A 112401-nucleotide genomic window follows, 5' to 3' on the forward strand; every position below is an offset into this window, starting at 1 on the left:
CTCTCGCCCGAATCGGCGTATATGAAGGGCGCCTGAGGCCCCTGGGGAAAATCAGCAAGTGCCGGTAATTGGAACACATACCTACCAGCTCGGCCAAGCGAACATAAGGCCACAAAAGTTGAGTTGTGTGGCACATGGGGCGAGAACCTGGAGCCCCATTTATGCCGACCATTGGCCGAGAAATATTCCAATAACTGAACAAGTGTCCGCTTGTGGGCGTTTGTACCGTTCCAGGGCTGTAACACCGGAGAAGCGTAGATGTCTCCTAAAGGTCACAACGTTGAGATTTGCGTTATCCACCACATAGGTTGAGGCCCGGCAAAGCGAGGAGGCGAGTGTGGCGGTTTCTCCCGACAGTGCGGCCATCGAAGTCGACGGGCTGTGGAAGATCTTCGGCCCAAAGGCGGAAAGGGTCCTGGAGTGCGATGACAGGCATCTCGAACCCGCCGTACTGAGAGAGAAGACAGGTTGCACCGCCGCAGTCAGAGATGTCAGTTTCGAGGTACGGCCCGGCGAGGTGTTCGTCGTCATGGGCCTTTCCGGAAGCGGTAAATCCACCCTGGTCCGCTGCCTCACCAGACTCATCGAGCCGAGCGCGGGCGAGGTCCGGATCGACGGCGAGGACATCGGCCGCGCCGCCCCCGCCCGCTTACGCGAGATCCGCCGCCACCGGGTCAGCATGGTGTTCCAGCACTTCGGCCTGCTCCCCCACCGGCGGGTGATCGACAACGTCGCCTACGGCCTGGAGGTCCAGGGCCTGGCCAAGGCCGCCCGGCACGCGCGGGCCGGGGAGATCCTCTCCCTCGTCGGCCTCGACGGGCACGCCGACGCCTACCCCGACCAGCTCTCCGGCGGCATGCAGCAGCGGGTCGGCCTGGCCCGCGCGCTCGCCGTCGACCCTCGGGTGATGCTCTTCGACGAGCCGTTCAGCGCGCTCGACCCGCTGATCCGCCGCGACATGCAGGCCGAGGTGATCCGCCTGCACCGCGAGGTCGGCAAGACGATGGTGTTCATCACCCACGACCTGTCCGAGGCGCTCAAGCTGGGCGAACGCATCGCGATCATGCGGGCCGGGTCGATCGTGCAGCTCGGCACGCCGGAGGAGTTGGTGGGCGCGCCGGCCGACGACTACGTGGCCGACTTCGTCCGCGACATCCCCAGGAGCCACGTACTCACGCTGCGCTGGATCTGCCGCCCGCCCGAGCCCGGCGAGCCCCTCGACGGCCCGGCCCTGCCCGCGCACACGGTCATCAAGGACGCGATCGGCGCCATGTCGTCCTCCTCCCGGCCCATCCGGGTCGTCGACGGTGACGAGCTGGCCGGCGTCGTGGACCGGGTGGACATGCTCACCTTCCTCGCGGGGCAGGACGCGGCGACCGCCGTACAGGCGAGCGCATGAGCACCACGGCCGTCACGACTCCCTCCAGGCTGCGTGTGCCCAGGTGGGCGGCGCCGGCGGGGATCGCGGTGCTGTTCGCCGTCGCCTACCTCCTCTTCCGCGGCACGGGAACGCTCCCGCACGACAAGGAGGCGCCGCAGTTCCTGGCGCTCACCGACCTGCGCGAGTGGATCGACGACCACCGCAACTCCAACCCGCTGTTCCTGTACTTCCTGAACTACATCCGGATCTTCGTCGGCTCGGTCTACACGGCCTTCCAAGCCGGGCTGTACGCGCTCGGCTGGCCCGGGCTCATTGGCGTGATGGGCGCGCTGGCCTGGCTCGCGGGCGGCTGGCGGATCGCGCTGCTGGCGGTCGCTGGAGTCGGCTCGTTCGGGGTGCTCGGGCTCTGGCAGTCCAGCGTCGACACGCTGGCCCTGGTCGCGGCCTCGGTGCTGCTGTCGCTGGCGATCGGTATCCCGCTGGGGGTCTGGGCGGGGCTCTCGCCACGGGTGCGCAGGGCGATCACGCCGGTCCTCGACGTCATGCAGATCATGCCGACGTTCGCCTACCTGGCGCCGCTGGTGCTGTTCTTCCACATCGGCGCGCCCGCCGGCGCCATCGCGACGATGATCTACTCGATCCCGCCGGCCATCCGCATCACCGCGCTGGCCATCGAGCAGGTCTCCCCCACCGCCGTCGAGGCGTCGTCGTCGCTGGGCGCCACGGGCCGCCAGACGCTGTTCAAGGTCTACCTGCCGCTGGCCAGGTCGACGATGGCGCTGGCGGTCAACCAGACCATCATGATGGCGCTGTCGATGGTCGTCATCGCCAACCTCATCTCGGCGCCGGGCCTGGGCGGCGACATCATCCGGGGCCTGTCGCGCGCCCAGGTCGGCATCATGCTCCCGGCCGGGATCGCCATCGTCGTCATGGCGGTGGTGCTGGACCGGATGCTGGTCGCGCTCTCCAGAAAGGATCCACACCGCCGGCTTGGCTGGGTTCGGGGGATTCCCGCCGCCGTGCTGGCCGCCGCCGGCCTCGCGCTGACGCCGCTGCTGCCCGCAGAGTGGCCCGAGGGCTGGACGGTCAACTTCGTCGTCCAGGTCAACGACGCGGTGCACTGGGCCGAGACCAGCTGGTACGGCGTCACGACGTTCGTCAAGGACGTCACCACCGATCTCCTGCTCAACCCGCTGGAGGGCCTGCTCACCTCGGCGCCGTGGTGGCTGATCGCCGCCGCCGCGCTGCTCCTGGCCTGGCGGGTGAGCGGGGTACGACCGGCGCTCACGGCACTCGGCTGCCTGCTGGCGATCGCGCTGCTCGGCATCTGGGAGCACGCCATGCAGACGCTCACCACCGTCGCGGTCGCGGTGCTCGTCACCCTGGTCATCGGCCTGCTGCTGGGCGTGGCCGCCGCGCGGTCGGCCCGATACTCGGCCGTACAGCGCCCGATACTCGACGCCGCGCAGACCATGCCGGCCTTCGTCTACCTGCTGCCCGCGCTCGCCCTGTTCGAGACGACCAGGTTCACCGCGATCTTCGCCTCGGTCATCTACGCGGTGCCCCCGGTCGTCCGCCTGGTCGAGGACGGCATCAGGGCGGTGCCCGCGACCGTGGTGGAGGCGGCCACGGCCGCCGGGTCCACCTCGGGCCAGCTCCTGTGGAAGGTGCAGCTGCCGATGGCCCGCCGGGCGATCCTGCTGGCCGCCAACCAGGGCATCGTGATGACGCTGGCCATGGTCGTCGTGGGTGGCCTGGTCGGGGCCGGTGCCCTCGGCTACGACGTGGTCGTGGGCTTCTCCCAGCGGACCGACTTCGGGATGGGGTTCGTCGCTGGCATCGCGACGGTCCTGCTCGGGGTCATGCTCGACCGCATCACGCAGGGTGCCGACAGGCGCCCTTCCCCCCAAAGAAGGAAAACCACATGAAGATTCGCCTGCTCGCAGGCCTTCTCGCGCTCGGGCTCGCGGCTGCGGGATGCGGCGGCGCCAAGGTCGAGGAGCCGTCCAGCTCCGCCGCGCCAAAAGCCCAGGGCAGCGCCTCGGGCGCCGGAACCGTCAAGATAGCGATCAACCCGTGGGTGGGCTACGAGGCCAGCGCCAACGTGGTGGCGTACCTGCTGAAGAACGAGCTCCACTACGACGTCCAGCTCCCGGAGATCAAGGAGCAGCTCGCCTGGGAGGGCTTCGAGACCGGCGACGTGGACGTCATCATCGAGAACTGGGGTCACCCGGACCTGGCGAAGAAGTTCATCGAGGAGAAGAAGGTCGCCATGTCGGCCGGTTCGACCGGCAACAAGGGCGTCATCGGCTGGTACGTGCCCAAGTGGATGGCCGACAAGTACCCGGACATCACCGACTGGAAGAACCTGAACAAGTACGCCGGCCTGTTCAAGACCTCGGAGTCCGGCGGCAAGGGCCAGCTCCTCGACGGCGACCCCAGCTACGTCACCAACGACGAAGCCCTGGTCAAGAACCTCAAACTGGACTTCAAGGTGGTCACGGGCGGCAGCGAGGCGGCCCTGCTCAAGTCGGCGACCCAGGCGCAGGAGCAGAAGAAGGCGCTGCTGTTCTACTTCTGGACGCCGCACTGGCTCTTCGACAAGGTCGATCTCGTCCGCGTCAACCTGCCCGCCTACACCCAGGGCTGCGACACCGACGCCAAGAAGGTCGCCTGCGACTACGCGGAGCTGGACCTCGACAAGATCGTGAGCAAGAAGTTCGCCGACACCGGCGGCAAGGCCTACGACCTGGTCAAGAACTTCAACTGGACCAACGAGGACCAGAACGCCGTCGCCAACGACATGACCAACGCGGGCATGACCGGCGAGCAGGCCGCCAAGAAGTGGGTCGAGGCCAACACCGCCAAGTGGCAGGCGTGGATCCCCAAGTAACCATTTCAACCCCCTCTTGACCGCGGCCCCTGGGCGGGCCGCGGTCGTGGAGCCTCTCATGCCTCTCATGCGTACCAAGACCATCGCCGGGCCGCTGGTGGCGGCCCTGCTGCTGACGGCCTGTTCCAGCGGGGCGCCGTCGCCCGCCGCCGCGGCGAAGGGCACGGTGCACATCGACGTGCACGGCTGGGTGGGCTACGAGGCCCAGGCCGCCGTACTGGCCTACCTGCTCGAACACGAGCTGGGGTACAAGGTCCAGAGGCGCAAGATGAAAGAGGAGGACTCCTGGAAGGGCTTCGAGACCGGCCAGGTCGACGTGATCGTCGAGAATTGGGGACACAGCGATCTCAAGAAGGAGTACATCGAGGACAAGAAGGTCGCGCTCTCCGCTGGTCTCACCGGAAACAAAGGCGTGATCGGATGGTACGTCCCCGAGTGGATGGTCAAGAAATATCCGGACATCACGAACTGGCGGAGCTTGAACAAGTATTCGAGCCTATTTCGGACCGCTAAATCCGGAAATTTCGGTCAGGTGCTCGACGGTGATCAGTCGTTCGTCACCAATGACGAGGCGCTCGTGAAGAACCTCGGCCTCGATTACCGGGTCGTCTACTCCGGCAGCGAGGACGCTCTGATCAAGGCGGCACAGGTGGCGACCAAGAATCGTACGCCGGTGCTGATGTATTTCTACGAACCCCAGTGGCTGTTCACCAAGGTCAAACTCGTCAAGATCAACCTGCCCGCCTACTCCATAGGCTGCGACGCCGCCGCCACCAAGGTCGCCTGCGACTATCCGCCGTACCTGCTCGACAAGATCGTGAGCAAGAAGTTCGCCGAGACCGGCGGCCCGGCGTACGAACTGGTCCGCAACTTCACCTGGAGCAACGACAACCAGAACGCGGTCGCCAGTGACATGATCAACGGCAAGATGTCCGCCGACGAGGCGGCCAAGAAGTGGGTCGACGAGAACAAGATCGTGTGGACGGACTGGATCCCGCGTTGAGGTTCGACTACGTCATCGTGGGCGGCGGGTCGGCGGGGTGCGCCCTGGCCAACCGGCTCAGCGCCGATCCCTCGGTGTCGGTGCTGGTGCTGGAGGCGGGCCGGCCCGACTACTCCTGGGACGTGTTCATCCACATGCCGGCGGCGCTGATGTTCCCGATCGGCAGCCGGTTCTACGACTGGAAGTACGAGTCGGAGCCCGAGCCGCACATGAACGACCGGCGCGTCCACCACGCGCGCGGCAAGGTGCTCGGCGGCTCCAGCAGCATCAACGGCATGATCTTCCAGCGCGGCAACCCGCTGGACTACGAGCGCTGGGCCGCCGATCCGGGCATGGAGAGCTGGGACTACGCGCACTGCCTGCCGTACTTCAAGCGGATTGAGCACTGCCTGGCCGACCCCGGCTCGGAGTTCCGCGGCGACGACGGGCCGCTGATGCTGGAGCGCGGTCCCGCGAAGGGGCCGCTCTTCGATGCGTTCTTCGAGGCCGTCCAGCAGGCCGGGCACCCGCTCACCGACGACGTGAACGGATTCCGGCAGGAGGGCTTCGCCGCCTTCGACCGCAATGTCTTCCGGGGCCGCCGGCTGAGCGCCGCCCGCGCGTACCTGCATCCCGTACGGCATCGCCGCAACCTCACGGTCAGGACCCGGGCCTTCGTGGAGAAGGTGGTCTTCGAGGGCACCCGGGCGGTCGGCGTGATCTGCGACGGCCGGCGCATCCCGGCGGGCGAGGTCATCCTGTGCGGCGGCGCCATCAACTCCCCCCAACTGCTGCAGCTGTCGGGCGTCGGCCCCCGGGCGCTGCTTGAACCGCTGGGCATCGACATGGTCCACGACCTGCCGGGCGTGGGCGAGAACCTTCAGGACCACCTGGAGGTGTACGTCCAGCACGCCTGTGCCCAGCCGGTGTCGCAGCAGCCGTCGCTGGCCATGTGGCGCCGGCCCTTCATCGGCGCGAACTGGCTCTTCCTGCGCGGCGGCCCCGGAGCCACCAACCATTTCGAGGCCGGCGGCTTCATCCGCTCCAACGACCAGGTCCGCTACCCGAACCTGATGTTCCACTTCCTGCCGATCGCGATCCGCTACGACGGCTCGGCCCCCGCCGGCGGCCACGGCTACCAGGTGCACATCGGGCCGATGTACTCCGACGCCCGCGGCTCGGTGCGGATCAGGTCGGCCGACCCCCGGCGGAAGCCCGCGCTGCGCTTCAACTACCTGTCCACGGAGCAGGACCGGCGCGAGTGGGTGGAGGCCATCAGGCATGCCCGCGCCATCCTGTCCCAGCCCGCCTGGGCCGGTCTGGACGCCGGTGAGCTCTCGCCGGGGCCCGCCGTACAGACCGACGAGGAGATCCTGGACTGGGTGGCCAGGGACGGCGAGACCGCGCTGCACCCGTCGTGCACCTGCAAGATGGGCACCGGCGAGCAGGCCGTCGTGGACCCCGCGACCATGCGCGTGCACGGCCTGGACGGGCTGCGGGTGGTGGACGCCTCGGCCATGCCTTATGTCACGAACGGCAACATCTACGCGCCGGTGATGATGCTGGCCGAGAAGGCGGCCGACCTCGTGCTCGGCAACACACCCCTGCCTCCCGAACCCGTCGAGTTCTACCGCCACACTCCGTGATTTCCGTCGCTGGCGCGGCGTCCACGAACGTTCGCCGGATGTTGGTTCCCCTCTCCCCGGAGGGAGTGTCTGTCCCTTGGAAACCTCAGCCACGACGGACGGCTTTCCTCCTCGCCCCCGGACCTCCCTCAAGGACCTCAGCCACGACGGACGGTCTTCTTCCCTCCCCCGAAGGGGGTATCCCGCAAAAGACAACCCAGCCCCGACGGACCGTCACTCGCGTTACGACCGTGGTCGCTACCGGTCCAGGCGCTGGTAGAGGCGGACCGACAGGACGAAGAAGACGGCGGTGATCGCCAACGGCCAGACGATCGCCATCGTCACCGCGTGCTGGGCGACCCACGAATCGCCGCCCCAGCCGGGATTGCCGAACAGCTGCCTGGCCGCCGCGACGGTCGACGACAGCGGGTTCCACTTGGAGACGGCGCCCAGCCAGCCCGGCATGGTGGCCGGGGCGACGAAGGCGTTCGAGAGGAACCCGATCGGAAACTCCAGCGTCTGGATGACCGTCACCGCCCCCGGGTCCTTGGTCACCAAGCCCAGGTACATCCCCACCCACAGCAGGGCGAAGCGCAGCAGCAGGAGCAGTCCCACGGCCCCGAATGCCCCGCCGAGGCTCGCCGGGCGCCAGCCCACCGCGAAGCCGCAGGCCAGCAGGCCCGCCAGGACCAGCACCGAGTTGAGCAGGTCGGCGACGGCCCGGCCGATGAGGACGGCCGAGGGGGCCATCGGCATGGACCGGAACCGGTCGGTCACGCCACGGGAGAGGTCCGTGGTGATCGCGACCATGGTGGCACCGAGTCCGAACAGCATCGTCATGCCGTACATGCCGGGCATGAGGAAGGCGAAGTAATCGGCCCCCTCCGGCACGTCCACCGCGCCGCCGAACAGGTAGCCGAACGCGAGGGTGATCACCACGGGGAACGCGACCCCGAACACGATCGTCATGGGCTGGGCGATCCAGTGGATCAGGTCACGCCGCGCGACCGACCACCCGTCGGCCAGCGCCCAGCGCAGCCGGGAGAACGGCGGGTCCATTGTCAGTTCGGTCATCTTGGACTCCTGTCGTTGGAGGGATTCACGCGGCAGTCGCTGGGGGGATTCACGCGGCGGTGAGGCTCAGGAAGACCTCATCGAGCGTCGGCCGGCGCAGCGCGACGTCCTCGGCCTCGATGCCCGCGGCCGAGAACGCCGCCAGGACCTCGGTGAGCGCCTGGACCCGCTCGCTCACCGGTGCGCTGACGTGACGGGTGTCCTGATCGACTTCAGCAGGCGCGGCGGCCACCCGACCGACGATCCCGACGGCCTCGGCCAGCCGCGCCGCGTCCCTGACGACCACATCGAGCCGGTCGCCGCCGAGCGTGGACTTGAGCTCGCCCGGCGTGCCCTCGGCGACGACCCGACCGGTGTCGATGACCGAGACGCGATCGGCGAGCTGGTCGGCCTCCTCCAGGTATTGGGTGGTGAGCAGCACCGTGGTGCCGGTGGCGACGAGGCCGCGCACCGCCTTCCACACCTCGCCGCGGCTGCGCGGATCGAGCCCCGTGGTGGGCTCGTCGAGGAAGAGCACGGGCGGGGAGAGGATCATGCCGGCCGCCAGGTCGAGCCGGCGCCGCTTGCCGCCCGAATACTCCTTGACGGGGCCCGGATGCTCCAGGCCGAACGCGTCCAGCAGCTCGGCGGCCCGCCTCCTGGCCGCGCCGGCGTCCAGGTGGTAGAGGCGGCCGAACAGCTCCAGGTTCTGCCTGCCGGTCAGCGCCTCGTCCACCGCCGCCTGCTGGCCGACGAGGCCGATGCTCCGCCGTACCAGCCGGGGGCGGGCCGCCACGTCGAACCCGGCCACCTCCGCGCGGCCGCCGTCCGGGCGCAGGAGTGTGGTGAGGATCCTGACGGCCGTGGTCTTGCCCGCGCCGTTCGGGCCGAGCAGCCCGCAGACCGTGCCCTCGGCCACCTCCAGGTCAAAGCCGTCAAGGGCCGTCTTCTTGCCGTACGCCTTGCGCAGGCCCTGTGCGAGCACCGCCGCCATAACGCCTCCTTGAATTCCGTACGCTGTACCGTACAGCATACGATTCAAGCACGGCAACCGTACGGTGTACCGTACGAAGGTGACCATCGAGTACTCCGGCAAGGGCGACCCGGCACGCAGCCTGGCCTTGCTCTGGCGCACCAGCGAGCGGACCAGCCGCAAGGGCAAGCCCGACCTGAGCGTCGACCGGATCGTCCGCGCGGCCATCGAGGTGGCCGACGCCGAGGGCCTCCAGGCGCTGTCGATGCGCCGCGTCGCCGAGCGGCTGGGCGTCGGCACGATGTCGCTGTACACGTACGTGCCGGGCAAGCCGGAACTGCTCGACGTCATGCTCGACACCGTGTACGGCGAGACGGCCAGGCCGGAGGAATCACCCGGCGACTGGCGGGCCAGGCTGACGCTCATCGCCAAGGAGAACTGGGCGCTCTACCAGCGCCACCCCTGGCTTCTGCAGGTGGCGACCAACCGCCCGGTGCTGGGACCGAACACCACGGCCAAATACGACTACGAGCTGCGCGCCGTCGACGGCATCGGGCTGACGGACGTGGAGATGGACTCAGTGATCACCTTGGTGACCGGGTTCGTACACGGCACGGCCAGAGGGGCGGTGGAGGCGGCCCAGGCCGAGAGCCAGACCGGGCTGACGGACGAGCAGTGGTGGGCGGCGCACGCCCCGTTCCTCAGCCGGATCTCCGACGCCTCGCGCTGGCCCACAGCCTCCCGCGTCGGACAGGCCGCGGCGGAGGCCCTGGGCGGCGCCTACAGCGCGGAGCACGCCTTCGAGTTCGGCCTCGAACGCGTCCTGGACGGCATCGACGCCCTGATCACCCGACGGGCCGGATCGGCCTAGCCGGCCCCGTTCCGGAAGGGACACCCGGCGAGTCGGATCGGCCTGACAATCCAGATTCGGGTGGTTTTGCTAGTGGTCGGCCGCCTGCTTGGCGGCGGGTGCGGCGCGGCGCTCAGGCAGGCCCGCGGTGGCGAGCGCGCTGCCGAGTTGCCGCTCCGTAGGCGGTACGGTCCAGGTCAGGCCGGGGCCGCCGTTGGCGATCGCGCTCGTCAGCACGCTGCGGAGCACCACCTCGTCCGGTGCCCCCGGCTGCCGGGCCCGCGACTCTTCGTACTGGTCACGGATTCGGGCCAGGTCGAGCAGCAGCGTGGTGCCGGGCCGCCCGTCGTCGCCCGGCACGGCGACCCCTGGCGCATCCAGGCCGTCCCCAACCGGCACGGCGACTCCCAGCACGCCCAGAGAGCTCCCACCCGGTAGGGCGACTTCAGAGCGGACGATCGCGCGCACCCTGGCGGCGAAGCCCTCCCCATCCGTCCAGCCAGGCCGTAGGTGCAGCACCCCCGGCTCCTCGGTGGCCAGGAAGCCGGCCAGCAACGCGCCGACCGTGGTCTGCGGGTCGTGCATGGCCTCCTGCCCCCGGGCGGCGAAGCGGCCGGCGAGCAGGTCGAGTGAGATGAGCCGCGGTGGCCTGAACACCGTCAGGACATCCCCGTCCATCTCCACAGCGTTCCCCGCGTCGGCGTAGGCCCTCAGCCCCTCCAGCAGCGCGGTCGCGGCCTCTTCGTCCAGCCGCGCCTCCCACCCCGCCCTGTGCACGGCCCCAGGCACGCCGGATGAGCCGGATGATCCCGATACAGCGACACGGCGGGCCCACCAGACGGCCACGCCGAGCACCACGGCAGCGGCCGCGAGCGCGATCCACATGATGCCCGCTAGGAGACGGGCGCCGCACGCAGGCGAACGACGTGCTCGACGAGGGAGATCAGCGTCCCCTTCACCGACTCGCGGTTCCGCGCGTCCGTACGCACGATCGGCACGTGCGACGACAGCGCCAGTGCCTCGCGCACCTCTTCCTCCGAGTGCGGGAACTGACCCTCCCAGCCGTTGACGCCCACCACGAACGGCAGCTTGGCCTCTTCGAAGTAGTCGATCGCCGGGAAGCTGTCGGCCAGGCGCCGCGTGTCGAGCAGCACCACGGCGCCGATCGCGCCGCGCACGAGGTCGTCCCACATGAACCAGAACCTGTGCTGTCCGGGCGTGCCGAACAGGTAGAGGATCAGGTCACGGTCCAGCGACACGCGCCCGAAGTCCATGGCGACGGTCGTCGTCTGCTTGTTGGGCGTCATGCCGAGGTCGTCGATGCCCGCGGACGCGTCGGTCATCACCGCTTCCGTGGTGAGCGGCAGGATCTCGGACACCGCCCCCACGAACGTCGTCTTGCCGACGCCGAACCCGCCCGCGACGACGATCTTCGTCGACGTCAGGCCGGGGCTAGAGCCTGCGTAGTCCACTGAGCACCCTTTCGAGCATGTTGAGGTCTGGCTGTCCCTCGCTGAGACGTGGCTGGTGCAGGCGGACAAGTCCTTCGTCGGACATGTCCGCCACGAGCACTCGAGCCACGCCCAGCGGGACGCGGAGCAGGGCCGAGATCTCGGCGACCGACCGGAACGAGCGGCAGAGCTGCATGATGGCCTCCTGCTCGGGAGTGAGCATGGACATCTCGTCATCCGGTATGGACATCGACGAGATCAGCGTCTCCATCGCCAGGTGGTAACGCGGCTCTGAGCGGCCGCCGGTCACCGCGTACGGACGGAACAGGGGCTCATCGTCCCCGGTTCCGTCAATGCCGTACACGGCCCTCCCCCATCAGTTCCATTGCGTCACCGCGTCCTGGCCGCCTGAAGCTCCGCCCGCAGGGCCGGCGTCAGCGCCTGGCCCGCCCTGTCGACGAGCAGCGTCATCTGGTACGCCACCAGTCCCATGTCGCAGTCGATCCCCGCCAACACGGTGAGGACGGAGCCGTCGCTGATCGCCATCACGACGAGCAGCCCGCGCTGCATCTCGACGACGGTCTGCGACACGGAGCCGCCCTCGAACACCCGGGACGCGCCCACGGTCAGGCTCAGCAGGCCGGCGGACACCGCGGCGAGCTGGTCGGCGCGGTCCGGCGGGAAGCCCTCGGAGCTGGCCAGGCAGAGGCCGTCGGCCGAGACGACGACGGCATGCGCGACTCCGGGCGTGTTCCGCACGAAGTCGGTGATCAGCCAGTCGAACCTGTGGGCCTCATGGCTAAGGGTGGTCACTCGCCCTCCCCGGCAGGACGCTCAATCACTGTTGTTCCTCCTGTCCACGTACTTCCGCACGACCCCGGCGTACTCCCTGCTGGAAGCTCGCCAACCTGCTGCGCGACCGCTCGGCGGAGACTGGTGGCATCGGAGCCTGCCGCTGCGGCTGCTGCGGCTGGGCTGCCGTACCAGGAACCAGGTTCGCCTTCGGAGTGCGCTTGGGTAGCCCCGAGGACGTGGTGCCCCCAAGGCTGGGATCGCTCGCGGCGGCCGCCGCCTGCCAACCGGCGTCAGCGGGGTTTCGCCACGAATCCTCCACAGAGAGTATGGCTTGTGTGGGGGTCGACTCATCCCGGCTCGGCGAATCCGGTGCCCGCTCTTCCGACGGCCGGCGGAACCAGGCGGATTCCACGGCGGCGAAGATCGGCAGGAACTCCTCCTGACCGGGCTCCATGGGCGAGACGTCCACCGACGGCGGGGCGTCCTGCCTACGCGGCTCACCAGTGCTGTAGGGCGTCTGGAACGCACCATCAGAGCCGGGACCAGGGTAGGAGGGAAAGGCACCGGTACGTTCCTGGCTGGGGTACGACGGGGGCTGGGCCGGATACTGCGGCCCGGACGCCGGTGGCTGCACCGGATACGCGCGGCCGGGCGACCGCGACCCCTGATCCGGAGTGGGATACGACGGCGGCTGGCTCGGGTTGGGGTACGACGGCGACTGGCTCGGATACGACGGGTAACCGCCGCCCGAGTCGAAGGACGGCCGGTGCGCCCCGCCGTCGGTGTCGGCGGTGAAGGGACGCGACGGCGCCGAGCCGGTGTCGAAGGAGTCGAAGCTGGCGAACGACCGGAATGTGCCGTTGGGCGCGGGCACCCCGTTGGGCGGCGTGGCCGAAGGCACGCCGTTCGCGGGCGTGGCGGCGCCGAACGCGGGCCGCTGGGGCAGCGACGGCCGGGAGCCGTCGGGGATCAGCGACGGCGGCAGCAGCACCATGGCGATCAGCCCGGTGCCTTCGCCCTTGCGCAGCTGGACCCGGATGCCGTGGCGCAGCGCCAGCCGGCCGACCACGAACAGGCCCATGCGCCGCGACACCGACACGTCCACGACCGGCGGCTCGGCCAGGCGCCGGTTGGCCTCGGCGAGCTCGTCGTCGGTCATGCTGATGCCGACGTCGTTCACCGACAGCAGCGCGCCGCCGCCTTCGATGAGGCTGCTCGACACCACGACGTTGGAGTTGTTCGGGGAGAACTGGATGGCGTTCTCGACCAGCTCGGCCACCAGGTGGACGAGGTCGTTGGCCGCGCTGCCGAGCACCGAGGTGGCTCGGTGCACCTTGACCTGGACGCGCTCGTAGCCCTCGACCTCCGACAGCGCCGCGCGGACCACATCGACCAGCTTGGCCGGCTGGCTGCGCCTGCGGGTGGCCTCGTGCCCGGCCAGGACCAGGAGGTTCTCCGAGTTGCGCCGCATGCGGGTGGCCAGGTGGTCGAGCTTGAACAGGTCGGCCAGGCGGGCGCCGTCCTGCTCGCCCTTCTCCAGGCCGTCGATCAGTGAGATCTGCCGCTCGACCAGCGTCTGGGTGCGGCGCGAGAGGTTGACGAACATCGAGCTGATGTTGCTGCGGAGGTCGGCCTCCTCGCCCGCCAGCCGTACGGCCTGGCGGTGCACCTGGTCGAAGGCCCTGGCCACGTCGCCGATCTCGTCGTCGCCCTCGATCTCGATCGGGCGGACGTCGGCGGGGGCGTCACCGGTGACGCGGAGCTTGCGCACCACGTCGGGCAGCCGGAACCCGGCGATCTCCAGGGCCTCGGTGCGCAGGCGGCGCAGCGGCGTGACCATCGAGCGGGCGATCGCGACGGTGAACAGCAGGACGAGCAGCAGCAGCGCCACGATGAGCACACCGGCGATGATCGCGTTGCGGGTCTCGGAGTCGCGTAGCTCCTGGCTGCGCAGCGCCACCTTCTGGCTCAGGTCGCCCTCGATGGAGTGCAGGATGTCGATGGAGGTGGCGTTGTCGTCGAACCACTGGTCCGGCGCCGGCTTCTTGCGGTCGGTCTGGGCGAGCAGGTCGTCCCTGATCCGGACGCCCGGCGCCTTGCCGGCGGCGAGCGTGATGGCGCGGGCCTTGGTCAGCTCGGTGTTGTAGTACTCGGGCGCCGTCAGCGCCTTCGACAGCGCGAGACCGACGACCGGTCCGGCCTCCTGGCCGACGGAGGCGATCTCCGCGCGCTGCCTGGCGTTGGAGGCGATGAACCGCTCGACCTCCTTGGCGTCCACGCTCGCGGAGTTGTAGTAGCCCTTGAGCAGCTGGACGCGCTGCTTGGACACCTCCTCCTTCGCGCGCGCCAGCGCGCTCAGCGCGCGGAACTGGCCGATGATCTGCGAGTCGTCGCTGAGCAGGCTCAGCTCGTCGTGCAGCTTGAGCAGCGTGTCGAGCAGCGAGTCGTAGCGGGTGGTGTCCTTCTGGCCCTCGCTGCGGGTCCTGTTCAGGACGTTGAAGTCGTAGCGTGCCCGCTTGACCGCGTTGAGCACGCGGTCGCCGTAGGACTCGTCCATGACCGCCATGTCGGCCTGCACGGTCTTGACCAGCGCGTCGACCTTCGCCTTGCGCTCTTTGTACGGCTCGGTGAGCTTCTTGCGCACCCTGCTGGAGGCGGCCAGCCAGCCGCCGGTGTCACGCTCCAGCCCGAGCGCTTGTACCAGGTCACGGATGTGACCGGCCTGCTCCGCGGCGAGCGCCGTGCGGTCGTAGTCGCCGATGCTCTGAACCGAGCCCACCACGCGCGCTCCCCCGAGCACGACTCCCGCCATGGTGGGAACGAGGACCAGCGCGGTGAGACGCCATCTCACGCGCCAGTTACGCAGCCCCAGCCGGGGCAGCAACCGCTTTCCGCGGGCCTGCCTGGCGGTTGGGCCGCCTTCGGAGTTCCCCGTAGTCACTGCTTCCGCTACCCCTCAATCATCCCGTTCCGTCGGCGGGTCCAGCCCGTCCACTAGGTAAAGCACCCGACTTTCCCGGCAAAACGGGCACGTCGCTGCAAAACATACCCGTTACTCGTGTGTGCTGCTGGTTATCGAAGTGCCGCAAGCACCTGATCGCGGACTTGGGTCCGCTGGGCGCCGTCGCTGAGGGGCCGTCCGGCACGATCGACCACGTAGAAGACGTCCACCGCCTCCGCGCCGAGAGTCTCCACGCGAGCGGCCCTCACGTCAAGACCACATTCGCCGAAAGCCCGTCCAATGCGCCACAGGAGTCCCGGTCTGTCATGGGCCCTGACTTCCACGACGGTAGCGGTCGCGGAGGCATCGTCTACCAAGGTGACACGGGGTGGAGCGACAGGAACACGAGGGGGTCTCATAGACCTCGTACGGCGGGCAAGACGCTGCTCGATGTCAAGACGCCCAGCAAGGACCAGACGGAGATCGGCCTCCAGCGTGGCGGGGTCCGGCGGGGTGCCGTATTCGGGGACGACGGAGAACTCGATCACCGCGGTGGAGCCGGCGGCGGCGGACGAGGCGGAGCGGACGATCAAGCGATGCGCGGCCAGCACGCCGGCGGCGCTCCACAGAAGCCCGGCCCGGTCGGGGGCGACGACCGTGACGGCTCCCCCATGGACGCGGATGGCTGCGCCGCCGTGCCGGGCCAGCGCGGCCTGCTCGGCCGACAGGCTGGGTGCCTTGGGCGGCGGCGCGCCGGACAGCACGGAGCGGACGCGGCGTACGAGGTCGGCGACGAGCCCGGCCTTCCAGGCGTTCCAGGCGGCCGGGCCGGTGGCGTGCCCGTCGGAGACGGCCAGCGCGGCGAGCAGGTCCAGCACCTCGCGCGACCCGACCGTGCCGGCGACCTTCTCGATCGTGACGGGGTCGTCGAGGTCCCTGCGGGTCGCGGTCTCGGGCAGCAGCAGATGGTGGCGTACGACGGTGGCCAGCGTCTCGACGTCGGCGGCGGGCAGGCCGATGCGGGTCGCGATGTCGCGGACCACGACCTCGCCGGTCACCGAGTGGTCACCGGGCCAGCCCTTGCCGATGTCGTGCAGCAGCGCCGAGATCAGCAGCAGGTCGGGGCGGGAGACCTCGCGCGTGTGGCTGGCGGCGTTGGCGGCGGCCTCGATCAGGTGCCGGTCGACGGTGAAACGGTGGATCGGGTTGCGCTGCGGGCGGTGTCGTACGCGCTCCCAGTCAGGAAGCAGCCTGACCAGAATGCCCGCTTGGTCAAGCTCCTCCCAGACAGGCACGGCGGCGCGGCCGGCGCCCAGAATGGACACCAGCGCGTCACGAGCCTCCTCGGGCCACGGCACGGGCATGGGGGGCGACTGAGCGGCCAGCACGGACATGGTGGCGGGGGCGAGCGGCAGCCCCGAGTCGGCCGCCGCGGCGGCGGCGCGCAGCACCAGGACCGGGTCCTTGCGCGGGTCGACGCCACGCGCGAGGACCACTTCACCACCGTGCTCGACCACGCCGTCGGCCAGCGGCCGGCGGCCCCGTGGAGCAGGTCCCGACACCAGCCTGTCAACCGTGCGCCAGGTGGCGTCGAAGGCGTGGGAGATCGTCCGGCCCGCCTCGGCGAGCCTGCGCATCAGGGCCTCGGCGTCGAGCAGCCCGAGCAGCCCGGCGACGGCTTCCTGCTCCTGGAGCACCAGTCTGTCGGCGCCCCGCGCCGTGACGGTGTGCAGGGCGTGGCGTACGTCGAGGATGAACTCATAGGCCTCACGCGCCCGGGGACCGGGCGCGGAGGCGACCCAGGCCGCTGCCACGGCCTGCATGGCTTGGACGTCGCGAAGGCCGCCGCGGCCGTCCTTGAGGTCGGGTTCGAGAAGGAAGGCCAGCTCGCCGCTGGCCTGTGCGCGCCGGTCGGCCGCCTCACGCAGCTCGCCGAGCCGGCGGCGGGAGTCGGCGCGCCATTCGGCGAGCACGGACTCCCTGGCCTTCTTCGTCAGCTCGGGATCGCCCGCTATGTGCCTGGCCTGGATGAGGCCGAGCACGGCCTTGAGATCGTCGCGGGCGACCGCCACGGCCTCGTCCACGGTTCGCACCGAGTGGTCGAGGCCGACGGCGGAGTCCCAGATCGGGTACCAGACGCGGTCGGCGATCCGCGCCACGTCGTCCCTGCCGTTGTGCAGGAGGACGAGGTCGAGGTCGCTGCCGGGGGCCAGTTCGCCGCGCCCCAGGCTCCCTACGGCGACCAGTGCGACGTGCTCGCCGTCACTCGCGGTACGGAAGAGGTCTTTGAGCCAGCGGTCGGTGTCCGCGGCCCGCTCCTTGCGGGCCGCGGCGTAGGTACGAGCCTCACCCCTCACAGGGCCTCTGGACCCCGTTCTCCGGTGCGAACCCGGATCACCGTGTCGACCGGGACGGACCACACCTTGCCGTCACCGATCTTGCCTGTCTGGGCCGCCTTGACGATGACGTCGATCACGTCGTCGGCGTCCTCCTCCTCGGCCAGCACCTCCAGGCGCACCTTGGGGACCAGGTCCACCTGGTATTCGGCGCCGCGGTAGACCTCGGTGTGGCCGCGCTGGCGGCCGTAGCCGCTGGCCTCGCTGACCGTCATGCCCTTGACGCCGAACTGTTCGAGGGCGGCCTTCACGTCGTCCAGTTTGAACGGCTTGATGACGGCGGTGATGAGCCTCATGCTTCCACCTTCTTGGTTACCGGGGCCAGAGGGCCGTTCGGGGAGCTCACGCCCGAGGCGTGGACCGTGCCGAGGTCGTATCCCGTCTCGGCGTGGGTGGTGACGTCGATGCCGGTGACCTCGTCCTCGACCGGGATGCGGAAGCCCATCGTCTTGTCGATGATCTTACCGACGACCCAGGTCACGATGAAGGAGTAGCCGCCGACCGCGATCGGGCCGAGCACCTGGAGGCCGAGCTGGGTGAAGCCGCCGCCGTAGAAGAGGCCCTTGTTCTGCTGGTCCAGGAAGGGGTACACGGCCAGGAAGCCGAGCGAGACGGCGCCGATCACGCCGCCGACCAGGTGCACGCCGACCACGTCGAGCGAGTCGTCGAAGTTGAAGCGGTACTTCAGGCCGACCGCGTAGGCGCACACCGCGCCGGCGATCAGGCCGAGCAGCATCGCGGCCCAGGGGTCGATGAACCCACAGGCGGGGGTGATGGCGACCAGACCGGCGACCGCGCCGGAGGCGACACCGAGGCTGGTGGCGTGGCCGTCACGCAGCTTCTCCACCACGATCCAGGCGCCGGCCGCGACGGCGGTGGCGATCTGGGTGTTCATGAACGCCAGGCCGGCCGTGCCGTCGACCGCCAGTTCGGAGCCCGCGTTGAAACCGAACCAGCCGAACCACAGGAGGCCCACACCGAGCAGCACCAGTGTCAGGTTGTGCGGCCGCATCGGCTCCTTGCGCCACCCCTTGCGCTTGCCCAGCACCAGGGCCAGCGCCAGCGCCGCGGCACCGGCGTTGATGTGGACGACCGTGCCGCCGGCGAAGTCCTCGATGCCCAGGGCGTTCAGCCAGCCGGTGCCCCACACCCAGTGGGCCACGGGGAAGTAGACGATGGTCGCCCAGATGAAGCTGAACAGCACCCACGCGCCGAACTTGGCCCGGTCGGCGATGGCGCCGCTGATCAGGGCGACGGTGATGATGGCGAACGTCAGCTGGAAGGCCGAGAAGACCAGGCTGGGCATGCCGGTGCCGTCGGGCTTGGTGGCCGTCTCGACCAGGCTCTGCAGCCCGAGGGCGTCGAACCCACCGATGAAGCCGTTCAACCCGATGCCGTTGTCGGTGAACGCCAGCGAGTGCCCGTAGAGCACCCAGGCGATGGTGACGGTGATGATGCTGACGAACGACATCATCATCATGTTCAGGACACTCTTGGCCCTGGTCATGCCCCCGTAGAAAAACGCGAGCCCTGGTGTCATGAGCAGCACCAGCGCGGTGGCCGCTAGCATCCAGGCCGTCGTGCCGCTGTCGATCTTCACGACGCGACCCTCCTTACATGTGACGTGTGGCCACAGCGTGTTCGTCCGGCGTTTCGGGGCTCGACCGGGTGTGTTTCACATTCGTGAATCTCGTCCCACTGGTGTTTCGTCCATGTTTCGGACAGCGCGTGCCGAAAATTCGGGCATAGACTTAGGCTTGCCTAACCTAATCGATCAAGGGATCCCCCAATGCGTCTGGCGTTCCTGCTGCCCCTTCTCGCGCTCGCCGCCTGCGGCACCTCCACCACTGCCCAGCAGGCGGGGCCGACCAGGACGGTCACCCACGCCATGGGCCAGACGAAGGTGCCACTGGAGCCGAAGCGGGTCGTGGTGCTCGACACCGACAAGCTCGACACGATGGTCTCGCTGGGCCTGGCCCCCGTGGGCGCGGCCCAGGCCACCGAGAGCCAGGCGTGGCCGAAGTACCTCGGCTCGGCGCTGGCCGCGACCAAGGCGGTCGGCACCCTCCAGCAGCCGAACATCGAGGCCATCATGGCGCTCAAGCCGGACCTCATCCTCGGCACCAAGTTCCGGCAGGCGGCCTTCTACGACAAGCTCAGCAAGATCGCCCCGACCGTGTTCACGGAGAAGGTCGGCGTCACCTGGAAGCAGAACTTCCTGCTGGACGCCGAGGCCCTGGGCAAGAAGGACCAGGCGGCCGGGCTGCTGTCGGCCTACGAGACGCGGGCCAAGCAGGTCGGCGCCAAGTACGCGAAGCTGAAGGTGAGCATCGTCCGCTTCATGCCGACGGAGATCCGGATGTACGGCCCCGAGTCCTTCAGCGGCATCGTCGTCGGCGACGCCGGCATCCCCCGCCCGGAGGAGCAGCAACTGGCCACGCAGCAGGACAAGCGCTTCGGCAAGCTGAGCCAGGAGAACATCGCCCAGGCCGACGCCGACGCCGTCTTCTACACCGCCTACGGGGAGGCGGCGGCCAAGAGCCAGGCGTCGGTGACCGGCGGCCCGCTCTGGAAGAACCTCGGCGCGGTCAAGTCGGGCAACGCCCACAACGTGGACGACGAGGTCTGGATGCTCGGCATCGGCGTCACGGCCGCCGGCGGGATCCTGGACGACCTGGACAAGTATCTGGCCCCTCTCGCCTGATCAGCCCGCCCGCCTGATCAGCCCCAGAACCGGCGCAGGTGCGGCACCAGCTCGCCGGCCCGTTCGTCGGGGAAGAACAGCCGCCCGCCCTCGATCTCCACGACCTCCTTGACGCCCGGGATCGTGTCGCGCAGCCAGCGGGCCCAGCTCACGTCGAAGAAGACGTCGCCGGTCCCCCACACCACCAGCGTCGGCACGGCCAGCACGGTGAGCAGCGGCTCGATCGCGACCATGTCCTTGGCGTCGATCGAGGTCAGCAGCCGCTCGAAGGCGCGCGGGCCGTCGGGCTTGTCGAAGATCGGCCGCAGGTAGTGGTCGACCAGGTCCGCCGGATCGTCGATGCGCTCGTAACCGTCGCCGAGCGCCGTCTGGGCCAGCAGCTCCGGCTGGTCCAGCAGCGCGGCGGTCAGCGGCGCGAGCTCGCCCCGGGCGGCCAGGTCGACCGTGGGCTGGAACGACTCCGGCGGCGTGTTGGTGTGGACGTCGCAGTTGGTGAGCGTGAGTGAGCGCAGCCGCTCCGGGTGGCGTACGGCGAAGACCTGCGCCACCGCGCCGCCCGTGTCGTTGGCGACCAGGTCGACCTGGTCCAGCCCGAGCTCGGCGCAGAGCTCCTCCACCGCCTCGGCCATCGCGGGGATGGAGAGGTCGTCGCGCGGCGCGCTGCCGCCGTGCAGGGGCAGGTCGATCGCCACGCACCGGCGCTCGTCGCGCAGCTCGGCGATGACGTGGCGCCACAGGTACGAGCTGGTGCCGACGCCGTGCACGAACAGGGCGACCGGTCCGTCGCCGACGTCCACGTAGCTGATGTCGTTCATGGTCTTGCTCTCCTCATGCCCGGATTACAAACCGACTGTCGGTATACGAAATTACAGACCGACTGTCGGTTTGTCCATGGCCGATCGGCGGAGGTCCGCTCCTACAGTGGTTCCATGAACCTCAAGGCGGAACGCGGCGCGGCCACCCGCGACCAGCTCCTCGCGATCGCCACGCGACTGCTCGCCGAGCACGGCTACGAGGGCACCTCGATCGAGGCGGTCCTCCAGGAGTCGGGGCTGAGCCGAGGCGCCCTCTACCACCACTACGCGGGCAAGGACGCGCTGTTCGAGGCGGTGCTGGAGGCGACGGAGGCGGGGATCGGCGTCAAGATCGTCGAGGCGGTCGCGGGCATCACCGACCCCGCCGAGGCGCTGCGGGCCGGCGTTCTGGCCTGGATCAGGCTCGCGGGCGATCCGGTGATCCAGCGCATCGTGCTGATAGACGCGCCGTCGGTGCTGGGGTGGGAACGGTGGCGGGCGATGGAGGAGCGCTACTCCTTCGGCATGCTGAAAGCCGCGCTACGCGCCACGGACGCCATCCCCGACGGCTTCCTGGACCTGCACGCCCACATGCTGCTGGCCGCCATCAACGAGAGCGCCCTGCTGGTCGCCAGGGGCGGCGAGCGCGAAACGGCGGAGGCGGCGGTAGAGGAGTTCCTCAGGCGCATCCTGCGCCAGCCCTGAGGAGGGCTGGGGCGATCACGCGCTGAGGAGGGCCCTGCGATCACGGCCGGGGCTCGATCCACGGACCGGGGCCAAGAATGCGCACGTCACGGCGCCCAGCCCGCTCCACCGGAGGAGCGTGCCCCTGGACAGAGCCCAGCAGAGCACGGTGGGTGGGGCCCACCGTGCTCTGCCGTAAAAGAAAATGGTTGTTAAGCCGCCGCAGTAGCCATCTTGCGGAGGCGAGCGAGCGCGTCGCGCTCGATGCGGCGGGCGCGGTCGCGACCGATGCCGTAGCGTTCGCCCACCTCGGTCAGGGTGTGCTCGCGACCGTCCACCAGCCCATAGCGCCAGCGCAGCATGTCGCGGGTGTCACCTTCGAGGTCGGTGAGCCACTGGTCGAGCCGCTCGCGCTCCAGGATGTCGATCGCCTGCTGCTCCGGATCGGCCCAGGTCTCGTCGGCGATCATGTCGCCCAGCTCGGTCTCGTCCTCGTCACCCACGCCGAGCTGCAGCGACACCGGGTCGGACGCCCAGCGGCGCAGCTCCCGGACCCGCTCGATCGGCAGGTCGAGGATCCCGGCGAGGTCGTCGTCGGTCGGCTCGACGTCGAACTCCGCCAGCATGTCCCGGCGCACCCGCATCAGCCTGGTCATCTGCTCACCCGCGTGGGTGGGCAGCCGCACCGGCCGCGCCTGCTCGTGGATGGCCCGGCCCACGGACTGCCTGATCCACCACGTGGCGTACGTCGAGAACTTGTAGCCCCGCTTGTAGTCGAACTTCTCCACCGCACGGACCAGCCCCAGGTTCCCCTCCTGGACCAGGTCGATCAGCGGCATCCCGCGGCCCGAGTATTTGCGGGCCACCGCCACCACCAGGCGAAGGTTCGCCTGGATGAACTCGTCTTTCGCCCGCCGGCCGGAGACGGCGACCCGCTCCAGCTCCTCGTCGGCCGCGTCACCGATGCGCGGCTCCGCACCCCCGCTGTCGAGCAGTTGCTCGGCGAAGAGGCCCGCCTCGATGCGCTTGGCGAGCTCCACCTCTTCCTCCGCCGTGAGCAGCGGGACCCGCCCGATCTCCGCCAGGTAGGTCCCCAGCAGATCGCGATCAGCGACGTGCTGCTCCTGCGTGCGACTCCCCGTAGGCCTTGCCATCCCCAGGCACCTCGTTCCGCAGCTACGTTCTTATCCGGCCAACGTCCGGCCAGATGCAAAGATTCCCTAAAGGGCTACGACCAGGGGACGGTTCTGGATGTCCTCCTAAAGGAGGAGACCGCCGAGAAACACCTGGTGAACGAGGGGAACACCCGGCCGATAAGCGAGATGGACGTAGGAAGGAGCGTCGAGCACGACGAGGTCCGCGCGGGCTCCCGGCAGCAACCAGCCTACGTCCGTACGCCGCAGCGCGCGGGCCCCGCCACGGGTCGCGGCCCTGATCGCCTCCAGCGGCGTCATGCCCATCTCCCGCACGGCCAGCGCCACGCAGAACGCCATCGACGAGGTGTAGGAGGAGCCGGGATTGCAGTCGGTGGCCAGCGCGACGACCGCCCCCGCGTCGAGCAGCCTCCTGGCGTCGGGGTACGGCGACCGGGTGGAGAACTCGGCGCCGGGCAGCAGCGTCGCCACGGTGCCAGGGGCGTCCTTCGGGGCGCAGGCGGCCAGCGCGTCGACGTCGGCGGCGCTCAGGTGGGTGCAGTGGTCGGCCGAGGCGGCGCCCAGCTCGCAGGCGATCCGCACGCCCGGCCCCTCCCCCAGCTGGTTGGCGTGCACTCTGGCCTGCAGCCCCGCCTTGATCCCGGCCTCCAGCACCGCTCTGGTCTGGTCGCCGTCGAAGGCGCCGCGCTCGCAGAAGGCGTCCACCCACTTGGCGTACGGCGCGCACGCCCGCAGCATGTCGCCGGTGACCAGCCGCACGTAGTCGTCGGCCGCGATGCCCGACGGCACCACGTGCGCCCCGAGGTAGGTGGTCTCGTCGGTCAGCCCGGTGGCGATCTCCAGCGAGCGCCGCTCGTCCTCGACGGTCAGCCCGTAACCGCTCTTGATCTCCACGGTCGTGGTGCCCTGCGCCCGCATCTCGGCGACCAGGGCGGCGGCTCTCGTCGCCAGCTCCGCGTCGGAGGCCGCGCGCGTGGCGGTGACCGTGGTCCTGATGCCGCCACCGGTGTAGGGCACGCCGGACATGCGCGCCTGGAACTCGTGCGTCCGGTCACCGGCGAACACCAGGTGCGCGTGACTGTCCACGAAGCCCGGGATGACGGCCCGGCCCCCGGCGTCCACCCGTTCGTCGGCGTCCGGCGCCCGCTCCGCCGGGCCCACCCAGGTGACCAGGCCGTCCTCGACGACCAGCGCCGCGTCCTCGATCTCCTCCCGCTCCGGATCCCCGGTGTAGAGCAGCTTGATCCCGTCGAACAGCACAGAGGTCATCGAACCCATCCCATCGCCTCGGTCAGCATGGCGCCCAGCGTGTGCCGCCCGTCCGACACGACGCGCCGGCCACCTGAGGTCGTGCCGTTGCGGCCAAGCATGAGGCCGCCAAGCATGAGGACACTGTAGTGAATGAATCCATTCAGTTGACCGGGCCCGCGCTGGGCCGCAGCGTGAGCTCGGTCAGGTGCGCGTCGGGCCCGGCGTTGACGGCGGCCAGCACCGCGCGGGCCACGGACTCGGGCTTGAGGTATTTGTCGGGCTCGTAGTCGCCGCCCTCGTGCTCACGGACACCGCGCTGCATGTCGGTGTCCACCCGCCCAGGGTAGATGGTGGTCACCCTGAGCTCGGCCTCCTCCTGACGCAGCGCGTCGGCGAAGGCCCGCAGCGCGAACTTGCTCGCCGCGTAGGCGCCCCAGCCGGGGTTCGCCCGGAGCCCGGCGCCGGAGTTGACGCAGATCACATGACCGCCGGCCCCTCTGAGCGCGGGCAGCAGCAGCCGGGTGAGCTCTGCGACGGCGATCACGTTGAGCTCCATCGTCCTGCGCCACACGTCGGCGGCGGCCTCCTCGACCCTGCCGAGCAGGCCGATCCCGGCGCTGTGCACCAGCAGGTCGAGCCGCTCGACGTCCGCCACGTCGGCCTCGGTGACCTCGGTCAGCTCGACGGGCCACGCCCTGGCGTCGGGCAGTTCGGCCGCCAGCGCGGCCAGCGCGTAGCGGTCGCGGCCGCCGAGGATGACGTGGTGCGTGGACCCCAGCGCCCTGGCAATCGCTTCGCCGACACCACGGGAGGCGCCGGTGACCAGCGCGATCGGTCGTTCAGTCATGCGGCTCAGTTTATGACCTTGACATGGGTACAAATTTGACTACAAACTTGAATATGTCTTCTTCGACCCGTGTGCTCATCCTCGGTTGCCTCCTCGACAAGCCGCTCAACGGATATCAGGTCCGCCGGCAACTGGAGGTGATGGGCGCGGAGCACTGGGCCAACGTGGCGTTCGGCTCGATCTATCACGGACTGGGGAAGATGGCCGATGAGGGCCTGCTTGAGGTGATCGAGAGCGGCAAGGGCGGCAAAACGGTCTACGAGATCACCGAGGCGGGCCGCAGGGAGTTCCACCGCCAACTGCTCGAGACCTGGTACGACATCAGGCCGATCATCGATCCCTTCCAGGTGGCGCTCACGTTCATGGACCGCCTGCCCAAGCAGGAGATCCTCGACGCGCTCGACGGCAGGATCCGGCAGCTCAGGATGTCGATCGAGACGATGGAGAGCATCTACGGCGTCAAGCAGCGCTACGGCGCACCCCGGCATGTCGACGAGAACCTCCGCCTGACCGTCGCCATGCTCACCGCACACCTCGACTGGGCGGAGAAGGCGGTCGTCAGAGTCGAGAACGACGAACTACCGTAAGGAATCGCAAATGATCATTGACGCGCACGGCTTACGCAAGACGTTCACCACCAGAGGCAGGAAGGGCACCCAGACCGTGGAAGCGGTCCGCGGTGTCGACCTCGAAGTGGGCAAAGGTGAGATCTTCGGCGTCCTCGGCCCGAACGGCGCCGGCAAGACGACCACGATCAGAATGCTCGCCACGCTGATCACACCCGACTCCGGCACGGCCACCGTCGCCGGGCACGACCTGCTCAAGGCGCCCGGCGCCGTCCGGCGCAACCTCGGTTACGTCAGCCAGGCCGGTGGGGTGGAAGAGAGCACCACGCCACGGGCACAGATCATCATGGCCGCGAAGATCCACAGCGTGCCCGACCCGGCCGGGGCCACGGCCGACGTGCTCGCCAGGTTCGACCTGACGGAGATCGCCGACCGGCCCGGCCGTACACTCTCCGGCGGCCAGAAGCGGCGCGTGGCCATCGCGCTCGGGCTGGTGCACAGCCCGCCGCTGCTCTTCCTCGACGAACCCACCACCGGGCTCGACCCCCAGAACCGCGCCAACCTCTGGGACCGCATCAGGCAGCTGCGCGAGCTCGGCACCAGCGTGCTGCTCAGCACCCACTACCTCGACGAGGCCGACGCGCTGTGCGACCGGCTGGTGATCGTCGACCACGGCCTGGTGGTGGCCGAGGGCACACCGGGCGAGCTCAAGCGCGAGGTCGCCGACGACGTCGTCACGCTCAGGCTGGACGAGCCGGACCGGGCCGCCGAGACGCTCAAGCCGTACGCCCGCGAGACGCGCGTCGACGACGACGTGCTGCGCGTGTACGTCGACGACGGCGAGCACACCCTGCCCACACTGCTGCGGGCGCTGGAGGAGCAGCGCCTCGCCCTGTCCTCGATCGCGCTCGACCGCGCCACCCTCGACGACGTCTTCCTGGCCAAGACCGGCCGATCCCTGCGCGACACCGGAGCCGCCGCATGATCCGCCACACGCTGCTTTTCCTGGCGTACGAGCTGCGCAACACGTTCAGGAACCCGATCTGGCCGCTGTTCGGCATCGTCCAGCCTGTGGTGTACCTGCTGCTGTTCGGCCCGCTGGTGGCGGGTGCCGCCAGGCAGCCCATCTCCGCGCAGCTCACGAGCTTCGCGCCGGGCATGCTGGTGATCACCGCGCTGTTCGGCGCGATCGGCGTCGGCTACGGCATGATCTACGAGCTGCGCAGCGGCGTCCTGGAGCGCATCGCGGTCAGCCCCGCCTGGCGCCCGTCGATCGTGCTCGGCCGCACACTCCGCGACGGGGTAGTGCTCATGCTCCAGTCGGTCGTGGTGATCGTGATCGCGCTGGTCATGGGCATGCGCGCCAGCCTGCCCGGACTCGCCATCATGGTGCTGCTCATCGCGGTGACCGGCCTGTTCTCCTCCGGCATCGCGTACGGCCTGGCGCTGTCGCTGCGGGACGAGAACGGCATGGCGCAGATCATGCAGTTCTTCGCCCTGCCCGTGATGCTGCTGTCGGGGGCCTTGCTGCCGATGACGCTGGCGCCGGAGTGGATGCAGAGGGTGGCCGTGTTCAATCCGATGTACCACCCGGTGGTGGCGGGCCGGGCGCTGTTCGCGGGGGACCTGACCGACGCGTCGATCCCGATCGCGTTCGCGGTCATGCTGGTGCTGGCCGCGCTGACCGTGACCTGGTCGGTGCGCTCACTGCGCCGAATCGCCGGTTAGCCGGTCAGTCATCGCCGGTCACGAACGTGCCGGTCTCGTCGGTCATCCGCTCGTACTCCTCCAGCCGGGCCTGGGTACGCAGCGGCGCGGCGTCGGCCATGGCGTCGATCAGGGCCATGGCCAGGGTGAGCGGCGCCACATGGGAGTCGAACAGCAGCCGATCCCCCACCGGCGCGTCGAGCACCACCTCGGCGGGGAAATCGGCTTTGTCGCAGATGGCGGCGATCCGCAGCCCCAGCTTCTCGGCGTACTCCAGGGCGTGCATGACCTCGGCCGGATAGCGCGGCAGCACCACGGCGAGCAGCCATTCGGCGCCCGCCCGCCGCGCGGCGTGCAGCCCGTCGATCAGCTCGGAGCCACCATGGGTCAGCAGCCGCACTTCCGGATGGATCCGCCGCGCGTAGTAGGCGAAGGTGGTGGCCAGCCCGCAGGAGACCCGCAGCCCCAGCACCGGGAGCGGCTCGGCGGCGGCCAGCGACTCTCCCAGCTCCTTCAGGGGCAGGCCCGCCAGCCGCTCCCTGACGGCGGCCAGGTTACGGATCTCACTGTCGATGGCACCCTGGAGCAGGCTCTCCTCCGGCGGCCCGCCCAGCACCAGCGGACGCAGCGCCTGCCGCAGCTCCGGATAGCCGGCGAAGCCGAGCACCATGGCGAACCTCGTCACGGACGGCTGGCTCACCCCTGACCGCTCGGCCAGCTCGACGCTGGACAGGAAGATCGCCTCGTCGAGATGCTCGGACAGGTAGTGGGCGATCCGCCGCTGCACCGGAGAGAGCCGTCGCCCGTCGAGAAGCCCGGCCAGACCACTGTGGTATCCACCTGTCACAGCAGCTCCAACACCATCTATCCGACTTCTCATCCCTCCCGCGCCAGGTGGATCCACCTGGGAGGCGGCTCGTTGCCGGGGAACAGCTCCAGGATGGCCCGGTCGTCGCGCCTTGTGGTGCGTGGCTCCTGCGACTTTCTGAATGAACATATTCACCCATGTCACTCGCAGGGTACTAGCCAGGTTTTCCGCATGTCACTCCCGAACGGCCTTCGCTCTCTCCCCCGCCGTACTTCGGCTGGGGTCCTTCAGGGGAAGGAGCCGTCGGCGGGGGTCTCGCCGAGGAGGAAGCCGACGGCGGAGGTCTTTCGCCGGAGGACACCGTCGGCGGGGTTCCTCGCCGGAGGACACCGTCGGCGGAGGCTCCCACGGAACGACGTCGGCGGCGGGGGTTCCTCGCCGGAGGGAGGCGGGACGTGCCGGACTCGGTCACTCGCCGTGCCGCCACCCAGGCAGGGCTGGGCCCGCCAAGGGGCGGCACGCTCGGAAGACGGGACTAGCTCACCAGGAACTGGGTCGCGGCCAGTTCGCGGTAGAGGTCGTCCTGGCCCACCAGCTCGTCGTGCGTGCCGACCGCGCGTACCCCGCCCGCCTCCATGACCACGATGCGGTCCGCGTTGGTCACCGTGGACAGGCGGTGGGCGATGACGAGGACGGTCGTCTCGGCGGCCACCTCGGCGATGACCTCGCGCAGCCGGAGCTCGTTGACCGCGTCGAGCTGCGAGGTGGCCTCGTCGAGCAGGAGCAGCCTGGGCTTGCGCAGCAGCGCCCTGGCGATGGCCACCCGCTGCCGCTCGCCGCCCGACAGCAGCACGCCCCGGTGTCCGACGGCGGTGTCGAGTCCCTCGGGCAGCCTGGCGACCAGGTCGTCCAGGCGGGTGCGGGTGATCGCGCGTCGCAGCTCCTCCTCGGTGGCGTCCTGGGCGGCGAAGAGCAGGTTCTCCCTGAGCGTGCCCGCCAGCACGGGCGCGTCCTGCTCGACGTAGCCCAGCGTGGCCCGCAGCTCGGCGAGCGGCCAGTCGCGGATGTCCCGGCCGTCGACCGTGATCAATCCGTCCTGGTGCTCGTAGAACCGCTCCAGCAGGGCGAACACCGTCGACTTGCCCGCGCCCGACGGCCCGACGAGCGCGGTCAGCCCGCCGGGCGGCACCTCGAAGCTGACCCCGTCGTGCACGATCGGCCGGTCGTCCCCGTAACGGAACACCACGTCCTCGAACCGCACCCCCGCCGGCCGCACCGCGAGAAGGGGCGCCGGAACCAGGGCCGCCGGAACCGGGGCGCCGACGGGCTCGGCGGGCAGGTCCTCGATCTCCTTGATCCGCTTCATCGCCGCCAGGCCCTGCTGCAGCTGCACCATGCCCTCGACGATCTGCCCGATGGGCGCGACCAGGTAGAACAGGTAGAGCAGGAACGCGATCAGCGACGAGACCTCCAGCACGCCCGAGGCGACCCGCGCCCCGCCGACGGCCAGCACGCACAGGAAGGCGATCTGCACCGTCATCCAGGTCGCCACCCCGGCCAGCGAGGTCCATCCGGCCACCTGCAGTCCCCGGTCGCGAGCGCGCGTGGCGGCGCCGCCGACGACCGCGATCTCGCGCTCCTCCGCGCCACTGGCCTTGACGGTCCGGTACGCCTGCAGCGCCCGGTCGAGCACGGCGCCCATCTCGCCGACGGCCTCCTGGGCCTGCTTCTGCGCCCGCTGGATCCTGGGCATCACCAGCCCGGTCAGTCCGCCGATCACGACCACCACGAGCAGCGTGACCAGCAGCAGCACGCCGTCCATGGTCGCCATCATGATGATCGCGCCGGTCAGCATGAACACCGCGCCGATCGAGTTCACGACCCCGTTGGTCAGTACGGCGCGCAACAGCGTCGTGTCACCGGTCACCCGTGACAGCAGGTCGCCGGGCTTGAGCCGGTCCACGTCGGCGACCTTGAGCCGGAACATCCGGTCGATGAGCCGGCGCCGCGCGCCCAGCACGATGCCCTCGCCGGTGCGCTCCATCAGGTACGTGCCCAGAGCCGACACCACCGCTCCGACCAGCACCGCCACGGTCAGCCCGACCAGCGGCCCGGCCATCGACCGGTCCTGGCCGAAGGCGTCCACCACGTACTTGGCCAGCAACGGCATCGCCAGGCCCGCCGCCGAGCCGACCAGGCCGAGTAACCCCCCGAGCACCAGGATCTTCCTGTGCGGGCGCATGTAGGCGAGCAGCTCTCTGATCACCGTTTCTCCTCTCGCGATATATCCCGAAAACCCAACGAACGGCGGATCGCGATCCGCACCCGTCAACCTAAATTGACGACCAAAGTATGTCAACTTTCGTTGACGTCTCATTCTCGAGGAGGAGAAGACACATCCGTTCGCGGAGTTGCGACGAATACGCCGTCGAGGAACCCGGCCGGAACCTCTCGATCTCGATCAGCACTCTCGAAAGGACCGAACCATGGAGCTCCGGATCAACCGGCGCGCTCTAGTCGGACTGGGCGTCGCGGCGGCGTTGACCGCCTCCTCGTTCGCCCTGCTCCGTACCGACTCCGGCGACGCTTCCTCGCACCGCGAGGCGCCGATGATCGCGGGCGACCCGCGAAACGACAACACCGACGTGTACGCGTTCGTCAGTCCCGACAAGGCCGACACGGTGACGCTGCTGGCCAACTGGATCCCGTTCCAGGAGCCGCAGGGCGGCCCGAACTTCTACACGTTCGACACCAAGTCGCGTTACAACATCAAGATCGACAACGATGGTGACGCCAAGCCCGACATCGTCTACCAGTGGACGTTCCGCGATGAGGACCGGCGCGGCAACGCCACGTTCCTGTACAACAACGGGCCCGTCACCTCGCTCAACGACGAGAACCTGCTCTTCCGCCAGCGCTACACGCTCAAGCGGATCACCGAGCGAGGCAGCAGGACGCTCGTCTCGAACGGCATCGTCGCGCCGAGCAACGTCGGCCCCGCCTCGATGCCCGACTACGGCACGCTGCGCGCCCAGTCCCTGAAGCACCTCCCGAACGGCGGCAAGGCCTACGCCGGCCAGTCCGACGAGGCGTTCTTCCTCGACCTGCGCGTCTTCGACCTGCTCTACGGCGGCAACCTGTCCGAGGTCGGCCAGGACACCACCAAGGGCTACAACGTGAGCAGCCTGGCCATCCAGGTGCCCGCTCACGAGCTGGCGCTGAGGGGCGACGCCAAGCGCAACCCGGTGATCGGCATCTGGTCCACCACGGACAAGTGGAGCCCGAACGGCTACGTCCAGGTCTCGCGCCTGGGCAACCCGCTGGTCAACGAGGTCGTGGTGCCGGCCGGTCTGAAGGACGCGTTCAACTCGCTGCCCCCGGCCAAGGACGCCGACATCGCGGCCGTGGTCAAGCGCGTCACCGACCCTGAGGTGGCCAGGCTGCTGGAGGGCATCTACGGCATCAAGGCGCCCCCGACCCCGCGCGGCGACCTGGTCGAGATCTTCCTGACCGGCATCGCCAAGGGCAACGGACCGATCAAGGCCGACCTCAACTCGCAGACCCTCAACAGGGACGCCGGCAAGCTGCGGCCCGCCGAGATGCTGCGGCTCAACATGGCGGTCCCGCCGTCCAAGGACCCGAACCGGCTCGGTGTGCTGGCCGGCGACCTGGCGGGCTTCCCGAACGGCCGCCGCCTGTCCGACGACGTCGTGGACATCTCGCTGCAGGCCGTGGCCGGTGCCGCGGTGACCGGCAAGCTCATCCCGGGCCTGACGGACAAGGTCGACCAGAACGACAAACCCTTCTTCGACTCGTTCCCGTACATCCCGCTGCCCAGCAACGTGGCTGTGAACCAGCGGTGAGCCCCGACCGGTCGGCCTCCTCTCCGGGCCGGCCGGTCCCCCCGCGGCGGGCCCGTCTCCCAAACTCCCGTCGCGCCCCCGGCCGGCCGGCCTTGTCCCCCGTCAGGGCCGGCCGGCCCTCGACCCGTCTCCGCCGACCCCTTCCGATCTCCGGAGCCTTGGATGCGATCCCTCGCCCTTGCCGGTGGCCTCGTCGTGGCCGGCGCGCTGGCCGTCACGGCCTACGCCGTCTACGCCCCGCCGGCGACCTCTACTGGAACCACGCAGGCCGTGACCTTCACGGAGACGCTGCAGGCCCGCCTGAAGCGCCTGCCCGGCGACTACCGCGGCTGGGCCCAGCTCGGCCTGGAGTACGTCGACCAGGCCAGGGTCACCGGCGACCCGTCGTACTACACCAAGGCTCAAGGCGCCCTGGCCACCGCTGCCCGGCTGAACCCGGCCGATGACGCGGTCCTGACCGGCCAGGCGGCGCTCGCCGCCGGCCGCCACGAGTTCTCCGACGCGGTACGCCTGGCGCAGCGGGCCATCGACGCCAACCCGTACAGCGCGGCGGCGCACGGCATCTTGGCCGACGCGAAGACGCAGCTCGGCGACCTCAGCGGAGCCTCGAAGGCCGTGGACCAGATGATGGGGCTGCGCCCCGGTGTGGCGGCGTTCGCCCGCGCCTCCTACGCGGCCGAGCTCCGGGGCGACCGGACCGGGGCCCGCAAGTTCCTGGAGTACGCCCAGAAGGACGCCTACGCCCCGGCCGACATCGCCTACACCCGCTACTACCTGGGCGAACTGGCCCTGCACGCGGGCGACCTCACCGGCGCCGGCGGCTGGTACGCCAAGGCGCTCCAGGCCTACCCCGCCTACACCCCCGCGCTCGCCGGACAGGCCAGGGTCGCGGCGCTCAGCGGGCGGACGGCCGAGGCGCTCGACCTCTACCAGCGGGTGGTCGAGCGGCTGCCGCTGTCCCAGTACCTGATCGAGCAGGGCGAGACCCGGATCAAGGCGGGGCTGAAACCGGACTGGACCCTGCTGGAGGCCCAGCGGAAACTGCTGCGGGCCGCCGGGGTGCGGGACGACCTCACCTGGGCCGAGTTCGAGGCCGATCACGGCGACCCGGCGCTGGCCGTACGGCATGCCAGGACCGAGTACGCGCGCAATCCCAACCTCGTCGCCGCCGACGCGCTCGGCTGGGCCCTGTTCAAGGCGGGCAAGCCGCGCGAGGCCCTGCCGTACGCGAAGAAGGCCACCTCGACCGGCTGGCGCAACCCGCTGCTCGGCTACCACCGCGCCCGTATCGAGCGCGCGCTCGGCAAGACCGCGCGCGTGCCCTCGGGCTTCGATCCGTCCCTGCCCGCACTGGCGAGGTTCTCATGAGGGTGTTCCGGCTCGGCCTGCTCGTGGGCCTGCTGTTGTCGATGGGCGTGTCGGTCCTGTTCACGACCGCGGCGCGGGCGGAGACGGTGGCCCGGCATCCGCTCGGGAACTTCACCGTCAACCACTACAACGGACTGCGCCTGCGGCCCGACCGGGTGGAGAACGAGGCGGTCGTGGACGCGGCGGAGCTGCCGACGCTCCAGGCGAAACCGGGCGTGGACGGCTCGTACGCGACCAGGACCTGCGCCACGCTGGCCGCCGCCCAGCGGCTCACCATCGGGGGTACGGCGGTGCCGTGGCGGGTGTCGCGTTCGGCCTTCGCCTACGCGCCGGGGCAGGGCGGCCTGCAGACCAGCCGCCTGACCTGCGGGCTGGTCGCCGAGGCGCAGGTGTCGGGCGCGGTGTCCTTCACCGACGCGTTCGAGCAGGAGCGGATCGGCTGGCGCGAGATCACCGCCGTCGGTGACGGGGTACGGCTGACCCGGTCGTCCGTCCCGTCGGCCAGCGTGAGTGACGAACTGCGCAAGTACCCGCAGGACCTGCTGACCGACCCGCTCGACCAGCGCACGGCCGCCATCACCGTCGGTGGCGCCGCCTCCGCCCTGTCCGGCGGCTCCCCCGGCTCCGGTGGTACGCCTTCCGGGCTCGGCACGATCAGCGTCGGTGGACCGATCGGGGACGCGCTGGCGGCGCTGGACCGGACGTTCACCGGCCTGGTCGGCGCCGACTCGCTCACGGTGCCGCTCGGGCTGCTGGCCGTGGCGCTGGCGATGCTCCTCGGGGCCGGGCACGCGCTGATCCCCGGACACGGAAAGACGATCATGGCCGCGTACCTGGCCGGGCGGCGCGGCCGGCCGCGTGACGCCCTCGTCGTGGGGGCCACGGTGACGGCCACGCACACGGTCGGGGTGCTGGTGGTGGGCCTGCTGCTGAGCGCGTTCACGGCGCTGGCCGGGGAGGCGGTGCTGGGGTGGCTGGGGGTGGCCAGCGGCGTGCTGATCGCCTTCATCGGCCTGCGCCTGCTCCTGTCCACCCGCCGGGCCACCGGACCCGGGCACGGACACGGACACGGACACGGACATGGTCACGGTCACGGTCACGGGCATGCGGACGATCACGGCCATGCGCACGAGCACGAGCACGGCCACGGGCATGGGCATGGGCATGGGCATGGGCGCGAGGGCTCGACGCGGGCCGGACTGCTGGGGATGGGGGTGGCGGGCGGGCTGGTGCCGAGCCCGTCGGCGCTCATCGTGCTACTGGGGGCGATCGCGCTGGGTCGTACCTGGTTCGGGGTGGCGCTGGTCACCGCGTACGGCCTCGGCATGGCGGCGACGCTCACCGTGACGGGCCTGCTGCTGGTCAAGCTCGTCGACCGCCTCGAACGCCGCGCCTCACGGGGGCGGGGCCTGGCCGCCCGGCTGTCCACCCTGGCGCCGCTGGGCACGGCCGGCATGGTGATGCTGCTGGGCGCGGGCCTGGCCCTCCGCTCGGCCATCGCCCTCTAAGTCCTAGCCGACCTCCGAACCAAGATCCTCGACGACACCTATCCGGCGGGCGAACCACTGGGAAACCCGGTTCCTCAGCCGCGCGGCGGTCGTCTCACTCCAAGCGCAAATTTTTTACCATGACCGCAAACACCGGTGTTCCCGGCAACGGGTTCCGTTTCTCGCCGACCTTGTACCATCCCCATTTGCGATACGCAGCTACGGCGGGCGTAGCCGCTGGCAGCACGGTCAAAGTGGCCCGTTCTTCCGGTCTGCTAGTCAGCAGCATGTCATGGATGGTTTCGGCCACATGCTGGCGTCGCCACGGCGCGCGTACCAGCAGCTCGACCAACGCCCAGGTACGGCCGGGGCATTCGGCGGTGATCTCCTCGGGGAGCGGAGCCACAAGGTTGCGCCACCACGGCGTTGTCGGCTGTAGCATGACACCGAAACCAAAAGCAACGAGGTGGCCGTGCTCTCTTGCCGTGATGAGCCGGTACCCCTCTTGCTGACGCTGCACTTCAAAGCGTTCCCGGAATAGCCGGGCATGCTCCGACCCCCATGCATACGGCGGCCCGGCGTAGACCTCGCTGTACAACTCGGCGAGTTCCTCTAGTTGCTCGGCGGCCGATTCGCTGCTGAGCGACTGGTAATCAATGGCGGGCAACGAGTTCACGCTCCCTCGCCGGGGCAGCCCGCCGCAGGTAATCCCGCAACTGCTCGTGGAACGTGGCGACCTCGGAGCAATCGGGGTAGCGGCCCACCAGCGCGCCATCCAAGCGGATGAACCAATCCACCACCAGCGTTGAGCGTGCTTGCTGGGCCATCTGCAAGGATGTGTGCGCCACGATCGCGGCCTCCACCGGCTCACGCTGAGCCAGCCGCACTTTCGCCAGCCGGACTTCGTCGAAGATGCGGCTGCGGGTGTATCCCTCATCCCGGCTGGCGCGCGCACTCAGGGTGTGGCTTTCGGCCCGCGTCGCGTACTGCTGCCAACATGTCGGCTGCGTGCTTCGCAGCGCCAGCTCGGTGAAAGCGTTGGCCGCCAGACAATCCACCTCTGCCTGATTCATGTAATGGATCCAGTCCGGGCGGGCGTCACCTTGCGCTTCTTGCCAGATCTCAACGCAGGCATCGGCGCTGCGCGCGGCGTTCCCAGCTTCTCGTTCTCCCAGGTGGGCATAAGCGCGGGCTTCCAAGCCCAGCAGTTCGGCGCGTACCAGATCATTCGCACCGTGCGGCAGGCTACATAGCGCGGTGCGTATCAAGCTCAGGCTGTCGTTAAAGTTGCCCAGCGCGGTAGACAGCTGCGTCATATCGCCGATGATCTTTGCGCCCAGTGCCGGCGCAGCCGCTTCACGGCAGGCGTGCAGTGCCAGCAAGTAATAGCGCTGGGCCATGCCGTGCAGCCCCTGATCGTAGGCCATCCATCCGGCCAACTGTGCCAGCTCGGCAGCCACATGGAACAGCCGCCGCATAATCCCGGGGGAGTTGTGCTCGTTCAGGCTTTCAGTGACAGCGTTCAGCTGCCCGACAACGGCCTTCCGGCGCAAACCACCGGCACCGGAGGCATCCCATCGCCGAAACAGCACTACCGCCTGTTCCAGTTCTGCCAGCGTCTCCGGGCGCGCCTCACTGCTCACAGGTATGACCGGCAAGCCAGCTACCCACTGACGTAGAGGTTGCAGCAGAGCGGAGCCGGCCAGCAGCACCAGTTGCGCGACCACCTGTCGCCGAGACGCGATGTCGTAGCCCGTAAAGCTCTCCATGATCTCTACGGTGTGCTGATTTGTGAGCGAGAAATCCAGCGGCACCGACGAGTGCAAGATGTAGTCGCCTGACTTACCCGGCAGCGTAACGATGTCGGCCAGCAGTTCCTCCAGCTCAGCCGCTGTGACCTTGAGCAGGGCGGCGATCTTGGGATGCAACCACGGCTGCGGTTCGGTCTCGGCCCGCTCCCAGCGACTGGCAGTGGAACGCTCGACACCCAGCGCGTCGGCCAATCCCTCCTGCGTCAGCCCAATGGCCTTGCGCCTCTGGATGAACCGAACCCGCTTCAGTGCCACGCGCTGAGCTCCCTCCGCCACCACCAAGCGTAAAGCGCCAGCCATTCAAGTGCCCTGCTCATCGGGCATGGTGCTCCATTTCTGCCACATCTGATGCCGCGAAACCGCTCTGGAGCTACCTCGGACGGCTTGGTTTGCTGCTTGAGCGCGGGACCAGCCGAAGGAGACGGGCTATGAGCAGCGGCGGCGGAAACACAACCCCACGGCACCGCCGTGCCTCACTGCCACCCGGAGTGGATCCGAAGACGCCCAGCACGGTAGCCCCGCAGCACGTCGAGGACTTCCAGCACCGCGCTGGCGAGGTGCTGAGCGACGAGAATGCCCGCCTCCTGGCCGCGCAGTTGCAGGAGTCGTGGGGCGGCCGATGGCAGGTGATGTGGGAGCCCTGGGGCCGCAAGTTCAGGGCGTTCCCGGCGTACGACATGGCCGTCAACACGTCGGTAGTGGGCGGCAGCCTCCCTGAACTGTGGCGCAACGTCCTCAACGTCGATCAGAAGCTGGTGCTGGCCGTGGCCGAGGCCATCCCATTGCACCCTCCTACGGCCCTCCACATTCCCCCCGGCTTCTTTCAGGAGATGGCCGGGTGAGCAAGCGAGACGTGGCCCAGCACGCTGCCCACCGCAAGGTCCGGCAGCAACTCCCCCCGTCCCGGCGCGACCGGCCGGAGGGGCGTCCCCCTTCCCGGTCGTGCGCTCCGGCGCGGGCCGACCATCCGAACTCACCATTCCCTCGGACCCGCGCCGAGTCGTCTCGCGGCCCACGTACAGGGACACGCCCGGCCGTGGGCCGCGAGATCCACCTCTCGGTCGTCCTCTTCCCCACTGCGCGAGCCTGGCCGCTTCGCCGTGGTTGGGCGGCCGGGCCGGGGAAGGCGGGCACCTGGATGTGCACTCGTCCGTCTTCCCCGGGCCGCCAGGGTGCGTACAACGCCCCGACTCCCCACGCGAAGGTCATGTCATGTACGCAGGTAGCGCACTCACCTTCCTCATCCACAACATCTGGCAGGAGGGCCGACGACCACCGCTCACCAGCGACGACGCTGACAACCCTCCTCTTACCGCCCTCCCCACGGCACCAGGCAGTCAGATCCACGTGGAGAGAGCGGACGATGACCAGAACCCGACAACGGCAGAAGCGTGAGCCGGAGCACGAGCGAGATGAACCCGCGTTCGGGTGGGAGCCGTACAGGACGGTTGGCAGCCAGCTACGCGTCTCACACACCTCGTGCTGCGGCCTGTACGAGTGGGCGTCCGAGGGCGGCCAGTTCTTCGTGCTACGCCACACCGGCAACCACTACGAGGAGACCGGGCGCGGCCTCTACCGCCAGGCCCTCGACATCTACATCGCTCTCGCCGAAGCGCACCACGCCGAGCACCTGCGCCGCAGGGAGACGCCGGAGCCTGACACCTTCCTGCAGGGACGGGGACGGCGTGGCTGAGTCGTGTCGGGGTCGGGGTCGGGGTCGGGTACGGCGTGCCGCTGTTGGATCTGGATCAGCAGGTTGCCCAGCAGCGGCGCCATGTCGCCGTCCGCGACGCCGTTACGGTTGATGAGGTCCAGGCCGAGCAGACTCGACCGCCGGTTGATGCACTTGAGCGCGGTCTCGGCAGCATTGACCTCGCCCTTGAGGATCTTCGGCCACAGACTGGCCATGATGCGATCGAGCCGGTCGATCTCCAGCTAGAGAAGCTGCTCCGACGCCGTCTGCTCCTGCTTGGCGGCCTTGGGCAGCGCGCGGTCAATGTCCTTCGACACCGAGGCCGCGCCCGAGTAGCCCAGCCGCTCGGCGATGACCGTGGGGCTCACACCGGCGATCGCATCTGAACCGCCTGATAGCGGCGCTGGGAGACCTCGACCTGCCTCGCCTTGCTGACAACCATGAGGGGCCTCCCAATGCTAAAGCAGGCTTGATGGATGATCCGGAACAGCGATTGCCGTTTTGGCTGTTCAGCCGCCTCTTTACTAATGCCAGTTAGCTGACATTCAGCATCAAGTCAAGATCTTGTTTTCCTGGAGCCGCGAATGCGAAGATCACCGACGAACATTCATATCTGCGACGAAAGGGATGGATGTGAATTTATGGGTTCGTTATTTGCGGAGAGCAATTCTGGGAGTGGCGCTAACAGGCGCGTTACTCACTAGCCCACTCAGCCCCGCCGCTTCGGCGCAGACCGCCGACGATCTTGGAGCGGCAAAGTCGACAGCCACGACATCGTCCCCGGCCCCGTCACCGTCCACGCAAGCAGATGAGGACGCTGCCCGAATCCGGGCGGCCAACTCCTCCATTCGCGAGGACACAAGCGCCGGAAAGAAGTCAACCTCACCGAGCAAGGTCACCTCGTCCCGCCCCTGCGAAGAGGTGAAGAAGCAGCTGAACAGTCTGCGGGCCAGGGGCGTCGACAAGGTCATGTGCACCCTCCCGTCCAAGCCGAAGATCGCCGCAGAGGAGCCTCCCGGCGGTGTTCCCCCGGGCGTGCCCAGCTGGTGCAAGGACGAGACCACTGGTTGGTTCGGTCAGACCCGCTTCAACCAGTGCTTCTGGCAGATCGACAACATCGTATGGGTCATGGTCGACACCGGTGAGATCGTCGGCGGGATGGACTTCACCCACTACGTCGATATGGTCACCGTGTGGAACAAGGGCGAGCTCACCTACGGCGAGCACATCTATCCACACAACGAGTGGGGTGACTGGGATCCCACCATGCAGATCAGCTTCGGCGGACACTGCAACCCCGACTGTACGCAGGTGTCCGCCAGCGGCCCCAAGCCGCTGCAGCTTCGCACGTGGATGCAGTTCAACGCGACCCTCGCGGTCAACGTCCCCGCCAAGACGGATGAGAACATCAGCTTCGACTCACAGCTCACCTGGGCCGCCCCCGACAGCGGCGATTTCGACAAGGTCGAATACTTCACCGACGGCCCCGTCGACCTGCGCTGCGACAACGGCATGCTCAAGGGCTTTACGAACACGGGCTGCGTCTTCTCCGACACCTGGCCTACTCTCACCTACAAGCGCAGTGTGGTCGAGGACATCGTCGGTCACATCAGCCGCGCCCAGGCAAGGGGCAACCCTGGCGCCGTGGGCGACGTCCCACTCACCCGCATGTACGACGACGCGGACGCCGAGCAGAATCGCGCCGATGCGTGCAGCTTCCTCACCGGTTCACCCCCGACCGGGGCAAACTGTGACGAATATCCGATGGCGCACACCTACGAGGGCGCGTATACCGGCGGCGGCGACTACCCCGGCGACTTCTCCGTCGAATGGGTGGACGCCACCCAGAACAGCAGCGCTGGCGGTCAGTTCGGCAGCTTCGCTAACAACCAACGTCTGCTGGACAAGGACCCGTTTTACGTCTTCCCCGACATGAATTCCTAACCCCGGAAAGGTCTTCTCCCCATGACTGGCGCCGCGCTGTCGTCTTATCGGGCGAATGTCTGGCTGTCCTACCACCAGGTGCAGATCCGAGACGCGAACGAACTGGGTCCGCAGTTTCCGGAACGTTGGGACAACGGCTTGATCGCAGTGGCTGATGAGCCGGATGGCGCGACGATTCTCACGGGCATCTCCATCGGTGCCGTTGACGTCACGGTGCAACTGGCTGAGGGGCCTCCGCCTCTCGATCTGGACAGCTGGGAGGAGATCGTCGAGGTCTCCATCGAATCCACGAGCGGATCACTCATCGTTTGCGGGCTCGACGGAGACCTCCCCAAACTGCCGAACCTCGCCTGGGGGGGAAAGGGCTGCTACCGGCTTCGGGTACACGCTCGCGGGCGTGACACCAACCCAGACGGCTCGGCCGGCGCCACCCCGGTTGAGCACTATCTGATCACCTCATGGCAGGCGGAACCCCAGCCGGACATGCCCTTCAAGTACGCTGACGCGTTCGGCGCGGGGATCCGCCGGCGACACGGAGGCGCCTAGACGGCGTAGGCACGCAGAGCCGCCAGGACGACCTGCGCGGTGCTGACGTTGCCATCGTGGGCTCGGATGCGCCCGAGCAGGGCGTTCACCTCGTCGTGCTCAGTGGCGGTCAACGTGATGAGCAGGCGGCCGTCATGCCAGCCTTCGGTCGAGGCGGCGGGGAGTCGTCTTCCTCGCCGTCGTCGCGTTCGCCGCCTACGAGCGGCTGCGGCGCGAGCGGGTGGAACGCGTCGTCGTGCAGAGCCATCGCACCGGCGGCTGGAAGACGCTCGGTCCCGTCGCCCGCGTGCCCCGCGACCTGATCATGAGTCGCGCCATGAGACGCATGGCCCGCACCGGCGCCGACCCGAGCCGGTGGATCTACGAGCACCACATCGACTGGACGAACCCGTACACAGCGCCGGCTAGATCTGCCGGCGTCCGCGCCGGGTGGAGGGCAGGTCGTGCCGCCCCGAGACGAACTCCTGGACCGCGATCTTGGCCCTGATCACCGGCCGGCGCCACCGTTCCTCCCGGTGCGCGGCCGTGGCCAGCTTCCGCGGGCGCCGCTTCTGGTAGAACAGGTGGGCCCACGGAGACCCGGGCCTGGCCAGCCGCACCGCGCCCACCAGCAGCAGCACGGGCACGAACAGGCCCACGATCCCGGTCCAGATCTTCCCCTTCAACAGGGTGATCACGGCGAGCACCATGTTCGCCACGAGCAGCGCGCCCGGGTTGACCGGGGTCCCGTAGTCGAACGACAGCGGCCGGAGCCCGGTGAGCAGCAGCCCCGTCATCGCGACCGCGATGAACACCGCGTCGACCGAGGTGCGGCCCTCTTCCTCCCAGTACACGTCGTGCAGGTGCAGGATCAGCGCGAACTCGTCCAGCACCAGCGCCGACCCGATCCCGAAGACGGCGGCCGCCGCGGCGTAGGCCACCTGCGACGCCGAGGACACGATCAGCCCGCTGACCCCGCCGACCAGCATGAGCACGACCCCGAACACCACGTGGTGGATGTGCATCTCGCCCACGTTGACGTTGCGGAACCAGCCGACCTTCGCCCTGATCAGCCGCGAGGGCATCAACACCTGGGGTTTCGACGGGCTGCGCCGAGTGGAAGCCGATCTCGAACTCTCCCGACCCTTTTGCGATCGCTGAGGCCACCAGATGCGAGAACAGCCGGAGAACCCCAGATAACCATCGAAATGCCCCCATGATCGGCCCTGGTGGCACGGGCCGATTGTGTTGGGCAACTCAGAGCTTGTCACTTCAAGAGCCCTTGAAGTGACAAGCTCCTTCAAGCTGACCATGCCGGCCAGTCTCCGCCAACGCCAAGGGAGGACGGCTGACCACCCGCGCCGGAAAGTGGGAACCGTCTTGTGAGGTCTTGTCGAGTACGGGGTGACATCCGAACTCGAGAGGATCACATGATGAGCCCGACAAGGCGTGATACGTGTTGACCGCACCCCCAGCGACACACAGTGCCGCCGATGAGGTGACCGACGCGGCGGTGCTGGTGGAGTCGGTGCGGCAGCCTGAGCGGTTCGCGGTAATCGTCGATCGGCACAGTGATGAGATCCACCGCTACGTCGCCCGCCGGCTCGGCGTGGAGATGGCCGAGGATCTCGTCGCGGAGACGTTTCTGGCGGCGTTCCGGCAGCGGCACAAGTACGACCCGGAGCGGCCCGACGCGCGGCCGTGGTTGTACGGGATCGCGACGATCGCCCTGCGTGAGCATCGACGGGCGGAGGTGCGGCGGAACCGGGTGCTGGCCCGGACGCCCGCGCACGGGGCGGTGGAGTCGTTCGACGAGCGCAGTGCCGCGCGGGTGACGGCCGAGAGGCTGCAGCCGAAGCTCGCCGCGGTGCTGGCCAAGTTGCCAGCCGCCGATCGGGATCTGCTGTTGTTGATCGCGTGGGCGGAGCTGACGTACGAGGAGGCGGCCCAGGCGCTGGGGGTGCCGATCGGGACGGTCAGGTCGCGGTTGCACCGGATTCGGAAGAAGGTGCGCCGGGCGTTCGGCGGCACCGATCCCATGGGCGAGGAGGGGCTGGCATGAGTAGCAGGGACGAGATCGCAGTCTTCCGGGAGGGGCGTCCGGAGGTTCCCTCGTACGATCCGATGGCCAGGGAGCGGCTGCACGCCCGTCTGTTCGACCAGCCCGTGGACACGAGGGCGGGGGCTCGGCGGGGGTGGTTCGTGGTTGTGAGAGTCATGGGGGTCGGGGCCGCCGCCGCCGCGCTGGTGGCCGGAATCGTGGTCCTGAAGGAGACTCCAGGGGCGCGGCAAGGGCGGGTCACGGCCACGGCCAATGGCGGGACGCCGACGGTGGTGCGGTTGCGGCCGGTGGCCGACGCCCAGGATCTCGCCGGGAACGCGGCCGCCAAGGCTGCGGCGGACGACGAGCCAGCGCCTCGGCCCGACCAGTGGGCCTACGTCAAGACGGTGGTCGCCCAGACCAAGGTGGACGGGGGGCCGCCACTGTTCGGCCAGCCGAAGGTGACCAGAACGCACGAGATGTGGCGGCGGGTGAACGAGAAGGGGTTCGCGACCATCGAGAACGGCAGGCTGAAGACGTACGACGGGTCGGAGTTCGAGGTGACGTACCCGTACCTGCTGGGGCTGCCGACCGACCCGGATCGGTTGCTGGCGCGCATGTACGGACAGGTCGAGCGGGAGCACGACGCCCGCCCGGTGTCGAGGGACAGCACTGCGTCGCCGCCTCCGATGAGCGAGGAGGAGCGCGACACGGTCGCCTTCCAGCAGCTCGCCCAGGGCATGCGGGACGCGGCGTTGCCAGCCCGGCTGCGGGCGGCGATGTACGGGGCCATGGCGAAGATCCCCGGCGTCAAGTACAGGGCCAGCGCCGCGGATCTGGCCGGGCGGCCGGGGGTCACGCTGTACCGACTGCAGTACGGGTACCAGCGCGACGAGATCTTCATCGATCCGAAGACGTATGAGTACATGGGGTATCGCACCATCGTCGTCCGGGACCACGACGGGGGCGCGTTCGATTCGGTGAAGAAGGGCCAGGTGCTCGGCTGGGACAGCGTGCTCAAGGCCACCCTCGTCGACAAGGCCGGCCAGCGCCCCTAGAAACGCACAGTAGGACCCTGGTAATCGCGCCGGGCGAACTGCACGTCGTCTACTAGCTCGCCCCGGCGCCGCCGCGCTGCCGGATGAGTGTGTCCACGCCGTCCAGGATCCGGGAGAGCCCGAAGGAGTAGTCGAAGCGCCGCTCCGACTCGGCGGTGTCCGCCGGATAGTCGAAGGCACCCGCCTCGACCGCCGTACGCAGGGCCGGAAAGCGCCGCGCGTCGACGAGGTCGCCGAGCAGCGCGCTGTAGGCGGCGATCGACTCCCCCGAGGCGGCGGGGCCGAGATGCGCGCTCATCCGCGCGGTGGTGAGCATGTAGTTGGCGATCAGCAGGACCACGCCCGCCTTGTCGCTTTCGGGGAGCCCGGTGTCGCGCAGCGAGCTCAGGGCGCGATCGGTCCACGCCAGCTGGTTGGGGGTGATCGGCGGCCCGGTGACGGGCAGATCCACGATCCAGGTGTGGGCGCGCAGCATCACCCACTGCGCCGCGCACCAGCGCTCCAGGCCGAGCCGCCAGTCGTCGCAGGGCTCGTCGAGCTCGGCGGGCACGGCCGCGACCGTGTCCAGCATCAGCAGCAGCAGCTCGTTCTTGCTCTTGACGTGCCGGTAGAGCGACATCGTGGTGAAGCCCAGCCGCTCGGCGACCCTGGCCATCGACACGGCGTCGAGGCCGCCGGCGTCGGCCAGTTCGACCGCCGCGCGGGCGATGCGCGGCGGGCTGAGCCCCTGCCTGGGCTCCGGCTCCGGCTCGTCGAGTCTTCCCCAGAGCAGGTCGAGTCCCGGCGGCAGCTTGTCGTTCATCGCCCTCACCTTCGCACAGTCGGTCCGCCCCCAGCGCCGTCGCCGTCGTCCAGGAGCTCAGCCGCACGCTTGCGCTTCCGCCGAGTGTATGCCATACACTCAGTGTATGACATACACAGCATTGATCATCGGTGGTGGGATCGCGGGCTCGTTATGCGCGGTCGCCCTGCGCAAGGTGGGGATCACGCCGGTCGTCTATGAGGCGTACGACCGGACCGCGGACCACACGGGCGCCTTCCTGACTCTCGCGGTGAACGCGCTCGACGCCTTGCGCGCCCTCGACGTCGACCTCGGCGATATCGGCTTCGACACGCCGCGCATCGTGTTCACCAACGGCTCCGGCAGGCGGATCGGAGAATTGCCGTACGGCACCGCTTCGCTGGACGGCATGTTGAGCCGGACCGTCAAGCGGGCCGACCTCTACCGCGTCTTCCGTGACCGGGCCGTCGGATCCGGCGTGCGCGCCGAGTACGGCAAGCGGCTCGTCGACGCCGAGAGCACCGGCGACGGGGTGCTGGCGAGGTTCGCCGACGGCAGCTCGGTCCGCGGCGACCTGCTCATCGGCGCGGACGGCCTGCGGTCACGTACCCGCGAGATCATCGACCCGCACGCGCCGGACGCGCGCTATGGCGGGCTGCTCAACACGGGCGGCTACGCCCGCGGCGTCTCCACCGGCGGCGAGCCGGGCATGATGAACGCGATCTTCGGCAAGCGCTGCTTCTTCGCCCACACGACGCATCCGAGCGGCGAGGTGTGGTGGGCGGCGAATCCGGCCCAGGCCACCGAGCCCAGCCCCGCCGAGCTGGCCGCGACCACCTCCGAGCAGTGGCGGTCCCGGCTGATCGACCTGTTCCGGCACGACAGCGGGCCCGCCGCGGACCTCGTCGCGGCGACCGGCGAGATCTTCACGGGCTGGAGCACCTACGACGTGCCGACCGTGCCGAAGTGGCACGACGACCGGATGATCATCATCGGCGACGCGGCCCACGCGACCGCTCCCTCGATCGGGCAGGGCGCGGCCATGGCCATCGAGGACACCGTCGTGCTGGCCAAGTGCCTGCGGGACAGTCCGGATATCGCCGCCGCGTTCGCCGCCTACGAGCGGCTGCGGCGCGAGCGTGTGGAACGCGTCGTCGCGCAGAGCCATCGCACCGGCGGCTGGAAGACGCTCGGTCCCGTCGCCCGCGTGCCCCGTGACCTGATCATGAGCCTCGCCATGAGACGCATGGCCCGCACCGGCGCCGACCCGAGCCGGTGGATCTACGAGCACCACATCGACTGGAACGAACCCCTCCACAGCGCGGGCTAGATCTGCCGGCGTCCGCGCCGGGTGGAGGGCAGGTCGTGCCGCCCCGATTGGAAATGAGCGGATGGCCAGCGTCCAGGTGCATGGCAGCCACGCGCACGTCTGCCATTTCTGCCCCATGCGGATTAAGATCCACCATGGGAGAATAGGAGTGGGTCATGGCCCGAGTGATTGTTCTGACCGGCGATGCGGCGGAAGAGCTGGACTCCATGTACCCCGTCTTCCGGCTCCGGGAAGGGGGTCATGAGGCGATCGTGGCCGCCCCCACCACTCGTGCGGTAAAGCTGGTGGTCCACGACTTCGAGCCCGGCTGGGACGCCTACACCGAGAGGCCCGGCCATCAGCTGCCGGTGGATCTCGCATTCGCCGACGTGCGCCCCGAGGACTACCAGGCGCTGGTGATCCCGGGCGGCCGCGCGCCGGAGTACATCCGCACCGATCCCGACGTCGCCCGTATCGTGCGCTACTTCTTCGAGCGCGACCTGCCGGTGGGCACGATTTGCCACGGCCCGCAGGTGCCAGCCGCGCTTGGCCTGCTGCGCGGCCGTACCACGGCGGCATTCCCGCCGTTGAGGACCGACATGGAGATGGCGGGTGCGACTTTCGTGGACGCCCCCGACGTGGTGGACGGCGCGATGGTCTCCTGTCGTGGCTGGCCGGACCTGCCTGAATGGTCGCGTGCCTTCATGCGCGTGCTGGAGGGCGCGAACGTGTCGTTGTAGGCGGTTCGGTCGTGCTGACACCCACTGTCGATCATCGTCTTTGTGTTCGCGACTGGCCACCTCCGACCGGCCGGACCGGATCTTCGAGCGGACGGCCGATCTGCTCGTCCACCGCAACCGGCGCACCGGTGAACTCGCCTTCTATCGCTGCTACTCGGCGGCCCGCGCTAGGTGGGTCGGCGGCCGCGCCGGGTGGAGGGCAGGTCGTGCCGCCCCGAGACGAACTCCTGGACCGCGATCTTGGCCCTGATCACCGGCCGGCGCCACCGTTCTTCCCGGTGCGCGGCCGTGGCCAGCTTCCGCGGGCGCCGCTTCTGGTAGAACAGGTGGGCCCACGGAGACCCGGGCCTGGCCAGCCGCACCGCGCCCACCAGCAGCAGCACGGGCACGAACAGGCCCACGATCCCGGTCCAGATCTTCCCCTTCAACAGGGTGATCACGGCGAGCACCATGTTCGCCACGAGCAGCGCGCCCGGGTTGACCGGGGTCCCGTAGTCGAACGACAGCGGCCGGAGCCCGGTGAGCAGCAGCCCCGTCATCGCGACCGCGATGAACACCGCGTCGACCGAGGTGCGGCCCTCTTCCTCCCAGTACACGTCGTGCAGGTGCAGGATCAGCGCGAACTCGTCCAGCACCAGCGCCGACCCGATCCCGAAGACGGCCGCCGCCGCGGCGTAGGCCACCTGCGACGCCGAGGACACGATCAGCCCGCTGACCCCGCCGACCAGCATGAGCACGACCCCGAACACCACGTGGTGGATGTGCATCTCGCCCACGTTGACGTTGCGGAACCAGCCGACCTTCGCCCTGATCAGCCGCACGTTGACGCGGGTGGCCACGAAGGCCCCGATGAGCGCGACGAAGAAACAGAACAGCGGCAGCCGTCCCGTGTCGACAATGCTCAGCTCGAACCAGTTCCCCATGACCTTGAAAACGATGCTACGAGGCCAATCGTCATCCCTTGACCATTTGGACCGGGAAACGAACTCAAGACAGGAACGCGCGCAGCAGCGCAGCCGTGCCCTCCAGGTGTTCCGCCACTGCTCGACGGGCCCCTTCCGGGTCGCCCGCCAGGATGGCCGCCACGATCGCCTCGTGCTGGCGGGCGGAGTGGTCGAGGTTCACCTGGAGCATCGGGATGGCGTTGAGGAGGTCGCTGACCCGCAGGCGCGCGTCGGCGCAGGCGGTGGCGAGCAGGGCGGAGCCGGTCAGCTCGGCGATGGAGAGGTGGAAGGCCGTGTCCAGCCGCCGGTAGTCCCCGATGCCCGCCTTGTTGAGTGCCGCGAGCCGGCCGCGCAGGAGGGAGCGCTGGTCGTCGGTCAGCGTGGCCGCCGCCAGCACCGCCGCCGCTCCGCATTCGACCGCCATGCGGAAGGTCAGCGCGTCGGCGAGGTCGGCCGTGCCCATGTCGGCCACGATCCTGCGCAGGTCGCCGCTCTCCGGCGGGGGCGGGGCGTAGGTGACGAACGCGCCGCCATACCGGCCGCGCCGTACGTCGAGGTAACCCGCGTCCTGGAGCGCCCGGATCGCCTCCCGCAGCGTCACCCGGCTGATGCCGAGCTGAACGGCCAGCTCACGCTCCGGGGGCAGTTTCCGGCCCGGCGCGACCACGCCGAGCTTGATCGCCTGGAGCAGCCGTTCTACCGTCTCCTCGAAGGCGTTTCCTGCCCTGACCGGCCGTAACACCGTCATCAACCGCGCAGAGTCGTCCAACGTGTCCTCAGGTCTTGACAAGCGATCCCCATATGCACATCAATGGTCTAAGAGTAGCCCAATTAGCGGGAAAGCGAGCGAACTTCTGTGAGCGAGCGAGGTCTTTCACAGCCCGGACCACTGTCCGTCGACGAGTTGCGTGACGAGGTGGCCGCCGGGCGGGTCGACACCGTGCTGCTCGCCATCGCCGACATGCAGGGCAGACTGCAGGGCAAGCGGCTGTCGGCGCGTTATTTCCTGAACGAGGTGCTGGGGCACGGCTCCGAAGGCTGCAACTACCTGCTCGCCGTGGACGTGGACATGAACACGGTCGACGGCTACGCGATGTCGTCCTGGGAACGCGGCTACGGCGATTTCGTGATGAAGCCCGATATTTCCACGTTGCGGTGGGTTCCGTGGCAGGAGGGCACCGTCATGCTCATGGCGGACCTGACCTGGGAGAGCGGCGCCGACGTGACCGCCTCGCCGCGGCAGATCCTTCGCGCCCAGCTCGCCCGCCTCGCCGACCGCGGCCTGGCCGCCTTCGTGGGCACCGAGCTGGAGTTCGTGGTGTACGAGGACAGCTACGAAGACGCGTGGAAGCGCGCGTACCGCGACATGTCCCCCGCGAACCTCTACAACGTCGACTACTCCCTCCTCGGGACAGCTCGCATCGAACCCCTCCTTCGCCGGATAAGGCGGGACATGGAGGGAGCTGGGCTGTACGTCGAGTCCGCCAAGGGCGAGTGCAACCTGGGCCAGCACGAGATCGCCTTCCGCTACGACGAGGCGCTGAAGACCTGCGACAACCATTCCATCTACAAGAACGGCGCCAAGGAGATCGCGGCTCAAGAGGGCAAGTCGATCACCTTCATGGCCAAGCCGAACCAGCGCGAGGGCAACTCCTGCCACATCCACATCTCGCTGCGGAGCGTGGACGGCGACCCGGTGATGGCGGGCGACGGCCCCCACGGGCTGTCCGAGCTCGGCGCCCGCTTCATCGCCGGGCAGCTGGCCCACATGCGCGAGCTCACCCTCTTCTACGCCCCGAACATCAACTCCTACAAGCGCTACGTCCCCGGCAGCTTCGCCCCCACGGCCGTCAAGTGGGGCGTGGACAACCGCACCTGCTCGCTCCGGCTCGTCGGCCACGGGGAGTCGCTGCGCATCGAGAACCGGGTGCCGGGCGGCGACGTGAACCCCTATCTCGCGGTGTCGGCGCTGATCGCGGCCGGGCTGCGCGGCATCGACGAGGAGTTGCCGCTGGAGGACGCGTTCGGGGGCAATGCCTACGACTCCGGCGCCGAGACCGTGCCCCACACCTTGCGGGACGCACTAGCGCTGTTCGAGGGGTCGAAGCTGGCGCGGGAGACGTTCGGCGACGACGTGGTGGCGCACTATGCGAACAACGCCCGGATCGAGCTGGCCGCCTTCGACGCGGCTGTCACGGACTGGGAGCTGTTCCGGGGTTTCGAGCGGATGTGAGCACGATGCAGATCATCAATCCGGCGACGGAGGAAGTCCTCGCCGACGTGGAACTGGCCGACGAGGCCGAGGTCGACCGGGCCGTGGAGCGTGCCAGGCGGGCCTATCAGGGCTGGCGCGACGTGGCGCCCGGCGACCGGGCGCGGCTGCTGCGCCGCTTCGCCGACCTGGTGGACGAGCACCGGGAGGAGCTGGCCCTGCTGGAGCTCACGAACTCCGGCCACCCGATCGGCAACGCCCGCTGGGAGGCCGGCGCGGTACGCGACGTGCTGCACTTCTACGCCGGCGCCCCCGAGCGCAACCACGGCAAGCAGATCCCGGTGCCCGGCGGCGTGGACATCACCTTCCAGGAGCCGCTGGGCGTGGTGGGCGTGATCGTGCCCTGGAACTTCCCGATGCTCATCATGAGCTGGGGCGTCGCCCCGGCCCTGGCCGCGGGCAACACGGTGATCGTCAAGCCCGCCGAATGGACCCCGCTGACCGCGCTGAGGCTGGCCGAGCTGGCCCTCGCCGCGGGCCTCCCCGAGGGGGTGCTCCAGGTGCTGCCTGGGGCAGGGGAGGTCGCGGGGGCCCGCCTGGTCGAGCATCCGCAGGTGGCCAAGATCGTGTTCACCGGCTCGACCGAGGTGGGCAAGGAGATCGCCGCCAAGGCGGCAACCCAGGTAAAGCGGATAACCCTCGAACTAGGCGGCAAATCCGCAAATATCGTGTTTGCGGACTCGGATCTGGAAAAAGCGGCTAAAACGGCGCCATATGCCGTCTTCGATAACTCTGGCCAGGACTGCTGCGCCCGATCCAGGATCCTGGTGCAGGCGGAGGTCTACGACGCGTTCCTGGAGCGGCTGCTGCCGGCCGTACAGAACATCAGAGTCGGCGACCCGCTCGACGAGAGCACCGAGATGGGCCCTCTGATCAGCGCCGAGCATCTGGAACGGGTGCGCGGATTCATCGACGGCCCGCCGTACCTGCAGGGCGACTGCCCGCAGGGCAAGGGGTTCTGGTTCCCGCCGACCGTCCTGACGCCGGCGCTCACCGACCGGGCGTTCACCGAGGAGATCTTCGGGCCGGTGGTGTCGGTGGTGCCGTTCGCGGACGAGGCGGAGGCGGTGCGGATCGCCAACGACACGCCGTACGGCCTGAGCGGCTCCATCTGGACCCGTGACGTCGGCCGGGCGCTGCGCGTCGCACGGGCCGTGGAGGCGGGCGCGCTCTCGGTGAACTCGCACTCCTCGGTCCGCCACTGGACGCCGTTCGGCGGCTTCAAGGAGTCCGGCCTCGGCCGGGAGCTGGGCCCGGACGCCCTCATGGCGTTCACCGAGACCAAGAACGTCTTCATCTCAACGGAGTGACACACATGCAGCGTTTGCACAACCGCGTCGCCGTGATCACCGGCGCGGGCGGCGGCATCGGCCTGGCCACCGCGCGGCGGTTCGCCGAAGAGGGCGCCAAGGTGGTCTGCGCCGACGTCGACGAGGAGGCGGGCACCAAGGCCGCCTCCGAGGTGGGCGGGCTCTTCGTCAAGGTCGACGTGACCAGCGAGGACGACGTCGTGCGGATGTTCCGGACGGCGTACGACACCTATGGCTCCGTCGACATCGCCTTCAACAACGCGGGCATCTCGCCGCCCGAGGACGACTCGATCCTGGAGACCGGCATCGAGGCGTGGCGACGGGTGCAGGAGGTGAACCTGACGAGCGTCTACCTGTGCTGCAAGCACGCGATCCCGTATATGCAGCGGCAGGGCAAGGGCTCGATCATCAACACCGCGTCGTTCGTGGCGGTGATGGGGTCGGCGACGTCGCAGATCTCGTACACGGCCTCGAAGGGCGGGGTGCTCGCGATGTCGCGCGAGCTCGGCGTCCAGTTCGCGCGCGAGGGGATCCGGGTGAACGCGCTGTGCCCGGGGCCGGTCAACACGCCGCTGCTGAAGGAGCTGTTCGCGAAGGACCCCGAGCGGGCCGCGCGGCGCCTGGTGCACGTGCCGGTGGGGCGCTTCGCCGAGGCGTCGGAGATCGCGGCGGCGGTGGCGTTCCTGGCCAGCGACGACGCCTCCTTCATCACGGGCTCGGAGTTCCTCGTCGACGGCGGTATCTCGGGCGCATACGTCACCCCTCTTTAGGATTTTTCTGTACGGCAAGCACGGGCGGCCCCAGGCGCCGTACGGGGTCGGGGGCCTCCAGGGACACGGCCGCTGACCCCGCACGGGGCCGGGCGCCGTTACGGCGGAAGGGAAGTTGTGGAGCGACCCGTCATCGGGATCACGTCCTATGTAGAGCCTGCCCGTTACACCGTGTGGGAGCTGCCGGTCGCCCTGCTGCCGTACATGTACGTGGAGCAGGTGGTCCGGGCCGGCGGGCAGCCGGTGATCCTGCCGCCCGCCGGGTCACCCGCCCGGCTGGTGGCGCGGTTGGACGGGTTGATCCTGGCCGGTGGTGGTGACGTCTCGCCCGAGCGGTACGGCCAGGAGCCACACGACCAGACCGGCTACATCCGGAAATTTCGGGACACGGCGGAGTTCGCGGTGATCGAGGCGGCTCTTGAGGCCGACCTGCCCTATCTCGGGATATGTCGGGGCATGCAGGTCCTCAACGTCGCACTCGGCGGGACCCTGCACCAGCATCTGCCCGATGTGGTGGGACACACCGGGCACTCCCCCGCCCCCGGTGAGTTCGGCCACCTGCCCGTCCGGCCCGTCCCGGGGACCCGCGTCGGCAAGGCGCTCGGGGCCGAGCCGGTGGCCGTGCCGCACTACCACCACCAGGCCATCGACCGGCTCGCCTCCGGCCTGACCGTGTCCGCCGTGGCCGACGACGGCACGATCGAGGCGGTGGAGCTGGACTCCCGGACGTTCGCCATGGCCGTGCAGTGGCATCCGGAGGCCGCCAAGGACTGCGCGCTGTTCGAGGCGCTCATCGCCGCCTGCTGAGCCTCACCCTGGCGCCCCGTCACCTCCTGCTGAGCCTCACCCCGGCACCCCGTCGCCGCCTACTGAGGCTCCTTCCGGCGCCGCGTCGCCCTCCTCGGCCGGACGGTCCAGCAGGTTGGCGAGCATGCGCGCCAGCAGGCCCGTCGCCTGAGCCTGCTCCTCCGCCGAGAACCCGGCGAGCAGCCGCCCGCCCACCCGCCCGAACACCGGAAACACCGACGGCAGCAACGCCCGCCCCTGCTCCGTGGGCTCCACCACAATGGCGCGGCGGTCATCCGGGTGCGCCGATCTGACCAGCAGCCCCTTGGCCACCAGCCGGTCGATCAGCCGGGTCATGCCCGCCGTGTCGGTGCCCACCAGTTGCGCGAGCTGACGGGGGCTGCGCTCGCCCAGCGCGGCCCGCATGAGCACCGCGCCCTGCTGGGTGGTGATCCCCAGCGGCGCGAACTCGGCCTCCAGCGCCGTACGCAACTCCTTGGCGATCTGCGGGATGAGTGACGGCACGCCTTCACCGAGAGGTTTCATGTCTAGACAGTAACTGTCACGACAGCTATCGTCCAACTCATGCATATTCTGATCATTGGGGGTGGCATCGGCGGACTCTGCCTGGCTCAGGGCCTCAAGCAGGCGGGCATCAGCTCGACCGTCCATGACTGCTCCCCGACGCTCCGCGAGCAGGGCTGGCGCCTTTCCATCAAGGAAGAGGGCGTCGAAGCGCTGCGCGCGTGCCTGCCGGCCGCGCTGTTCGACCGCTGCCAGGCCAATGCGATCCGGCCGGCCACCCGGCTGGCGTTCATGGACCACCTGCTGGTCCCCAGGCTCACCAGGCCGATTCCGCCCACCTCCGGCGGCTTCGGCATCAACCGGTTGATCCTCCGCGAGATGCTGCTGACCGGCCTGGACGTCCGGTTCGGCGCACCGTGCACGGGCTTCACCGGCGCCACCGCCCACTTCGCCGACGGCACCTCGGCCAGCGGCGACCTCATCGTGGGCGCGGACGGCACCAACTCCGCCGTCCGCGCCCAGTTGCTGCCCGAGGCCGCGATGGAAGAGCTCGGCCGCTGCCTGTACGGCGTGACCCCGTTCAGCACGCTCGACTGGGTGCCGGACCTCCTGGTCGACACCTTCAACCGGATGACGCACCCCAGTGGCGCCCACATGGCGGTCGCGACCTGCCGTCCCGGCGACTACTTCACGTGGACGCTCTCCGGGCCGCGGCCCGACAGCCGGACGCCGTCCGAACCCCGCGGCGACCCGCACCAGGTGGCGCGCGACCTCGTCGCCGACTGGCATCCGGCACTCCGCCGCATCGTCGCTGACGCCACCACGATCTTCCCGGTACGGCTGCGCAGCGCCCTGCCCGTCGAGCCATGGGACGACCCGCACGTCACGCTCCTGGGCGACGCCGTCCACACCATGACGCCTGGACGCGGTGAGGGCGCCACCATCGCTCTGCGGGACGCCCTCCTGCTGACGAGTACGCTCAGCGACGTGGCCGCCGGGCAGGTGCCGCTCGCCGCCGCCAAATCGCGGTACGAGCAGGAGATGCTCAGGTACGGCTTCGCCGCCGTACACACCTCCCGGCACAGCCCTTTTGGCCCCAAGCGGCCGGATCCCCACGCGACAACTCCCCCATGACAGCACTAGGCTTGCGGACATCACCGTCGAAACCGTGCGGGAGAGCGTCCTGGCATCCGGCCAGGTCCCCTGAAGGAGCAAGCCCTCCCCGCGAACCTCTCAAGGCAAAGGACCGCACGGACGAGGTGTCCTCTGGAAAGCAGGCCTGGCGGCCTCGCCGAAGGTGAAAGTCCGGCAAATTACGGGCGAAGCTCTCAGGCACCCATGACAGAGGGGGAGGATGTCTGGCATCCGATCCTGCCCTGAGGTGCGCATATGTCACGTCCTACACCGCTCCGAGAGGTCCACGAGAGCCTCGGCGCGACATTGACCGATTTCGCCGGGTGGCTGATGCCGCTCCGCTACGGCAGCGAGTCCGCCGAGCACAACGCCGTGCGCCAGGCGGCCGGGCTGTTCGATCTCTCCCACATGGGCGAGATCTTCGTGACCGGACCGCAGGCGGGCCAGGCGCTCGACTACGCACTGGTGGGGCACCTGTCGGCGCTCGCGCCCGGCCGGGCCCGCTACACCATGATCGTGAACGAGCGTGGCGGGGTGCTGGACGACCTGATCGTCTACCGGCTCGGGGACGAGGAGTTCGGCGATGAAGAGTTCATGGTGGTGGCTAACGCCTCCAACTATGAAAAAGTCGGGGAAGAGCTGAAAAATCGCGCCAAGTCGTACAACGCGGTGGTCGAGGATCGCTCGGAGCAGTACGCGCTGATCGCCGTGCAGGGGCCGCGCGCCCAGGAGATCCTCGCCACGCTCACCGATGCCGACCTCGCCGGGCTCAAGTACTACGCGGGCCTGCCCGGTCTGGTCGACGGGCGGCAGGCGCTCATCGCGCGCACCGGCTACACCGGTGAGGACGGGTTCGAGCTGTTCGTGGCCAACCAGGACGCCGTGCCGCTCTGGCACGCGCTGAGCGAGGCCGGCCGGCCGTACGGACTGCGGGCGGCGGGTCTGTCCAGCCGTGACACGCTCAGGCTCGAAGCGGGCATGCCGCTGTACGGCAACGAGCTCGGCGTCGAGCTGACCCCGTTCGACGCGGGGCTGGGCAGAGTGGTGAAATTCGACAAGCCGGGCGACTTCGTCGGCAGGTCAGCGCTGGAGGCGGTCAAGGACACGCCGCCGCGGCGCCGGCTCGTCGGACTGGTCGCGCGGGGTCGCCGGGTGCCGCGCCACGGATACCCGGTGACCAAGGACGGCGCCGTCGTCGGCGAGGTCACCAGCGGGGCACCCTCCCAGACCCTGGGTAAGCCCATCGCCATGGCCTACGTCGACAATGGGGCCGACGCAGGTCTGGCCGTGGACATCCGGGGCAGCCATGAACCTATGGACCTCATTGAGCTGCCCTTTTACAGGAGGAACAAGTGAGCAACATCCCAGACGAGCTGAGCTACACCAAGGAGCACGAGTGGGTGGCCGGGCTCGACGACGGCATCACCGTGACCATCGGCATCACGGCCTACGCGGCCGAGGCGCTGGGTGACGTCGTCTTCGTGCAGCTTCCGGAGGTCGGCTCGACCGTCGAGGCGGGCGACTCCGTGGGTGAGGTCGAGTCGACCAAGTCGGTGAGCGAGATCTACACCCCCGTCGGCGGCGAGATCGTCGAGGTCAACCAGGCCGTCGTGGACGATCCGTCGCTGGCCAACAGCGACTCCTACGGCGACGGCTGGATGTTCCGCGTGCGCGTGGAAGGCGACCCCGAGGACCTGCTCACCGCCGAGGAGTATTCGGCGCTCACCTCAGGCGAGTCCTGACCCACCCGCCGGGGTCCTGCCGGACCCCGGCCCTTCTGAAGGGCGCCCATCAATGGCGATCAGCGTCTTCGACCTGTTCAAGATCGGCATCGGCCCGTCGAGCTCGCACACCGGCGGTCCCATGGCCGCCGCGCACCGGTTCGCCCGCGGCCTGCACGACGACGACCTGCTCGCGCGTACGGCCCGCGTCGAGGCGATCCTGTACGGCTCGCTCGGCCTGACCGGCAAGGGCCACGGCAGCGACAAGGCCGTCCTGCTGGGGCTGTCGGGCGAGAAGCCCGAACTCGTCGACGTGGACTCCATCGACGCGCGCCTGGCCGCGATGCGCGAGTCCGGCACGGTCCGGCTCTACGGCACGCACGAGATCCCCTTCGTCGTGGGCGAGGACCTCGTCTTCGAGCGCAAGATCTCCCTGCCCGAGCACCCCAACGGCATGCGCTTCACCGCCTTCACCGAATCCGGCGAGAAACTGCGCGAGAAGGTCTACTTCTCGGTCGGCGGCGGCTTCGTGGTGGACGAGCAGGCCACCGGCGCCGACCGCATCAAGCCCGACGACACCGTGCTGCCCTACCCCTTCACGACCGGGGACGAGCTGCTCAAGCACTGCTCCAACACGGGCCTGTCCATCTCCGCGCTGATGCTGGAGAACGAGCAGGCGTTCGGCCGCTCCGCCGCCGAGATCCGCGCGCGGATCCTGCACCTGTGGCAGGTCATGTGCGAATGCGTCGAACGCGGCATCGCCAAGGAGGGCGTGCTGCCGGGCGGCCTCAAGGTCAAGCGCCGCGCGAACCGCCTCCACCGCCGCCTGCAGACCGAGTCGCCGAAGACCGACCCGCTGCACGCCATGGACTGGGTGTCGCTGTTCGCGCTGGCGGTCAACGAGGAGAACGCCGCGGGCGGCCGCATCGTCACCGCCCCCACGAACGGCGCCGCGGGCATCATCCCCGCCGTTCTGACCTACTACTCCCGCTTCATCCCGCACGCCGACGACGACGGCATCGTCCGCTTCTTCCTGACCGCGGCGGCGATCGGCGTCCTGTTCAAGGAGAACGCCTCGATCTCGGGCGCCGAGGTCGGCTGCCAGGGCGAGGTCGGCTCGGCCTGCTCCATGGCCGCCGCGGGCCTCACGGAGGTCCTGGGCGGCACGCCCGAGCAGGTGGAGAACGCGGCGGAGATCGGGATCGAGCACAACCTGGGCCTGACCTGCGACCCGATCGGCGGTCTGGTCCAGATCCCGTGCATCGAGCGCAACGCCGTGGCCTCCATCAAGGCCATCGCCGCGGCCCGCATCGCTCTGCGCGGCGACGGCCAGCACTTCGTCGCCCTGGACCGGGCCATCAAGACGATGCGTGACACGGGACGGGACATGCTGGACAAGTACAAGGAGACCTCACGCGGCGGCCTCGCGGTCAACGTCATCGAGTGCTGACCCGGAGCGCGCTCGCGTGCTCTCGTTCGAGAGTGCTCGCGTTCAAAGCGGGTTTGCGTTCAAAGCGGGTTTGCGTTCAAAGCGGGTTTGCGTTCGAGCGCGCTCAAAGCCATAACGTCGCCGACATGACGACACAGACACAGACCTGGATCATCACCGGCGCGTCCCGCGGACTCGGGCGCGCACTCGCGGAGGCGGCGCTCGCGGCGGGCGACCACGTGGTGGCGGCGGTACGCCGGCCCGAGAGCGTGGCCGACCTGAAGGCCGCGTACCCGGACGCCTGCCTGATCGCGACGTTCGACGTCCAGGACACCACCGCCGCCGCGGACCTCGTACAGAAGACCCTCGACCACTTCGGGCAGCTCGACGTGCTCGTCAACAACGCGGGCCGGGGCATGGTCGGCGCGGTCGAGGAGATCGGTGACGCGCAGCTGCGTGAGCTGATGGACCTGCACCTGTTCGGCCCGGCCGCGCTCGTCCGCGCGGCGCTGCCCGCGATGCACGCGCGGGGCACCGGCACGATCGTGCAGATGAGCAGCCAGGGTGGGCGGATGTCCTTCCCCGGCGTATCGGCGTACTCCGCGTCGAAGTTCGCCCTCGAAGGCTGGTCCGAGGCCCTGGCCGGGGAGGTCGCGCCGCTCGGGATCCGCGTGATGATCGTCGAGCCCAGCCGGTTCAGGACCGGCTTCCACGCCGGCGACGTGCTGGAGTTCGTCGAGGAGTCCGAGACCTACCGGGATCTGCTCGCCAACGTCCGGGCGGACATGGCCGGGGCCGACGGCCTCCAGGAAGGCGACCCGGCGCGGGCGGCCGAGATCATCGTGTCCCTCGCGCACAGTGACGAGGTGCCGCTGCGGCTGCCGCTCGGGCGGGAGGCGGTCGAGCGCATCTCGGGCGCGTACCGGCGCGGCCTGGACGAGGTCGAGCGGTGGGCGGAGACTTCCCGCAGCGCCGACTTCGAGGGCGTCCCAGCCTCGGTACGACCGATTTAAGCTGGTAGTCATGGCCACGGACGAACTGATGACCAGGGCACTCGAAACGCTCGGGGACGACGGCCCGCTGTCGGTCGAGGCGATCCACCGCCTCACCGATCTGGCCGACGTACCCGAGTCGATGACGATCGCCGAGCTCGCCGACCTGCTCGACATCTCGCCGCACACGCTGCGCTACTACGAGCGGGCCGGGCTGGTCGAGGTGGCCCGCGACGGCAACGGTCATCGCGTCTACGACGCCCAGGCGGTGCGGCGCCTGGTGTTCCTCACCCGGATGCGGCTGTCCGGCATGCCGATGCGCGACCTGCAGCACTACATCTCGCTCGTCGACGCCGGGCAGCACACCACACCCGAGCGGCTCGACCTGCTGATCGAGCATCGCGACACCATCCGCCGCCGGATCCGTGAGCTGACCCTCTCCCTCACGGCGGTCGAGTACAAGATCGCCACGTATGGAGGCTCGACCGGGCCGGACGTCCACACCCTCGACTCCATCGCCGGCGCGGACCGCACCGCGCTGCCGCAGGAGCCGCCGCGACGGTCACTACCGGCGGACTGAGCGACACCAGCGGGCCGAGCGACACCGGCGCTCGCCCGCGGCTTTACGCCGGCAGCGCGCGCACGCAGCGCCCTCAGCGGCGGACGTGGACCCGGACCACGGTGCCGACCTCGTCGTCGCGGACCTCTCGGCGGATCCGGCTGACGATCTCCCGGTCCAGTTTGTGGACCACCGCGCCGACGTCGGCCGAGGCGGGGCAGCAGAGGGAGATGCGCAGGCGGGCGGCGTCCCCGACCACGCGGGCGCTGACCCCGGTGAGACCCTCCACGTCCTTCAGCCCGATGCATAGCATGGCCGTGCCCGTACCGCTACGGGTGCCGCGGCGGCCCCACCCGAGGCAGAGCAGCAGCCAGCGGAACGTCACCAACGCCAGCACCAGCATGACCAGCGCCACCAGCCACAAGGCCCAGGTCTGGTCGGCGATCGTCTGGGCGGTCTGGTCCGGCAGCACCTTGGCGCGCGGTGACATGCCCGGCAGCTTGTCCTTACCGCGCAGCCAGGCGTAGCCGCCCAGGAGCAGCAGCAACCCGCCGACCACGGCCAGGCCGATCCGGTTGCCCGCGTACTGCCGCATCACAGCCCCCTCCGGTCGCCCACGTACCGCTGCCGCATCACAGCCCTCTCCGGCGCAGTCGTACGACGACCTCGCCCGCCGCCAGGGTGCCCACGCCCGCCAATCGGTCACCGACCGCGGTGCCGACCTGCTTCAGCATCGAACCGGAGCTCTCCGGGCCGGTGATGACCACGACCTCGATCGTCCGCCTGCGCAGCCGTACCCGCGCTCGTTGCACGCCGTCGACCTCCTGGGCGACGGCCCGCAGCGTACGGCGGAGGCCGGCCCGGGTGATGCCGATGACGATCAGCGGGTCGGACGTCTCGACCGGCACGAGCCTGCACCGGCCGGGTACGGCGGCCAGCAGCAACATCACGACCCCCACGGCCATGGCCACCAGGGCAGGCAGGGACAGCTGCCCCCAGGCGCGATGGGCCGCCAGATCGAGGAGGTCGGACACCGGCAGCCAGCCGAGCGGCCGGCCCAGCAGGGCGGAGACCACCTCGGCGGCGGCGAGCGACAGCCCGGCGGTCAGCGTGAGTGCCACGACGGTCCCGGCGGGCGTACGCGCCGGTCTGAGCACCCGGCCCGACCTGCGCAGCGGGCTCTCCTGCGCGACGATCCCGGCGCCGGACAGTATCTGCTGGAGGGTGGTCACAACGCCACAGGTACACGGATCGGGCACGGCCCGGACCATGCCCTCGCCGCCGGTTTGCAGGATCATTACGAGGGCCGCGATTAAGATGAACTGCCCTCATATTAATTCGCCCGATATGTCGTTAAGCTGCCTTTATGAACGATCTCCGCCGCTATGACAGCGCTACCAGAGCACTCGAGCCGCCGTTGGCGATCCTCGATCTCGCGGCCATGCGCGCCAACGCGGCCGATCTCGTACGGCGGGCGGCCGGCAAGCCCATCCGGGTGGCGAGCAAGTCGATCCGCTGCCGCTCGGTCATGGAACGCATCCTGGCCATGGACGGCTTCCAGGGCATCATGGCCTTCACGCTGCCCGAGGCGCTCTGGCTGGTCGAGCGGGGGTTCACCGACGTACTCGTGGCCTACCCGACGGCCGACAGGCAGGCGCTCGCGACGCTGGCCGGCGACGCGCGGGCGGCCGGTGAGATCACGCTGACCATCGACGCCGCCGAGCATCTCGACTATGTCGACGACGCGGTGGCGGCGGTCCGTTCACGGGCGGAGATCCGGTTATCGATGGACCTCGACGCGGGATATGTCGCTCTGGGCGGCAGATTCCGGGCGGGGACCCTGCGCTCCACGATCCGCGAGCCCGAGCAGGCCGCCGACCTGGCCGGCGAGATCGCCAAGCGGCCCGGCTTCCGCCTGGCGGGTCTGATGGCGTACGAGGGGCAGATCGCGGGGGTCGGCGATGACCAGCCGGGCAACGCCGCGTATGTCCGGGCCATCCGGATCATGCAGAGCCTGTCGGCCCGCGAGCTGGTCCTGCGCCGCGGCCGCCTCGTGAACGCCGTCCGGCAGGTCTGCGACCTGGAGTTCGTCAACGGCGGCGGCACCGGCTCCGTCGAGCGGACCGTGCGGGAGAAGGCGATCACCGAGGTGGCGGCGGGCTCCGGGTTCTTCCATCCGCGGCTCTTCGACTTCTACCGCGCCTTCACCGGCCGGCCCGCCGCGCTGTTCGCGCTCCCGGTCGTGCGGCGGCCGGGGCCGGACGCGGTGACGGTGCTCGGGGGCGGCTACCTGGCCTCCGGGCGGCCGGGGACGAGCCTGCTGCCGCAGCCGTACCTGCCCGCCGGGCTCCGTTACACGCGGGACGAGGGCGCGGGCGAGGTGCAGACGCCGCTGCTCGGTCAGGCGGCCCGGGATCTGCGGGTGGGCGACCGGGTCTGGTTCAGGCACGCCAAGGCGGGCGAGATGTGCGAGCGCTTCAGTGAGCTGCACCTTGTCGATGGAGAGACCGTTGTGGAGACCGCCCCGACGTACCGGGGGGAGGGGCGGACGTTCCTCTGAATTCCCGGGAGGTTCGTTACACGACCGTCTCGATCCCTGTGACCGGTCCGTCGTGGCTGAGGTCCTTCGGGACGGAAACCCCCTCCGGAGGAGCGAAAGAAGATGGTCCGTCGTAGCTGGCGTCCCTAGGAAAGGACCCCTCCAGGGTTAGAAGCGGCGGCGACGGCGGCGCCAGAGGGTGATGGCCGCGCCGACCACCAGCACAACCCCCACGCCGATCAGCACCGGCGCCAGGCTGGGTCGCTCCTCGGCCCACAGCTGGTCGGGGTCCTCGGCGTACTCGACGGGACGCTGCGTCACCCCGAGCGCGTCGCCGACCGAGGTCACCAGGTTGCTCGCCCGCGTCTTCACGTCGGCCACCGTGCGCTCGGCGACCCGCTTGGGGCTCACCCGGTCGGCGATGGCGTCGACCGTGTCCGCCAACTCCGCGCGCGTCCGCGCGATCCGCCGCTCCAGCTCGTCGGGATCGGTGTCAGCCATGGCTCTCCTTTCGGCCGCGCTCCGTGCGAGCTCCGCCCGGTGATCGATGAAGCGCTCTTCGCTGATCAGTCTGTCAGGTCGGCGACCCGCCCGGCACTCCGGGCAGGCCGGTAGGTTTTGCACGACGAACTCTGGAGGTCCCCATGACCGAAACCAAGCTCGCGCCCGGCGACGCCGCGCCCGAGTTCACGCTTCCCGCCGCCGACGGCGAGACCGTCTCCCTTGAGACCTACCGCGGCCGGCGGGTGATCCTCTATTTCTACCCCGCCGCGATGACGCCGGGCTGCACCAAGCAGGCGTGCGACTTCCGTGACAACCTCGGCCAGCTGACCGCCGAGGGTTTCGTGGTGCTCGGCGTGTCGAAGGACAAGCCGGCCAAACTGGTCAAGTTCGCCGAGCGTGACTCGCTCACCTTCCCGCTCCTGTCGGACCCCGAGCTCGACGTGCACAAGGCGTACGGGGCTTACGGCACCAAGAAGCTGTACGGCAAGGAGGTCGTCGGCGTGATCCGCTCGACCTTCGTCATCGACGCCGACGGCAAGATCGAGCAGGCCCTCTACAACGTGAAGGCGACCGGTCACGTGGCGAGCCTGAAGAAGAAGCTCGGCCTGGCTTGAAAGGCCAAGGGCCCGTCCGGTCATGCGACGGGCCCCCAGCGCACTGCCGGGACGCTAAACTCGGCTCAGGCCCGCTCTGGCAGGGGCTGCGCGGGCGTGGCGAAATGGCATACGCGGCAGGTTTAGGTCCTGTTGGTGGCGACACTGTGGGGGTTCGAGTCCCCCCGCCCGCACCTCGACCAACTCAGCGGGGCGCCGGCCTCAAGTGCCGCCTGATGCCGGGCGGGCTTGCGGTCGCACTCCGCGATTGCGGCACCGGCGCCGGCGAGCAGCCCCTCACTCCTCGGTTGTGGGTGGGCAGCAGCCGTCGGTGCAGCCACTGGTCGCGCCGGCACCGGCCTCGCCGGCACCAATCGCGATGGGCAGGAGTGTCCGCCCGGCAGGGACGTACGGCGCGCCGGCCGGTTGCAGAACCGTGCGCGGTGTCGGTTGCGGGGCTGTGCGCGCGGTGTGGGCGCGGGCGGCGGTGCGCAGCGCGGTGTGGTGGGGCAGGCGGGTTCTGCGGCCGGCGCGGATGCCGTTGGCGATGACGATGACCTCGGCCAGTTCGTGGGTGGCGACCACGGTGGCCAGGCCGAGCACGCCGGCAGCGGCCAGCGGCACGAGGGCGACCAGGATGGCGCCGGACATGAGCAGGTTCTGGGTGAAGATGGCGCGGGCGGCGCGGGTGTGGGCGATGGCGTCGGGCAGGCGGCGCAGGTCCTCGCCCATGAGGGCGATGTCGGCGGCCTCGATGGCGACGTCGCTGCCCATGGCGCCCATCGCGATGCCGGCCTCGGCGGTGGCCAGGGCGGGAGCGTCGTTGATGCCGTCGCCGACCATGGCCACCGGTCCCCGGGCCTTCAGTTCGGTGACGATGGCGGCCTTGTCGGTGGGCAGGAGTTCGGCGCGGACGTCGGTGATGCCCGCCTGGGCGCCGATCGCGGCGGCGGTGCGGGCGTTGTCGCCGGTGAGCATGACGACCTCGACGCCTTGGCGCTTGAGCTGGGCGACGGCCTCGGCGGCCTCGGGGCGGATCTCGTCCCGGACGGCGACGGCACCGAGCAGGGTGCCGTCGTGTTCGACCAGGACGACGGTGGCTCCGGCGTCCTGCAGCCTCGTCACCTCCTCGGCGAGGGGGCCGGCGTCGATGAAGCCGGGCTTGCCGAGGCGGGCGGGACTCCCACCGACGGTGCCGCGCACTCCGTTGCCGGGAACGGCCTCCACTTCACCGGCTGCTTCGGGGGTCGGCCAGGCGGCCAGGATGGCGGCGGCGAGTGGGTGCTCGCTGCGGGATTCCAGCGCGGCGGCCACGGCCAGGACCTGGTCGCGGTCGCCGCCCGGTGCGGCGACGACGTCGATCACGGCGGGCTCGTTGCGGGTCAGGGTGCCGGTCTTGTCCAGCGCGACGATCTTGACCTTGCCCAGTGCCTCGACGGCCGCGCCGCCCTTGATCAGCACGCCCGCCTTGGAGGCGGCACCGATGGCGGCGACCACGGCGACGGGCACGGACAGAGCGAACGCGCACGGCGCGGCGGCGACCAGCACCACCAGAGCACGCTCGATCCACACATCGGAGTCGCCCAGCAGGCTGCCCCCGATGGCGATCAGTGCTGCCAACACGAGAACGCCGGGCACCAGCGGGCGGGCGAAACGTTCGGCCAGGCGCTGGCTGGACCCCTTGCGTTCCTGGGCCTCGTGCACGATGTGGACCAGGCGGGCCAGCGAGTTGTCCCGCGCGGTGGCGGTGACGGTGACCTCCAGCGCCCCGGCCCCGTTGACCGTCCCGGCGAAGACCTCCGCGCCGGGGCCGACCTCGACCGGCACTGATTCGCCGGTGACGACCGAGGTGTCCAGCGCGCTGCGGCCGGAGGTGACCACACCGTCAGTGGCGATCCTCTCGCCAGGCCGTACCAGCAGCACGTCGCCCAGGCGCAGGTCGGCGGGCGCGACCTCGTGTTCGGCGCCGTCGCGCAGCACGCGCGCGGTGGGCGGCACCAAGTCCAGCAGGGCGCGCAGGCCGTGCTGGGTGCGGGCCACGGCGTAGCCTTCCAGCCCTTCGGCGATGGAGAACAAGAAGGCAAGCGTGGCGGCCTCGCCGTACTCACCGAGGGCCACCGCGCCGACGGCGGCGATGGTCATCAGCAGCCCGACCCCGAGTCGTCCTCGCATCAGGGCGCGCAGGGCGCCAGGGACGAAGGTGGCCGCGCCGACCACCAGCGCCGCCAGTTGCAGCGCCGTCCCCAAGATGCCGGGTGTCGGCAGGGAGACCAGCAACAGCGCCCCAGAGGCCGCGGCGGCCTGCAGTTCCCGCACCTGCCAGATCGCGGCAGGAGGGGCCGTCTGGGCCTCCGGCGCGGCAGTCGGCGCTCCAGGAGCGCAGCAGGCGTCAGACATGGTCCGCCTCTTCCTGGGTGTCCTGCGTCGTAGAGGCGTAGTCGCCGGGCGTGCACGCCTCGTCGGCGGGGGTGCCCTCGCCCTGATCGACGAGGAGCACCAGGGAGGCCAGCTCGGCCAGCGCGTGCGCGAGCTTGGCGTCGGCCAGTTCGTAGCGCACCCGGCGACCCACCGGCACGGTGCGCACCAGCCCGCAGCCGCGCAGGCAGGCCAGATGGTTGGACACGTTGCCGCGGGTCATGCCCAGCCGCTCGGCCAGATCAGCGGGGTAGGCGGGCTCGTTCAGCAGTTCCAGCAGCAGCCGGCGCCGGTTCTCGTCGGCCAGCGCGGTGCCCACACGAGCCAGCGCCTCGGCGCTCACGGCCACCGCGAAGGCATGGGGGTTGGTCGTCTCCATACCAACGACAGTACAGTCAATCCTGAATCAAGCCAAGAATTGATTCAGGATCGACTGTACTGAAATTAGATGAGAGTGCTCCAGTAGAACCAGAACTGGATGCCGATCGCGGTGATGACGGCCAGGAACCAGAGGGTCAGCGGCACGGTGTGGTAGCCGATGGCGGCCTGGGCCGCGCGTAGCCGACGCAGGTTGTACAGGGTGACGTACCAGAACAGCGGGACGGTGACCGCCCAGACGGCCATGCAGTACGGGCACAGAGCGCCGATGACGTACAGGCTCTGGTAGATCAGCCAGTGTACGAACACCGCGCCGAAGGTGACCCCGACCTGCAGCCCCAGCCAGAACCACCGGGGCAGGCCCGCACCCGTCAGCAGTACGACGCCGACCGTGGTCACGATGGCGAAGCCGACCACGCCCAGCAGCGGGTTGGGGAAGCCGAAGGCCTCGGCCTGCGGGGTGTTCATCACCGATCCGCAGGACAGGACCGGGTTGAGGCTGCAACTCGGCACGTACGCGGGGTTCTTCAGCAGGGCGATCTTCTCGACCGACAGTGTGAACGCCGCCGCCAGGCCGACCAGCCCGCCGAGCGTCAGCAGCCAGGGCAGCAGCCGTGGGAACGGCGCCCTCTCCCCTGCCGGCGCGGCGCTCACCACCTGCGACAAGGGCTCAGCTTGCGAGTGCCGCATCGATGGCCGCCTTGAAGTCGTCAGCAGAACGTGGCTCGATCTTCTTGCCGTTGAGGAAGAAGGTCGGAGTCCCCTGCACACCGAGCGCCTGGCCGTCGGCGGCGTCCTTCTTGACTCGCGCCAAGGTGGCGGCGTCGTTGTAGGCCTTCTCCCATGCGGCCATATCCAGGCCGAGCTTCTTGGCCATCGCGCGGAAGAAGTCATCGGCGGCCACCTGCTTTTCGGCCCACTGCTTCTGGGTCTCGTACATCTGCTGGTACATCGCTTCGAACTTGCCCTGCTGGGCGGCGGCCTCGACCGCACGCGCCGCACGTTCCGCGTTGAAATGACTGGAGATGGGGAAATACCGGGCGACGAACGTCACCTTGCCCTTGTAGACCTTGCGCAGCTCCTCCACGGTGGGGAAGTACGCGCCGCAGGCCTCGCACTCGAAGTCGAGGAACTCCACCAGCGTCACCTTGCCGTCAGGCGCGCTCTGCAGGCGATGGCTGTCAGCACGCACCCACCGCGTCTCCCCCGCGGCCAGACCATCATTACCGGCGCCCTTCCCGCCGGAGACGAACCCGCTGATGACCAGCACCATGGCGACCACCACCGCGAACGCACCGACCACCGACACCGAGACGGTGACGTTTCTCTTGCGCGCGGATCGCTGCCGGTCTTCGGTCCGCATCGCCTCGATCTTGGCCCGCCGGTCAGCGGCCTTGTCCCGCTCCTGAGACACCTGCACCCCTCATCACATCAGCGACAGCTGAGCAGCTGTCGCGGGAGCCGGCACCTCCCGGATACCCCAAGCGACTGACCAGGGCGGATATGGGCCGGCATCAACGCACGATGCTCAGCCGAACGATCGCCGAGCCTTTCTTCTACGTATTGTAGAAGATAGCGGCAGCGCCCGTCGCAAGTGGTCCGTCCCAGTCGATCAGCCGCCCGCCTGGCGGGAGGTCGCGTCGCGCCCGCTCGTGCTGGAAGGCGACGATCTCGGCGGCCGGTGTGAGCGATTCGAGGAAATCATGGGCGGACAGCGCCGAGGAGGCGGGTGCGCCAGTAGTCGTCGAGGTCGACCACCTTGACGACATCGCCGGTCTGTGGGGCGTGGACCATTTTCCCGTTGCCCGCGTACATGCCCATGTGCCCCAGTCCTTTGCTGAAGAGCAGGTCTCCGGGCTGTAGTTCGTCCAGTGATACGCGGCGGTTGGCGCCCCAGCTCCACTGGGTGTAGGTCGTGCGAGTCAGCTCGACTCCCGCGGCCCGCCAGGCAGCCTGGGTGAGGCCGGAGCAGTCGTAGGAACCGGGGCCCGTGGCGCCGTACCGGTACGGCTTGCCGACCTGGGCAAACGCGAACTGCAACGCGACGCGAGCGTTGCCGGAGGCCGGCCCGGTGTACTTGATGCCGGTGCTGTTGGGGTCGCCGGACTGGAAGGCGCCCAGCCTGCGGAGGATCTTGGTCTGTTCGGCGACCAGCTTCTCGACCTCCGTCTTCTCCCCGCGCACCTTGTCGCGTGCGTCGTCGGCCTCGGCCAGGACGGTCTTGGCGTCATCGCGCCGATCGCGCAGATCCTTGGTTGTCGCCTCGTAGGCGCGGAGTTTCGCCACCCTGGTCTGCGCCATCTGGTCGAGCGAGGCCATGCCGCTCAGCGTCGCCTCAGGGGTGCCCTCGACGGCGAACCTCTGCCAGCCCGCGAACTCGCCGAACTGGTAGTTGCTCACCGCGACCGCGACGAGATCCCTCCGCAAGGCGTCGGCTTGGACGCCCTTACGGCCGACCTCGGCATTGAGGGCGTCGTACTTCTTCTTGGCCTTGGCGTAGGTCTCGGTGGCCTGGTTGTACCGCTCGACCACCTTGTCGGCTCGCTCGTTGAGCTTCACCAGCTTGGCCTTTGCCTTGGCCCTGGCCCGCGGACTGGTGGACGGTGGCTCGGCGGCGGCGCCACCTGGGGTGGCGGCCAACACGCCAAGCGCCAGCGCCAACGCCACTGCCATCCGTCCAAGCCTTGTCGGCACGGCCACTACGACGCCTCCTCGTAACTATCCAATCTGGGGCGTAAGAGTACAGAAGTGAACGGAGTGGTGACCCCTTGCCGCCCAATGTGGCGGACGGGAGTCGGTGCACGGCCTGTCCGACGCGCTTGACTCGCCGGCTACCGCCTTGATCGGTTTCGGGTTCGACGAGACGAGTCGCCTTGGAACAGCCCACCGACCAGAGCGCCCGACCTCGTCGATATGGTGGAACTTCTACCGATCGTAGAACAAGGAGATTCTCCTCCCGTGCGCGCGACGACTGCCTCCTTCTCCCTGCTGGCCCTGCTGGCTGCGGGTTACGCGGGCGACAACCAGAGTGGCCAGCCCCAGGCCGGCGACACCCGTTTCATCGCCGGCGACGGGAAAATACAGATCTTCGGCGCCACTGACCGCAAGCCGGCACCCGCTGTCGAAGGCCCGGCGCTCGACGGCGGCACCGCCTCACTCGCCGCTCACAAGGGCAAGGTCGTGGTGCTCAACTTCTGGGCGTCGTGGTGCGGCCCGTCCCGGGCGGAGGCGCCGGTGCTGAAGGAGGCCGCCGCCAAGGTCCGCGATGAGTGAGTCCACGCCGCGGTTCGGTCCGATGGCCTGGCTGCGGTGGGGCTGGCGCAACCTCACCTCGATGAAAACGGCGCTGATCCTGCTGTTCTTGTTCGCGCTGGCGTCGATTCCCGGCTCGCTGGTGCCGCAGCGCGGCGTCGACCCGGACAAGGGGCCGGTATCTACCAGAACGATCCGGCGCTGGGCGAGTGGTACGAACGGTTTCAGCTTTCCTACCTCCTCGGTCATGGCTATGCGCCGATCTTCAAGGTCACCGACGGCAAAGGGCAGGTGGCCTTCGAAGGACCGGTGCCCTGCCTGATCGAGTACCGGCCGACGATGGTGTCCGGTTGCGTGCTCAAGGCGCCGGACGCCCAGCCCGGGCAGCTCGGATTCCTCCTGCGCTTCCTGCCGGCAAGCGCGCCCGCACAGGGCGGCGGGTTCACCTCGGCCCGGGTGACTCCTTCGATTTGCCCGACGAACTCGGCAAGATCGAGTTCATCGAGGTCAAGGAGTGGATGACGCTCCAGATCACCTACGATCCCGGTCGCGTCCCCGCCCTGATCGCCTCGGGGCTGGCCACCGTGGCCATCACGCTGTCGCTGGTCATCCGCCGCCGCCGCGTCTTCGTCCGGAGCAAGGACGGCACCGCGGAGGTCGGCGGTCTCACCCGCACCGAAGGTTCCGCCGCGGGCTTCACCGAGGAGTTCGCCGGCATCGTCAGGGTCCTATCAACTGGAGACAAGAATGCCCGTTGACGCATTCGCCGGGCTGAGCGACCAGCTCATCCTCGGCTCCGTGCTCTTCTATATCGCGTCCATGATCGGCTTCGCGCTCGACCTCGCGTACGGCAAGGCCCAGTCCGGCACACCGGCCAAGGCTCAGCTCAAGCAGCTGGTCGCCGCAGGCGACCGCTCCGGCGCGACCGCCATCGAGACGCCGCCGCCCGTTGCCTCCGCCCCCGAGCCGCCGGCGTGGGCGCTCAGGGCGGGCAGGGTCGCCATCGTGCTCGGCTGGGCCGGCTGCCTGGCCAACCTCGGCGCCATCATCACCCGCGGCTTGGCCGTGGACCGGTGGCCCTGGGGCAACATGTACGAGTTCGTGGTCGCCATCTGCTTCGCCGCCGTGACAGCGTTCCTGACCACACAGCTCCGCGACAACGTGCGCTTCCTCGGCGCGTTCGTCATGGTGACGGCCGTGCTCGGGCTCGGCTTCGCGGTGAAGTTCCTTTACACTGCCGCCGGCCCGGTGATGCCCGCCCTCAACTCCTACTGGATCGCCATCCACGTCTCCGCCGCGATCCTGGCCAGTGGCCTGTTCATCGTGGCCGGCGTCGCCGGCATCCTGTACCTCCTGCGCGGCGACAATCTGTCACGCCTGCCCGCCCGGACGGACCTCGAAAGCGTCGCGCACAAGGCCATCGTCCTGGCCTTTCCGGTGTGGACGTTCGCCGTCATCGCCGGCGCGATGTGGGCCGACAAAGCTTGGGGCCGCTACTGGGGCTGGGACCCCAAGGAGATCTGGGCCTTCATCACGTGGGTGGCCTACGCCGCCTACCTGCACGCCCGCGTCACCGCCGGCTGGCGCGGCAAGGCTGCCACGATCGTGCAGCTGGCCGCCTTCGGCTGCCTGCTGTTCAACCTGATCGGCGTCAACATCTTCCTCGGCGGCCTGCACAGTTACGCCGGCGTCGAGTAGCCGCACCGACCGCATGGGCATTGCCGCGGGTTCCTGCGGACGCGGACGTCTCTTGCCACATCACGCGCATATCCCGCTAAAGTTATTTATATGAACAGTTCTTCAGATGTCAGCATGTTGGCGGTGGACGGCTGCGTCGCGAAAGTGGTCGATGGCGCCCGGGTCGCCGCCGTGTGCGAGCGCATGCCCGCCGCCGAGGACCTCAGCGATACCGCCGACATCTTCGGGCTGCTGTCCGACCCGAAGCGGTTGCGGTTGCTGGTCGCCCTTCTGGACGGTGAGCTGTGCGTGTGCGACCTGGCCGCGGTGACCGGCCAGAGCGAGTCGGGCGTCTCGCACTCGCTGCGCCTGCTGCGGGCGCACCGCATCGTCGCCGTACGCCGCTCGGGAAGGATGGCCTACTACCGGCTGGAAGATCCGCACGTACGGATGCTGCTCGATCTGGCGCTGGCCCACACCGAGCACACCGAGACCATGCACCCCGAACGCGATGGGACCACCTGATGGGCGCCGGACACGGACATGGGCAGGCGAGCGGACACGCCGGAGGGCGTCACCGCCGGCGGCTCGCGCTCTCCTTCGCCCTGATCGGCTCCTACTTCGTGGTCGAGCTGGTGTACGGGCTGCTCTCGGGCTCGCTGGCGCTGATGTCGGATGCCGGGCACATGGCCGCCGACGTGGTCACCCTCGGGGCCGCGCTGGTCGCGACGAGGATCGCCACTCGCCCCGACACCACCGGCCGCCGGAGCTACGGCTCCTATCGGGCCGAGGTGTTCGCCTCGTTGCTGGCCGTCGTGCTCATGCTCGGCGTCGCCCTCTACGTGGTCGCCGAGGCCATCAGCCGCATCGGCGGTCCCGCCGAGATCTCCTCCGGGCCGATGCTCGTGGTCGGCGCCATCGGCTTGGCCGTCAACCTCGTCGCGCTCCTTCTGCTGCGCTCCGGCGCCGACGAGAGCCTCAATGTCAAGGGCGCCTACCTGGAGGTCGTGGCGGACACCGCCGGCTCCGTCGGCGTCATCGTCGCCGGCTGGCTCGTCGCCACCACCGGCCAGGCATACTGGGACACCCTCGTCGCCCTGGCCATCGGCATCTTCGTCGCCGTACGCGCCGTCTCTCTTGGCCGCCAGGTTTTCGCCGTCCTCGGCCAGCACGTTCCCGAAGGCGTCGACGCCACCGCTGTCGCGGCCGACCTGGCCGCCATCGACGGTGTTCGTGACGTCCACGACCTGCACCTGTGGACCCTGACCTCCGGCATGAACGTCGCCACCGCCCACCTCGTCACCGGTAACCAGGATGACAACCACGCCGTCCTGGACCAGGCGCGCGACCTGCTGCGCCGGCGCCACGGCGTCGCCCACGCCACCCTGCAGGTCGAACCCGCCGACCACGCCGGATGCGACGAACTGGGTTGGTGATCACCGTCCGGCGTGATCGCGACATGCATCTGGCCGCGGTCGACGAAGAGCACCGGCCGTCTTCGTGCGGGACTCGATCTCGCCGTTAGGGCCGCACCCCACAGGGCCGGGCCGTCACATGGGGATCGATTGCCTGCGTGCGAAAACACCATCTGGCGCGGCATGCCTTTCTCCATTCCAGCGAACTCACCGGCGAAGGGGCAACGCCAATAGCGGACGCGTACGCGGATAATCGCACAAGCCCGCCATCGTCGAGTCGACCAGCGGCACCCTGGGCCTGGGCCTGGCGCTGGCCGGCATCGCGTACGGCCACCCGGTCGTGCTGGTGGCCGAATCCGGGCATGGAACCACTCAGGCAGCGGCTGCTGGCCTCCTACGGCGTGCGTCTGGAAATCGTGACCGCGCCGCACCCGGCAGGCGGCTGGCCGCCACGGACCGTCGCCGGGCTGGTCTCGGCGGCGGCCGTCGCGCGACGGGAACAGCGCGACCGGCTCGTACCCGCCACCTGTGTGGCCGCGGCCACCTGAGCCAGGCCCGGCGCACGCCCGAGGAAGGGATTCGTGCCTGGTGCGGCCGGCTCGGCCGCACCAGGCACACACGCGGGTGAGCGTGCTATTCAGACGCCGCCGCACCCCGCTTTCGGCGGCCACTCATGAAGAGCGCCGCCCCGGCCAGGACCAGCGCTGCGACGGCGATCCACAGCCAGCCGGGCATGCCGCCGGAGCCGCTGCCGGCGCTGCTCTCGCTTTGCGGGGCGGCGGCCGCCGCAGATGGCGGTTGGGAGGTGGCTGGTTGCGGCGCGGCCGAACTCGACGATGAGGGCGGGGCTGAGGATTCGGCCGGACTGGCGGAAGGAGCGGGCGCGGCGGCCGGAGCAGTGACGGTGAAGCGCAACTCTCCGGAGATCGGGTGACCGTCGGAGGAGACCACCCGCCAAGCGAGGCGGTAGCGGCCCGGCTCCAGCTTCTGCTGCGGGGTGGCGAACACCTCGTTGCCTTGGTTGCGCGGTTTGCCCAGCGGAAGGTTCTCGCCATTCGGGCGCTCCAGCACGAGAGTGGCCATGGTCATGCGGGAGGTGAATTCGAGTTCGATCGTCTCCACCTGGGCCACCTTGGCGCCATCGGCGGGCGAGCTGTCTTTGAGCCGATCGTGCGCCAAGGCGGGGGGAGCGGTCAGGAACAGCAGCAGCACGGCGCCGCCGATGCCGGCCACGGCATGGCGGATCGCCTTGATCGACTGACGCGTTGAACGAGTCAATGCGGGACTCCGAAAATAGGGGGGTCCGGCAGGCGCCGGACGGTGAGATGAGCTCCTGCCGGGGCGGTGGCCCGCACCGCGATGACACGGCGGGGCATACGCGCGCCAAGAGCTGGAGCTGGACGAACAGCTTCGTGAAGGTCGTGATGTGACGGGCGTCAGCCGCGCCCGGCGCGTTGGGGCGGGCCACGCCGCGACAGGACCGGAGCCAGCAGTGCGGGTACATGGCCTGCCAACTGCGGCCAGGACGGCCGGAAGTGGACGGGGCGGGACAGCGGCAGGGGGGCGAGTACGGCCGGCCAGGCGGCCAGGACGTTCCACAGTCCGGTCAGGGGTGTGGCGCTCAGGTGCAGCAGCGCCGCCAGCGCTGTCTCACCACGTGCCAGCCACCAGCTAGAGGCAGCCGCCACCGCCAGGTGGATCATCAGCATGCCCAGTCCCGAGCCGTGTTCGTGGCTACCGGGCAGAGCCGCGGGCATCCTCATCGTGGCGGAGGCGGAGTGCTCGGAGACCGCGAAGAGCTGATGCAGCCCGAACTGCGCGGCCACGCACAAACCCAGCAGCTCCGGCCAGCCGCGCGGGCGTGCGCCCAGGCAGAAGGCGGCCGTCCAGGTCACCGCTACCGCCGCGGCCAGCGGGCCCAGGGCTATCGCGGTGCCGCCGACCAGGACGTGCAAAGTGGCCGAGGCCAGCACGCACACGGCGGTGAACACCGCGGCGCGCAGCGCGCGGACCATAGGACGGCCGACATGCACCCCGTCATCGTGGCAGAGCCCATCGGCTCCGTCACCCGGAACATCACCATCGTGGTGTCGATGTACCAGTTCCCTGATCCCCACTCTCGCCTCTGGCGCCTCGGTGTTCGGCTGACGCCGCCCCCGGTTACCGTCGGGTGCGCACGCGAGCGGCGTCCCGCGTCCGCTCACTTCCTTGCCCTTGCGGATGCGGGCGGGTTGGGGATGTTCGTCATCATCGGCGTGCGTTCAGCTGACGCTCGTAGCTACTTCCGAGATACGCGGAATGTGCCACCGCATGGCGAGAGATCTGCCTGGTCCCACGACGCGGCCATGAGTTCAGTGATCGGCGTGGTCGTCGCCGTTCGCCGCCGTTTCAAACCTGCGGCCATGATGAGTGGGGCCATGCGGGTCGGCGCAATGACGCACGATGCGGCGTAGCGCGCCGTCTTCGTCGAAGGCGTGGCTGTTGGGCGCGGCGTGGTCGACCTGCACGGTGGTGTGCTCGATGCCGTGCCGGCCGTGCAGCAGAGCTTCGACCGCCAGTCGTGCGGCATGGCAATCGGCGCCGGGGCTGACCAGAATGTGCGCCGACAGGGCGGCATAGCCCGAGGTCACTTCCCAGATGTGCAGGTCGTGGACCTCGACCACGGTGTCCAGGGCAGCGATCTGGCGGCCGATCTCGGCGGGATTGATGTCGGCAGGGGCGGCTTCCATGAAGACGCGCCCGGCGTCGCGGACCAGGCCCCAGCCTGCTTTGAGCATCAGTACGGCGACCACCAGCGCGGCGATGGCGTCGGCCTGTGCCCAACCGGTCAGCCAGATGACCAGGCCCGCGACGGTGGTGGCGACGAAGGCGTACAGGTCGTTGAGAATGTGCTGAAAGGCACCTTCGACGTTGAGGCTGGAGCGGTTGGCCTTGGACAACAGCCAGGTCGCGGCCAGGTTGACGGCGATGCCGGCCAGTCCTGTGGCCATCACGAACAGGCCCTCGACCTGCGGCGGCTCGATCAGGCGGCGGATGCCCTCGAAGCTGAAGTAGGCCGCCAGCAGTAGCAGCGTGATGCCGTTGACCTGGGCTGAGACGATCTCTGCCCGCTTCAGCCCGTAGGTGAAGCCGCCCTCCGGCGGACGAGCGGCGATTCGCATCGCGACCAACGCCAGCACGATCGCCATCGCGTCGGTGAGCATGTGACCGGCATCGGAGATCAGCGCCAGCGACTGGGCGATCAGCCCGATCACCACTTCCACCGCCATGAAACCGGCGATCAGGGCGAGCGCCCCGCCCAGATAGCGCCGGTCAGCCTGGGCGCTGATCGCGTGACCGTGACCGGCGCCATGGCTGTGATCGTCACTGCGATCGTGATCAAGAGCCGGCTCCGCGCCCTGTCCTTTCCTTGCCCATGCCTGTGGTCGTGGTCGTCAGACATGCGCTCGGCTCCTTGAGCGGGTGTGGACGGGGTACGTGATGGCCGACGTCGATCAGGCGGTAGCAGACCAGCCGAAGATCTGGCGCGCTTCGTACCGCCAACAACTTCTACCACTGAACACCTATTCATATGTTTAAACAAGCTGTAATGTGTCAACTACTCAGCGTAGAAGTTGCAGGTCAGGATATGACCACCCCGTCAGTTCGGTTCCCTCAACCGGATGCGACGATGCGCGCAGGAAGGCGAATTCGCATGAGAATCGCGCACACCGCCCCCAGCACTCATCACCCCATCGCGACCCACCGTCGGGATCGGAGACCACCCTCACCACCGATGGCAGCCGCCGGGTCACGGTCGTGACGCTGCCCACCGTGCGCCGCGACGGCGACCGCGTCGTCACCCGCCCCTACTCGTCCTGAGCAGTCACCACATGCGAGAAAGGACCGGCATGACCGAACAGCAGCCGCACCCCCACTCCCACCACCATCACCATCACGAGGAGGCCACCTGCGCCTCCGACCACCCCATCGACACCGCGTCCGACACCGCAGCAGCGGCGGGCAACGGCCAGGAGTGCGATTCCTGCCACTGCCACGACGACGCCCAGCAGTAACCCCCGGCCTGCTGCGACCTGCCTTTCTCACGTAGACGGTCGTCTCCGGCACACTTCGGCCACCCTCAGGCCATCACCCGACGCACCCGAATGACGCACCCTCCTGGCGGCGCTCTCCCCGGCGGGACGCCGCCGGGAAAGGGCCGTGCCCGACGCTTCGGTACGGGCAGGCCCCACCATCACCAGCGCCGGCGGCGAAAGGTTTGGTGACAGCCCACCATGCATGTCGAACACGAAGACCACGACCATCACCCCCACCTCCCGCACAGCCACGCCGTAGCCGCCGATGGCACCACCACGTCGCCGGTGCAGGCGGCCGGCCCCGGCCAACTCGCCTTGCTGACCGCCGCCGCGGTGCATCATCAGGTCTTCACCGTGGTCCGGCTGCGGGCCGGCTACGACCTGGCCGAAGTGGACGCGTTCCTGGCCGGCGTGGAAACCACGCTCAGCCTGCTGTGGCAGGACAACACCCACCTGCGCGAACGCCTGGCCGCCGCCGCGTCCCAGAACTCGCGGAGCACAGCCGATGTGCTGGCTGAGGCGGAGCAGACGGGGCAGGAAACGATCAGAGCCGCCCGGCAGGAAGCCCGCCAGATCCTCGCCGCCGCCCATGCCGAGGCCGAGCAACTGCAACGTCAAGCCGCCGCGGACGCCGACGCGCTGACCCAGGCCACCCGCCTGGCCTACTGCGAGGCCATCGAGGCGCAGGTCGACCAACTCGGCACCGTCATCACCGACCACAGCCGGCAACTGCAACAAAGCCTGCACACCCAACTCGAGCAGCTGCGCACCCTGCTGGACGACCTCACCACGCCGAGCCACGGCGCCCACGAAGCCTCCAGCCTGCCCGCACGTTCCGGCCCATCGTCGACCCGCACGCACGCCGGTACCACCTCGGCCCCATGACGGCGGACTCCTCGACAGAGCCGGTCCACCCGCGGCCGGTTCCGTTCGCCCAACCGGCACCGCCGCTCCCACCCGCTCCTGCCAGAAAGGCCGTTACATGTCCTTGCCGCTCGGGGGGCCGGCGCTGCAGTCGGCACTGCAAGACTCGACTCTGGATGCCGCACTGCCGGCCTGGACGAGCTGGGCCGCTGTGGGCCTGGTCACGCTGTCCACGCTGGCCGGCGCCCGCTTGGCGCGGCACAACATTGCCAAGATCAGCCTCTGGCTCGCCATCGCCTCGGCTCTGATGCTCATCACCGCCTTGACCGACCTGCTGCCCGATGCCTGGCGGGAAGCCACCGCCACAGGCGTCCCGCTCTGGCTGGTGGCCCTGGCGGGGCTGTTCGGTTTCTCCGTCATCACCTACTTCACCCGCAAAGGCTGTGGTCACCAGCACGACAGAGCTCAAGTCGGCCGCCACTCACCTGGCCTGCACCGTCGCGTCAAACAGGCCGTCAGCGCAGCCGTGTACGGCGGCGTCGGCACAGCGGCCGCCCTGGCCCTGCACCGCATGATCGAAGGCGCCACCCTGGCGCTGGCCGCGTCAGCCATCGTCGTGGCCGCCTTGGTGATCCACTCGGCCAGCGAAGGACTGGCCCTGGCCGCCCTGCTCGATCTGGCCCGCAAGCCGCTCGCCCCCTGGCTGACAGTCGCCTGCCTCAGCCCCGCGGCAGGCGTCGTGCTCGCCACCGTGGCCCCCCTCCCCGCGCAGAGCGTGCCGATCCTGCTCGGCATGGTCACCGGCGTCCTGCTGCGCACCGCCGTGATCGGGCTGACGATGGCCCGCGCCAACAACGGCGGACAGTTGTCGCGCCGCCACATCGTCCTCACCACCGCCGCTGTGCTGGCCACCGGAGGCATGCTGGTCACTTCACAAACCCTGCTCGCCGCCGACCCGTCCCACTCGGCTCTGCCCACCGCTGCCGCGCATCGCCTGCCCGCACCGCCCACCCGGCCGCCCCAGACACCGACGCCGCTGACACAACCGGCGAGCGCTACCGAACTACGAGCCGCCGTGGCGACCGGGCAACTCGGCCTGGAAGCGCTACTGTCGCGCAGAGACCCGGCCACCATCGAGGCCGACGTCGCGTCGCTGCTGCGTGCCCTGCCCGGACGCACCCCCGCCCAGATCACCCAGACCATGCGGGAGGCGAAGATCGACAACAGCGCCCGCATCGGCGACCTCACCTTGCGCCAACGCCATCTCCTGCTCACCGCTCTCAGCCAGCCACCAGCAGCCCAGCCCCAGTGAGCCGACCAGAACGGCAACGCAGGCCCCACCTCGCGCCGGCTCGGCCCGCCCACCGACACCGACGCCTGCCACCTGATGAAGCAAGGGAGCCGCCACGAGCCGGCGGCACTGCCTGACGGCGATCTGGGCGGTAACCTTCTACCTCAGATAAAAGTTGGCGCGGCAGGAGGGCTACGGTGCAACTCGGCAATCTGGAGCGGTCGGTCATGGAAGCTCTCTGGGAGCACCCCGACGGCATGTTCGCCCACGATCTCGCGGCAGATCTGCCCTCGAAACCGGCCATCACGACGGTGCTGACGGTGTTGATGCGTCTGTCGCGCAAAGGCATGGTCTCGCGCGAGCGGATCGGCCGCGCGCACCTGTACAAGTCCATAGCCGACAAGGATGCCTTTGTCGCCGAGGCGATGCGCGCGGCCCTGGACGAGGCAGGCGACCTTGAGGCGGCCGTGCAGCGTTTTGTCGTCGGGGTCACCCCGGAGGTGGCCGCCGCCTTGCGCGAGGCGCTCGGTGAGCGGGACGGATCTGCCCCGTGATCGCCTGGCTGGTCGCCGCAGGAGTGTCACTGTTGCCGGTCGTGCTCGGCGACCGAATGGCCCGCGTGCTGGCCGGGGCGGCGTGGACGCACCGCTGTCCCCGCGCGGCGCTCGCGCTGTGGCAGGCGATCGGGCTGGCGGCAGGGCTGGGCGCGGTCGGCCTTGGGTTGGTGGCCGCGGTCGCCCCCTTGGCCGCGGTCTTCCCACATGGCATGCACACCTTGGGCCGCCAGATCGTGTCCGGGCATGGCCTGGACGGGCTCGGGCCCGCGCATCTGGCGGCCCTGGCCTGGTCGGCGGGCCTGCTGAGCTGGCTGCTGGCGCACACGATCCGCGTCACCACCAAGACCTTCCGCGAGCGGCGCCGCCAACGGCTGCTGGTCGACGTCGTCGCCGAGCACTCAACCGTGTACGACGCCTACGTGCTGCCCAGCGACAGGCACGTGGCCTACTGCGTGCCGGGCAGGCACCGACGCATCGTTCTCAGCCAGGGCACCCTGGACCTGCTGCGCCCTTGCGAACTGCAAGCCGTCCTGCAGCACGAACGCGCCCATGCCCGCGGCCGCCACGACCTGGCCTTGCTGCCCTTCCTCGCCCTCACGCACGCCTTTCCGTGGCTGGCCGCGGCGCGAACGGCACGGCACGCGGTCGCCATGCTGCTGGAGATGATCGCCGACGATCATGCCCGCCAAGCGCACGGCGAGTTGCCCCTGGCCCGCGCCCTGGTCCGGATGGCCGACAGTCAGGGAGGCCAGGGTCTGGCCACCTTCGCCCTGTCCGATGCGGGCGTCGTCGAACGTGTGCATCGCCTGCTGTCCAAGAGCGACCAGCCCGCCTGGGCGCCCACCGCGGCCTACTCGGCGGCCATACTGCTGCTGAGCGGACCCCTCACGGTCCTGTCCGCCCCCATCATCTGCAGCACCTTCTGACGAGCGCGTCGCCGCGACCGCCGTGGACGATGTTCCGCCGCGGCGTCCACCGTTTCCAGTGGCCTCTGCCTCAACCGTGATCGCGCCGCCCCTTACGGTTCTCATATTCGACGTACGGTAGAAGTTCTACCAGTCGTAGAAGATAAGGGCCGGGGGTAGTAGATGCACGAGAAGCCGCAGGGCACGATCAAAGAGCGGCTCTAGGCGTTGCCAGGCCAGCAACGGCGGGCCGAGCGTCGGCGCCGGACCATCTTGATCGGCGGCGACTCTCCCGCCACCCCCGCCCTGGCCGCCGCGCGCCTGGCCCCGCTGTTCCTTGCCGCGGCAGGCTCCGCCGTGGCCGCCCTGACGATCGCCATGCTGGCGGGCGGCGCGGCCTTCGCCGTCGTGATCAGCGGGCTCGCTGACGCCGGCCTTCTCACCCGCTGGGGACTGCCGCTCGCCAAGCTCGCCGCCGACCTGGCCGCGATCACGACGGTGGGCATGCTGCTCACGGCCGCCGTTCTGCTCCCCTCGGACAAGGGGCTGCTGCCGGGCCAGGCGAAACGCTACGCGCGCTCGGCCTCCTGGGCCGCGCTGGCCTGGGCTGCGGCGACCGCCCTGGCGATGCTGTTCACGCTGTCGGATGTCCTCGCCACCCCCGCCGCGCGCCTGACCGGCACCGAGGCGCTCAGCTTCATCAGCACCGTCCCGCAGGGCACAACAATGCTGCTGGTGCTGCTCCTGGCCGCGTGCATCGCCGGTTTCGCCAGAGACGTGGTGAGCCTCAACAGCGCCGCCGGCCTGCTCGCCGCCGCCCTGCTCGGGCTGCTGCCACCGGTCCTGACCGGACACTCGGCCAGTTCCCCCAACCACGCGATGGCCATCACCGGCCTGGGGCTGCACCTGGTGGCGCTGGCGTTGTGGGTCGGCGGCCTGGTCGCCGTCACCGTGCACGCCCAGCGGGGCCATGCCGATCTGCCACTGGTGGTAGGGCGGTTCTCCCGGCTGGCGGCGTGGTGCCTGCCGGGGGTCGCGGTCAGCGGTGTGGCCGGTGCCGCGGCCCGTCTGACCGAGTTCGGGCAGTTGGTTTCCTCCTCCTATGGAGTGCTCATCCTGGCTAAGGCCACTGCCCTGGCCGTACTGGGCGGGTTCGGGTGGCTGCACCGACGCCATACCCTGATGGCCCTGCGGGCAGGTCGGCCACGTGCCTTCGCGCGACTGGCAGTCGGTGAGGTGGTGGTCATGGCCGCCACTGTGGGGCTGGCGGTGGTGCTGTCGCGTACGCCACCACCGTTGACCGCGCTGCCCGCCGACCCCGTCCGTGACCTGCTGGGTTATGCCATGCCACCGATGCTCAGCGCCGCCCGGCTGGCGACGCTGTGGCGGCTGGACCTCTTCTTCGTCCTGCTGGTGGTCGTCGCCGCCCTGGGTTACGCGGCCGCGGTCGCGCGCCTACGCCGCCGGGGGGATTCTTGGCCGGTGGGACGGTCTGTCTCGTGGGCGGTCGGGCTCGTCCTCATCGTGGTCTTCACCCAAAGCGGAATCGCCACCTACGCGCCTGTGCTGTTCAGCGTGCACATGATCCAGCACATGGGGCTGGCGATGCTGACCCCGATCTTCCTGGTACTCGGAGCGCCCGTGACGCTCGCCCTGCGGGCGCTGAAACCGGTTTCCCACCGCGGTGACCGCGGACCGCGCGAGTGGATCGTCACGATCCTGCACAGCCGCTTCGCCGAGATCGTCTCGCATCCGGCGCTGGCGATGGCCGTCTTCATCAGCGGCTCCTACGCGCTCTACTACACCTCGTTGTTCGAGAGCGCCATGCGCCAGCCGGTCGGCCACATCCTCATGAACGGGCATTTTCTGCTTTCGGGCGTGCTGTTCTTCTGGGTGATCATCGGCGTGGATCCGGCGCCACGCCGCCTGCCGTACGTCGCCAAGCTCGGCACGCTGATGATGACCATGCCCTTCCACGCGTTCTTCGGCATTTCGATGATGATGACCGGCAAATCGATCACCTCATCCTGGTACGACCAGCTGGCCCGCCCCTGGGGAGCCAGCGTGCTGGAGGACCAGACCGTCGCCGGCGGCATGGCGTGGGCGTTCGGCGAGATCCCCACCATGATCGTGGTGATCACCATTGCCGCGCAGTGGGCGCTCAGCGATCATCGCCAAGCGCGGCGCCTGGACCGTCGTGCCGACCGGCTCGGCGAGAGCGAACTGGCCGCCTACAACGACTATCTGGCCCGGCTGAACAAGCGATCTCAGGATTAATGAGCGTGCCATTGACCACCCACCGCCGCCGCGCCCGGTTGCCTGGCGCGGCGGCAGAGTAAAGGCGGTCATCCCGCAGGAAGGCTGGGCTGCTTCAGGCCGCGGTAGAGATCCGGACCAACTCGATGCCCTTGTTGTTGTGGCGTTCCGCCCACGTGGTCAGGGCCGTGCGGCACGCGTGGTCGAGGTGGCGTACCCCGGCGAGGTCGAGCTCGATGGGCTGATCTTTCGGCAGTGTCTCCAAGGTGTCGAGCATCTTGGGCAGGCGCAGGAAGGTGGCGTTGCCGCTGACTTCCACGCGGATCGGGCCGTCGCCGCGGTGAGTGACCTGGATCTGCATGTGCGAGGTTTCCCACGCGGATTTGATGATCGAGAGCGCCAGCCCTATGAGCACGCCTTCGAACATGTTCACCACCACGATGGCCACGGCAGTGACCGCGAGGATCACCGCCTCGCCACGATGTGCCCGCCACAGCCGGATCATCTGCTTGATCGGGAGCAGCTTCCAGCCCGCGTGGACGAGGACACCGGCGAGCGCCGCGATCGGGATGACGCCGAGCACGGAGGGGACCAAGGCGGCGAACGACAGCAGCCAGACACCGTGCAGAACTCGCGACGTCTTGGTCTTGGCACCCGCGTGGACGTTGGCCGAACTACGCACAATGACCGCGGTCATCGGCAGGGCGCCGAGCAGCCCGGAGACGGCGTTGCCCATTCCCTGGGCCATCAGCTCCTTGTCGTAGTGGGTGCGCGGACCGTCGTGCAGGCGATCCACCGCCGCCGCGCTGAACAGGCTTTCGGCGGAGGCGATGAGCGTGAACGCCAGTACGGTGCCGATGACACCGATCTCGGCGAGCTGCCCGAGGGACTCCGCGCCAGGGAGCCGGATCGCGTCGATCAGGCCGGTGACCTGGATCTTTTGAACGATCCTGCGGTACATGTCGTACGCGACGCAGGGCCGTATCACGTCAAACGGCGCGGGCCGTCCGGGCCGTTCGGACGATCAGCGGAACGCTGGTAGGAGACGCCGGTTCGCTCGGTGGGCCCGATCAGCAGCGGAAGACCTGGAGCACTGCGGGAAGTGCGGCGCCACGTTGTCTGCGGAGGCCGTACGGCGGGCCTTCCACACCGCTCGCGGCGATGATCGGCGGCTGCGTCGCGGATGACGCCACCACGGTGTCGAACGGGGTCTTCGCCCGGGGGACCGCGACGGTCTGCTGCCGATCACGGGCCCACACGTGGTCGGACGCCTCCCCCGGCTGGGCTGAGCCTTCGTAGTGTTCGGCCCCGGCCGCCACCGCCGGCAGGACGTGCCGTTCGCTTGCCGAGGGCAGCCCGTGGGAGAGGATCAGGCACGCCAACAGAGCCATGGCCAGCGCCGCGCGGGCATTCTGGACCAGCCTCGTCACCGCCTCGCTCCCCCGATCTGAGTGGCTTGAGCCTGTGGCCCGGCCCGTTCAGGCCCCGGCGACATGACGTCCCCTGTGCACCTGACAACACCCACAGACTAGATGTCGCCACATAAAGTCAACGAAAGCCGGGGGGCCATAACCGCGCTGGGCCGTCAGGCCGAGCCCCGCCGCACAGACTCCCCACCGCCCCGGGCTTCGGCCCTTCAACCTGCTCGGTGACCCCTGAGGCCCACGCTCGAAAACGGGAAATTTCGATCTAAACATCGACTTGAGCGGACGTGATGGCTCATTTCTGGAAGGACCGAAAATTACCCCTCGGGGGTACTTGACGAAGGAGGGGGCCAAGAGGGACGGTGTAGCCGCAAGGGCATGTACCCCTCGGTGGTATGTGCAAGAGCATTGGGCCTTTGGACGTTACGGACAGCGTTCCAGGGGCTCGGGGGCCAGTGCCGACCGACCGCGCGCGTGCGCGCGAGAGGAAGGGTGTGGCGATGACTTCGCTCCTTCGGATACCTATATTGATCATCCTCGTGAGCGCCCTGGTCGGGTGCGGTTCCAGCCAGGCTCACGGCGATCTCCTGCAGCGAGTCAAAGCGGCGGGAGTCATCCGGGTCGCGCAGACCCAGGCCAACCCGCCGTGGAACTTCCTGGAGAACGGCAAGCCCGCCGGCTACGACGTGGACGTGGCCAACGAGCTGGCCAAGCGGCTCGGCATCGCGAAGGTCGAGTTCGTCGCCTCCAACTTCCAGAGCTTCATCGCCGGAGTTCAGGCGGGACGCTTCGACGCGGTGATCGCCGGTCAGACCATCACCGATGAGCGCGAGAAGCAGGTCGACTTCTCCCGGCCCTATGAGGTCAACGGCATCTCGATCTTCGTGGCGAACACCAACACCTCCATCAACGGCGCGGCGGATCTGCCGGGCAAGAAGGTCGCGGTCACCGCGGGCACCACGCAGGCGGCGTTCGCCAAGAAGTCGATCCCCGGCGCCGACATCAAGACCTATGACAACGCCACGCTCGGCCTGACCGAGGTGGGCAGCGGCCGCGCGGACGCCGCGCTGGTCTCCCGGTTCCAGGGCGCCTTCCTGGCGCAGAAGAACAGGCTGGCGGTCAAGCCCGCGGGGCCGCTGCTCGAGTCTGAGGTGAACGGCATCTCCTTCGCCAACGGGTCCACCTCGTTCAAGCAGGCCGTGGACAAGGCGCTGGGAGACATGATCTCCGACGGCACGCTCGCCACGATCTCCCGCAAGTGGCTGGGCGGGCTGAACATGGCCGAAGAGCTGGGCAAGCTGTGATGGACCTGCTCGTCGACTCGTTTCCCGATCTGCTCGCCGGCCTGGCCATCACGATCATGCTCGGCCTGATCTCGTTCGTTCTCGGCAGCGCGCTGGGTGCCCTGGTCACGCTGGCTCGCATCTCGGCCAGCAGGGTGTTGCGAGCACTGGCCGCCGCGTACGTGTCGGTGTTCAGGGGCACGCCGCTGCTCATCCAGATCATGATCGTCTACTTCGGGCTGCCGCAGCTCGGGCTGCAGATCCCGCCCATCCCGTCGGCGATCATCGCGTTCACCCTGTTCAGCGCCGCCTACCTCAGCGAGAACTTCCGCGCCGGAGTGCTCGGCGTGGACAAGGGACAGTGGGAGGCGGCGGCCTCGATGGCCATGCCGTACTGGAAGACGCTCAGACGCGTCATCTTCCCGCAGGCGATCAGGATCGCCACCCCCGCCGTGGGCAGCAGGTTCATCGCCTTGATGAAGGACACCTCGCTCGCCTCCGCGGTCACCGTGGTCGAGCTGACGCGCGTGGCCGAGGGCATCGGCACTTCGACCTTCCGGTACATGGAGGCGCTGCTGCTGGTCGGGATGCTTTATTGGCTGGTCAACACCATGCTCCAGATCGGCCAGCAGGTGCTGGAGAAGCGGATGAGGAGGGCCTACGCGTGACCGTCGTGAGCGTACGTGACCTGCACAAGCGGTTCGGTGACCTGGAGGTGCTCAAGGGCGTCGACCTCGACGTGGAGCGAGGCGAGGTGATCGTGGTCATGGGCCCGTCGGGCTCGGGCAAGACCACACTCATCCGCTGCCTGAACCTGCTGGAGGAGCCCGAGAAGGGCACGGTCAGCGTCTGCGGCACCGAGATCGCCTGCGGCAGGATCTCCCGGGCCCGGGCCAAGCAGATACGCGAGCTGCGCCGCCGTACCGCCATGGTCTTCCAGCAGTTCAACCTGTTCCCGCACATGACGGCCCTGCAGAACGTCATGGAAGGCCCCCTTTCAGTGCAGAACGCATCACGCGATGAGGCGGCCGAGCTGGGGCGGCGGCTGCTCGCACGGGTGGGCCTGAGCGACAAGTGCGACTGCTATCCGGCCAAGCTGTCGGGCGGGCAGAAGCAGCGGGTCGCGATCGCCAGGGCGCTGGCCATGCGGCCCGAGGTGATCTTTTTCGACGAACCCACCTCCGCGCTCGACCCCGAGCTGCACGGGGAGGTGCTCCAGGTGATGCGCGAGCTCGCGCGGGAGGGAATGACGATGGTGGTCGTCACGCACGAGGCCGCGTTCGCCAGGGAGGTGGCGGACCGGGTCGTCTTCATGGACGGCGGCAGGGTGATCGAGCAGGGGGCTCCGTCGAGCTTCTTCACCGCGCCCGCGCATCCCAGGGTCCGGGCCTTCCTGCGACTGGTGGCGTCGTGATCGACGTCTAGCCGGCCTGGTCACCCGCTCGGCGTATCGAGACGTCGGCTGCTGACCAGGCGCTGGGCAACCTGGTCTGTCCGCACCCGGGTCGGGGCTTCCTGCCTCAGCGAGACCAGCTGCGCGGCCAGCGCGGCCAGCGGAGCCAGTGGGACGAGCATGAGCAGGATTCCGGCCTGGCGCTGGTCGGCGAGGCTGTCATCAACGCCGAGCGGGGCCACAAGGGAGAACCAGTCGACCGCCGCGGCCGGTCCGAGCAGCAGGAACGCGCCGAGGACAAGGTGTACGGCGGCGACCGCCGCCAGCAGCCAGGCGCGGGCGGCCCACGGGATCGAGCGAGGCAGCGGATCGACGCCCACCAGCACCCAGAAGACCAGCAACCCGGCACCGAAGACCAGAGACACCGTAAGCAAGTGGGTGGCATAGCCGGATGCGGACCAGGACAGGTAGGGCGTGCCGTAGAGCAGGATGACCGGCAGGGTGCCGGCGATCAGCAAAAGAGCGGGACGGGTGATGCGCCGGCCACGAAGCCGTGAGCCGAACTCGCCGTACTGAGAGGCGGCAGTGGTGGCCTGGGCGGCGAGGGTGAGAGGCGCGCCGAAGCAGAGCAGGATAGGAGCGATGACGGCGAGCACACTGTGCTGCAGAACGTGGATCGACAGCATCGCCCGCGCGTAGCTGCCGATCCCCCCGAGCAGGGCCAGCGCGGTCAGCGCCAGGCCGGCGTACCAGGCCAGCGTGCGTCCGACCGGCCAGGAGGGCAGCCTGCGTACGCCCATCATGTAGCCGACGGCGGGCAGCGCCAGAAGCAGCAGGATCAGCGGGTCCAGGCGGATCTGGGTGATCAGCGCGCCGAGGCTGTAGCGGGCGAGTTGGTACTCCAGAATGAAGTGGCTGCCGTTACCGTCACCGCCCGTGGGTGGTGGGGTGCGGGACAGGGCGACGGCCAGCCCCATCGCCGCCGCCATCATGGCCATCTCCCCCGCGGCCAGCCGGGTGAAAGTACGGCGCACGCCGCGTTCGGCGATGCCCGCGACAATGCGGCGGCGGTGAATCCAGCCGAACAGGGCCAGGAACGCGAGCGCCACGACCTTGGCCAGCACGAGCAGGCCGTACCTGGTCTGCCAGAGGTCGGATGGAGTGTTCAGCCGCACCCACGCGCCGGCCAGGCCGGAGACGGCGACCGCCGCGAAGCAGCACAAAGCGATCGTGCTGAACCTGGGCAGCGCCACCTGCAGGTGATCGGAACGGCGGAAGTGGACGAGCACCGCGGCCAGCCCGCCGATCCACACCGACGCCGACAGCAGATGCGTCATCAGGGCGGAGACCGCGATGTCGTGGTCGGCGACAGAGGCGGCGTGACCTACGTAGGCGGGCGGCAGGATCGCGAAGGCGGCGATGGCCAGCGGGATCACTTTGGGCAGGCGCGGCAAGTGGGTGAGCACGGCCACCACGACGGCGGCGACCAGCACCACGAGCAGCGCCTGGGTCTGCGGGAACGACATGCCGAAGCTCAGCATGTCGGAAGAGCCGAGCAGGTTCGTCACGGGCAGCGGGATGATGTTCGACAGGGTCAGCAGGTAGCTCAGGACGGCGGTGGCCGCCCAGGCGAGCGCCCACCAGCCTGCCGCGCGGACGCAGGCCGCCGACTCGGGCGAGGCGGCCGGTGCGAAGAGCACGGCGGCGAGCAGCGTTCCCACGCAGGCGACCGCGCACAGGTTGTAGCAGAACCGGACCAGCGGCAGCCCCCAGTCGGTGAGCGGTCCCGCGGTGGGCAGCCCAGCGATCTTCGGTTCGCTGACGCCGCCGCCGAACCAAAGGGCAGCGATCAACACCACCACACCCGCGGCGACCACGGAGACGTAGACCCGTCCACTCTTTGTCATCGCGCGCCCACCCAACCACCGCCATGGGCAAGCTCACGCGGCGGCAATCGCCTGTCGACGAGCGCTGTCGAGACACCGGTAACCGTACTCACGCGACGACCGCCGTCCTCCATGGCATGTCATGAGGTACGCGGGATGCCGCCGGCTGGTTCAGCCCTCCGACATCTATATGTGACCCGGCGGCGGGCGTGGCCGTGGCACGCTGCAGTTGTTCCCCCAAGGAAGTGCCGCCGACAGCACCTCTCGCCGAACCCTCGAACCACACACACCCAACGGCAGAAAGGCAAGCGGATGAGCTCGAACCAAGGCGACGACAAGGCACGCTCTCGACACGAGGCGGAGGGCCCTGGGCTGACGCGACGGCACGCGGTGCAGGCCGCCGGGCTGCTCGCGCTGGGAACAGTAGGAGCGGTGGGAACAGCGGGAGCGGTGGGATCCGGGCCCGCCATGGCGGCATCGACCGGCGCCGCGACGCGCACGGGCGTGATCCGGCTCGCCAGCGTCCGGACCGTTCAGGAGGGCGGCCTGCTGCCGCGGTTGCTCAACGCGTTCCAGAGCCAGACCGGCCGGCAGGTCCAGGTCCACATTGGTGAGGACGTGTACGTGAAGGCCCGCGCCGGGGAGGCGGACCTGGTCTTATCGCATTTCGGGCACAAGGACGCGCAGGCCTTCATCACCGACGGGCTCGGGCAGTGGCCCCGGATGGTGCTGTTCAACTCCATCGCGCTGATCGTGCCCGACGGCGACCCGGCCCATGTCGCACAGCTCACGGATCCGGTGAAGGCGTTCCGCCGGATCGCCCGCACCCGCGCGCCGTTCATCGTCAACGCCATGCCGGAACTGGTCTATCTGGCCGACAACCTGTGGCATGCCGCCGGGCGTCCGGACAAGACAGGGTGGTATCGCGACACGGGGCTCCAGCAGGAGGCGGCCATGCGGGCGGCGGCCCAGCAACGGGGATACAGCATGTGGGGCGCCACCCCGTTCCTCGTCTTCCAGCAGGACAACCACCTTCCGCTGCGACCCGTGCTCTACACCGACGAACTGTTCCACCGGATCATGGCGACGGTCGTGGTCAACCCGGCCTCATTCCCCGGCGCGAACGTGGACGGTGCGCTGGCGCTGCAGAACTTCCTGCTCACTCCGGCGATTCAGGCGCTGATCCGCAGCCATCGCCATCCCGATGTGGACCAGCCGCTGTTCTGGCCCGCGGGCCGCGACAACGCCACGGAGATCCTGCTGCCGCCACCATCCGGAACCGGGTGAACCACGGCTGCCGTGTGGCTCGCGGCGCTCATGGCGCGCTCGCCGCGGGCCTTCTGCTCCCCCGCCCACACTCGGCTACCTCAGCGCGTACGCCCTGATCACCTCCTGAGACAGGCTGGCCCCGCGCGTGTCGGTGGCCTTGAGGCGCAACGAGACGACTGCGGCGGACCGCGGCCGGTCCAGTGTGGCCTCGTAGGCGCCGTTCCCCTTCGAGGCCAGCCGCCGGACCGCGCGCCACGAGGCGCCGTCGTCGTACGACACCTCCAGCGACACGTCCTTGATCGGGGCGGCCGCCGAGCCGTCCTGGTGGCGCAGGGTCAGGCCGAGCCGCGGCGAGGTGGCCTGGTTCTTCAGGTCCGTCGCCACGTCATAGTCGGCGAGCAGCAGCGGGACCGTCGTGCCCGATCCGGCGTCGTGCTGCGACGGGAACGTCCACGCCGTCTTCGTCCTGGTCGACAGCCGGGCCCAGGTGGCGCGGTTCTCGACGTCGTACTCCATCCGGTACGTGGCGGCGGCGGCCGGCAGGAGCAGTATCCCCTGGGGGCGCCGCTCGGTCTGCGCCAGCAGCGTGTCCCCCTGGTACAACCGCCAGCCGGTCTTCATGCCGGTCGCGAAGTTGTCGGTCTGGGCGACGCCGGTGTTCCGCCCCGCGTCGATGAGCCCCCACATGTCGACCTGGAGCAGGTCGCCCTCCCTGCGCAGCGGCCGGACCCTCCCGGGGCCGGGCAGCAGCGGCTGCTTGAACCAGGTGCGGCCGATCCGCTCCCCGGCCCGGAAGGGCGCGTCATCGGGGCCCGAGACGCCGATGTGGGCCTGGTCGTGCTCCCAGGTGTAGTTGTACGGCCGCTCCGGCGTCTCCATGCTGCTGCTCCAGCGCACCCCGGGACCGGCGGTGAGGTAGTCGACCCGGTCGCGCGGCGTACGGGGGACGGGCCGGCCGGTGTCCCACGAGGTGGTCTCCCATGGCTGCCAGCCGAAGCGGTTCTCGGAGAGCGTCACGTCGTCGGCGAGCTGGCTGAAGAAGTCGGAGTCCACCCGGGCCAGGGACCTCGCCCGCAGGGTGTGGTCGGGCCGGTCCCTGATCCCGCCCTCCTCGCTGAGGTACAGGTCGTACACGTACGGACTGGCCACGACGCCCTTGGCCAGGACCGGCACCGGCAGCCTGCGCAGCCGTTCGGCCAGCCGGGCGCCCTCCTTGCCGGTGAGCGCGACGGTCGGGACCTTCAGCTTCACCCCGCTCTCGGATACCGGCAGGTCTCCGTACACCGCGACCATCCGGGCCCCGGCCGCCGCGGCGGCGTTGGACTGGGCGGCGACCGTCAGGTCGGCCGTGCGGCGGATCAGCGCGAGCCTGCCGCGCAGGTCGCGGCCCTTGAGGTCAGCGGGCGTAGCGGTCCCGGCGTCCACGGCCAGGAGCAGCGCGGAGCCGTCGAGGCGGGGGAAGTCGGCCGACACGTCGCTGAACCAGACGGGGTCGACGTAGTCGGGGTTCAGCTCCAGCCCGGCGGTCCGCAGGGTGATGGCGGGGGCCTCCAGGTGCCAGCGGGTGGCGACGGCGAACCGGCCCTTGGTGACGCGCTTCATGGGCTGCAGGTAGTACGTCTCGTCGGCGCTCTCGTCCTGCAGGATCGTCTCGGTGAGCGGCGTGCCCTTGACGGGCGCGCGGGTCCAGATGAGCTTGGTCGCGGTGCCCCTGTTCCGCTTGGTCACGTGGTCGGGCGTGTCGACCCGCATCTCGACCGCCCTGCGGGCGTCGAGCACGACCTTGGTGTCACCGGTGACCTTCAGCTCGGGCTCGCCGGTGAAGCTCAGGTTGAGCACGGTGCCGCGGTCGGCGTAGGCCATGCTGTCGACCGACGGGCGCAGGGTGTTGATGACGCCGAGCACGGAGTAGGTGCCGGGCGGAACCAGCACGCACGAGTCACCCGGGTCGCTCTCGCACCGGCGCACCGGGTCCCCGGGCATCTCGCGGCCGTCGCGGGTCCCGTCGTCCACATTCAGCGCGGCGGCGTACGCCTGCGCGGGGCGGCCGTCCCTGGCGATCCCGCTCACCCGCAGCCGGACCCGCTCGACCTCGACGTTTCCGGTCAGCGAGGTGCGGAGCGGCGGCCCTTGGCTCGGCGTCGCGACGAGCTCCGCGCGCTGCCGCCCCGCCTGCGCCTTGGCCGGGTCGAGGGTGAGCCGGACCGTGGCCTCCGCCCCGCCGGGCAGGGACAGCTCGGCGGGCGAGACGCTGAACGGGCCGCCGGTGGCCAGGCCGAGGGTGACGGGGGTCTTGCCGGGATTGCGGTAGGTGACCTCGCGGGTCACCGGCTGTCCGGAGGACACCTCGGACAGCCCGAAGTCGACCGCGCCCTCGGCGGTCAGCACCGGCTCCCCGAGCGCCGTGGCCACGTCCACCCGGCCGGTGCCCCGCTTGTCCACCGGGGTGTCGGGCATGGGCTTGGCCGTACCCATGAGCAGGGACTTCAGCTCCCCGGCCGAGATGCCGGGGCGTGACTGCCGCAGGAGCGCGGCGGCCCCGGCGACGTGCGGGGTGGCCATGGAGGTGCCGGACAGGCGGGTGTAGTACTCGTCCACCGGCTCGCCGAGCGAGGTGCCCTTGGCCCGCGCCGCGACGATGCCGACGCCCGGAGCGGTGATGTCGGGCTTGACCGCGCGCTCCAGCCCGACGGGTCCGAAACTGGAGAAGTCGGCCAGCCGGTCCTGGCCGTCGACCGCACCCACGGTCAGCGCGGCGGGGGCGTCTCCCGGGCTCCCGACGCAGGCTTCGCAGCCCCTGTTGCCCGCCGCCACCACGAACAGCGTTCCGTAGCCCGCGTACAGCGCGCCCAAGGCGTCGGTGAGCGGCCCGCCGGGGCTGGGGTCGCCCAGGCTCATGTTCACGATGTCGGCGTGCTTCTCCCCCGCCGCCCATTCCATCCCGTCGATGATCCAGGAGCTGAGCCCTTCGCCGTTGGCGTCCAGGACCCGGCCGTTGAGCAGCTTGACGCCCGGTGCGACACCCTTGCGCGAGCCGCCGGAGGCCGCGCCGCTGCCCGCGATGATGTCGGCGACGTGCGTACCGTGCCCGAACTCGTCGGTGGCGCTGCCGCTGTCGGTGAAGTCACGCTCGTCGGCGACCTTCCCCGCCAGGTCCTGGTGCCCGGTGTCGACGCCGGTGTCCAGGACCGCGACCGTGGTGCCCGCCCCGTCGTAGCCCGCAGACCACGCGGCCGGCGCGCCGATCTGCGGCACGCTGCGGTCCAGCGCCGGCTCCACCTTGCGGTCCAGCCAGATCTTGGTGACGCCGTCGAGCGGGCTCTTCGTACGGCCCGCGGCCAGCGCGGACAGCTCACCGCCGAAGCCCCGCGCCGCGGTCTTGGCCAGCCGGACGCCCGAACCGCCGATGCTCTCCAGCGTGCGGACCGCCTTCAGCGCGGGGACGGCCGGCATCACGCTCTGTTTCCCGTACGTGACGATGAGGGAGATGGCGTCCGACCGCTCGTCGGTGTAACCCTGCGCGGCGAGGGCGGTCACGTTGAAGAGCTCGGGGTCGAGGCGGCCGGGGACCAGCCCCTCCACGTCGCTGGGCAGCACGGTGAGCTGCCCGGCGTCCTCGGTGATCCGGAAACGGGCGGGTGGCCCGTCCCCGCGCGGGGCGGCCGTGACGCTCGCTTTCTGGCGGCCGTCGGCGGCGACGGCGACGTGCACCTGGTCGCCGGTGATCAGCGTGATGTCGTAGCCGTGCTTGGCGGGGTCTGGCGCGAGGGCTGAAGCACCGTTGGCCGGAGCGCGGTCGGCCCGCGCGGGCGCCGGAGCGTCGTCCGCCCGCGCGCCCGTACCGGTGATCGTGGTGACCGCGGCCACCGCCAGGGAGGCGGCCACCGCTGTCCAACGCCTGGGCCTCATCGGCCACCTCCAGAAGGCGAGAAATGTGCCGACCCAATTCCTAGTGATCTGGGGGCGTTCCGGTCCATAGGTCTCGTCTGGCGAGATCCCGACTTGTCGTAAACCCGCCTGGGCTACGCTCGCGTTCGAGACGACAGGACAGCGGGGGGCTGGCATGGCGCAACGGCGGTTACTGGAGGGCCTCGGCGTCAGCGTCGCCGAGGAGACGGCCTACCGCGCGCTGCTCCGCCACGGGCCCGCGACGCTGAGTCAGCTGGCCACCGAGACCGGCGCGTCCACCGCCGCCATCCGCCGGATGCTGCCCCGGCTGGAGGACCTCGGGCTGATCTCCCGGGTGGCCGGCCGACCCCTTCGGCTGATCGCCACGCCGCCGAACATCGCCATCGACGTGCTGGTGGCCCGCCGCCAAGAGGAGATCACGCACAGCCGGGCCGCCGCGGCGCTGCTCGCCACCGAGGTGGCCGACCGCACCGGACCGCATCCGGAGGAGGTGCTGGAGGTGGTGACCGGCCGTTACGCCGTCGCCCGCCGCTACCTCCAGCTCGAACGCAGCGTCACGGCCGAGATGCTCGTGCTGGTGCGCCCGCCGTACGCGGTCGACATCCTGGACGACCAGGAGAACCAGCAGCGCGCCGCCCACCAGGGCCCGGTCGTGCGCGGCATCTACGGGCCGCTGGCGTTCGAGGAGCCCGGCATGCTGGAGCACACGCGGCAGGCGATAGCCGACGGCGAGCAGGCCCGGCTGGGGCAGGTGCCCGTCAAGCTGGCCATCGCCGACGGCCGCACGGCCATGCTGCCGTTGGTGTCCGACGAGGACCGGGCGGTGGAGAGCGCGCTGGTCGTCCACCCGTCGGCGCTGCTCGACGCGCTGGTCGGGCTGTTCGAGGTGCTGTGGCAGGCGGCCGTGCCACTGCGGCTGTCAGCGGACCCGGCCGCGCACATCGAACGGGACGTGTGGCCGCAGCCGGGCGACACCGAGGTGCTCGCCCTGCTGGCGGTGGGGATGAAGGACGACGCGATCGCGCGGCAGCTCGGTCTCAGCCCGCGTACGGTGCAGCGGCGGGTGCAGGAGCTGTGCGAGCGGCTGGGGGCCCGTACGCGGTTTCACGCCGGGTTCCTGGCCGCGCAGCACGATCTGCTGGTCCTGGACCGGGGGCCTGGGCTACGGGCGCCTTAACCGGTCTTGGTGGGCATCGGCGTGGGCATGACGCTGGGGGGCATCATCGTGGGCACCGGCGTGGGCCACGGATACGGAGTCGCGGGCACCTGATACGGACCGGGGTACGGCGGCAGCCGCCGGCAGTAACTCCCGCCAGGGCCCGGACGACAGTCCTGGTAGCCGGGATAGCGCTCCCAGTCCTGCCAGTAGACGCGGGCGGTGTCGCCTCGGTGGACCATGCCGCTGATCACCGCCACGGCGCCGCCCCCGAGCACGCCGCCGATGATCAGCCCGATCAGGCCCGCACCGATGATCTGCGTGGGCTTCAGCCGGAAGAAGTCGCGGAAGCTGTCAGAGTGCGGAGGCGGTGGTGGAGCCCACCCGCCTCCGGGCGGCGGGCCCGAGACCCGGGTGGTCGCCGCTTCCGCTTCGGGGGAAGCGGCGGGCCGGTCTCCAGGGGTCGGGTCGCGCGGCGCTTCCTCTTCGCCACGCGACCCGGCGTCATGATCATGATCCGCCATCACGATCTCCCTTTACTCGCCCCTCAGGGCGCTCCCAACGACAAGAGTGCCCTATGTCTCGTAAGGCTGGTGTAAGACCTGAGTCGTACCCAAAACTCCCCCTTCAGGCTGACAAACCCATACCGAAGCCTCCGTATCGTAATGATGTGTTCGGCAGGGTAATGGAATGGTCAGGACGCCATGGCAGGCTCATGGACGCACTCCGGGCGGCACCGCTGGCAGTGTTCTGCCTGGTCCTGGCCGTGCCGTACAAGGCGATCAGCGACGCCGGCCTGTACGCCGGGATGGCCGGCTACCTCGGGCTCAGCGCGATACTGATCGTCCCGCTGCTGTGGCGGCGGGACTGGCCGCTGACCGTCTTCGCGATCATCTCGCTGGCCAGTTTCGGGCAGTGGCTGACCAACAACGATCCGATGCCGGCCAACATCGCGGTGCTGGTGGCGCTCTACTCGGTGGCCTTCCGGTGCCGATTCCCGTGGGCGATCGCCGCGGGCGTGGTGGCCGAGGTCGGCGTGGTGCTGGTCATCGTGCACTGGCAGGCGCCGACGTTCAGCCTCTTCTTCAGCGGCTCGATCCTCGTCGTGACGGTCTGGCTGACCGGCCTGTACGCCAAGACCCGCAGCCGCTATCTGGAGAGCCTGAAGGAGCGGGCGGAACGGGCCGAGCGCGAGCGCGACCAGCAGGCCCGGATGGCGGCCGCCGCTGAGCGCACCAGGATCGCCAGGGAACTGCACGACGTGGTGGCCCACAACGTCAGCGTGATGGTGGTCCAGGCCGACGGCGCCGGGTACGCCATCGACAGCGACCCCGACCAGGCGCGGCAGGCCGTACACGCCATCTCCAAGACCGGGCGCGAGGCGCTCGCCGAGATGCGCAGGCTGGTCGGCGTGCTGCGGGAAGACGGGTCCGACGGGACGGACTACACGCCGCAGCCGGGCCTCGCCCAGCTGGAGGAGCTCGTGCGCGGCGCGGGCGTGCCCGCGCGGCTGCGGGTCGGCGGCCCGCCGGGCGAGCTGCCCGAGGGGCAGCAGCTCGCGGTCTACCGCATCGTGCAGGAGGCGCTGACGAACGCGCTCAAGCACGGCGGCCCCGGCGTCCGCGCGCTGGTCGAGCTGCGGTACGCCGGGCGCGAGCTGGTCGTGCGGGTGACCGACGACGGCAGGGGCGCGGCGGCACCACGCAGCCCCGACGGGCACGGGCTGGTGGGGATGCGCGAGCGGGTCGGCATGTACGGCGGGGAGGTGGCGGCCGGGCCGAGATCGGGTGGCGGGTTCGAGGTGCTGGCCAGGCTGCCGGTGCCGGGCACGAGGGCGGCCTGATGATCCGGGTGATGCTGGTCGACGACCAGGAGTTGCTGCGCGCCGGGTTCAGGATGGTGCTGGGCGCCCAGCCCGACATCGAGGTGGTCGCCGAGGCCGGTGACGGGGTGCGGGCGCTGGAGGTGCTGCGCGAGGTCGAGGTGGACGTGGTGCTCATGGACGTACGCATGCCGAGGATGGACGGCGTGGAGGCCACCCGGCGCATCGACGGCCCCAAGGTGCTCATCCTGACCACCTTCGACCTCGACGAGTACGCCTTCGCCGCGGTCAAGGCGGGCGCCTCGGGCTTCCTGCTCAAGGACGTGCCGCCGGCCGACCTGCTGACCGCGATCAGGTCGGTGCACGCGGGCGACGCCGTGGTGGCGCCGAGCACGCTCAAGCGGATGCTCGCCAAGTTCGCCGCGCAGCTGCCGACGGAGGAGCTCGCGGCCGTGTCGGAGCTGACGCCACGCGAGCGCGAGGTGCTGCTCATGGTGGCCCGCGGCCTGTCCAACCTGGAGATCGCCGCCGAGCTGGAGGTGGCGGAGGCCACAGTGAAGACGCACCTGGGCCGGGTGCTGGCCAAGCTGGGGCTGCGGGACCGCGTCCAGGTGGTGGTCTACGCGTACGAGGCGGGCCTGGTGGTCCCGTCACGTCAGCCGAAAGGCTGACCCGGGTCATCTCAGGACCTATACGAAATCCCTCCTCGGGGCCCATATTTCCTGCATTTTCCGCTCCTAGGTTGGTCACGTTCCCGCAGACCAGAAGGAGTGAACGTGACCCTCACCGATACCCGCCGACAAGCCCCCGCGGCGGTGGTGGCCAAGGCACTGACCAAGGTGTACGGCCAAGGCGACGCGCGGGTCCACGCCCTGCGCGGCGTGGACGTCGCCTTCGCCACGGGCGCGTTCACCGCGATCATGGGCCCGTCCGGATCCGGCAAGTCCACGCTGATGCACTGCCTGGCCGGGCTCGACACCGCGACCTCCGGCACCGTGCACATCGGCGACGTGGAGCTCACCGGGCTCAACGACAAACAGCTCACGCTGCTGCGCCGCGAGCGGATCGGCTTCATCTTCCAGGCGTTCAACCTGCTGCCGACGCTGACCGCCGAGCAGAACATCCGCCTGCCCCTGGAGATCTCCGCCCGCCAGCCGGACCAGTTGCTCTTCGACCGCGTCATCGAGACGGTCGGGCTGCGGGACCGGCTCGCCCACAAGCCGACCGAACTGTCCGGCGGCCAGCAGCAGCGCGTCGCCGTGGCCAGGGCGCTGATCAGCAAGCCTCAGGTGATCTTCGCCGACGAGCCGACGGGCAACCTCGACTCGCGTAGCGGCGCCGAGGTGCTGTCGTTCCTGCGCACGTCCGTGCGCGAGCTCGGCCAGACCATCGTCATGGTCACGCACGACCCGGTGGCCGCGGCGTACGCCGACCGCGTGGTGTTCCTGCGCGACGGCGAGCTGGTCAGCGAGATCAGCGCGCCCTCACCGCAGTCGGTGCTCGACACGCTGATGAAGCTGGAGGCCTGAGTTGCTGAGGACGACTCTGGCCGGGCTGCGCGCGCACAAACTGCGGCTGCTGCTCACCTCACTGGCGATCACGCTGGGCGTCGGCTTCATCGCCGGTACGTTCGTGCTGACCGACACCATGAAAGCCGGCCTGTCGCAGCAGGCCACGGCCGAGGCGGACAAGGTCGGCCTGGCCGTGCTGCCCGAGGACCGCGAGGCGGTGCTACCGGAACGCCTGCTCGACCAGGTACGCGGCCTGTCCGGCGTGCTGGAGGCCCAAGGGCTCATCCGCGGCAGCGCGCCGTTACTGGGCAAGGACGGCAAGGCGGTCGGGAACGCGCCGACCACGGCCCTCTCGATCGTGACCGGCCGCCTCGACCGCACCACCATGATCAGCGGCACCGGCCCCGGATCCGACGACCAGGTGGCGGTGCTCGACAAGAACACCGCCAAGGCCCAGGGCCTTAAGCTCGGCGACACGATCACCGTGCTCGACTCCCGGCACCGCGAGCAGCGGTTCAGGCTGGTCGGCATCATGGACACCGGCCTGGACCAGATGCTGGCCTACACCGGCGCGATCGGCTTCACCCCGGCCACGGCTCAGCGGATGACCGGTGCCAAGGGCTTCGCCGAGATCGACATCGCGGGCGACGGCGCGGGGCTCAAGCAGGCGGTCGCCTCCGCCGCCGGGGCGGGAGCGAAGGTCAAGACGGGCGCGGAGCTCGCCAAGAGCCTGGCGGCCGACTCCGGCATCCAGATGGAGTCGCTGACCACCGGTCTGCTGCTGTTCGGCCTGGTGGCCATGCTGGTGGCCGCGCTGGTCATCTACAACACCTTCAACATCCTCGTCGCGCAGCGGGCCAGGGAGATGGCGCTGCTGCGCTGCATCGGCGCCACTCGCGGGCAGGTGTTCGGCTCGATCATCCTGGAGTCCACCGCCGTCGGCCTCCTGTCGTCCGCGCTCGGCCTGCTCGCGGGCTACGGCCTGGGCGCGGCCACGCTGGCCGTACTCGGCGCGCTCGACGCCCCGCTGCCCACGAACGCGGCCATCGCGCTGACGCCGGTCACGATGCTCAGCGGGCTGGGCCTCGGCCTGCTGGTCACCGTGGGGGCGGCGCTGCTGCCCGCGCGGGCGGCCACCCGGGTCGCGCCGATCGCGGCGCTGCGCACGCAGGTGGAGGAGCAGACGTTCCGTACCGGGGTCGTACGCGTGCTCCTCGCCACGCTCTTCCTCGTCGCCGGGCTCGGCACGGCCGGTTACGGGGCGCTGGCGATGGAGCCGGGCCAGATGGTGCCGCTCTTCGTCGTCATGGGCGGCGGCGCGCTGACCTTCCTGGCGGTACTGATCCTCGGACCGGTGCTGGTCAAGCCGCTGAGCGCGCTGATCGGCTGGATCCCGGCCAGGCTGTTCGGCGTACCGGGACGACTGGCCGTGGACAACTCCGGACGCAACCCCCGCCGGGCCGCCACCACGACCGTGGCGCTGACGATCGGCGTGACGCTCATGACGCTGATCTCGGTGGTCACGGCCTCGATGCGGGTGACGATGACCACCAAGCTCGACAACCAGTTCCCCGTCGACTACCTGGTGGCCACCCAGGAGCGCGACGCCGCCGTCCCCCGGTCGGTGGCCGACTCGCTGCGGCGCGGTCCGGAGCTGTCCTCGGTCGTACAGATCCGCACGGCCAAGGCCAAGATCTCCGGCTCCGGGAAATCGGTGCAGGTCGGCACCTTCAACGGACCGTTCAAGCCGGAGGTACGGTCCGGTTCGATGGACCGGTTGGAGGCGGGGCAGGTGGCAGTGGACGCCCCCGCGGCCGCGGAGTTCGGGCTACGGGTCGGCGGCACGGTCGCGGTGCGGACCACTGAGGCCGGGACCGTCACATTGCGGGTGGCCGCCGTTCTCGTGGGCGATGCGAACCTGCCGATGTTCACCGTGGCCGAGCGGTCATTCGACGAGTACTTCGGCCAGATACCCGACACACGGGTGATGGTGAACATCAAGGACGGCGTACCCACCGCACAGGCCCGCAAGGCGGTGGACGCGGCGACGGCGGCCTACCCGATGGTCCGGGTGACGAGCGCGACGGAGGTACGCGGGCAGTTCGACGACACGCTGGACATGCTGCTGATGATCATCACCGGGCTGCTGGGCCTGGCGATCCTGATCTCGCTGCTCGGCATCGCCAACACGCTGTCGCTGTCGGTACATGAACGGACCAGGGAGTCGGCGCTGCTGCGGGCCCTCGGGCTGACCAGGCCGCAGCTGCGGCGGATGCTCTCGGTGGAGGCGCTGGTGCTCGGGCTCATCGGGGCGGTGGTCGGGGTGGTGCTCGGCGGCGTGTTCGGGTGGGCGGCGATGCGGGCGATGATCGACGGCGCCTGGTTCGTGCTGCCGGTGGGACAGATCGTGCTGTTCGTGGCGCTGTCGGGGCTGGCCGGGGTGCTGGCCGCGGTGTTGCCCGCGCGGCGGGCGGCTCGGGCGTCGATCGTGGGCTCGCTAGCAACCGGATAAACCCCGACAAATCACGATAAGGACGGCAATTTACGGAAAGAAACTATGCGGGACGGCGAGCCGCATCCCTCGCCGTCCCGCACAGCCGACCTGGCGGACGGCAAGGACTGGGCCTTGGGTACGGTCAGCGGGGGGTCCGGCCGGGCCAGAGCTCGGCAACCGTTTCCGGATCGAGAAGCGGCCGGGTGACCACCTCGCCGGACACCTTGTCGATCACGATGCAGCCCCCGCCGACCGTACTGGGCAGGGTCGCCGGGTCATCGAGCTCAGGCTCTCGCACCCAAGCGACATAACCCTCATTGAACCCATGAATCCCCACCGAGACGGAATCATCCGCCCGCCGCACCCCGTTGAAGTACTCCTCCGCCAGCGCCCTGGCCTGGTCGAGGTTCATCGCGGTTGTCCATGCCTGTCGACGATCACACAGAACACCCCGGTCACGGTCGTATAGGGCGGTTCGACGGCCATGTGGCCCCGCTGGGCATCGATCCAGATCACTTCGCCGCCCGAGTTGACGGCGTTCCACGCATGAGACCCGCCACCGGGCCAGCGCACCACGATCACGGCCGCCGCCCCGTGCCCCGCCTCCAACAGCCGCCGCGCCACCATCGGATAGGCGTGCCGCCCCTGCCCCAGGTACTGGAACCGCTGCCCCACCCACCGCTCGATCCGCGCGGTGCCCCCGACCTCACCGGTGACCTGCGGCCGCCCGATCCGGTCGTACTCCGCCACCCTCGGCGCCGCCGCAGCAGGCTCGCCATGCCAGGTCGACAGTACGGCCAGCGCGCAGTCGGCGGCGTTGGACGCACGAAACGGATCATCGGCCGGACCACCGCCGTTGATCAGCCTGACCCACGTGCCGCGCGGATCGGGAAACCGCATACCGAGCGGAATCGCCAGCGCCAGATCGTGCTCCACCTGCGCGTCGGGCTTCGCCAGCCCTCCAGGGGCACCGTAGGGCCGGTAACCGACCAACCTCGGCGGCCGATGTGACCGCTCGAACCAGTCCCGCTCAGCGACCGTCTGCCGCCCAGCCGCCCCCGCCCCATTCCCCTGCCGCCCAGAACCACCGGTTCCGGCCTCCTGCCGAGCACCTCCGCCCCCAGCCCCGTGCCACCCGGAGCCTCCGGCACCAACCTCCTGCCGACCAGAACCTCTGGTCCCGGCCCCGTGCCGCCCAGAGCCGCTGGTTCCAGCCTCTTGCCGACCAGGACCGCTGGTCCCGTGCCACCCGGTTGTCCCGACCCCGGTTTCGCGCAGGGCATCCGGCCCGACCCCACCTCCCTGCGGCCCAAGCGCCGCAGTGCCCGAGGTCGTCGAAGCGCTGTCGGGCGGGAGCCCCAGAATGGCCGCCGCCGACCCCACCCCGGCTCCACGCGGGGCAACCGCCCCGACCCCACCTTCTTGGGACCCAACCGCCGCAGCGCCCAACCCCGGCGAAACGCTGTCCGGCGAGAGCCCCAGAATGGCCGCCGCCGACCCGCCGAACATCCCCGTCCCACCTGTCACCCCAGCGCCCGGTCCACCCGCACCGCCGCTGACCCCGACGCCGGTAACCCCTGCGCCCTCCACGAACGCCAAGCCACCTGCTGAGTCCGGCCCACTCCCGAAGCCCAAGCCGCCCCCAGACTCCAAGCTGCTCCCGGCTACCGAGCCCCGCCCGGAGACGGCACCGCTCCCGGAGACCGATCCGCCCCCAGGCCCCCAGCCGCCCTCAGACACCGATCCGGTCCGGGACACCGCGCCACCCCCGGGCAGCGATCCGCCCCCGGACACCCGGTCGCTCCCAGGCACCGCTCCGCCCCCGGGCAGCGAGCCACTGCGGGGCACCGAGCCACGCCCGGAGCCCGATCCGCCCCCAGGCACCCTGCCGCTCCCGGAGACCGAGCCGCTCGCCGGTGCGGGCCCGGGGGCCACAGCTGATTCCCCCACTTGTGCCGTGCCGCCCGGCACACCGCTCGAGGCCGAGCACCGGGGGGTGGCAGGGGCGCCGTGTCGCCCGACCGATGAGGCGCCCCGAGAGGCCCCCGACCGGGAGGACGCGGAACCAGCCGAGGGCGCGGGTGGGCGGGCACCCGACGACGCGACAGGCGGAGCACCAGACGGGTCGGCCCACGGCGCGACCGACTCCCCAGCCGACGGAGTGGCCCCCCGCTCAACCGACCTCCCAGCTCCAACTGACCCGTCCGCCACAGCCGACGTCCCCGCTCCGGCCAACCCACCAACCACTGCCGACGTCCCCGCTCCGGCCGACCCGCCAACCACGGCCGACCGTTCCGGCGGGGCCGGCCATCGCGCGGCTGACCGCCCGGTCGGCGGACCCGATAGCGCGGTCAGTGAGGCGCCCCACGGAGTCCCCGGCCATTCGGGTGGCGACTCGGGCGATGAGTGGGCGGAAGAGGGTGAGTCAGACGATGGGCGACCGGAAGACGGCGAGCTCCCCGACAGCCGACCCGAGGAGAGCGATGAGCGCCCAGAAGACGGCAAGCCAGACGATAGGCGGCCGGAAGACGGCGAGCTCCCCGATGGGCGGCCCGAGGAGGGCAATGAGCTGCCGGAAGGCGGTGAGCTAGGCGGTAGGCCCGGAAACGGGGAGTTCGGCGACAGTCGGCCAGAAAACGGCGATGGGTCGGCGGAAAAGGGCGAGCTAGGCGATACGTGGGCGGAAGAGGGCGGGGTCGGGGTCGAGAGAGGGGAGGCGAGTAGGTCCGAGTCGGCGGCGCGCTCATAGTCGCGCCACCTGACCCCATCACCCACCACAGGGTCGTACTGCCCCTCGGGAAGGACCCCCCGCACGCTGGACTTGCGGTCGCGGAACACGTCCTGCCTCCTGTCATGGCTCGACGACCGATCGTAGGGCGACGGGCCATGACAGGAGGGGAAGTCAGCAAGTTTTGGCGGTCCCGGCTAGCCCCCTTACCTGCGCAAACAGGGAGAAGGGCCGCGCTCAGGCGACGTTGACCTGGATGGAGTGCCAGCCGCTCGCGCCGTCAGGCGCCGGCGGCGCCTGCTGTTCGGTCTGGGTACGGCCGGCCGCGTCCGTGGCCCGCACCTCGATCGTGTGCTTGCCGGCAGCGAGGTCCCAGTCGAGCGACCACTGACGCCACGTGTCGGGGCCCGGCACCTGGGCCAGCTTCGCCTGCCGCCACTCGCCCCGGTCGACGCGTACCTCCACGGCGTCGATCCCGGTGTGCTGCGCCCAGGCCACCCCCGCGATCGTGGTACGGCCCGCCGTCACCGACGCGCCCGGTTTGGGCAGGTCGATACGGGACTCCGTCTTGATGGGCCCCTTGGCGGACCAGCCGCGCGGCGTCCAGTACGCCTCGTCCTGGTCGAACCGGGTCACCTTGACGTCCACCACCCACTTGGTCGCCGAGACGTACCCGTAGAGGCCGGGCACCACCTGGCGTACCGGGAAGCCGTGTTCGACGGGCAGGGCCTCGCCGTTCATCGCGATGGCGAACAGGGCGTCGCGCCCGTCCATCACCACGTCGACCGGGGTTCCGGCGGTGAAGCCGTCGTCGGAGGTGGACAGCAGCATGTCGGCGCCGGACTGGAGGCCCGCGTCGCGCAGCAGGTCGGCCATCCGGGCGCCGAGCCAGCGGGCGTTGCCGATGTACGCGCCGCCGACCTCGTTGGACACGCAGGTCAGCGTGACGTACGACTCGGTGAGGGGGCGCTTCAGCAGGTCGGCGTACGTGATCTCGACCGGCCGGTCCACCATCCCGTGGATGCGCAGCGTCCACTGCCGGGGATCGACATGCGGCACGATGAGCGCGGTATCGACCCTATAGAAGTCCTGATTTTTCGTGACGAATGGGGAAAGGCCGCGGATGCCGAAATCCGTTCCCTGGGGCAGTGGTTTGGCCGCCACCCTAGGTCTGGGCAGCGCGACCGCCACCCGGGCGGTCTCCGCCGTCTGACGCCCGCCGAGCACCCGCCCGGCCAGCGTGGCGGCTCCAGCGACCACCACACCACCCGCGACGCCGCCGAGCAGCCGCCGCCGGTCGAACACGTACGGCTCCGACCCGGTCCGCATCACGGCAGGCCGCTCAGCCTCATCCGCGGGAGCCCCCGAGGAATCAGTGGGGGATCCGCCGCCGCCAGACTCAACATCCGAAGCCGACGAAGCCGACCCCGCACTCGAAGCCGTGGCCGCGCCAGAAGCCGACCGAGCCGCCGCCCTGACGCCCGAAGCGCCCGAAGCGGACGAGCCCCAGGCCGCCAGCCCCGCGCCCTCGTACGACCCCTGTACGCCCCGCGCCAGCAGCCACGTGAGCGCCCAAGCCCCGACACCGACCCCCACCACGGTCGGCACCACGTCGAGCGCTCCCGCGCCCGGCCTGGTCACCACCGCCGCGATGCCCACGACGCCGAACACCCCGAGCCCCACCAGCCCGTACGCCACCCGGTGCCGCGCCAGCACCCCGATGACCGCCGCCACCACCGTGAGCACCAGCAGCACACCGGCGATGAGCACGTTCTTGTCGTTCGAGCCGAAGGTGCTGATGGCGAACTCTTTGAGCCACGCGGGTGTGTTGTCCACGACCACGTTGCCCACGGCCACCACGGGAAAGGCCGCGGGCTTCAACACCCCGGCGACGAGCTGCGCGACGCCGAGCGCCACGGCCCCGGCCACCACTCCCGCCAGCGCACCGGCCCAGGCCGGCATCACATCGTTCCTCTGCACGGTTCTGACGCTACGCCTCTGGCGGCCGGTGGTTCTTACACGATGGTTACGTCAGCTCGTGATGAGGTCGCGGACGATCGGGGCGAGGGCGCGGAAGGCGCGGCCCCGGTGGCTGATGGCGTCCTTCTCGTCGGCGGACAGCTCGGCCGCGGTGCGGGTCTCGCCCTCGGGCACCAGGATCGGGTCGTAGCCGAACCCGTTGGTGCCGCGGGGCGTCGTGACCAGGTGGCCCGCCAGCGTGCCCTCGACCACGCGCCACTCCCCCGACGGCAGCGCCAGCGCGGCCGCGCACGCGAAGTGGGCGGCCAGCTTGTCGGCGGGCACGTCGGAGATCTGCGCCAGCAGCAGGTCGAGGTTGGCCTTGTCGTCGCCGTGGCGCCCGGACCAGCGGGCCGAGAACACCCCGGGCATGCCGTTGAGCACGTCGACGCAGAGGCCGGAGTCGTCGGCCACCGCGGGCAGGCCCGAGCCCTGCGCCACGGCGTGCGCCTTGAGCAGGGCGTTTTCCTCGAAGGTGACGCCGGTCTCGGCCACCTCGCCGATCGAGGGGAACTCCTCGAGCCCGACGATGTCGAACCCCGACAGGATCCGGCGCAGCTCAGTGATCTTGCCCGTGTTGCGGGTGGCCAGGACGATCTTCATGCTCCCAGCGCCTCCTGCTGGATCAGGGTGAGCTCCTCGCAGCCGGTGACGGCCAGGTCGAGCAGCTGGTTGAGCGCGGCGCGGTCGAACGGCGCGCCCTCGGCGGTGCCCTGCACCTCGACGAAGCTGCCGGCGCCGGTCATCACCACGTTCATGTCGGTCTCGGCCGCGACGTCCTCGGTGTAGCAGAGGTCGAGCATCGGGACCGAGCCGACCACGCCGACCGAGACGGCGGCCACGGAGTCGACCAGCGGCTCGCCGGGGCACATCCGGCGCTCGCGCATCCACGCGACGGCGTCGGCCAGCGCCACGTAGGCGCCGGTGATCGCGGCGGTCCTGGTGCCGCCGTCGGCCTGCAGGACGTCGCAGTCGAGCAGGACGGAGTTTTCGCCCAGGGCCTTGTAGTCGACGCAGGCCCGCAGCGAGCGGCCGATCAGCCGGGAGATCTCGTGCGTGCGCCCGCCGATCTTCCCGCGGACCGACTCGCGGTCGTTGCGGGTGTTGGTGGCGCGCGGCAGCATCGCGTACTCGGCCGTGACCCAGCCCTGGCCGCTCCCCCGGCGCCAGCGCGGCACGCTGTCCTGGACCGATGCGGCGCACAGGACCCGGGTGCCGCCGAACTCCACCAGCACCGAACCTTCGGCATGGGTAATCCATTGCCTGGTAATGGTGATGGGGCGGAGCTGATCGGGGTTTCGGCCATCCTGTCGCGACATGCAGATCACCCTATCTCCGCGCCGCAACGCTCTTGACCGAATGTGTCCGACACATGGATCCTTACGCAATGACAACGGGGGTGTTGCGAAACCCTGACTTTCTCCGGTTCCTCAGTTCGCACGTGGCCAACGAACTCGGAGCCAACATTTCCCGCGTGGCGCTCCCTTTGGTCGCCGTGCTGGCACTGCACGCCGGACCCCTTGAGGTCGGCGTGCTCTCCGCGCTGCAGACAGCGGCGTTCCTCGCGATCGGCCTGCCCGCGGGGGTCTGGGTCGACCGATTGCGCAGGCGCCGCGTGATGGTGACCTCCGACCTGGTCAGGTGCCTGCTGCTGGCGAGCATCCCGGTCAGCGACGCGCTCGGGCTGCTGTCGGTCGGCATGCTGTACGTGGTCGCGCTGCTGGCCGGCACCGCCCAGGTCTTCAACGACGTCGCCGACCAGACGTACCTGCCGGAGCTGGTGAGCAGAGACCGTCTGAGCGACGGCAACTCCAAGCTCGAGTTCGTCCGGTCGGGCGGCTCGCTCGCCGGTCCCAGCCTGGGCGGCGCGCTCGTACAGCTGATCGGCGCCTCGCGCACGATGCTCGCCACGGCGATCGCCGCGCTGGGCTCGCTGGTCTTCCTGAGCGCCATCAAGACGCCCGACCAGGCGCCGGTCGCCGAGGAACGCCCGCGGATGCGCCAGGGCATCGCCGAAGGGCTCGCGTTCGTCTGGCGCGACCGGCTGCTGCGGGTGATCGTCGCCACGACCGCGGCGACGAACCTGAGTCTCAGCGCCGTGGTCAGCCTGTCGGTGCTGTTCCTGGCCGACGTGGTCCGGCTGCCGCCCGGCCTGATCGGCGTCATGCTCATGTCGGGCGCGGTCGGCGGGCTGCTCGGCGGCCTCACCGGGAGCCGGTTATTCAGCAGGTACGGCACGGCGAGGATGACTTGGCTGGCCATAGCCGTCACCTCGCCCTTCGGCCTGCTGCTGCCCATGACGCAGGCCGACTGGCGGGTCGCCTTCTTCGCCGTCGCCTCGATCGCGCTCTCCTGGGGCGCGATCATCTACAACGTCGGCCAGCTCACCTACCGCCAGACCGTCACGCCGGACGGCATGCTGGGGCGGGTCAACGCGACGGTCAGGTTCATCGTCTGGGGCACGATGCCGCTGGGCGCGTTGCTCGGCGGCATCGTGGCTCAGCACATCGGGGTGCGCGAGGCCCTTTGGGTGTTCATGGGTGCGCGGCTGCTGTCGTTCCTGCCGCTGCTGTTCTCGCCGCTGCCGCGGCTGCGGGACTTCTCGCAGGTTCAGGCCAAGTCGTGAGACAGGATCAGGCCAGGTCGTAGACGGCCCCGCTGCGGGCCAGGTCGATCGGGCCGCTGTAGCCACCCCGGCAGGCGTCGTCCAGGATCCGCTGCTGGTCGTTCCAGGGCACGAGGTGGGTGAGCACCAGCCGGCCCACCCCGGCCTTGGCGGCGTGCTCGGCGGCCTGGCGGCCCGACAGGTGCAGGTCGGTGGGTAGTTCCGGCTGGTCGAGGAACGACGACTCGCACAGCATCAGGTCGACGCCGGCGGACAGCCGCACCACTTCGGCGGACTCGCCGGTGTCGCCCGAGTAGGCCAGGCTCCGGCCGCCGTGCGTGACGCGGAAGCCGTACGCCTCGACCGGGTGGTTGACCTGACCGGCGACCACCGTGAACGGCCCGACCTCGAACGGACCCGGTGCGAGCGGTACGAAGTCGAAGGCCGTCTCCATGCCCGGCTCCTCCGGCATGCCGTAGGCGGCGGCCAGGCGGCGCGGCGCGTCGGCGGGCGCGTGGACGGGCACCTTGGCGTATGGCGCGGCCGGCCCGTAGGTCCGGGCCACGTGGTAGGCGCACATGTCGAGGCAGTGGTCGGCGTGCAGGTGGCTCAGGCAGATGGCGTCCACGTCGTAGAGCCCGATATGGCGTTGCAGCACTCCCAGGGACCCGTTGCCGAAGTCGAGGAGCAGCCTGAACCCCTCGGCCTCGACGAGATAGCAGGACGAGGGGCTGTCGGGGCCGGGAAAGCTCCCCGAACAGCCGATGATGGTCACCTTCATGTGGGCCTCCCGTTAGAGGTAGTACCCCCCACTGGTGTGACTTCGACCGCATCGATCTCCGGGCCGAGGAAACGTCGCCCGAGCCGGGCGAAGAGCAAGGAGTCGCCTGTGGCGCGGAAGCGATGCCGGGGGGTGGCCTCGCTCCCTGCCGCCATGTCACGGTCGTGCAGGATGCGGTAGACGTCCTTGGCCGTCTCGTCGGCACTGGAGACGAGCGTCACCCCGTCACCGGCGACATAGGAGATCGCGCCGGTGAGCAGCGGGTAGTGGGTGCAGCCGAGGATCAGCGTGTCGCACCCGGCCGCCCTGATGGGGGCCAGGTAGTCGCGCACGACCTCGATGAGCTCCTCGCTCGCCGTCTCTCCGCGTTCGACGTACTCCACCAGGCGTGGGGCGGCCACGCCGGTGAGCTGTACGTCGGGAGCCGCGGTGAAGGCGTCGTGATAGGCCATGGACTCGATGGTCGCCCTGGTGGCGATCACACCGACCCTGCCGGTGCGGGTGGCGCGCACCGCGCGCCGGGTGGCGGGCTGGATCACCTCGACGACCGGCACGTCGTAACGCTCGCGCGCGTCGCGCAGCACGGCGGCACTGGCGCTGTTGCACGCGATCACGAGCATCTTGACGTCGTTCTCGACGAGGTGGTCCATCACCTCCAGCGCGTAGGCCCGTACCTCGGCCAGGCGTTTGGGCCCGTAAGGCTGGCGGGCCGTGTCGGCCACGTAGGTGATGGATTCATGGGGCAGCTGGTCGATGATCGCCCTGGCGACCGTCAGCCCGCCAACCCCGCTGTCGAAGATCCCGATGCTCGCGTCCGGCACCTTTAGAGGGTAGGCGACCTGCGACATTCTCACTGCGTAAGAATGCTCACAGTTGAAATGCTCACAGTCAGCGCGTCACCCGCGCCCCACCCGCGCGAGCTGACGGCACTGGGCGACCAGCCTGCCCTCGGAGTCCCACGCCTCGACCTCTTCGTCGAACCAGCCGTCCGAAATGAGGCGGCCGCTGCCGATCAGTGTGAGCCAGCCGGGGGCGGGCAGCGCCCGCAGGTGCCAGGTGAGGTCCACGGTGGGCGCCCAGCCGCGCGCTCCGGCCGAGAACACCACGGGCGGCAGCGCGTCCACGGCCAGCGCGAGCACGTAGGGGTCGGGGTCCTGGGGCTCGGCCATCCTGAAGTACGCCCGGGACTCGGGCCGGCCGCTGGGCTCGCCGGTCAGCCAGCCGATCGTGGGTGGGTCGAAGAGCAGCTCCATCCGGGCGTTGAGCGTCATATTGGACTCGGGCTTGGGCTCGGGCAGTTTGGCGCATTCTTCTGGTCGCGGCATGACATAGATGGATTTATCGGCGTAAATGGGCTCGACGTCGTGCAGCGTGGCCGTGGTGATCAGGCTCTCGATCTGCGCCACCCCGTCCTGGACGAGCGTCGCCCGCGTGAAGGCCGCCGTCCTGCCCGCCTTGAGCTGCTCGATCCGGACCCGGGCGGGACCGGGCACGGGCGCCTTGAGGAACTGGGCGGACGTGCTCACCGGGTGCTCAAACGGCGACGCGTCCACGACCGCGCGCAGGATCACCGCCAGCAGGTAGCCGCCGTTGAGCGGGCCACCGATCACATAGCCGGGGTCGAGGCAGACGTCGTAGGTGGTCTCGTCGACCCGGATCGCCTGCGTGGCCTCGTCGAACTTGGTCATCGGTGCCGCCCTCGAATCAATCCGGAACTATATTCTAGTAGCCACACAGTCTATTGCAGACCGAGAGCATCGGACCATCAGCGTGCCTACCTGCGAAAACGCCCACTCGCTGAGAAAGTTCGATCATGGGAAGCGTTACCGAACTCATCGGGCAGTCGGTCTGGGACCCCAACGGGGTGTGGGTCGGCCACGTCGTCGACATCCGCGTGATCAAGCACAGGGGCGAGCTGCAGCAGAGCGCCACCGTCTATGGCCTGGTGGTCTCGGCATACCGCAGGCCCCTGCTCTGCCTGACGCGCGATTTGCACGGCCGCTGGGGCTGGTTCTCCCGGGCGCTGGCACGGGTGCTTTATGCGGGATCCACGTTCGTGCCGTGGTCGAGCGTCACCGATCACGGCGGCGGAGAGGTGCACATCAGCACTTCTCGAAAGGAACTCTCACGCGTCTAAGTACATTGCAAGCGTCCGTCTAGCAACATCAGCTACCGTCTCTGTGGTCATAAGTCCACATTGTGAGTTGAGTGATGTCTGCTAATAATCCCCCGAGTGGCCAGGATCCGAATCGGACGACGGCATACCGCTGGAACCAGGAGCAGCAGCCCGAGAACCCACCGACAATGCCATTGTCATCACAGGGCCAGCCGTATCCTCCGCAGCAGTCCTACCAGCAGCCCCAGTACGGCCAGCAAGCCCCGACAGGGCAGCAGCCGTCCTATGGGCAGCAGGCGTCTTACGGGCAGCAGGGCCCCCAGTATGGGCAACAGCCTTCATACGGCCAGCAGCCATATGGGCAGCAGCAGCCCCAATATGGGCAACAGCAGCCTTCGTACAGCCAGCAGGCCCCGACAGGACAGCAGCCTTCCTACGGGCAGCAGTCTCCCCAGTACGGGCAGCAACAGGCGTTTGGCCAGCAGGACCAGTACGGCCAGGCCGGTTGGCAGCAGCAGGGCCCCGAGGGCTTCGGCCCCGCCGAGCCCGCCAAGAAGAGCCGCAAGGGCTGGATCATCGCCATCGCCTCCGCGCTGGCCGTGGTCCTGCTCGGCGGCGGCGCGGTCTGGGCGGTCGGCGCGATCGGTGGCGGCGGCACGCAGCCGCACGAGGTCCTGCCGGCGAGCTCGATCGCCTATGTACGGCTCGACCTGGACCCGGCGGCCAACCAGAAGGTGGCGCTGTTCCAGATCGCCAGGAAGTTCACCGTTACCAAGGACACCTTCAAGGGTGACGACCCGCGCCAGGCACTGTTCGACCTGACGCAGGACAGCGGTTTCTCCAAGGTCGACTTCGCCAAGGACGTCGACCCCTGGCTGGGCAGCAGGATCGGCCTGGCCGTCGTCCCGTCGGGCGGCAAGGAGCCCGACTACGCGGTGGCCGTCCAGGTCAAGGACGAGACGCAGGCCAAGGCCGGCATCACCAAGCTGATGGGCAAGGAGAAGTTCGGCCTGGCCTTCCGTGACGACTACGCGCTGGTGACCTCCAGCCAGTCGCTGGCCGACAAGTACGCCGCCGAGACCGGCAGCCTGGCCGACAACAGCGACTTCAACGACGACATGGGCGCACTCGGCGAGCAGGGCGTGCTGTCGTACTGGGCGCACCTCGGCAAGGTCGGCGAGCTGGCGGTGACCGACAAGTCGGGCGCGGAAGCCAAGGCGCTCGAGCAGGTCAAGAACGCCAGGTTCGCCGGAGCGCTCCGCTTCGACAGCGCCTACGCCGAGATGGCCGGTGTCGTCCGCGGCGCTGAAGGCATGATCGACGGCGACCTGGAGCCCAGCAAGCTGTCGACGCTGCCCGCCTCCACCGCGGGCGCGCTGTCCTACTCGGGCCTCGACCAGATCATCACCAAGAAGTGGGCCGAGATCGAGCAGTCCGTCGCGGCGTCGCCGGCGGGGGCCCAGTTCAAGCAGTTCATCGACCAGGCCAAGCAGACCTACGGCCTTCAGCTGCCCGACGACCTGGCCACGATCCTCGGCAAGAACCTGACCCTCGCGGTCGACTCCGAGGGCCTGGACAGCGACAAGATCAAGGGCGGCCTCCGCATCACGACGGACCCGGCCAAGGCGCAGGCCGTCTACGACAAGATCCAGAAGGCCATGACGTCCAGCGGCCAGCCCGCTCCCCAGCTCGCCAAGGTCGCGGGTGACGGCACGTTCACCGTGGCGACCACCGACGAGTACGCCAAGGCGCTGGGCGGGGAGGGCACGCTCGGCGAGAGCGATACCTTCAAGGACGCGATCCCGGACGGCGACGATGCCACCTTCGCCCTGTTCGTGGACCTCGACAAGGTCGAGAAGTTCTACCTGCAGAGCATGGAGGGCGACGACAAGGCCAACGCCCAGGTCCTGAAGGCGGTCGGTCTGAGCGGCAAGCAGACCGCCACCGAGGCGACCTTCTCGCTACGGGTCCTGTTCAACTAGCAAGAAAACGAGTGGCCGCCCCCACGCGGGGGCGGCCATCGTCATGCGGTCACTGTCAGGCCCAGAGCTGGCCTTCGAGGCGGTGTTCGGCCTCGTCCAGGGTGCCCTCGTAGGCGCCCGTGGACAGGTACTTCCAGCCTCCGTCGGCGACCACGAAGACGACGTCGGCGCTCTCCCCCGCCTTCACCGCCTTGGCGGCCACGCCCAGAGCGGCGTGCAGCGCCGCCCCCGTGGACACCCCGGCGAAGATCCCCTCGGCGGCGAGCAACTCGCGGGTACGGCGCAGCGCGTCGGCCGAGCCCACCGAGAATCGCGTGGTGAGCACGGACTCGTCGTAGAGCTCCGGGATGAACCCCTCGTCCACGTTCCGCAGCCCGTAGACCA

108 protein-coding genes, 1 tRNA gene and 2 riboswitches (1 of these 111 cut by a window edge) are annotated in these 112401 nt (G+C 69.6%); of the genes, 60 read left to right on the plus strand and 49 right to left on the minus strand.

The window, feature by feature from the left end; translation table 11 throughout:
- Window positions 1-337 precede the first annotated feature (337 nt).
- Genes ACQP2T_RS47945 through betA form a run of 5 tightly spaced genes read left to right on the plus strand, consistent with a single transcriptional unit; the run spans window position 338 to window position 6902 of the window.
- On the plus strand, window positions 338-1399 hold the full coding sequence (locus ACQP2T_RS47945) for a quaternary amine ABC transporter ATP-binding protein (RefSeq protein WP_433511486.1): 1062 nt from the start codon (window positions 338-340) through the stop codon (window positions 1397-1399).
- Complete coding sequence (locus ACQP2T_RS47950; RefSeq protein WP_433511487.1) at window positions 1396-3309, plus strand: ABC transporter permease subunit; 1914 nt, start codon at window positions 1396-1398, stop codon at window positions 3307-3309. Before ACQP2T_RS47945 ends, ACQP2T_RS47950 begins: the two co-directional genes overlap by 4 nt.
- The gene (locus tag ACQP2T_RS47955; RefSeq protein WP_433511488.1) at window positions 3306-4274 is read left to right on the plus strand and encodes an ABC transporter substrate-binding protein; all 969 of its coding nucleotides are present in this window, start codon (window positions 3306-3308) and stop codon (window positions 4272-4274) included. Before ACQP2T_RS47950 ends, ACQP2T_RS47955 begins: the two co-directional genes overlap by 4 nt.
- Before the next feature lie 58 nt (window positions 4275-4332).
- Entirely contained in the window at window positions 4333-5277 is a 945-nt protein-coding gene (locus ACQP2T_RS47960) for an ABC transporter substrate-binding protein (RefSeq protein ID WP_433511489.1), read from the plus strand.
- Complete coding sequence (gene betA, locus ACQP2T_RS47965) at window positions 5253-6902, plus strand: choline dehydrogenase (protein WP_433511490.1); 1650 nt, start codon at window positions 5253-5255, stop codon at window positions 6900-6902. Before ACQP2T_RS47960 ends, betA begins: the two co-directional genes overlap by 25 nt.
- Before the next feature lie 237 nt (window positions 6903-7139).
- On the opposite strand, the gene ACQP2T_RS47970 is transcribed toward betA, so the two are convergent.
- Window positions 7140-7955: an ABC transporter permease gene (locus ACQP2T_RS47970; RefSeq protein ID WP_433511491.1), complete on the minus strand. Its 816-nt coding sequence runs from the start codon at window positions 7953-7955 to the stop codon at window positions 7140-7142.
- 49 nt (window positions 7956-8004) lie between these two features.
- Entirely contained in the window at window positions 8005-8928 is a 924-nt protein-coding gene (locus ACQP2T_RS47975) for an ATP-binding cassette domain-containing protein (protein WP_433511492.1), read from the minus strand.
- Between the two features lie 79 nt (window positions 8929-9007).
- On the opposite strand from ACQP2T_RS47975, the gene ACQP2T_RS47980 reads away from it, so the two are divergent.
- Window positions 9008-9778, plus strand: coding sequence for a TetR/AcrR family transcriptional regulator (locus ACQP2T_RS47980; protein ID WP_433511493.1), 771 nt, complete (start codon window positions 9008-9010; stop codon window positions 9776-9778).
- Between the two features lie 69 nt (window positions 9779-9847).
- On the opposite strand, the gene ACQP2T_RS47985 is transcribed toward ACQP2T_RS47980, so the two are convergent.
- The 8 genes from ACQP2T_RS47985 to ACQP2T_RS48020 all read right to left on the minus strand — a co-directional run bounded on the left by ACQP2T_RS47985 (window position 9848) and on the right by ACQP2T_RS48020 (window position 18940).
- Entirely contained in the window at window positions 9848-10642 is a 795-nt protein-coding gene (locus ACQP2T_RS47985; protein WP_433511494.1) for a hypothetical protein, read from the minus strand.
- An 8-nt stretch (window positions 10643-10650) separates the two neighbouring features.
- Window positions 10651-11229: a GTP-binding protein gene (locus ACQP2T_RS47990; protein WP_433511495.1), complete on the minus strand. Its 579-nt coding sequence runs from the start codon at window positions 11227-11229 to the stop codon at window positions 10651-10653.
- Window positions 11210-11572, minus strand: a complete 363-nt coding sequence (locus tag ACQP2T_RS47995; protein WP_357942881.1) for a DUF742 domain-containing protein — start codon at window positions 11570-11572, stop codon at window positions 11210-11212. Before ACQP2T_RS47995 ends, ACQP2T_RS47990 begins: the two co-directional genes overlap by 20 nt.
- Before the next feature lie 26 nt (window positions 11573-11598).
- Window positions 11599-12021, minus strand: a complete 423-nt coding sequence (locus tag ACQP2T_RS48000) for a roadblock/LC7 domain-containing protein (protein WP_214641598.1) — start codon at window positions 12019-12021, stop codon at window positions 11599-11601.
- A 25-nt stretch (window positions 12022-12046) separates the two neighbouring features.
- Complete coding sequence (locus ACQP2T_RS48005) at window positions 12047-14944, minus strand: nitrate- and nitrite sensing domain-containing protein (RefSeq protein WP_433511496.1); 2898 nt, start codon at window positions 14942-14944, stop codon at window positions 12047-12049.
- Window positions 14945-15075: 131 nt separating this feature from the next.
- A complete protein-coding gene (locus tag ACQP2T_RS48010) occupies window positions 15076-17301 on the minus strand; it encodes a [protein-PII] uridylyltransferase (RefSeq protein ID WP_433511497.1) in 2226 nt (741 codons plus the stop codon).
- A complete protein-coding gene (locus ACQP2T_RS48015) occupies window positions 17298-17636 on the minus strand; it encodes a P-II family nitrogen regulator (protein ID WP_196440497.1) in 339 nt (112 codons plus the stop codon). The genes ACQP2T_RS48010 and ACQP2T_RS48015 overlap by 4 nt, the downstream gene beginning before the upstream one ends.
- Window positions 17633-18940: an ammonium transporter gene (locus ACQP2T_RS48020; protein WP_433511498.1), complete on the minus strand. Its 1308-nt coding sequence runs from the start codon at window positions 18938-18940 to the stop codon at window positions 17633-17635. The genes ACQP2T_RS48015 and ACQP2T_RS48020 overlap by 4 nt, the downstream gene beginning before the upstream one ends.
- A gap of 189 nt (window positions 18941-19129) precedes the next feature.
- On the opposite strand from ACQP2T_RS48020, the gene ACQP2T_RS48025 reads away from it, so the two are divergent.
- On the plus strand, window positions 19130-20044 hold the full coding sequence (locus ACQP2T_RS48025; RefSeq protein ID WP_433511499.1) for an ABC transporter substrate-binding protein: 915 nt from the start codon (window positions 19130-19132) through the stop codon (window positions 20042-20044).
- Between the two features lie 17 nt (window positions 20045-20061).
- On the opposite strand, the gene ACQP2T_RS48030 is transcribed toward ACQP2T_RS48025, so the two are convergent.
- On the minus strand, window positions 20062-20859 hold the full coding sequence (locus tag ACQP2T_RS48030) for an alpha/beta fold hydrolase (protein WP_433511500.1): 798 nt from the start codon (window positions 20857-20859) through the stop codon (window positions 20062-20064).
- Between the two features lie 114 nt (window positions 20860-20973).
- On the opposite strand from ACQP2T_RS48030, the gene ACQP2T_RS48035 reads away from it, so the two are divergent.
- The gene (locus ACQP2T_RS48035; RefSeq protein WP_433511501.1) at window positions 20974-21543 is read left to right on the plus strand and encodes a TetR/AcrR family transcriptional regulator; all 570 of its coding nucleotides are present in this window, start codon (window positions 20974-20976) and stop codon (window positions 21541-21543) included.
- A gap of 191 nt (window positions 21544-21734) precedes the next feature.
- Here ACQP2T_RS48035 and ACQP2T_RS48040 read toward each other — a convergent pair whose 3' ends face one another.
- The 3 genes from ACQP2T_RS48040 to ACQP2T_RS48050 form a co-directional block, all read right to left on the minus strand.
- Entirely contained in the window at window positions 21735-22676 is a 942-nt protein-coding gene (locus ACQP2T_RS48040) for a sigma-70 family RNA polymerase sigma factor (RefSeq protein WP_433511502.1), read from the minus strand.
- A 105-nt stretch (window positions 22677-22781) separates the two neighbouring features.
- On the minus strand, window positions 22782-23945 hold the full coding sequence (gene hutI, locus ACQP2T_RS48045) for an imidazolonepropionase (RefSeq protein WP_433511503.1): 1164 nt from the start codon (window positions 23943-23945) through the stop codon (window positions 22782-22784).
- A gap of 142 nt (window positions 23946-24087) precedes the next feature.
- On the minus strand, window positions 24088-24774 hold the full coding sequence (locus ACQP2T_RS48050; RefSeq protein ID WP_433511504.1) for an SDR family oxidoreductase: 687 nt from the start codon (window positions 24772-24774) through the stop codon (window positions 24088-24090).
- Between the two features lie 53 nt (window positions 24775-24827).
- On the opposite strand from ACQP2T_RS48050, the gene ACQP2T_RS48055 reads away from it, so the two are divergent.
- Genes ACQP2T_RS48055 through ACQP2T_RS48065 form a run of 3 tightly spaced genes read left to right on the plus strand, consistent with a single transcriptional unit; the run spans window position 24828 to window position 27068 of the window.
- Entirely contained in the window at window positions 24828-25361 is a 534-nt protein-coding gene (locus tag ACQP2T_RS48055) for a PadR family transcriptional regulator (protein WP_433511505.1), read from the plus strand.
- Window positions 25362-25371: 10 nt separating this feature from the next.
- On the plus strand, window positions 25372-26325 hold the full coding sequence (locus tag ACQP2T_RS48060) for an ATP-binding cassette domain-containing protein (protein ID WP_433511506.1): 954 nt from the start codon (window positions 25372-25374) through the stop codon (window positions 26323-26325).
- The gene (locus tag ACQP2T_RS48065) at window positions 26322-27068 is read left to right on the plus strand and encodes an ABC transporter permease (RefSeq protein ID WP_433511507.1); all 747 of its coding nucleotides are present in this window, start codon (window positions 26322-26324) and stop codon (window positions 27066-27068) included. Before ACQP2T_RS48060 ends, ACQP2T_RS48065 begins: the two co-directional genes overlap by 4 nt.
- A gap of 4 nt (window positions 27069-27072) precedes the next feature.
- Here ACQP2T_RS48065 and ACQP2T_RS48070 read toward each other — a convergent pair whose 3' ends face one another.
- Together ACQP2T_RS48070 and ACQP2T_RS48075 are read right to left on the minus strand one after the other, a co-directional pair.
- Window positions 27073-27894 carry a MurR/RpiR family transcriptional regulator gene (locus ACQP2T_RS48070; RefSeq protein WP_433511508.1) on the minus strand — a complete coding sequence of 274 codons (822 nt, stop codon included), beginning with the start codon at window positions 27892-27894 and terminating at the stop codon, window positions 27073-27075.
- Window positions 27895-28390: 496 nt separating this feature from the next.
- Window positions 28391-30121, minus strand: coding sequence for an ABC transporter ATP-binding protein (locus ACQP2T_RS48075; protein WP_433511509.1), 1731 nt, complete (start codon window positions 30119-30121; stop codon window positions 28391-28393).
- Window positions 30122-30341: 220 nt separating this feature from the next.
- On the opposite strand from ACQP2T_RS48075, the gene ACQP2T_RS48080 reads away from it, so the two are divergent.
- The 3 genes from ACQP2T_RS48080 to ACQP2T_RS48090 all read left to right on the plus strand — a co-directional run bounded on the left by ACQP2T_RS48080 (window position 30342) and on the right by ACQP2T_RS48090 (window position 34594).
- Window positions 30342-31718: a DUF4331 domain-containing protein gene (locus tag ACQP2T_RS48080; protein ID WP_433511510.1), complete on the plus strand. Its 1377-nt coding sequence runs from the start codon at window positions 30342-30344 to the stop codon at window positions 31716-31718.
- Between the two features lie 162 nt (window positions 31719-31880).
- Window positions 31881-33086, plus strand: a complete 1206-nt coding sequence (locus ACQP2T_RS48085; RefSeq protein ID WP_433511511.1) for a tetratricopeptide repeat protein — start codon at window positions 31881-31883, stop codon at window positions 33084-33086.
- The gene (locus ACQP2T_RS48090; protein WP_433511512.1) at window positions 33083-34594 is read left to right on the plus strand and encodes a nickel/cobalt transporter; all 1512 of its coding nucleotides are present in this window, start codon (window positions 33083-33085) and stop codon (window positions 34592-34594) included. The genes ACQP2T_RS48085 and ACQP2T_RS48090 overlap by 4 nt, the downstream gene beginning before the upstream one ends.
- A 94-nt stretch (window positions 34595-34688) precedes the next feature.
- Here ACQP2T_RS48090 and ACQP2T_RS48095 read toward each other — a convergent pair whose 3' ends face one another.
- Together ACQP2T_RS48095 and ACQP2T_RS48100 are read right to left on the minus strand one after the other, a co-directional pair.
- Window positions 34689-35249 (minus strand): GNAT family N-acetyltransferase, encoded by a 561-nt coding sequence (locus ACQP2T_RS48095; protein WP_433511513.1) that lies wholly within the window; start codon window positions 35247-35249, stop codon window positions 34689-34691.
- A complete protein-coding gene (locus tag ACQP2T_RS48100) occupies window positions 35227-36639 on the minus strand; it encodes a helix-turn-helix transcriptional regulator (protein ID WP_433511514.1) in 1413 nt (470 codons plus the stop codon). Before ACQP2T_RS48100 ends, ACQP2T_RS48095 begins: the two co-directional genes overlap by 23 nt.
- Window positions 36640-36812: 173 nt before the next feature.
- Between ACQP2T_RS48100 and ACQP2T_RS48105 the strand changes: the two genes are divergently transcribed.
- Entirely contained in the window at window positions 36813-37226 is a 414-nt protein-coding gene (locus ACQP2T_RS48105) for a hypothetical protein (RefSeq protein WP_433511515.1), read from the plus strand.
- 521 nt (window positions 37227-37747) lie between these two features.
- Window positions 37748-38077, plus strand: coding sequence for a hypothetical protein (locus ACQP2T_RS48110; protein WP_433511516.1), 330 nt, complete (start codon window positions 37748-37750; stop codon window positions 38075-38077).
- A 242-nt stretch (window positions 38078-38319) separates the two neighbouring features.
- Here ACQP2T_RS48110 and ACQP2T_RS48115 read toward each other — a convergent pair whose 3' ends face one another.
- Window positions 38320-38445 carry a hypothetical protein gene (locus ACQP2T_RS48115; protein ID WP_433511517.1) on the minus strand — a complete coding sequence of 42 codons (126 nt, stop codon included), beginning with the start codon at window positions 38443-38445 and terminating at the stop codon, window positions 38320-38322.
- A gap of 601 nt (window positions 38446-39046) precedes the next feature.
- Between ACQP2T_RS48115 and ACQP2T_RS48120 the strand changes: the two genes are divergently transcribed.
- Both ACQP2T_RS48120 and ACQP2T_RS48125 read left to right on the plus strand, forming a co-directional pair.
- On the plus strand, window positions 39047-40021 hold the full coding sequence (locus ACQP2T_RS48120) for a NucA/NucB deoxyribonuclease domain-containing protein (RefSeq protein WP_433511518.1): 975 nt from the start codon (window positions 39047-39049) through the stop codon (window positions 40019-40021).
- Window positions 40022-40042: 21 nt separating this feature from the next.
- Complete coding sequence (locus ACQP2T_RS48125) at window positions 40043-40567, plus strand: hypothetical protein (protein WP_433511519.1); 525 nt, start codon at window positions 40043-40045, stop codon at window positions 40565-40567.
- Between the two features lie 404 nt (window positions 40568-40971).
- Here ACQP2T_RS48125 and ACQP2T_RS48130 read toward each other — a convergent pair whose 3' ends face one another.
- The gene (locus tag ACQP2T_RS48130; RefSeq protein WP_433511520.1) at window positions 40972-41631 is read right to left on the minus strand and encodes a hypothetical protein; all 660 of its coding nucleotides are present in this window, start codon (window positions 41629-41631) and stop codon (window positions 40972-40974) included.
- 374 nt (window positions 41632-42005) lie between these two features.
- On the opposite strand from ACQP2T_RS48130, the gene ACQP2T_RS48135 reads away from it, so the two are divergent.
- Complete coding sequence (locus tag ACQP2T_RS48135) at window positions 42006-42608, plus strand: RNA polymerase sigma factor (protein ID WP_433511521.1); 603 nt, start codon at window positions 42006-42008, stop codon at window positions 42606-42608.
- Window positions 42605-43645 carry a CU044_5270 family protein gene (locus ACQP2T_RS48140; protein WP_433511522.1) on the plus strand — a complete coding sequence of 347 codons (1041 nt, stop codon included), beginning with the start codon at window positions 42605-42607 and terminating at the stop codon, window positions 43643-43645. The genes ACQP2T_RS48135 and ACQP2T_RS48140 overlap by 4 nt, the downstream gene beginning before the upstream one ends.
- 52 nt (window positions 43646-43697) lie before the next feature.
- Here ACQP2T_RS48140 and ACQP2T_RS48145 read toward each other — a convergent pair whose 3' ends face one another.
- Window positions 43698-44447: a TetR/AcrR family transcriptional regulator gene (locus ACQP2T_RS48145; RefSeq protein ID WP_433511523.1), complete on the minus strand. Its 750-nt coding sequence runs from the start codon at window positions 44445-44447 to the stop codon at window positions 43698-43700.
- A 106-nt stretch (window positions 44448-44553) separates the two neighbouring features.
- Between ACQP2T_RS48145 and ACQP2T_RS48150 the strand changes: the two genes are divergently transcribed.
- Complete coding sequence (locus ACQP2T_RS48150) at window positions 44554-45756, plus strand: FAD-dependent oxidoreductase (protein ID WP_433511524.1); 1203 nt, start codon at window positions 44554-44556, stop codon at window positions 45754-45756.
- Window positions 45757-45911: 155 nt separating this feature from the next.
- The gene (locus ACQP2T_RS48155; RefSeq protein ID WP_433511525.1) at window positions 45912-46475 is read left to right on the plus strand and encodes a DJ-1/PfpI family protein; all 564 of its coding nucleotides are present in this window, start codon (window positions 45912-45914) and stop codon (window positions 46473-46475) included.
- A 167-nt stretch (window positions 46476-46642) separates the two neighbouring features.
- On the opposite strand, the gene ACQP2T_RS48160 is transcribed toward ACQP2T_RS48155, so the two are convergent.
- Both ACQP2T_RS48160 and ACQP2T_RS48165 read right to left on the minus strand, forming a co-directional pair.
- Entirely contained in the window at window positions 46643-47398 is a 756-nt protein-coding gene (locus ACQP2T_RS48160; RefSeq protein WP_433511526.1) for a hypothetical protein, read from the minus strand.
- Between the two features lie 64 nt (window positions 47399-47462).
- A complete protein-coding gene (locus tag ACQP2T_RS48165; RefSeq protein WP_433511527.1) occupies window positions 47463-48167 on the minus strand; it encodes a FadR/GntR family transcriptional regulator in 705 nt (234 codons plus the stop codon).
- Window positions 48168-48275: 108 nt separating this feature from the next.
- Between ACQP2T_RS48165 and ACQP2T_RS48170 the strand changes: the two genes are divergently transcribed.
- The 4 genes from ACQP2T_RS48170 to ACQP2T_RS48185 all read left to right on the plus strand — a co-directional run bounded on the left by ACQP2T_RS48170 (window position 48276) and on the right by ACQP2T_RS48185 (window position 52578).
- Window positions 48276-49652: a glutamine synthetase family protein gene (locus ACQP2T_RS48170; RefSeq protein WP_433511528.1), complete on the plus strand. Its 1377-nt coding sequence runs from the start codon at window positions 48276-48278 to the stop codon at window positions 49650-49652.
- 5 nt (window positions 49653-49657) lie between these two features.
- Window positions 49658-51001 (plus strand): aldehyde dehydrogenase family protein, encoded by a 1344-nt coding sequence (locus ACQP2T_RS48175; RefSeq protein ID WP_433511529.1) that lies wholly within the window; start codon window positions 49658-49660, stop codon window positions 50999-51001.
- 5 nt (window positions 51002-51006) lie between these two features.
- Window positions 51007-51771 carry a 3-oxoacyl-ACP reductase gene (locus ACQP2T_RS48180; protein WP_357942825.1) on the plus strand — a complete coding sequence of 255 codons (765 nt, stop codon included), beginning with the start codon at window positions 51007-51009 and terminating at the stop codon, window positions 51769-51771.
- 117 nt (window positions 51772-51888) lie between these two features.
- Window positions 51889-52578 carry a gamma-glutamyl-gamma-aminobutyrate hydrolase family protein gene (locus ACQP2T_RS48185; protein ID WP_433511530.1) on the plus strand — a complete coding sequence of 230 codons (690 nt, stop codon included), beginning with the start codon at window positions 51889-51891 and terminating at the stop codon, window positions 52576-52578.
- Between the two features lie 36 nt (window positions 52579-52614).
- Here the strand turns inward: ACQP2T_RS48185 and ACQP2T_RS48190 are convergent, their stop codons facing one another.
- Entirely contained in the window at window positions 52615-53103 is a 489-nt protein-coding gene (locus tag ACQP2T_RS48190; RefSeq protein ID WP_433511531.1) for a MarR family winged helix-turn-helix transcriptional regulator, read from the minus strand.
- 39 nt (window positions 53104-53142) lie between these two features.
- On the opposite strand from ACQP2T_RS48190, the gene ACQP2T_RS48195 reads away from it, so the two are divergent.
- The 6 genes from ACQP2T_RS48195 to ACQP2T_RS48220 all read left to right on the plus strand — a co-directional run bounded on the left by ACQP2T_RS48195 (window position 53143) and on the right by ACQP2T_RS48220 (window position 58938).
- Window positions 53143-54216 carry an FAD-dependent oxidoreductase gene (locus ACQP2T_RS48195; RefSeq protein WP_433511532.1) on the plus strand — a complete coding sequence of 358 codons (1074 nt, stop codon included), beginning with the start codon at window positions 53143-53145 and terminating at the stop codon, window positions 54214-54216.
- Window positions 54217-54243: 27 nt separating this feature from the next.
- Window positions 54244-54341: riboswitch (glycine riboswitch) on the plus strand.
- Window positions 54342-54437: riboswitch (glycine riboswitch) on the plus strand.
- A 34-nt stretch (window positions 54438-54471) separates the two neighbouring features.
- Complete coding sequence (gene gcvT / locus ACQP2T_RS48200; protein ID WP_433511533.1) at window positions 54472-55572, plus strand: glycine cleavage system aminomethyltransferase GcvT; 1101 nt, start codon at window positions 54472-54474, stop codon at window positions 55570-55572.
- Window positions 55569-55958 carry a glycine cleavage system protein GcvH gene (gcvH, locus tag ACQP2T_RS48205; RefSeq protein WP_225290444.1) on the plus strand — a complete coding sequence of 130 codons (390 nt, stop codon included), beginning with the start codon at window positions 55569-55571 and terminating at the stop codon, window positions 55956-55958. The genes gcvT and gcvH overlap by 4 nt, the downstream gene beginning before the upstream one ends.
- Before the next feature lie 52 nt (window positions 55959-56010).
- Window positions 56011-57387 (plus strand): L-serine ammonia-lyase, encoded by a 1377-nt coding sequence (locus ACQP2T_RS48210; RefSeq protein WP_433511534.1) that lies wholly within the window; start codon window positions 56011-56013, stop codon window positions 57385-57387.
- Window positions 57388-57512: 125 nt separating this feature from the next.
- Entirely contained in the window at window positions 57513-58379 is an 867-nt protein-coding gene (locus ACQP2T_RS48215; protein ID WP_433511535.1) for an SDR family NAD(P)-dependent oxidoreductase, read from the plus strand.
- Window positions 58380-58389: 10 nt separating this feature from the next.
- A complete protein-coding gene (locus ACQP2T_RS48220) occupies window positions 58390-58938 on the plus strand; it encodes a MerR family transcriptional regulator (protein ID WP_433511536.1) in 549 nt (182 codons plus the stop codon).
- A 73-nt stretch (window positions 58939-59011) separates the two neighbouring features.
- Here ACQP2T_RS48220 and ACQP2T_RS48225 read toward each other — a convergent pair whose 3' ends face one another.
- Complete coding sequence (locus ACQP2T_RS48225) at window positions 59012-59512, minus strand: hypothetical protein (protein ID WP_433511537.1); 501 nt, start codon at window positions 59510-59512, stop codon at window positions 59012-59014.
- A gap of 37 nt (window positions 59513-59549) precedes the next feature.
- Complete coding sequence (locus tag ACQP2T_RS48230; protein ID WP_433511538.1) at window positions 59550-60149, minus strand: DUF6286 domain-containing protein; 600 nt, start codon at window positions 60147-60149, stop codon at window positions 59550-59552.
- Between the two features lie 134 nt (window positions 60150-60283).
- Here ACQP2T_RS48230 and ACQP2T_RS48235 point away from each other — a divergent pair, with 134 nt between their 5' ends.
- Window positions 60284-61477 (plus strand): amino acid deaminase/aldolase, encoded by a 1194-nt coding sequence (locus ACQP2T_RS48235; RefSeq protein ID WP_433511539.1) that lies wholly within the window; start codon window positions 60284-60286, stop codon window positions 61475-61477.
- A gap of 147 nt (window positions 61478-61624) precedes the next feature.
- On the opposite strand, the gene ACQP2T_RS48240 is transcribed toward ACQP2T_RS48235, so the two are convergent.
- A complete protein-coding gene (locus ACQP2T_RS48240; RefSeq protein WP_433511540.1) occupies window positions 61625-61957 on the minus strand; it encodes a DUF3618 domain-containing protein in 333 nt (110 codons plus the stop codon).
- A 143-nt stretch (window positions 61958-62100) separates the two neighbouring features.
- Here ACQP2T_RS48240 and bcp point away from each other — a divergent pair, with 143 nt between their 5' ends.
- Together bcp and ACQP2T_RS48250 are read left to right on the plus strand one after the other, a co-directional pair.
- Window positions 62101-62574, plus strand: coding sequence for a thioredoxin-dependent thiol peroxidase (bcp, locus tag ACQP2T_RS48245; protein WP_358537333.1), 474 nt, complete (start codon window positions 62101-62103; stop codon window positions 62572-62574).
- A gap of 90 nt (window positions 62575-62664) precedes the next feature.
- Window positions 62665-62747 (plus strand) — tRNA-Leu (locus tag ACQP2T_RS48250).
- 103 nt (window positions 62748-62850) lie between these two features.
- On the opposite strand, the gene ACQP2T_RS48255 is transcribed toward ACQP2T_RS48250, so the two are convergent.
- The 5 genes from ACQP2T_RS48255 to ACQP2T_RS48275 all read right to left on the minus strand — a co-directional run bounded on the left by ACQP2T_RS48255 (window position 62851) and on the right by ACQP2T_RS48275 (window position 68019).
- On the minus strand, window positions 62851-64950 hold the full coding sequence (locus tag ACQP2T_RS48255) for a heavy metal translocating P-type ATPase (protein WP_433511541.1): 2100 nt from the start codon (window positions 64948-64950) through the stop codon (window positions 62851-62853).
- Window positions 64943-65347: a helix-turn-helix domain-containing protein gene (locus tag ACQP2T_RS48260; RefSeq protein ID WP_433511542.1), complete on the minus strand. Its 405-nt coding sequence runs from the start codon at window positions 65345-65347 to the stop codon at window positions 64943-64945. The genes ACQP2T_RS48255 and ACQP2T_RS48260 overlap by 8 nt, the downstream gene beginning before the upstream one ends.
- A gap of 65 nt (window positions 65348-65412) precedes the next feature.
- Window positions 65413-66036, minus strand: coding sequence for a vitamin K epoxide reductase family protein (locus ACQP2T_RS48265; protein ID WP_433511543.1), 624 nt, complete (start codon window positions 66034-66036; stop codon window positions 65413-65415).
- Window positions 66017-66760 carry a DsbA family protein gene (locus ACQP2T_RS48270; RefSeq protein WP_433511544.1) on the minus strand — a complete coding sequence of 248 codons (744 nt, stop codon included), beginning with the start codon at window positions 66758-66760 and terminating at the stop codon, window positions 66017-66019. Before ACQP2T_RS48270 ends, ACQP2T_RS48265 begins: the two co-directional genes overlap by 20 nt.
- Window positions 66761-67047: 287 nt before the next feature.
- The gene (locus tag ACQP2T_RS48275; protein ID WP_433511545.1) at window positions 67048-68019 is read right to left on the minus strand and encodes an NlpC/P60 family protein; all 972 of its coding nucleotides are present in this window, start codon (window positions 68017-68019) and stop codon (window positions 67048-67050) included.
- A gap of 285 nt (window positions 68020-68304) precedes the next feature.
- Here ACQP2T_RS48275 and ACQP2T_RS48280 point away from each other — a divergent pair, with 285 nt between their 5' ends.
- The 7 genes from ACQP2T_RS48280 to ACQP2T_RS48310 all read left to right on the plus strand — a co-directional run bounded on the left by ACQP2T_RS48280 (window position 68305) and on the right by ACQP2T_RS48310 (window position 72238).
- A complete protein-coding gene (locus tag ACQP2T_RS48280) occupies window positions 68305-68619 on the plus strand; it encodes a TlpA family protein disulfide reductase (RefSeq protein ID WP_433511546.1) in 315 nt (104 codons plus the stop codon).
- A gap of 61 nt (window positions 68620-68680) precedes the next feature.
- On the plus strand, window positions 68681-68920 hold the full coding sequence (locus tag ACQP2T_RS48285; RefSeq protein ID WP_433519929.1) for a cytochrome c biogenesis protein ResB: 240 nt from the start codon (window positions 68681-68683) through the stop codon (window positions 68918-68920).
- A gap of 196 nt (window positions 68921-69116) precedes the next feature.
- On the plus strand, window positions 69117-69356 hold the full coding sequence (locus ACQP2T_RS48290; RefSeq protein WP_433519930.1) for a cytochrome c biogenesis protein ResB: 240 nt from the start codon (window positions 69117-69119) through the stop codon (window positions 69354-69356).
- The gene (gene ccsB / locus ACQP2T_RS48295; protein ID WP_433511547.1) at window positions 69346-70296 is read left to right on the plus strand and encodes a c-type cytochrome biogenesis protein CcsB; all 951 of its coding nucleotides are present in this window, start codon (window positions 69346-69348) and stop codon (window positions 70294-70296) included. Before ACQP2T_RS48290 ends, ccsB begins: the two co-directional genes overlap by 11 nt.
- Before the next feature lie 90 nt (window positions 70297-70386).
- Window positions 70387-70800 carry an ArsR/SmtB family transcription factor gene (locus tag ACQP2T_RS48300; RefSeq protein WP_433511548.1) on the plus strand — a complete coding sequence of 138 codons (414 nt, stop codon included), beginning with the start codon at window positions 70387-70389 and terminating at the stop codon, window positions 70798-70800.
- Window positions 70800-71711 carry a cation diffusion facilitator family transporter gene (locus ACQP2T_RS48305; RefSeq protein WP_433511549.1) on the plus strand — a complete coding sequence of 304 codons (912 nt, stop codon included), beginning with the start codon at window positions 70800-70802 and terminating at the stop codon, window positions 71709-71711. Before ACQP2T_RS48300 ends, ACQP2T_RS48305 begins: the two co-directional genes overlap by 1 nt.
- Window positions 71712-72052: 341 nt before the next feature.
- Complete coding sequence (locus ACQP2T_RS48310; RefSeq protein ID WP_433511550.1) at window positions 72053-72238, plus strand: hypothetical protein; 186 nt, start codon at window positions 72053-72055, stop codon at window positions 72236-72238.
- Between the two features lie 85 nt (window positions 72239-72323).
- Here ACQP2T_RS48310 and ACQP2T_RS48315 read toward each other — a convergent pair whose 3' ends face one another.
- From ACQP2T_RS48315 to ACQP2T_RS48325, 3 genes are all read right to left on the minus strand, one after another.
- Window positions 72324-72968: a copper resistance CopC family protein gene (locus ACQP2T_RS48315; RefSeq protein WP_433511551.1), complete on the minus strand. Its 645-nt coding sequence runs from the start codon at window positions 72966-72968 to the stop codon at window positions 72324-72326.
- A gap of 158 nt (window positions 72969-73126) precedes the next feature.
- Window positions 73127-73723, minus strand: a complete 597-nt coding sequence (locus ACQP2T_RS48320; protein WP_433511552.1) for a hypothetical protein — start codon at window positions 73721-73723, stop codon at window positions 73127-73129.
- A gap of 318 nt (window positions 73724-74041) precedes the next feature.
- Window positions 74042-75019 carry a cation diffusion facilitator family transporter gene (locus ACQP2T_RS48325; RefSeq protein ID WP_433519931.1) on the minus strand — a complete coding sequence of 326 codons (978 nt, stop codon included), beginning with the start codon at window positions 75017-75019 and terminating at the stop codon, window positions 74042-74044.
- A gap of 561 nt (window positions 75020-75580) precedes the next feature.
- Between ACQP2T_RS48325 and ACQP2T_RS48330 the strand changes: the two genes are divergently transcribed.
- The 6 genes from ACQP2T_RS48330 (at window position 75581) to ACQP2T_RS48355 (ending at window position 81660) form a co-directional block, all read left to right on the plus strand.
- Window positions 75581-75745 (plus strand): hypothetical protein, encoded by a 165-nt coding sequence (locus ACQP2T_RS48330; protein ID WP_433511553.1) that lies wholly within the window; start codon window positions 75581-75583, stop codon window positions 75743-75745.
- Between the two features lie 219 nt (window positions 75746-75964).
- Window positions 75965-76651 carry a DivIVA domain-containing protein gene (locus ACQP2T_RS48335; protein WP_433511554.1) on the plus strand — a complete coding sequence of 229 codons (687 nt, stop codon included), beginning with the start codon at window positions 75965-75967 and terminating at the stop codon, window positions 76649-76651.
- Between the two features lie 97 nt (window positions 76652-76748).
- The gene (locus ACQP2T_RS48340; RefSeq protein WP_433511555.1) at window positions 76749-77942 is read left to right on the plus strand and encodes a hypothetical protein; all 1194 of its coding nucleotides are present in this window, start codon (window positions 76749-76751) and stop codon (window positions 77940-77942) included.
- Window positions 77943-78118: 176 nt separating this feature from the next.
- The gene (locus tag ACQP2T_RS48345) at window positions 78119-78475 is read left to right on the plus strand and encodes a BlaI/MecI/CopY family transcriptional regulator (protein WP_433511556.1); all 357 of its coding nucleotides are present in this window, start codon (window positions 78119-78121) and stop codon (window positions 78473-78475) included.
- Window positions 78472-79404, plus strand: a complete 933-nt coding sequence (locus tag ACQP2T_RS48350) for a M56 family metallopeptidase (protein WP_433511557.1) — start codon at window positions 78472-78474, stop codon at window positions 79402-79404. Before ACQP2T_RS48345 ends, ACQP2T_RS48350 begins: the two co-directional genes overlap by 4 nt.
- A gap of 207 nt (window positions 79405-79611) precedes the next feature.
- Window positions 79612-81660 (plus strand): cytochrome c oxidase assembly protein, encoded by a 2049-nt coding sequence (locus ACQP2T_RS48355; RefSeq protein ID WP_433511558.1) that lies wholly within the window; start codon window positions 79612-79614, stop codon window positions 81658-81660.
- 94 nt (window positions 81661-81754) lie between these two features.
- Here ACQP2T_RS48355 and ACQP2T_RS48360 read toward each other — a convergent pair whose 3' ends face one another.
- Window positions 81755-82600: a SulP family inorganic anion transporter gene (locus tag ACQP2T_RS48360; RefSeq protein ID WP_433511559.1), complete on the minus strand. Its 846-nt coding sequence runs from the start codon at window positions 82598-82600 to the stop codon at window positions 81755-81757.
- 109 nt (window positions 82601-82709) lie between these two features.
- Window positions 82710-83069, minus strand: a complete 360-nt coding sequence (locus ACQP2T_RS48365; RefSeq protein ID WP_433511560.1) for a hypothetical protein — start codon at window positions 83067-83069, stop codon at window positions 82710-82712.
- A 494-nt stretch (window positions 83070-83563) separates the two neighbouring features.
- Between ACQP2T_RS48365 and ACQP2T_RS48370 the strand changes: the two genes are divergently transcribed.
- From ACQP2T_RS48370 to ACQP2T_RS48380, 3 genes are read left to right on the plus strand one after another with little or no spacing between them, the layout of a single operon-like run.
- Entirely contained in the window at window positions 83564-84367 is an 804-nt protein-coding gene (locus ACQP2T_RS48370; protein WP_433511561.1) for a transporter substrate-binding domain-containing protein, read from the plus strand.
- Entirely contained in the window at window positions 84367-85014 is a 648-nt protein-coding gene (locus tag ACQP2T_RS48375; RefSeq protein WP_433511562.1) for an amino acid ABC transporter permease, read from the plus strand. The genes ACQP2T_RS48370 and ACQP2T_RS48375 overlap by 1 nt, the downstream gene beginning before the upstream one ends.
- Window positions 85011-85760, plus strand: a complete 750-nt coding sequence (locus ACQP2T_RS48380) for an amino acid ABC transporter ATP-binding protein (protein ID WP_433511563.1) — start codon at window positions 85011-85013, stop codon at window positions 85758-85760. The genes ACQP2T_RS48375 and ACQP2T_RS48380 overlap by 4 nt, the downstream gene beginning before the upstream one ends.
- Before the next feature lie 20 nt (window positions 85761-85780).
- Here the strand turns inward: ACQP2T_RS48380 and ACQP2T_RS48385 are convergent, their stop codons facing one another.
- Entirely contained in the window at window positions 85781-87646 is a 1866-nt protein-coding gene (locus ACQP2T_RS48385) for a cytochrome c oxidase assembly protein (RefSeq protein ID WP_433511564.1), read from the minus strand.
- A gap of 291 nt (window positions 87647-87937) precedes the next feature.
- Here ACQP2T_RS48385 and ACQP2T_RS48390 point away from each other — a divergent pair, with 291 nt between their 5' ends.
- Complete coding sequence (locus ACQP2T_RS48390; protein WP_433511565.1) at window positions 87938-88912, plus strand: hypothetical protein; 975 nt, start codon at window positions 87938-87940, stop codon at window positions 88910-88912.
- 75 nt (window positions 88913-88987) lie between these two features.
- Here ACQP2T_RS48390 and ACQP2T_RS48395 read toward each other — a convergent pair whose 3' ends face one another.
- The gene (locus ACQP2T_RS48395; RefSeq protein WP_433511566.1) at window positions 88988-92803 is read right to left on the minus strand and encodes a S8 family peptidase; all 3816 of its coding nucleotides are present in this window, start codon (window positions 92801-92803) and stop codon (window positions 88988-88990) included.
- Between the two features lie 154 nt (window positions 92804-92957).
- Between ACQP2T_RS48395 and ACQP2T_RS48400 the strand changes: the two genes are divergently transcribed.
- Window positions 92958-93980: a helix-turn-helix domain-containing protein gene (locus ACQP2T_RS48400; RefSeq protein WP_358197111.1), complete on the plus strand. Its 1023-nt coding sequence runs from the start codon at window positions 92958-92960 to the stop codon at window positions 93978-93980.
- Here the strand turns inward: ACQP2T_RS48400 and ACQP2T_RS48405 are convergent.
- Complete coding sequence (locus ACQP2T_RS48405; RefSeq protein ID WP_433511567.1) at window positions 93977-94483, minus strand: hypothetical protein; 507 nt, start codon at window positions 94481-94483, stop codon at window positions 93977-93979. The genes ACQP2T_RS48400 and ACQP2T_RS48405 overlap by 4 nt on opposite strands.
- 191 nt (window positions 94484-94674) lie before the next feature.
- On the opposite strand from ACQP2T_RS48405, the gene ACQP2T_RS48410 reads away from it, so the two are divergent.
- The 4 genes from ACQP2T_RS48410 (at window position 94675) to ACQP2T_RS48425 (ending at window position 99804) form a co-directional block, all read left to right on the plus strand.
- Complete coding sequence (locus ACQP2T_RS48410) at window positions 94675-95802, plus strand: sensor histidine kinase (RefSeq protein ID WP_433511568.1); 1128 nt, start codon at window positions 94675-94677, stop codon at window positions 95800-95802.
- A complete protein-coding gene (locus ACQP2T_RS48415; protein WP_433511569.1) occupies window positions 95802-96452 on the plus strand; it encodes a response regulator in 651 nt (216 codons plus the stop codon). The genes ACQP2T_RS48410 and ACQP2T_RS48415 overlap by 1 nt, the downstream gene beginning before the upstream one ends.
- A gap of 105 nt (window positions 96453-96557) precedes the next feature.
- Window positions 96558-97310, plus strand: coding sequence for an ABC transporter ATP-binding protein (locus ACQP2T_RS48420; protein WP_433511570.1), 753 nt, complete (start codon window positions 96558-96560; stop codon window positions 97308-97310).
- Between the two features lies 1 nt (window position 97311).
- Window positions 97312-99804 carry an ABC transporter permease gene (locus tag ACQP2T_RS48425; protein ID WP_433511571.1) on the plus strand — a complete coding sequence of 831 codons (2493 nt, stop codon included), beginning with the start codon at window positions 97312-97314 and terminating at the stop codon, window positions 99802-99804.
- 124 nt (window positions 99805-99928) lie between these two features.
- Here ACQP2T_RS48425 and ACQP2T_RS48430 read toward each other — a convergent pair whose 3' ends face one another.
- The 5 genes from ACQP2T_RS48430 to rph form a co-directional block, all read right to left on the minus strand.
- The gene (locus tag ACQP2T_RS48430) at window positions 99929-100198 is read right to left on the minus strand and encodes a hypothetical protein (protein WP_357942781.1); all 270 of its coding nucleotides are present in this window, start codon (window positions 100196-100198) and stop codon (window positions 99929-99931) included.
- Window positions 100195-100722: a toxin glutamine deamidase domain-containing protein gene (locus ACQP2T_RS48435; RefSeq protein WP_433511572.1), complete on the minus strand. Its 528-nt coding sequence runs from the start codon at window positions 100720-100722 to the stop codon at window positions 100195-100197. Before ACQP2T_RS48435 ends, ACQP2T_RS48430 begins: the two co-directional genes overlap by 4 nt.
- Before the next feature lie 2029 nt (window positions 100723-102751).
- Complete coding sequence (locus tag ACQP2T_RS48440; RefSeq protein ID WP_433511573.1) at window positions 102752-104494, minus strand: molybdopterin-dependent oxidoreductase; 1743 nt, start codon at window positions 104492-104494, stop codon at window positions 102752-102754.
- Window positions 104495-104545: 51 nt separating this feature from the next.
- Entirely contained in the window at window positions 104546-105136 is a 591-nt protein-coding gene (gene rdgB, locus ACQP2T_RS48445) for an RdgB/HAM1 family non-canonical purine NTP pyrophosphatase (RefSeq protein WP_433511574.1), read from the minus strand.
- Window positions 105133-105852: a ribonuclease PH gene (rph, locus tag ACQP2T_RS48450; RefSeq protein ID WP_225290424.1), complete on the minus strand. Its 720-nt coding sequence runs from the start codon at window positions 105850-105852 to the stop codon at window positions 105133-105135. The genes rdgB and rph overlap by 4 nt, the downstream gene beginning before the upstream one ends.
- Before the next feature lie 68 nt (window positions 105853-105920).
- Between rph and ACQP2T_RS48455 the strand changes: the two genes are divergently transcribed.
- Entirely contained in the window at window positions 105921-107159 is a 1239-nt protein-coding gene (locus ACQP2T_RS48455) for an MFS transporter (protein ID WP_433511575.1), read from the plus strand.
- A 7-nt stretch (window positions 107160-107166) separates the two neighbouring features.
- Here the strand turns inward: ACQP2T_RS48455 and ACQP2T_RS48460 are convergent, their stop codons facing one another.
- From ACQP2T_RS48460 to ACQP2T_RS48470, 3 genes are all read right to left on the minus strand, one after another.
- Window positions 107167-107919 carry an MBL fold metallo-hydrolase gene (locus ACQP2T_RS48460; RefSeq protein WP_433511576.1) on the minus strand — a complete coding sequence of 251 codons (753 nt, stop codon included), beginning with the start codon at window positions 107917-107919 and terminating at the stop codon, window positions 107167-107169.
- On the minus strand, window positions 107916-108740 hold the full coding sequence (gene murI / locus ACQP2T_RS48465; protein WP_225290421.1) for a glutamate racemase: 825 nt from the start codon (window positions 108738-108740) through the stop codon (window positions 107916-107918). Before murI ends, ACQP2T_RS48460 begins: the two co-directional genes overlap by 4 nt.
- Before the next feature lie 75 nt (window positions 108741-108815).
- On the minus strand, window positions 108816-109607 hold the full coding sequence (locus ACQP2T_RS48470; RefSeq protein WP_433511577.1) for a thioesterase family protein: 792 nt from the start codon (window positions 109605-109607) through the stop codon (window positions 108816-108818).
- A 125-nt stretch (window positions 109608-109732) separates the two neighbouring features.
- Here ACQP2T_RS48470 and ACQP2T_RS48475 point away from each other — a divergent pair, with 125 nt between their 5' ends.
- Window positions 109733-110056: a hypothetical protein gene (locus tag ACQP2T_RS48475; protein ID WP_433511578.1), complete on the plus strand. Its 324-nt coding sequence runs from the start codon at window positions 109733-109735 to the stop codon at window positions 110054-110056.
- A 167-nt stretch (window positions 110057-110223) separates the two neighbouring features.
- Complete coding sequence (locus ACQP2T_RS48480; RefSeq protein ID WP_433511579.1) at window positions 110224-112017, plus strand: DUF3352 domain-containing protein; 1794 nt, start codon at window positions 110224-110226, stop codon at window positions 112015-112017.
- 55 nt (window positions 112018-112072) lie between these two features.
- On the opposite strand, the gene ACQP2T_RS48485 is transcribed toward ACQP2T_RS48480, so the two are convergent.
- A protein-coding gene (locus ACQP2T_RS48485) for a PLP-dependent cysteine synthase family protein (RefSeq protein WP_225290417.1) crosses the window boundary here: on the minus strand, window positions 112073-112401 show its end. It continues 619 nt past the right edge of the window; only the last 329 of its 948 coding nucleotides appear in the window; its start codon lies beyond the right edge, outside the window — the gene reads right to left on this strand; it ends in the stop codon at window positions 112073-112075.

The organism is Nonomuraea sp. CA-143628 (assembly GCF_050942315.1).
In the GTDB taxonomy this organism is placed as follows: domain Bacteria; phylum Actinomycetota; class Actinomycetes; order Streptosporangiales; family Streptosporangiaceae; genus Nonomuraea.

Bases quoted from the DNA above. Each gene is read 5' to 3' on its own strand.
- ACQP2T_RS48160 (WP_433511526.1), bottom strand. From the start codon at position 47,398: ATGGGGAACTGGTTCGAGCTGAGCATTGTCGACACGGGACGGCTGCCG.
- ACQP2T_RS47975 (WP_433511492.1), bottom strand. From the start codon at position 8,928: ATGGCGGCGGTGCTCGCACAGGGCCTGCGCAAGGCGTACGGCAAGAAG.
- ACQP2T_RS48110 (WP_433511516.1), top strand. From the start codon at position 37,748: ATGACCAGAACCCGACAACGGCAGAAGCGTGAGCCGGAGCACGAGCGA.
- ACQP2T_RS48040 (WP_433511502.1), bottom strand. From the start codon at position 22,676: ATGGCAAGGCCTACGGGGAGTCGCACGCAGGAGCAGCACGTCGCTGAT.
- ACQP2T_RS48210 (WP_433511534.1), top strand. From the start codon at position 56,011: ATGGCGATCAGCGTCTTCGACCTGTTCAAGATCGGCATCGGCCCGTCG.
- ACQP2T_RS48455 (WP_433511575.1), top strand. From the start codon at position 105,921: ATGACAACGGGGGTGTTGCGAAACCCTGACTTTCTCCGGTTCCTCAGT.
- ACQP2T_RS48140 (WP_433511522.1), top strand. From the start codon at position 42,605: ATGAGTAGCAGGGACGAGATCGCAGTCTTCCGGGAGGGGCGTCCGGAG.
- ACQP2T_RS48360 (WP_433511559.1), bottom strand. From the start codon at position 82,600: ATGTACCGCAGGATCGTTCAAAAGATCCAGGTCACCGGCCTGATCGAC.
- ACQP2T_RS48220 (WP_433511536.1), top strand. From the start codon at position 58,390: ATGGCCACGGACGAACTGATGACCAGGGCACTCGAAACGCTCGGGGAC.
- ACQP2T_RS47960 (WP_433511489.1), top strand. From the start codon at position 4,333: ATGCCTCTCATGCGTACCAAGACCATCGCCGGGCCGCTGGTGGCGGCC.
- ACQP2T_RS48385 (WP_433511564.1), bottom strand. From the start codon at position 87,646: ATGACAAAGAGTGGACGGGTCTACGTCTCCGTGGTCGCCGCGGGTGTG.
- ACQP2T_RS48290 (WP_433519930.1), top strand. From the start codon at position 69,117: ATGACGCTCCAGATCACCTACGATCCCGGTCGCGTCCCCGCCCTGATC.
- ACQP2T_RS47985 (WP_433511494.1), bottom strand. From the start codon at position 10,642: ATGTGGATCGCGCTCGCGGCCGCTGCCGTGGTGCTCGGCGTGGCCGTC.
- ACQP2T_RS48015 (WP_196440497.1), bottom strand. From the start codon at position 17,636: ATGAGGCTCATCACCGCCGTCATCAAGCCGTTCAAACTGGACGACGTG.
- rdgB (WP_433511574.1), bottom strand. From the start codon at position 105,136: ATGAAGATCGTCCTGGCCACCCGCAACACGGGCAAGATCACTGAGCTG.
- ACQP2T_RS48255 (WP_433511541.1), bottom strand. From the start codon at position 64,950: ATGTCTGACGCCTGCTGCGCTCCTGGAGCGCCGACTGCCGCGCCGGAG.
- ACQP2T_RS47970 (WP_433511491.1), bottom strand. From the start codon at position 7,955: ATGACCGAACTGACAATGGACCCGCCGTTCTCCCGGCTGCGCTGGGCG.
- ACQP2T_RS48330 (WP_433511553.1), top strand. From the start codon at position 75,581: ATGACCGAACAGCAGCCGCACCCCCACTCCCACCACCATCACCATCAC.
- ACQP2T_RS48235 (WP_433511539.1), top strand. From the start codon at position 60,284: ATGAACGATCTCCGCCGCTATGACAGCGCTACCAGAGCACTCGAGCCG.
- ACQP2T_RS48060 (WP_433511506.1), top strand. From the start codon at position 25,372: ATGATCATTGACGCGCACGGCTTACGCAAGACGTTCACCACCAGAGGC.
- ACQP2T_RS48175 (WP_433511529.1), top strand. From the start codon at position 49,658: ATGCAGATCATCAATCCGGCGACGGAGGAAGTCCTCGCCGACGTGGAA.
- ACQP2T_RS48030 (WP_433511500.1), bottom strand. From the start codon at position 20,859: ATGAACGACATCAGCTACGTGGACGTCGGCGACGGACCGGTCGCCCTG.
- ACQP2T_RS48335 (WP_433511554.1), top strand. From the start codon at position 75,965: ATGCATGTCGAACACGAAGACCACGACCATCACCCCCACCTCCCGCAC.
- ACQP2T_RS48130 (WP_433511520.1), bottom strand. From the start codon at position 41,631: ATGCCCTCGCGGCTGATCAGGGCGAAGGTCGGCTGGTTCCGCAACGTC.
- ACQP2T_RS48195 (WP_433511532.1), top strand. From the start codon at position 53,143: ATGCATATTCTGATCATTGGGGGTGGCATCGGCGGACTCTGCCTGGCT.
- ACQP2T_RS48120 (WP_433511518.1), top strand. From the start codon at position 39,047: ATGTGCACCCTCCCGTCCAAGCCGAAGATCGCCGCAGAGGAGCCTCCC.
- ACQP2T_RS48215 (WP_433511535.1), top strand. From the start codon at position 57,513: ATGACGACACAGACACAGACCTGGATCATCACCGGCGCGTCCCGCGGA.
- ACQP2T_RS48155 (WP_433511525.1), top strand. From the start codon at position 45,912: ATGGCCCGAGTGATTGTTCTGACCGGCGATGCGGCGGAAGAGCTGGAC.
- ACQP2T_RS47955 (WP_433511488.1), top strand. From the start codon at position 3,306: ATGAAGATTCGCCTGCTCGCAGGCCTTCTCGCGCTCGGGCTCGCGGCT.
- ACQP2T_RS48395 (WP_433511566.1), bottom strand. From the start codon at position 92,803: ATGAGGCCCAGGCGTTGGACAGCGGTGGCCGCCTCCCTGGCGGTGGCC.
- ACQP2T_RS48085 (WP_433511511.1), top strand. From the start codon at position 31,881: ATGCGATCCCTCGCCCTTGCCGGTGGCCTCGTCGTGGCCGGCGCGCTG.
- ACQP2T_RS48090 (WP_433511512.1), top strand. From the start codon at position 33,083: ATGAGGGTGTTCCGGCTCGGCCTGCTCGTGGGCCTGCTGTTGTCGATG.
- ACQP2T_RS48225 (WP_433511537.1), bottom strand. From the start codon at position 59,512: ATGCGGCAGTACGCGGGCAACCGGATCGGCCTGGCCGTGGTCGGCGGG.
- ACQP2T_RS47950 (WP_433511487.1), top strand. From the start codon at position 1,396: ATGAGCACCACGGCCGTCACGACTCCCTCCAGGCTGCGTGTGCCCAGG.
- ACQP2T_RS48370 (WP_433511561.1), top strand. From the start codon at position 83,564: ATGACTTCGCTCCTTCGGATACCTATATTGATCATCCTCGTGAGCGCC.
- ACQP2T_RS48405 (WP_433511567.1), bottom strand. From the start codon at position 94,483: ATGGCGGATCATGATCATGACGCCGGGTCGCGTGGCGAAGAGGAAGCG.
- ACQP2T_RS48265 (WP_433511543.1), bottom strand. From the start codon at position 66,036: ATGCGGCACTCGCAAGCTGAGCCCTTGTCGCAGGTGGTGAGCGCCGCG.
- ACQP2T_RS48190 (WP_433511531.1), bottom strand. From the start codon at position 53,103: ATGAAACCTCTCGGTGAAGGCGTGCCGTCACTCATCCCGCAGATCGCC.
- ACQP2T_RS48480 (WP_433511579.1), top strand. From the start codon at position 110,224: ATGCCATTGTCATCACAGGGCCAGCCGTATCCTCCGCAGCAGTCCTAC.
- ACQP2T_RS48035 (WP_433511501.1), top strand. From the start codon at position 20,974: ATGAACCTCAAGGCGGAACGCGGCGCGGCCACCCGCGACCAGCTCCTC.
- gcvT (WP_433511533.1), top strand. From the start codon at position 54,472: ATGTCACGTCCTACACCGCTCCGAGAGGTCCACGAGAGCCTCGGCGCG.
- ACQP2T_RS48275 (WP_433511545.1), bottom strand. From the start codon at position 68,019: ATGGCAGTGGCGTTGGCGCTGGCGCTTGGCGTGTTGGCCGCCACCCCA.
- ACQP2T_RS48310 (WP_433511550.1), top strand. From the start codon at position 72,053: ATGGAACCACTCAGGCAGCGGCTGCTGGCCTCCTACGGCGTGCGTCTG.
- ACQP2T_RS48180 (WP_357942825.1), top strand. From the start codon at position 51,007: ATGCAGCGTTTGCACAACCGCGTCGCCGTGATCACCGGCGCGGGCGGC.
- ACQP2T_RS48430 (WP_357942781.1), bottom strand. From the start codon at position 100,198: ATGAACCTCGACCAGGCCAGGGCGCTGGCGGAGGAGTACTTCAACGGG.
- ACQP2T_RS48285 (WP_433519929.1), top strand. From the start codon at position 68,681: ATGAAAACGGCGCTGATCCTGCTGTTCTTGTTCGCGCTGGCGTCGATT.
- ACQP2T_RS48260 (WP_433511542.1), bottom strand. From the start codon at position 65,347: ATGGAGACGACCAACCCCCATGCCTTCGCGGTGGCCGTGAGCGCCGAG.
- ACQP2T_RS48025 (WP_433511499.1), top strand. From the start codon at position 19,130: ATGCGTCTGGCGTTCCTGCTGCCCCTTCTCGCGCTCGCCGCCTGCGGC.
- ccsB (WP_433511547.1), top strand. From the start codon at position 69,346: ATGCCCGTTGACGCATTCGCCGGGCTGAGCGACCAGCTCATCCTCGGC.
- ACQP2T_RS48400 (WP_358197111.1), top strand. From the start codon at position 92,958: ATGGCGCAACGGCGGTTACTGGAGGGCCTCGGCGTCAGCGTCGCCGAG.
- ACQP2T_RS48080 (WP_433511510.1), top strand. From the start codon at position 30,342: ATGGAGCTCCGGATCAACCGGCGCGCTCTAGTCGGACTGGGCGTCGCG.
- ACQP2T_RS48165 (WP_433511527.1), bottom strand. From the start codon at position 48,167: ATGACGGTGTTACGGCCGGTCAGGGCAGGAAACGCCTTCGAGGAGACG.
- ACQP2T_RS48300 (WP_433511548.1), top strand. From the start codon at position 70,387: ATGAACAGTTCTTCAGATGTCAGCATGTTGGCGGTGGACGGCTGCGTC.
- rph (WP_225290424.1), bottom strand. From the start codon at position 105,852: ATGTCGCGACAGGATGGCCGAAACCCCGATCAGCTCCGCCCCATCACC.
- hutI (WP_433511503.1), bottom strand. From the start codon at position 23,945: ATGACCTCTGTGCTGTTCGACGGGATCAAGCTGCTCTACACCGGGGAT.
- ACQP2T_RS48050 (WP_433511504.1), bottom strand. From the start codon at position 24,774: ATGACTGAACGACCGATCGCGCTGGTCACCGGCGCCTCCCGTGGTGTC.
- bcp (WP_358537333.1), top strand. From the start codon at position 62,101: ATGACCGAAACCAAGCTCGCGCCCGGCGACGCCGCGCCCGAGTTCACG.
- ACQP2T_RS48065 (WP_433511507.1), top strand. From the start codon at position 26,322: ATGATCCGCCACACGCTGCTTTTCCTGGCGTACGAGCTGCGCAACACG.
- ACQP2T_RS48105 (WP_433511515.1), top strand. From the start codon at position 36,813: ATGAGCAGCGGCGGCGGAAACACAACCCCACGGCACCGCCGTGCCTCA.
- ACQP2T_RS48475 (WP_433511578.1), top strand. From the start codon at position 109,733: ATGGGAAGCGTTACCGAACTCATCGGGCAGTCGGTCTGGGACCCCAAC.
- ACQP2T_RS48415 (WP_433511569.1), top strand. From the start codon at position 95,802: ATGATCCGGGTGATGCTGGTCGACGACCAGGAGTTGCTGCGCGCCGGG.
- ACQP2T_RS48150 (WP_433511524.1), top strand. From the start codon at position 44,554: ATGACATACACAGCATTGATCATCGGTGGTGGGATCGCGGGCTCGTTA.
- ACQP2T_RS48305 (WP_433511549.1), top strand. From the start codon at position 70,800: ATGGGCGCCGGACACGGACATGGGCAGGCGAGCGGACACGCCGGAGGG.
- ACQP2T_RS48145 (WP_433511523.1), bottom strand. From the start codon at position 44,447: ATGAACGACAAGCTGCCGCCGGGACTCGACCTGCTCTGGGGAAGACTC.
- ACQP2T_RS48470 (WP_433511577.1), bottom strand. From the start codon at position 109,607: ATGACCAAGTTCGACGAGGCCACGCAGGCGATCCGGGTCGACGAGACC.
- ACQP2T_RS48240 (WP_433511540.1), bottom strand. From the start codon at position 61,957: ATGGCTGACACCGATCCCGACGAGCTGGAGCGGCGGATCGCGCGGACG.
- ACQP2T_RS48340 (WP_433511555.1), top strand. From the start codon at position 76,749: ATGTCCTTGCCGCTCGGGGGGCCGGCGCTGCAGTCGGCACTGCAAGAC.
- ACQP2T_RS48460 (WP_433511576.1), bottom strand. From the start codon at position 107,919: ATGAAGGTGACCATCATCGGCTGTTCGGGGAGCTTTCCCGGCCCCGAC.
- ACQP2T_RS48410 (WP_433511568.1), top strand. From the start codon at position 94,675: ATGGACGCACTCCGGGCGGCACCGCTGGCAGTGTTCTGCCTGGTCCTG.
- ACQP2T_RS48375 (WP_433511562.1), top strand. From the start codon at position 84,367: ATGGACCTGCTCGTCGACTCGTTTCCCGATCTGCTCGCCGGCCTGGCC.
- ACQP2T_RS48055 (WP_433511505.1), top strand. From the start codon at position 24,828: ATGTCTTCTTCGACCCGTGTGCTCATCCTCGGTTGCCTCCTCGACAAG.
- ACQP2T_RS48125 (WP_433511519.1), top strand. From the start codon at position 40,043: ATGACTGGCGCCGCGCTGTCGTCTTATCGGGCGAATGTCTGGCTGTCC.
- ACQP2T_RS48390 (WP_433511565.1), top strand. From the start codon at position 87,938: ATGAGCTCGAACCAAGGCGACGACAAGGCACGCTCTCGACACGAGGCG.